A 93,700-nucleotide genomic window follows, 5' to 3' on the forward strand; every position below is an offset into this window, starting at 1 on the left:
GTCGGGATGGGCGGGGAGTGGGACTCCACGAACGTCGCCGACGGGCAGGTGGCGGTGTTCACGCCCATCTCGCTCGACCACACGGCCCGCCTCGGCAACACCGTGGCCGAGATCGCCCGCACCAAGTCGGGCATCATCAAGCCGGCCGCGCAGGTGGTCAGCTCGGCCCAGCCCGCCGAGGCGCTGGCTGAGCTCGAGCGGGCGGCCGAGCTGTCCGAATCGACAATCGCGGTCGAGGGTGACGGATTCGCGCTGCTCGATTCGACGGTGGCGGTGGGGGGACAGCTGGTGAGCATCCGCGGTCTCGCCGGCACCTACCGCGAGATCTTCCTGCCGCTCTACGGCAACCACCAGGGGCACAACGCGGCCGTCGCCGTGGCGGCGGTGGAGTCGTTCATCGGCGGCGGGACGCAGGCGCTCACCGAGCAGGTCGTCACCGAGGGCTTCGCCACCGCGACCTCCCCGGGCCGGCTGCAGCTCGTCGGCACCGAGCCGACGGTGCTGGTGGACGCGGCGCACAACCCGGGCGGAGCGGTCGCGCTGGCCGCCGCGATGGGCGAATACTTCACCTTCGACAAGGTCGTGGCCGTCATCGCCGTGCTCGCCGACAAGGACGTGGCAGGGATCATCCGTGCCCTGGAGCCCGTGGTGTCGGAGTTCGTGGTCACCGCCTCGTCGTCGGAGCGGGCGATCGACCCCGACGAGCTCGCCTCCATCGTGGTGCCGATCGCCGGAGCCGACCGCGTGCTGGTCGAGCCGAACCTCGACGACGCCCTCGAGCAGGCCCGCGAACTGGCGGGCGACAGCGAGCAGGGCGCGGTGCTCGTGACCGGATCGATCACCCTGGTCGGCGAGGTCATCGGCATCGCCGCCGCGGAGGGCTGGAAGTGAGAAGCGGATCGGTTCGGCAGAACCTCGGCGCGATCGTGCTCGGGTTCGAGTCGGTCGTGATGTTCTTCGCCGCGCTCGTCATCTTCGGGCTGAAGGCGCTGCCGGCGCCGGTCGCGCTGATCGGCGGGGCGGCGCTCTGCGTACTCCTGCTCGCCAACACCGTCCTGCTGCGGTTCCGCTGGGGGTATTGGCTCGGCTGGGCGCTGCAGGCGGTGATCGTCGCGGCGTGCTTCCTGGTGCCGGCCCTGGCCATCGTCGCGGCCATCTTCATCGGTCTCTGGATCTACTGCATGGTGAAGGGCACTCAGATCGACCGCGCGAACGCCGCCGCCGCGGCAGCCGCCGGAGTGCAGGGCGACGGCTAGCTTCGCCCGCTAGGGTGTTCACGGATTACTCGTGCCGCGCGACGCGGCAACCCCCGGAAGGATCATCGTGACCACGCACGTCGAAGAAACCCTCGTCCTCGTCAAGCCCGACGGGGTCGCCCGCAACCTCACCGGCGAGATCCTGCGCCGCATCGAGGCGAAGGGCTACCAGCTGGTCGACGTCAAGCTGCTCCAGCCCGACCGCGAGCTGCTCGCCCAGCACTACGGGGAGCACCAGGGCAAGCCGTTCTACGAGCCGCTGGTCGAGTTCATGGAGTCCGGGCCCGTCGTGGCGCTCCGGATCGCCGGCAACCGCGTGATCGAGGGCTTCCGTTCGCTCGCCGGCACCACCGACCCCACCACGGCCGCCCCCGGCACCATCCGCGGCGACCTGGCCCGCGACTGGGGCCTCGCCGTGCAGCAGAACCTCGTGCACGGCAGTGACTCGCCCGAGTCGGCCGCCCGCGAGCTCGCCCTCTGGTTCGACTGAGCCCCGCGCGGCCTACAGGCTCTGGATGATCGAGGTGATGGCGTCGAGCCGCAGCTGCGCCATCACCACGATCACGAGGTAGCCGAGCAGCGCCAGGATCCAGATCCACGGCCAGACCAGCGCCCCGACCTCCCGGCTCGCCGTACCGTTGCCGAAGTTGCCCTCTTTCACGTTGAAGGCGGTGACGTAGAAGAACAGCGGGATGACGACCGACCAGACGAGCATGCAGTAGGGGCACAGAGTGCCGAGCACGAAGATGCTCTGCGTCATCAGCCAGATGACGAACACCAGCGCGAGCGCGAACCCGAGGTTGAACAGCACCCAGAACCACTTCGCGAAGCGGGCGCCGGCCAGGATGGCCACCCCCACGACGATCGGCGCCACGAACGCCGCCACCCCGATGACGGGGTTGGGGAAGCCGAACAGCGACCCCTGCCAGCTCGCCATGTTCGGCCCGCAGGTGACGAGCGGCGAGATGTTGCAGGTGGGTACGTAGTCCGGGTTGATGAGGGTCTGGATCTTCTCGAGCGTGAGATCGAACGAGGAATACCAGCCCACCACGCCCGCCACCACGAGGAAGACGGCGAAGCCGATCGGGCGGCGGTATGGCGCGGTCTCGGCTGGCACGCTCCGATTGTTGCACAGGCCAATCGCGAGCAATCTGAGAATGCGTGCGATAATCGGTGCAGGAAGACCACGATCGACGTGGAGCTTCTGAAGAAGACTTATCGGTCCCGCTGCGCACCGCGCGGCCCGGGAACCGAAAACGAAAAAGCGCGAAACCGCGCGTTGGTCAACGAGATTGGCGGAGCATTCGCGAACGCGAACCTTCGCTCGTGAGAGTACCTGCCGGCAGGCGAGAGCCTCCGGCTGGCAAGGAGTGCACCAGAGATGGTGGAGAGAATTTCAGACAATGACAATGGCGGAAACAACGGAGAGGGAACAGGTCGTCGCAAGTCGCGACTGTTCGGCTCGCGCCGGGCGGTGAAGAAGACGGATGCCCGGGCATCCGCTGCTCCTGAGAACCCGCCCGCGGCTCCCGAGCCCGAACTGCCGGCCGCACCCGACGTGAACGACGTTCCGGTCGCCGCCGAGACGCACGATGCGCCGGTGACCGACGCGCCGGTGTTCGAGGCGCCCGCGCCGACGCCGACGGTCGAGGGGCTCGGCGGCCACGACGACGAGCCCGGCCTTTCGCCGTTCTCGTCGGCCGCCGGTACCGTGCTGCCGCCGGTCGCCGACAAGCCGGCGGTGCGCGCGCTGAGTACCACCTCGCTCATCTTCCAGGCGCCCGATCTGCCCGACCTGCCGCCGTTGCCGCCCCGGGAGGGCCGCGACCCGCGTGACCGTGAGCCGCGTGACCGCGACCCGCGTGACCGCGACGACCAGTCCGGCGACGCCCCGAACGTGCGCCGCCGCTCGCGCCGCCGCGCCGGTGACGAGAACCGCGGGGGCGGCGACGACCCGGCGAACACCGTGGTCAAGGTGCGCTCGCCGCGCGAGGAGCGCCAGCCCGAACTCATCACCGAGCCGCAGCGCGTCAAGGGCTCCACCCGGCTCGAGGCCAAGAAGCAGCGCCGGCGTGACGGCCGTGACGCGGGCCGCCGCCGCCCGGTCATCACCGAGGCCGAGTTCCTCGCCCGCCGTGAGGCGGTCGACCGCCAGATGGTGGTGCGGGCGAAGAACAACAAGATCCAGATCGCCGTGCTCGAAGACGGTGTCCTGGTCGAGCACTACGTGGCGAAGGCGCAGGACGCCTCGCTCATCGGCAACGTCTACCTCGGCCGCGTGCAGAACGTGCTGCCGAGCATGGAGGCCGCCTTCGTCGACATCGGCCGTGGCCGCAACGCCGTGCTCTACTCCGGTGAGGTCGACTGGGAGGCGGCCGCCGAGGCGAACGAGGGCAAGGGCTCGCAGCCGCGCCGCATCGAACTCGCCCTGAAGTCGGGCGACACGGTGCTCGTGCAGGTCACGAAAGACCCGGTGGGCCACAAGGGCGCGCGTCTCACCAGCCAGGTGAGCCTGCCCGGCCGCTACCTCGTCTACGTGCCCAACGGCTCCATGAACGGCATCTCGCGCAAGCTCCCCGACACCGAGCGGGCGCGGCTGAAGCGCATCCTGAAGGAGGTGCTGCCCGAGAACGTGGGCGTGATCGTGCGCACCGCCGCCGAGGGCGCCACCGAGGAGCAGCTCACCCTCGACGTGACCCGGCTCACCAACCAGTGGGCCGACATCAGCCAGCAGGTGCAGAAGCAGCAGGCCCCGCACCTGCTCCACTCCGAGCCGGACCTCCTGATCAAGATCGTGCGCGACGTCTTCAACGAAGACTTCCACAAGCTCGTCATCTCGGGCGACGAGGCGCAGGCGACCATCGAGAACTACCTCCGCGCCGTCGCGCCCGACCTCCTCGACCGCGTCGAGCGGTACGAGGGCGAGAAGGATGCGTTCGACGAGTACCGCGTGTCGGAGCAGATCGAGAAGGCGCTCGACCGCAAGGTCTGGCTGCCCTCCGGCGGCTCGCTCGTCATCGACCGCACCGAGGCCATGACGGTCGTCGACGTCAACACCGGCAAGTTCGTCGGCTCCGGCGGCAACCTCGAGGAGACCGTCACGAAGAACAACCTCGAGGCGGCCGAGGAGATCGTGCGGCAGCTGCGCCTGCGCGACATCGGCGGCATCATCGTGGTCGACTTCATCGACATGGTGCTGGAGAGCAACCGCGATCTCGTGCTGCGGCGGCTCATCGAGTGCCTCTCGCGTGACCGCACGAAGCACCAGGTGGCCGAGGTCACCTCGCTCGGCCTCGTGCAGATGACCCGCAAGAAGCTCGGCCTCGGACTCATCGAGTCGTTCAGCGAGCCGTGCGAGGTCTGCGCGGGCCGCGGCATCATCATCCACCACGACCCCGTGGTGAAGCACCGCGGCGGCAGCGGCCAGCAGCAGCCCGCGGGCGGCAGCCGGCGTGGCCGAGGCGGCAACGGCGGAAACGGCGTCGGGCCCAGCGGTCCGTCGAACGGGTCGTCGAACGGGTCGGGCAACGGCAACGGTGGCACGCACGCCATCACCGCCGACGCGAAGAACGCGCTCGCGCAGATCGCGGCTTCCACCATCGCTGCGGCGCACGCCCACGACAAGCCCGCCGAGAAGGATGCCGATTCGGCTCCCGCCGCGCCGGCCGCAGGCGCACCCGTCACAGAAGCACCGACTGCGATCGGCGAGGCGGCTCCGGCCGCGACGTCGGATCAGCCATCCGTGGGCGCGCCTGCGGCCGACGAGGCACAGCCGGGAGACGCCCAGTCGGGAGCGCGCACATCCGGTGCCGCCGCGCCCGACACCGCCCGCGCCGCCAGCTCGTCGTCGCGGCGTCGCAAGGCACGCCACAGCAAGCCCGAGAGTGGTGAGGAGGCGGCCGGGGCATCCGGCGCTCCTGCTGCGACCGCTCCTGCCGAGGGCGCGCCGGCCGAGCAGTCGCCGGCGGCGAACGCAGAAGCCACCGCACTCGACGCCCCGACCGAGCCGTCGGCGCCGCCGGCAGGCGAGGCCGAGCCGGCGCTCGCCATCCTCGACATCCCGCTCGAGAAGGCTGCTCGCCCGCCGCGGGTCGCCCCGCAGAACGCCACCGAGCTGCTCGACTCCGTGCTCGACGCCCTCCCGGAGCCCAAGCAGCCCGGCCAGGGCCGCTCGCGCAGCCGCCGGGTCTCCACGGCCGCCGTCTCGGCTCCCGTCGACCCAGCGCCCTGACCTCCTCCTCCTCGCGACCCGTCGATTGTGGCCCTAAAACCGCAGGTTTAGGGCCACAATCGACGGGTCGCGACGAGGGTCAGTGGCCGGGGCGATCCTTGCCCCGGATGCGCAGACCCGAGTCGCGCAGGCGCACCACCAGGTCGCGGTAGGAGACGGGGAGGGCGCCGGCGGCCACGAGCTCGTCGTAGCGCTCGGCCGGCACGTCGTAGTGGTCGAGGTCGAAGCTGCGTGACGGGAGTCCCGCGCGTTCGGCGAAGGCGTGCAATTCGGCGAGGGACTCGTCGCTCACGAGGTGCCCCCAGATGCGTCCATGGGCCGGCCACATGGGGCGATCGATCAACACCGTCACGGAGCCGAGTATCGCATCCCGATCGGTTTGATCGAAATCTCCGCATCATGTAAGCTTGACCGCTGGTGTGCGTAGAGCTCTGCTCTTCTGAACGCCATGACTTCCCCGCGCCGCAGATCGCGCTTGAGAAAGACCCCAAGAAGAGTTAGGTACCCAAATTGGTTTACGCAGTTGTGCGCGCCGGTGGTCGGCAGGAAAAGGTCGAGGTCGGCTCGATCGTCACCCTCGACCGCATCAAGGCTGACAAAGACGGCAACATCCAGCTCGCCGCCGTGCTTCTCGTCGACGGCGACACCATCACCTCCGACGCCTCGTCGCTGGCCAAGGTGAAGGTCACCGCCGAGGTTCTCGAAGACCTCCGCGGCCCGAAGATCGTCATCCAGAAGTTCAAGAACAAGACCGGGTACAAGAAGCGCCAGGGCCACCGCCAGGAGCTCACCCGCGTCAAGGTCACCGGAATCAAGTAAGGATCGCAGACAGATGGCACACAAAAAGGGTGCGAGTTCCACTCGCAACGGTCGTGACTCCAACGCCCAGCGTCTCGGCGTGAAGCGCTTCGGTGGCCAGGTCGTCGGCGCGGGCGAGATCATCGTCCGCCAGCGCGGCACCCACTTCCACCCCGGCGTGAACGTCGGCCGTGGTGGCGACGACACGCTGTTCGCCCTGTCGGCCGGCTCGGTCGAGTTCGGCACGAAGGGTGGCCGCAAGGTCGTCAACATCGTCGCAGCCGCCGAGTAGAACTCGCGGCAGGCAAGACCCAGACGGGCGGGCTTCGGCCCGCCCGTCGCTTTTTCCCCCCAGCAATGAGCACCGCCCAGCAGAAAGACATGAGGGAACCGGAATGGTGACTTTCGTCGACCACGTCACCCTCCATCTGAAGGCGGGCCACGGCGGCAACGGATGCGTGTCGGTGCGCCGCGAGAAGTTCAAGCCGCTCGCGGGCCCCGACGGCGGCAACGGCGGGCACGGCGGCGACATCGTGCTGGTCAGCGACCCGCAGACCACGACGCTGCTCGGCTTCCACCGGCATCCGCACATCTCGTCCGAGAACGGTGGCCCCGGGATGGGCGACAACCGCTCGGGTGGTAACGGGGACGAGCTGGTGCTCGGCGTACCTGTAGGCACCGTCGTCAAAGACGCCGACGGCGTCGAGCTCATCGACATGGCCGAGCCCGGCATGCGTTTCGTGGTCGCCGAGGGGGGCCAGGGCGGCCTCGGCAACGCCGCGCTCGCCACCACCAAGCGCAAGGCTCCGGGCTTCGCGCTGCTCGGCACCGAGGGCTGGGAGGGCGACGTCGTCCTCGAGCTGAAGACGGTCGCCGATGTGGCCCTGGTCGGCTTCCCGTCGGCCGGCAAGTCGAGCCTCGTCGCCGCGCTCTCGGCCGCCAAGCCGAAGATCGCCGACTACCCGTTCACGACCCTGCACCCGAACCTCGGCGTCGTGCAGGCCGGGTCGGTGCGCTACACCGTCGCCGACGTGCCGGGCCTCATCGAGGGCGCGAGCGAGGGCAAGGGTCTCGGGCTCGAGTTCCTCCGGCACGTGGAGCGCTGCAGCGCGCTGCTGCACGTGCTCGACTGCGCCACCCTCGAACCCGGTCGCGACCCGATCAGCGACCTCGACATCATCCTGGCCGAGCTGGCCGCCTACCCGGTGCCCGAGGGGCAGCTCCCGTTGCTCGAGCGGCCCCAGCTCATCGCCCTGAACAAGATCGACGTGCCAGAGGCCCGCGAGCTCGCCGACTTCGTCAAGCCCGACCTCGAGGCCCGCGGGTACCGCGTGTTCGAGATCTCCACCGCGAGCCACGAGGGTCTGCGCCAGCTGTCCTTCGCTCTCGCTGAGCTGGTCGAGAACGCCCGTGTGGCAGCGGCCGCCGACCCGAAGCCGGCCACCATCGTCATGCGGCCGCGTGCCGTCGACGAGGCGGGCTTCGTCATCCGCGTCGAGGGCGGAACGCACGGCAACGTCTACCGCATCATCGGTGCCAAGCCCGAACGCTGGGTGCAGCAGACCGACTTCACCAACGACGAGGCCGTCGGCTTCCTGGCCGACCGGCTCGCGAAGCTCGGCGTCGAGGACGAGCTTTTCAAGGCCGGCGCGGTGGCGGGTTCCGCCGTCGTGATCGGCCGGGGCAACGGCGTCGTGTTCGACTGGGAGCCCACGCTCACCTCCACCGCCGAGCTGGTCACGAGCCCGCGCGGAACCGACCCCCGGCTCGACGGCAATCGTCGTCGCACCAGCAGCCAGCGCCGTGAAGACTACTTCGACCTCATGGACGCCAAGGCCGAGGCACGCGCCGAGCTCGTGCGCGAGAAGGAGGCCGGGCTCTGGCAGGACGAGGACGAGCAGTGACGCGTCGCCCCGTGCTCTCCCGCGCCGGCATCCCGGATGCGCGGCGCGTCGTCGTGAAGGTCGGCTCGTCGTCGATCAGCGGCGAGAACACGGGCCAGATCGAACCGCTGGTCGACGCCCTGGCGGCCGCCCATGCGCGTGGCACCGAGATCATCCTGGTCTCCTCCGGAGCCATCGCGACTGGCATGCCTTACCTCAAGCTCGACGCCCGCCCCAACGACCTCGCCACCCAGCAGGCCGCGGCGGCCGTGGGGCAGAACGTGCTCATCTTCCGCTACCAGAACAGCCTCGACCGCTACCGCATCGTGGCGGGCCAGGTGCTCCTCACGGCGGGCGACCTGGAGAACCCGACTCACCGGTCGAACGCCCAGCGAGCCGTCGACCGGTTGCTCGGCCTCCGCATCCTGCCCATCGTGAACGAGAACGACACGGTGGCGACCCACGAGATCCGCTTCGGCGACAACGACCGTCTCGCGGCGCTGGTGTCGCAGCTGGTCGGGGCGGATGCCCTCATCCTGCTCTCCGACGTCGACGCCCTCTACACCCGCCCGCCCCAGGAGCCGGGCGCGGTGCGCATCGACGACGTGCCCGTGGGCGACGACCTCGCCGGAGTGACCTTCGGTGACATCGGCGCTGCCGGCGTCGGCACCGGGGGAGCCGCCACCAAGGTCTCGGCCGCCCGCCTCGCCGCCGCGGCCGGCACCGCCGTGCTCGTCACCGCGACCACGCACGTCGCCGACGCCCTCGCCGGCGCCGAACTCGGCACCTTCTTCCACCCCCACCCGCTCTAGTTCCCCCACCCCGCTCCTGGGCGCGGTCGGTGCGCGCGGGCGTCAGGAGAGGCTGAGCACCACCGCGGCGAGGATCGCCAGGGCGATGCCGAGCACCTGGATGGGCGACACCCGTTCGCGCAGCACGATCGCCGCCAGGAGCACGGTGGCGAGCGGGTAGAGGCTCGACAGCACCGAGACCACCGCGAGGTTCCCGGCGTGCAGGGCGCTCATCAGGAGCGCATTCGCGCCGCCGAGCAGCACACCGGCCGACGCCGCGGCCAGCCAGGCCCCGCGCCGCGAGATGCCGAGCTGCCGCACCGGTACGGTCGCTGCGACCTCCGGCTCCGGCGCGTGCTCCGCCTGCGCCGCGAACCACGGGATCTCCCGCCGCACGAGCCGCAGCACGCCCATGAGCAGCGCCAGCACCACCACTCCGCCCGCCATCTCGAGGAACGCCGGCAGCAGCCCGGAGTCGCCCGGTGAGGCGTCGAGGGCGACGACGGACGCGCCGAGCATCACCCCGGAGACCACCGCGAGCACGGCGCCCGGCAGCGTCACCCGCACGGTCGCGGTCACGTGCTGCCGGGAGATGAGGATGGTCGCCACCACCGCCAGCCCCACCGCGCCCCAGCCGAGGGGGCTGAGGCCCTGCCCGGTGACGAGCGCGGCCACCACCGGCACGAGCGCCTGGATGAGCGCCACCACCGGCGAGAGCAGGCTCATCGGCCCGATCGCCATCGCCGCGTAGAAGGTGATGAAGCCGACGATCGCGAACAGGGCGGCGGCCGTGCCGGCGAGGGTGGCATCCGTCGTCCAGCGCCAGCCGCCGAAGCCCAAGGCGACCGCGAGCACCGCGGTGCCGCAGAGGTAGTTGAGGAGCGTCGCCGGCAGCACCGCGAGGCGCCGGGCGGCCAGGCCGCCGAGGAAGTCGGAGGTGCCGTAGAACAGGCTCGAGCCCACGCTCAGGAGTACGACGACGATCACACGGCACCCCTCCCCGGCGGGCGCTCCCCGGCGGGCGCGTAGACTTCTGGCATGTCTGAGGTTACCGTTCTGGAGACTGTCGTCGCGTCGGGATTCGACGAGAAGCTGGCCGCTGCACGCACCGCGTCGCTCGAGCTCGCCACCGCCACCACCGACCGCAAGAACCGCGCGCTCGAGGCGATCGCCGCCGCCATCGAGGGCGGTGCCGAGCGCGTCGTGCCGGCGAACGACCTCGACCTCGCCAACGGGCGCGAGAACGGCCTCTCGGCCGCGCTGCAAGACCGGCTGCGGCTCGACGAGGCGCGCCTGGTGTCGCTGGCCGCCGCGGTGCGCGAGATCATCGCGCTCACCGATCCGGTGGGGGAGACGGTGCGCGGCCGGAGCCTCCCGAACGGTCTGCGCATCGACCAGGTGCGGGTGCCGTTCGGCGTGGTCGGCGCCATCTACGAGGCGCGGCCGAACGTGACGGTCGACATCGCCGCCCTCGCGGTGAAGAGCGGCAACGCAGTGGTGCTCCGCGGCGGCTCTGCTGCCGAGAACACGAACCGCGTGCTGGTCGAGCTCATCCAGGGCGCTCTGGCGGAGGCGGGGTTGCCCCGCGCATCCGTTCAGACCATCGACGAGTTCGGCCGCGACGGCGCGAAGCGGTTGATGCAGGCGCGGGGTGCGGTCGACGTGCTCATCCCGCGCGGCAGCGCGCAGCTGATCGAGACGGTGGTGACCGAGTCGAAGGTGCCCGTGATCGAGACCGGCGCCGGAGTGGTGCACGTCTTCCTCGACGCCAGCGCCGACGAGCAGTGGGCGGTCGACATCGTGCACAACGCGAAGGTGCAGCGGCCGAGCGTGTGCAACGCGCTCGAGACCCTGCTGGTGCACGAGGATGCGGCAGCACGCTTGCTCGGCCCGGTGCTCGCCCGACTCGCCGACTCGGGCGTCACCATCCACGGCGACGAGGCCACACGCGCCCTGTTCCCGGCGGCACTGCCCGCCACCGAGGAGGACTGGCAGACCGAGTACATGAGCCTCGACCTCGCCGTGCGGGTGGTGCGCGACGTCGACGAGGCGATGGCGCACATCCGCCGGTATTCGACCCATCACACCGAGTCGATCATCACCAACGACCTGCGCAACGCGGAGCGTTTCCTCAACGAGGTCGACTCGGCCGTGGTGATGGTGAACGCCTCCACCCGGTTCACCGACGGGGGCGAGTTCGGTTTCGGTGCCGAGGTGGGGATCTCGACGCAGAAGCTGCACGCACGCGGCCCGATGGGGCTGCCGGAGCTCACGAGCACCAAGTGGCTGGGGCGTGGTTCGGGGCAGTTCCGCAGTTAGCGGTATCGTAGAAGAGCTTCATTCGATTTCCCCGCGCTGAACTTCTGGAGAAGAGATGTCTGTACTGGTCACCGTGCTCGCTGCTGTCGGTGTCGACGAGCCGGTTCAGCTCCCCTTCCCGCCCATCGTGTTCGGCATCATCGCCGCGGTGATCTTCATCGCGCTGGCGGTCGTCACGTGGAGCTACCGCGACGTGGCGAACCGTCACCCGCAGAAGTCGGCGAAGTTCGCCCAGACCCACGACGTGCACGGCCACGCCGACCGCACGGGTGCGGATCACTAGTACCGGCGGATGACGATCGATTCGCGCCGTGCGGATGCTCCAACGGCGGAGCGGCACGAGCGGCGGCGCCGCATCGGCGTGATGGGCGGCACCTTCGACCCCATCCACCACGGGCACCTCGTGGCGGCGAGCGAGGTCGCGACCTCCTTCGACCTCGACGAAGTGGTGTTCGTGCCCACCGGGCGGCCGTGGCACAAGCAGCCGGTGACCCCGGCTGAGCACCGTTACCTCATGACCGTCATCGCCACCGCGTCGAACCCCCGGTTCACGGTGAGCCGGGTCGACATCGACCGCGGTGGTGTCACCTACACCATCGACACCCTGCGCGATCTTCAGGCCGCGCATCCCGACGCCGACCTCTTCTTCATCTCGGGAGCCGACGCCATCGCGCAGATCCTCAACTGGAAAGACGTCGACGAGCTGTGGGAACTCGCCCATTTCGTGGCGGTCTCCCGGCCAGGTCACACCTTCGCCATTTCGTCTTTACCGCGCCAGGACGTAAGCTATTTGGAAGTTCCGGCGCTTGCGATATCGTCCACTGACTGTCGCGGCCGGGTTGGCCGGGGTTTTCCGGTGTGGTACTTGGTACCCGACGGTGTCGTTCAGTACATCACCAAGCACCATCTATATCGGAGTGTTGAATGAGTTCGTCCCAAGAGCCGCCGCTGACACGGCGGCAGCTACGCGAGCTGGAGCGTCAGAAACCGCGCAAGGAGCGCGAGGCCGACGCGAAGGCGGCAGAAGAGGCTGAGGCCGCGCGCAAGGCGCAGGCCCAGCAAGAGGCTGCCACGGCGGCTGCTGCCGGTGTGGTGTCGACGGATGCGGGTGCGCCGTCCCGACGCGCGGTGCGCGCCCAGGGGCCGGCCGATGAGCCGGCCGAGGCCGCCGCTGCTGAGCCGGCCGAGGCCAGCACGGCCGAGCCGGTCGCCGCTGAGCCGGGTGCTGCCGAGCCGGTCGAGGAAGACACGATCATCCCCGAGATCGTGCACTCCGACGACGAGCTCGACGACAGCGAGCCCGCCACGGTGGCGCAGCCCGTCATCGACGTCGTGCCGATGTCGGAGCCCGTGCTGGTGCCGTCGTCGCAGAACGACCTCCAGTTCGCCGACGAGGGCGACGACGACGAGGCCGAGCACGCCGAGATCGTCACCACCACGGACGACACCGGCGAGACCGTGGTCGAGCAGATGGTGATCGACGTGCCGGTTCCGGCGGTCGATCCCACCGCCGAAGCGGCCGCGCACGTCGAGGCCGAGGAGCGCAAGGCCGCTGCGGCCGAGCCGACCCTCGCCCCGATGTTCCAGAGCCCGGCGGAGCGTACTGCGGCATCGAGCGACGAGCTGCCCTCGTCCTTCGACGACCTCATCTCGCTGCGCAACACCGCGGCCACCAACTCCATCTCCACGACCAGCGCGCTCGTGCTGCCGAACGTGCCCGGTTCCGGCGACGTCGGCACCGCGCTCGACGAGACCGGTGAGGTCATCATCACCGGTTCGATCGACCTGCCGGCGAGTTTCGGTGCGACCGGTGCCCCTGCATCCGGTCTCGAGTCGAACGATCTCGACACGCTGCTGGATCGCTCCGAGCACGAGGCGGGCGCATCCGATGTCGCCCCCGTCGCTGCGAGCCGTGCCATCAGCACGAACACCTCGAGCACCTCGCTCATCGCCCCTCCGAAGCGGGCCCGTGCCAACGCGCCCGTCGTGCTCGCCGTCACGGCGGGTGTGCTCGCCGTCGGCGTCGTCAGCCTGCTGCTGGCCGTCTTCGTCTTCCGGGTGTTCTGACGCCCACCATCGACACCAGAAAGTCTTTGTGACTGCATCCAGCACCGCGATCGAACTCGCACAGCTCGCCGCTTCGGCGGCCGACTCCAAGCAGGCCGAGAACCTCGTCGCCCTCGACGTGTCAGGACCTCTACCGCTCGCCGACGTGTTCCTGCTCGCCTCCGGGCGCAACGAGCGCAACGTCATCGCCATCGCCGAGGAGATCCAGGATCGCCTCGGTGAGACCGGGGTGAAGGCGGTGCGCCGCGAGGGCATGGCGGAGGGCCGGTGGATCCTGCTCGACTTCGGTGATCTCGTCGTGCACGTCTTCCACGAGGAAGACCGCATGTACTACTCGCTGGAGCGGCTCTGGAAGGACTGCCCGGTGGTTCCCCTGCAGGTGACGGCTGCGGATGCGTGATCGCGAGATGGTTCCAAGCAGCCCTCGGCATGTAGTAATCTAGACAAGTTGTTTCCGCGGGAGCGGGAAGAACGCCCAGGTGTGAAAGCACCGAACGGGCCCGTGGCGCAGCTGGTAGCGCACCTGCATGGCATGCAGGGGGTCAGGGGTTCGAATCCCCTCGGGTCCACCATCGAACCCCTGATCGGAGCACTCCGGTCAGGGGTTCTTCTTCGTTAGGCTGAATCGGGCGGCGTGCGAGCGAAGGGCGAGCGGATGGCTGATGCGCAGGCGGAGACGACGATCGACGACGAGCGGGTGCGCGTCACCCGGTGGAGCTTCGCGCGGGCGGGCGACAGCACCGGATTCCACGTGCACGAGTACGACTACGTGCTGGTGCCGGTGACGGGTGGCACGCTCACGGCGACGGCGGAGGACGGTTCGAGCCGCACCCTGTCCCAGGTCGCCGGGGTGCCCTACACAGGCTCGGCGGGGCTCGCGCACACGGTGGTCGCGGATGCTGACGGCATCGTCTTCGTCGAGGTGGAGCTCAAGGCTCCGTCGGCCGGCTGATTCAGTGCGTCGTCGGCCCTGAGGTGACGACCACCACCCGGAAACCCGCCGCGTCCGTCGCCCGCCAGCCGTGGCCGACTCCGGCGGCCGTCACGAGGGAGTCGCCCGCGCGCAGGGTGTGCACGGTGCCGTCCACAAGGCCGACTTCGAGGGTGCCGCCCAGCAGGTAGACGAACTCGTCCTCGTCGTGGGTCGCGAACTCGGTGAACTCCCGCTCCACCCCCACCATCTCGATGCCGAACAGGCCCCGTGGCAGTTGGGCGAGCTGCCACACGGCGCGATGACCGGTGGCCGGGCGCTCGGCCGCGTGCACCACGTCGATCCCCGGCCGGGACAACCGCTCGGCGGGGGGCGTGGCGAGCAGTGCGCCCGAGGGCACGTCGAGTGCCGCGGCGAGCCGTGCCAGGGAGGCGAGGCTGAGGCGTGCGTGTCCGCGCTCCACCAGGCTGAGGAACGGTTGCGACATCTCCACCAGCGCCGCGAGCCGCACCAGGGTGAACCCGCGTTCCCGCCGGAGGGCCCGGATGCGCGTACCCATCGCCACGGCCTCCTCGTCGAGTGGCGCGGTGGAACGCGCTGGCCGGCTCGATCGGGAATTCACGGCTACGAAACCTCCGGAAATCTGCTGGAAAAGTATTTATGACATAAATATCGCATGCGGCCCCTCATCCTCGGCATCTTCCAGTACATCGGCCCCAACGGGACGGTCGGTTCGGCATGGCAGCACCCCCGTGACACCTCCGCCGACTTCACGAAGCTCTCGCACTGGACGGCGTTGGCGAAGAAGTTCGAGGAAGCGCGCTTCGACTTCCTGTTCTTCGCCGACAGCTACGGCTTCCCGGCGCTCGACGGCGAACTCTTGCCGGCGGCCGTGCGGGAGGGCCGCGGCATCCCGCACGGGGACCCGATGCCGCTCATCTCGGCGGTGGCAGCGGCCACCGAGAAGCTCGGCTTCATCCTCACCACCTCCACCACCGTCGAACCCCCGGCCGCGAACGCTCGCCGCTTCGCCACGCTCGACCACTTCACCGACGGGCGCATCGGCTGGAACATCGTCACCGGCTCCTCCGGCGCGACCGCGGCCGCGCTGATGGGCAAGGAGCTGATCGCCCATGACCTCCGCTACGACATGGCCGACGACTACGTCGACCTCAGCCTCACCCTCTGGGAGGGGTCGTGGGAGGATGACGCGCTGGTGCAGGACAAGGCGAGCGGTGTCTACGCCGACCCGGAGAAGGTGCGCATCGTGCATCACGACGGGCCGTTCTTCCGCACCGACGGCATCCTGAACCTGCCGCCGTCGCCGCAGCGCACACCTCTGCTCGTGCAGGCCGGCGCCTCGGGCCGAGGGCGCGCGTTCGCCGGCCGCAACGCCGAGGCCGTGTTCGTGGGCGGTGGTGAGCCGGAGACGGTGGCGCGCAACATAGCGGGTATCCGGGAGAGCGCGGTGGCGGCGGGACGGCCGGCCGATGCGGTCAAGATCGTGGGGGGGGCGCTGTTCATCACCGCGCCGACGAGCGAGGAGGCGTGGGCGAAGCACGCCGAGATGCTCGCCATGTCGACGCCCGAGGGTGCCGCCGCCATCTACGCGGGCAACACCGGCGTCGACCTGCTCGCGCTCGACCCCGACAAGCCGATCGCCCAGTCGCGCACCGAGATGGGGCAGTCGAACCTGGAGCGCTATCTCGGGCGGGACGGCAAGCCTGCACCGCTCGTGCGCGACATCCTAGAGAACTTCCGGCGCACCGGCATCAACGGCAGCGTCTTCGTGGGGAGTCCCGCCGAGGTGGTCGACCAGGTGGAGGAGTTCGTCGCGCAGACGGATGCCGACGGTTTCCTCATCCAGCCGCACATGACGCCCGACACCTACGACGACTTCATCGAGCTGCTGCTGCCCGAACTGCGCCGCCGCGGCCTCGCCCGGAGCGAGTACGAGGGTGCGACGCTGCGGGAGCGCTTCTTCCCCGACGGCGACGCGCACCTGCCGCCCACGCACCGCGGGTACGCATACCGCGCCGGCCGCGGTGAGACGGCGTCAGTCGTCGCCGTCGGCGAGTGAATCGAGGAGATCGGCCGAGGGGATGAAGAAGGTCGAGCCGGTGACCGCGCGGGAGAAGTCGAGGATGCGGTCGTAGGAGCCCACCGGGTCACCCACGAACATCCGCCGCAGCATCTGCTCGATCACCCAGAGCTCGCGCGCGTAGCCGATGAAGTAGGTGCCGAACTCGCCCTCGCCGGGCCGGCCGAACGGCATGTTGTCGCGCAGGATGTCGTGCTCCTGGCCGTTCGCGTCGACGATGGTGTTGAGCGACTTGTGCGACTTGCGATCGTGCGGCGCCTCGTCGAGCTCGACGTTGTCGGCCTTGGTGCGGCCGATGATGTGCTCCTGCTGCTCGGTGGTGAGCAGTCCCCAGGCGGCGAGGTCGTGCAGGTACTTCTGCACCACCACATAGCTGCCGCCCGCGAACTGCTCGTCTTCTTCGCCCACGAGCGACCAATAGGCCATCGCGCTGCCGGTCGGGTTCTCGGTGCCGTCGACGAAGCCGAGCAGGTCGCGGGAGTCGAAATAGCGGAAGCCGTGCACCTCGTCGACCACGGTCACCGCGTCGCCCAGCTTGCCGAGGAGGAGGCGCTCGAGCTCGAACGCGAGATCGGCGCGCTCGGCCCGGATGTGGAAGAGCAGGTCGCCGGGCGTCGCCACCGCTGTGTGCACCGGGCCGCGCACCTCGAAGAACGGCCGCAGCTGCGCCGGGCGAGCGGCCTGCCCGAAGCGGTCCCACGCGTCGGAACCGATGCCGACATTGCAGGACAGGCGGCCGTTCAGGTCGCGGAAGCCCACGGCGCGCACCAGCCCGCCGATGTCGGCGATCACCTCGCGCGCGCGGTCGGCGGCCTCCTGCCCGTCGGCGATGGTGACCACCAGGAAGATGGCCGAGGTCGAGAGGGGAGCGTTGACGCTCTGCGGCTGTATCGGGGTGCGGTCCCAGGCATCCTCATGCATGGTGCGATTCTAGGTGTTCGCTGTGAACGATATATCGATGACTTGACGTTCCGTGCTGACCGATATATCTTTAACACATCGCGAAACACTCGCAACATAGACTCTGACAGAAAGGATGCCGCTCATGCGACGCATTCACGACACCACCACACACGAACACAACCCTTGGCAGCGCGGCCCGCACGGGCATGGCGGCCGCGGCGGGCGAGGCTTCGGCCCGGGCGGCCCCGGCGGCCCCGGTTTCGGCGGCTTCGGCCCCGGCTTCGGCCCGCGTGGTCCGCAGCGCGCGAGCCGCGGCGACGTGCGCTCCGCCATCCTCTCCCTTCTCGCCGAAGCGCCTTCGAACGGCTACGGCCTGATCAAGGCCATCGCCGAGAAAACCGGGGGAGTGTGGCGCCCGAGCCCCGGCTCGATCTACCCCACCCTGCAGCAACTCGTCGACGAGGAGCTCATCGTGTCGACCGGAGACGGCCGGCGCACCGAGTTCGAGTTGACGGATGCCGGCAAGGCCTACGTGGCCGAGCACCAGGAGGAGCTCACCAAGGCCTGGGAGGCCACTCCCGGGCAGTCCGCCGCCGACGCGGAGTTCCACGCCGCGGTGGCCAAGCTGATGGGCGTGGTGCAGCAGTTCCGCTTCGCCGCGACCGAGGCTCAGCGCACCGAGGCGACCGCGAAGATCGACGAGGCACGCCGGGCGCTCTACCTCATCCTGGCCGACTGAGCCGCAGCCCGAATAAGGCATTCTCCTGATGCCCACCCCACGCCTCAGCGAGGACTCTCGAACCATCGAGAGACCCACGGAGGACACCATGTCGATCACCGAGTACCAGTTCAGTTGGCTGCACGACGCCGAGGAGGCGCGGCTCGCCGAGGAGCTCGAACGGCGCCGGGTCATCGCGGAGCGGGTCGACCAACAGGTCGTCCCGCCCTCGATGCCCGCCCGGATCACCGGCTGGCTCCGCCGGATGTCGGTGGCGGGTGGCACGATGTAGGAATGCAGACGACGAGCCCGTTGCTCATCGGCCGCGAGAACGACCTCGAGTCGTTGCGGTCGGCGGCCGCGGAGAGCCGGTCGGGGTCGGCTCGGGCGGTCGTGGTCAGCGGCGAGGCCGGAATCGGCAAGACGCGGTTGGTCACCGAGTTCCTGCCCCTCGTGGCCGACGACACGCTCGTGCTGCGCGGGCAGTGCATCGACCTCGATCGTGACGCCCCGCCCTATGCACCCGTGATGGCGCCGCTCCGCACGCTCGTGGCCGAACTCGGCAACGACGGGGGCGAGCGCAGCGGGCCCGAGGCCCGCTCCGCGCTGGCGTTCTCGCTCGCGGCGCTCGCCGTGCTGCTGCCCGAGCTCGCCGACGCCGACGCGCAGGAGCCCGCGCGGCGCGAGGGCCCCGACCGGCTCTACGACGCGGTGGCGAGCCTCCTCGAGCAGGTGGCACGCCGGCGCCCGATCGTCTTCGTCATCGAAGACCTCCACTGGGCCGACCAGGCGACCCTCGGCCTGCTCCGCTTCCTCGTGCGGGTGATCGAGAGTGCGCGCATCCTGTTCGTGCTCACCTTCCGGAGCGACGAGCTCGGCCGCGGGCATCCGCTTCGGCCGTGGTTGCCCGAACTCGACCGCAACCGCCGGGTGTCGCGGCTCGAACTGACGCGCCTGAACCGCCGGCAGGTCAGGCAGCTGGCCACGGCACTGCTCGGCTCACCGCTCGACGCCCACGACCTCGGCGTCGTGGTGCAGCGAACCGACGGCGTTCCGTTCTTCATCGAGGAGGTCCTCGGCTGCGACTTCGCGACGGTCGAGAGCTTCCCCGACACGCTGCGCGACATCCTGCTCGCCCGTTACGAGACGTTGAGTGAGCCGACCCAGCGCATCCTGCGGCTGATCGCGGCGGGCGGGGTGCGGGTGGAGCACGAGCTGCTCGCCGGCGTGAGCGATGCCGATGCCGACACGATCGACGACGCCGCGCGCGAAGCCGTCGCCGCACGCGTGCTCGTGGTCGACGACACCGCATACGCGTTCCGGCACGCCCTCGTGCGGGAGGCCATCCACGACGAATTGCTGCCGGGCGAGCGGATGCGCTTCCACACCCGGTACGCCCAGGCCCTCGAGGGCCGGCCGGGAGCGCTCGGCGTCGATTCGACGGCCGTCTCCTATCACTGGATGGCGGCCCACAACGTGCGGGCGGCCTTCACCGCCTCGCTCACCGCGATGGCGCAGGCCCGAGCCTCGTTCGCGAACTCCACGGCGGCGCGGATGGGCGAGCGGGCCATCGAGCTCTGGGAGCAGGTGCCCGATGCTGCTGCGCTGGCCGGCCGCACGCGCGTGGAGCTCCTGGCCGAGACGAGCTACATCCTCCGCAACGCCGGGGAGAGCGAGCGCGCCATCGCACTGATCGACGAGGCGATCGACGCCTCCTCCCCGGCGCGGCCGGATGAATACGCCCGGCTGCTGCGCAACAAGGCGTCGTACCTCGCCAACATCGGCCAGACCGGTTCGATCGAGCTGCTGCGCGAGGCGCTGGCCGTGCTCGAGGGGCAGCCGCGGAGCGTGCTGCGGGCCAACGTGCTCGGCGAGCTCTCCGCCCGGCTGATGCTCGACGCGTGTTTCGCCGACGCGGTCGCCACCGCCGACGAGGCCTTCGCTGAAGCAGAGCAGGTCGACTCGCGGGCACGGATGTCGGTGGCCGCGAACATCCGCGGCATCTCGCGATTGTCGCTCGGCGAGATCGAGCGCGGTCTCGCCGACCTCACCCTCGCGGGCGAGCTCGCCGAGGACAACGAGTCGGCGCGGTTGCGGTTCTTCGTCAACCAGTCCGACGCGATGAGTCTGCTCGGGCGGTTCGACGACGCGATCCGCATCGCCGAAGCCGGCGCGGAGCGGGCACGGCAGCGCGGAGTGGAGCGCACCTCGGGCGCCATGCTCATGCTCAACGTGATCCAGCCCCTGTTCTCGCTGGGCGAGTCGCGGCGGGCGAACGAGTTGCTCGATCGAGCGCTGGAGCTCGACCCACCGATCGGCTTCAGCGCTCACCTGCAGCGGATGAAGGTGCAGGCGACGTTCTGGTCGGGTGACACGGCGCTCGCCGAGAAGCTGTTGCGCGGCTGGCGCGCCCCGATCAGTCAGCAGTGCCGGATCGACGCGCAGTCGCGGCTGGGCCTCGGTGCGGTGGCCGGCGAGATCGCGCTGGCTCGTGGCGACGTCGCCGAGGCCTGGCGCGAGGTGAGCGTGCTGTTCGCGCCCGAGCACCGCGCCTTCCCCGCTCACGACCTGCCGCTCATCGCGATCGCGGCGCGGGTGCTCGCCCGCGCCCGTGCCACGGGTGTCAGTCTCCCTCTGCCCGAGACGCCCGAGCAGGCGCTCCGGCGGGCACTCGATGCCGTGGCCGGCTGGCCGACCGCGGCCGCCTACGTCGCACTCGTCGAGGCGGAGCTCGGCGGCCCCGAGGGCACCGGCGACGACTGCGGGCTCTGGGCGGCAGCGGTCGAGGCGGTCGCGACTCCCACCGCGCCCGCGCAACTCGAGCCCTACGCCCGCTACCGCCATGCCGAGGCGCTCGCCTCCGCCGGTGACCGTGCCGGCGCACGCCTGCGCGCCGAAGCGGCCCGCGCGGCCGCCGAGCGCATCGGCCTCGGCATCATCGCCGACCGGGTCGCCGACCTCGAGCGCCGCGTCGGCCTCGTGCGCCCCGCCGGCGCCGGCGCTGGCGCTGCCGCCGGCTCCGCCCTCCCGGCGGCGCGCGTGGTCGACGACGACCTCACCGAGCGCGAGCGGCAGGTGCTCGCCCTCGTGGCTCAGGGCCTCAGCAACCGGCAGATCGCGGAGCGTCTCTTCATCAGCGTGAAGACCGCGAGCGTGCACGTCTCGAACATCCTCCGCAAGACCAACACCACGTCGCGCACCGAGGCGGCCTTCCTGGCCCGCAGCATCCAGTCCCTGCCCACCGACTCGTAGCTCCGGCCCCTCAGGCGTCGCCGGCGGCGCAGGGCGAAGATAGGGCATCCGCCCCATGAGCGGCCCCCACCTCAGCGAGGAGGGTGTGTACCACACCCACTCACGGAGGCACACCATGATCATCGTCACCATCGCGCTCGGTTCACTCGCTCTCTGGGGCGTTGTCGCGAGCGCTCGCAGCCTGCGCCGCGACGGCTACCGCGCCGTGCCCACCCGCTCGCGTTAAGCATCCGTTCACCGCCTCGTCGACAGCCGGTCGGTGCGCTGCGCGATACTCCCGAACGCCTGCCCGCGCGAAGGAGATCCGATGACCGACACCGCCGCGACCACCTCGCTCGACCTCGACGACCTGCTCGGCTACGCCGTGGTCGACACCGATGACGACGACCCGGTGCTGGTGAGCCGGGACGGCGCGGTGGTGGACACCTGGCGCGAGGGGTACCCCTACGACGAGCGGATGGACCGCGATGAGTACGAGCACGCCAAACGCCTGCTGCAGATCGAGCTGCTGAAGCTGCAGAACTGGATCAAGCTCGAGGGCCGTCGACTGATCGTGGTGTTCGAAGGCCGCGACGCGGCGGGCAAAGGTGGCACCATCAAGCGCTTCACCGAGCACCTCAACCCGCGCGGCGCCCGGGTGGTGGCGCTCGAGAAGCCCACCGAACGCGAGAGCACCCAGTGGTACTTCCAGCGCTACGTCGAGCACTTCCCGGCCGGGGGCGAACTCGTGATGTTCGACCGCTCCTGGTACAACCGGGCCGGCGTCGAGCGCGTGATGGGCTTCTGCGACGAGCGCCAGTACCAAGAGTTCCTGCTCCAGGCACCGGCCTTCGAGCGGATGCTCGTGCACGACGGCATCGACGTGGTGAAGTTCTGGTTCTCGGTGTCCAAGAGCGAGCAGCTCACCCGCTTCGCCATCCGGCAGGTCGACCCGGTGCGGCAGTGGAAGCTCAGCCCGATGGACATCGCGTCGCTCGACAAGTGGGACTCGTACACCGTGGCGAAGGAGGCGATGTTCGCCGCTACCGACACGCCCGAGGCGCCCTGGACCGTGGTGAAGAGCAACGACAAGAAGCGCGCCCGGCTCGAAGCGATGCGCCACGTGTTGAGCCTGTTCCCGTACACGGAGCGCGACGCCGAGATCGTCGGAACCCCCGACCCGCTCGTCGTCGGGCCGGCCGAGCAGGTCTACGAGCGCGGCGAGAACGAATCGGCCAGCGCATCGAGCACCGCATCGGGTGCCTCGATGTGACCGAAGTGCCCGGTGCCGGGCAGCACCGTCGTCGTCGCATGGGCGATGGTCGCGGCGAGCATCCGGTCGTCGCCGGGGGTCACGAACACGTCGTGGTCGCCGCGCACCGAGTGTACGGGGCACCCGATCGTCGGCCAGTGCGCCGCGATGTCGTACGACGCCGCCTGGCGCGACGCGACCACGAACGACTCCGGCCGCACCTCCGCCGCAAGCGCGTCGATCACGCTCTCGGGCACATGGGCCGGCTGCGCGAACAACGGCGCGGCGACCAGCCGGAGCAGCCGCAGGCGTCGCAGACCACCGAGGAGCACAGTGGCGGCTCGGCCGAGCGGCGCCAGTGCGCTCATCACCGCCAGCAGCGCCGCGTAACCCGGCAGCACCCGGAATCGGCGAAGCGGATGCGCGGCGCACTCCTGCACCGAGAACGTCGTCGGCGACACCAGCCCGACCGAGCGGGTGCGCACCGGCTCGACCGAGGCGAGGTGCAGCGCGAGGAAGCCGCCGAGCGAGTGGCCCACGAGGTGCCACTGGAGGTAGCCGAGGGCTCGCACGGCATCCGTCACCGCGCCGGCGTAGGCGTCGACCGTGCGGGAGTCGCGCCCGTTGTGGAGCGGCCGGTCGGGGAGCGGTGACCCGCCCCAGCCGGGCAGGTCGACCAGTACGAGGTCGGGCAGGTCGAGCCGGCGGGCCTGGGCGGCCTGCAGCAGCGGGGTCCAGGTCGACCACGAGCCGGCGGCGCCGTGCACCAGCACGGTTGCGGTGCCGCCGCGCCGGTCGCGGCCGGCACGCACGACGAGCGGGCCGAGGCGGGTCTCGATGCGAACGGTCTCGAGGCCGAGCGCCGCAGGGTCGGTGCGCAGCGGGTACGGGGCGTAGGGCGGGCGAGCGCAGGATCGGGTGGCCGGCGACGGCGCCGGGGGCGCGGCGACGTCGCGTGACCGTACGGGTCGGGTCATAGGGGTGATTCGGAGCAGTCGCCGAGGCGGATGGCGCCGGAGGCGGGTCGGCTGCGCCGCGGGAGCGACTACCCTCGAATGACACCAGCTTCCGCGGGCGGTCGGCCGCGGGACGGATCAGGAGCAGACGATCGGAGCCCACGTGCGACGTGCCTTCGGTGTGGCGCGCCTGGCGCTCGCCGTGCTGGGCGCGGTGGCCCTCGTCTTCGACTTCGACTACGTGCTCGGCTTCAGCACCTTCTCCACCATCAACTACTTCAGTTACTTCACCTTCCAGTCGAACCTGGTGAACGTGGTGGTGCTCGGGTCCTCCGGCACCCTGTTGCTCCTGGGCCACCGCGTGGGGCCCGCGCTGGTGGCCGTGCGGGCGATGGTGACGAGCTACGTCATCGTGTCGGGGATCGTGTTCGGCCTGATCGTGTCGCAGGCGGGAAGTCACCACTACCGCATCGAGGTGCCCTGGTCGAGCCAGGTGCTGCACTTCGTCATCCCGTCGCTCGTGCTGATCGACTGGGTGATCGGGGTGGGGCGGGTGCGCATCCGCTGGCGCACGGCGCTCCTCGTGTTGATCTTCCCCGTGGTGTGGGGTGTGTTCACCCTCATCCGCGGCTCGATCGTGCGCTGGTACCCCTACTTCTTCCTCGACCCCGACCAGGTGAGCGGCCCGGGCGAGTTCGCCCTCTACTGCGGCATCGCCATCGGCTTGTTCGCGGGCATCCAGGCCGGCCTCGTGGCGCTCAGCCGGCTGCGCCCGCTGCTGCCCCGTGCCGCACGGGAACCCCGGGCGGTCAGGGGACGACGGTGGGCGTCGGCGTGGGGGACGCGGTGGCCAGCGACTCGTCGACGAACGGCACGAGACTCCGCAGCGCCGCCTCGATGAACTCGTCGTCGCTCTGCTTGAGCGTCACCGGGACGTCGTCGGCGGCGGTGAGGCCCACCAGGATGGGCTGACCGGTGGCGGGCAGCAGGTTCACCCACTCGGCGATCTCGGAGGTCTCGTCGATCACCGAGAGCACCGTCGCCTCGGTCGACCAGAACGGCTCGTCGAAGCGCAGCCAGAGCTGCTCGAGCGTGCCCATGCCGAGTGCCTCGATCGAGGCGAGCGTGGCATCGGGCAGCTCCGGCGCGAACTCGATGGTGCCGGCCTGCAGCACGCCGATCGGCACGGTCACCACCACCCGGTCGACCGACAGCGACTCGCCGGTGCCGAGGCGCAGGCTCACCCCGTCGTCGTCATAGCCCACCCGGATGACGACACTCGAGAGCAGCACGTCCAAGCCGTCGAGGGCGGTCGTGACCACCGCGTCCAGGCCGCCCACCACGAGAGCCGTTCCGGCGGTGAGCCCGGTGCGGTCGATGCCGTAGCTCGCCGAGAGCCGGAACGCGTTCGCACCGTACTCGCTGGCGATGGCGGTGTCGAGGTAGTGCGTGAGCTCGTCGGTGGGGGAGACCCCGTCGGCCGCGGGAGTGCTGGAGACGGCGTCGGCACCGGATGCCGAGAGCGCACTGGCGAGCGAACTGTCGGCCGGTTGCGCCCGCGACCATTCCACCGCGGTCGCGACGGCAGCCGGCCCGACGCCCGTGGCAGCGACGATCGACCCGTCGAGCGTGCGGGTCTCGCGACTGGCGTCGAGCGCGATCGTACCCACCGCATCCGCCTGCAGCAGTTCGTCGAGGCTGTCGCCGGCCACGGATGCGGCACCCAGTTCGACCGGGAACGGCCAGGCGTCGTCGCTGCGGGTCTGGATGCGGCCGCCCACGCGGTCGCGCGCCTCGATCACGACCACGTCGAAACCCGCGTCGGCGAGGGCACGGGCGGCCGTTGCCCCGGCCAGTCCCGCGCCGATGACGGCGACTCGCTCGTCGGGCCGCGCGAGAGCCGCCACCCGATCGGCCGCGGCCGTGCCCGAGGCCTCGGCTCCGATCAGCGTGCCCGGGTGCTCGCTCGAGGCGGCTTCCCCGGCGAAGAACACGCGGCCGCCCACGGTCTCGCGCAGGGTCGCGCGGTCGGCCGGGGTGGCGCCGACGGGCGTCATGCTGAACGACCCCAGGGAGTAGGGGTCGGTCGCCCAGGCGCTCCGCAGGAACGACGCCGGCCGCGGCACGGGCGAGGGCGGCGACGGTGTCGTGGTGACCGTCGGGGTGGGCCCGGGCTTCGGCGGGGTGCAGGCGGCCAGCGCGGCGAGCGAGACGCCCGAGAGCGCCCCGGCCAGGAAGGTGCGTCGCGCGATTGCCAATTCTGCGGTGCCGTCTCTCGGTCGGGGGTGCGCCGACCGGTGCGGTCGCGCCTCCCCCCACGTTAGCGGCAGGTTCGGCAATCCGGGCCTGTCCTCAGCCGAACGCTGGAATGATGGCCTGATGATCTCCATCGAACTGGCCCGCGCCCTGCGTACCGCCGGGCTGCGCTGGCACCCGCGCTCGGGCGACGGTTTCGTCATCGAGAACGCCGAGTCGAACGGTGACGTCTTCACCGTGAGTGAGATGACCGTCGAGGTGCACGACTTCCCCACGGGTCAACTGATCGGCTTCAACGGCACCACGGAGTGGGCGCTCGACTCGGTCGACGTCACCGACACGCTGTGGCTGCCGCGGGAGGACCAGCTGCGCGAACTCCTGCGCGACGGCTTCCGCTCGCTCGAGGTCGACCGCAGTGGCGGCGACCCGCTCTTCGTGGTGACCGCGGTCATCCGCGGCACCGAGCGCAGCTACGAGGCGATCACGGCGGCGGATGCCTACGGCGAAGCCGTGCTCGACCTGATCGTTCAGAGTCTGGTCACCGAAGTCGATTAGCCCTGGTCGAGACGAGGAATAGGCTGGGGTGATGACTGAAAACGCCGTTCCCACCGTCACGCTCAACAACGGGATCGAGATTCCCCAGCTCGGCTTCGGGGTGTTCCGCGTCGACCCCGACAAGACCAACCGCATCGTGCGGGACGCCCTCGACGTGGGCTACCGCCACCTCGACACCGCGCGGATCTACCACAACGAAGAGGGCGTCGGGCACGCCGTCAAGGAGTCCGGCGTCGCCCGCGAGGAGCTGTTCGTCACCACGAAGCTCTGGAACGACGACCAAACGGATGCGTCGGCGGCGATCGACAAGAGCCTCGCCCGACTGGGCATGGACTACGTCGACCTCTACCTCATCCACTGGCCGGCGCCGGACAACGACACCTACGTGCAGGCCTGGCGCTCGCTGATCGAGATCCAGCAGTCGGGTCGCGCCAAGGCGATCGGCGTCTCGAACTTCACCATCGACCACCTCGAGCGCGTGATCGCCGAGACCGGCGTGGTGCCGGCCGTCAACCAGGTGGAACTGCACGTCGACTTCCAGCAGGCCGAGCTCCGCGCCTTCGCCGCGGGGCAGGGCATCGCCATCGAGGCGTGGGGGCCGCTCGGTCAGGGCAAGATCAACCAGTCCGAGGAGCTGGCCGGCATCGCTGCGGCGCACGGCAAGACGGTGCCCCAGACGATCCTGCGGTGGCACACCCAGATCGGCAACATCGTCATCCCGAAGAGCAACAACAAAGACCGCATGGCCGAGAATTTCGACATCTTCGACTTCGAGCTGACGGCCGCCGAGATCGCCACCATCGCGACGCTCGACCAGGGCGAGGACGGCCGGAACGGCGGGCATCCGCTCGAGGTGCACTGACCTCGACCGGCACCGAGCTCAGTTCGGCTGCGGCACCTGGACGTCCGCTCTCTTTCCCGGGAACCACGGGATGAGGGCGGACGTTCGCTTTTTGTACTCCGCGTACTCCGGGTACTTCGACAGCGTGATGCTCTCGGTGAACACCGTCGAGCCGATGAACAGCAGCGTGAGCAGAACCGCGCCGGCCACGGTCCACTGGAACACGGTGCCGGCCGCCGTGGCGCCGATGAAGAACACCACCCACCACTGCGCCTGCTCGAAGAAGAAGTTGGGGTGGCGGGAGAAGCGGAACAGACCCGTCTGCACGAACCGCGGATGCGCCTCCCGCCCCGCCGCCAGCTCCCGCTTCTTCCACTGCTGGAAGTCCCACTGCTGCTGGTCGGCGATCGTCTCGCCCACCAGGAAGGCGAGGAAGATCACGAACAGCAGCGCATCGAGCAGCCCGAACGGCGTTGCACGGTGCTCGAACATCATGAACGCCGGCAACGTGATGAGCAGCAGGATGATGTTCTGGTAGATGGTGATGAAGAACAGATTGAACACCTGGAACTGCCCCGGTGTCATGCGAGCGCGGAGCACGGCCCAGCGGTAGTCCTCGCCGCCCGGCGCGTAGCCGCCTTTGCGCGAGAAGTTGAAGGTGAGGCGGGCGCCCCAGAGCGTCACCGCCGCGGCGAGCAGATCGAGGCGGAGATCGGTGAAGCCGGCTGCGCCCGCGAAGATCCAGACGTAGACGATGGGGATGATCGACCAGATCCGGTCGACCCAGGAGTACTCCCGAGTGATCAGCGACGTCACCCACACCACGAGGCAGATCGCGGCGAACACCCAGAACGAAGCTATCAGCGGAGCCATGGCAAAAGTGTAGGCCGCGCTCGGCGTTCGCTGGGGCAATTCCCGGTTGGCGGGCGGCGCCGATCAGCTACGCTGGTCTGAGCAAGGAGGGCAGCCGGATGACGAACGACGCGAACACCGATCACACGACGCGCATCCCCGTCCCCACCACGACGGGCGACACGACGCTGTCACTGACGGGTGAATTCGCGGCGCAGCTCGCCGCCTTGGAGGGTGGCGTCACGGGCGAGGAGCTCGAATCGATCGCCGCGCTGCCCTCGGGTTCCGCCCTCCTCATCGTGCGCCGGGGCCCCAATGCGGGCGCCCGCTTCCTGCTCGACACCAACGTCACCACGGTGGGCCGGCACCCGAACGCCGACATCTTCCTCGACGACGTGACGGTCTCGCGGCGGCACGCGGAGTTCTCCCGGCACGGCCACACTTTCCAGGTGAAAGACCTCGGCTCGCTGAACGGCACCTACGTGGGCGGCGTCCGCGTCGACGAGGCGCTGCTCGATGACGGCGCGGAGGTGCAGATCGGCAAGTTCCGGCTCACGTTCTACCCGTCGCGCATCGACGTCGTCACCGCCGCGGGCGAGTAGTGGCGGCCGCAGTCCAGCCCGTTCCCGAGCGGAACCCGGGCTCGTCGCAGTTGCTCGGAATCGGGCAGGTGCTCGCGAAGCTCACCGGTGAGTTCCCCGACCTCACGCCGTCGAAACTGCGCTTCCTCGAAGAGCGCGGCCTCGTGCATCCGGCCCGCACCGCCTCGGGCTACCGCAAGTTCTCGCAGAACGACCTCAGCCGGTTGCGGCTCATCCTCACCCTGCAGCGCGACTGCTACCTGCCCCTCGCGGTCATCAAGGACTACCTCGCCGACGTCGACGCCGGGCTCAACCCGCCGATGCCCGGTGCGGCGTTGCCCGGTGGCGCATCCATTCTGCAGACCGGCCGGCGGCTGAGCCGGGACGAACTCACCCGCGAAGCCGGTGCGACCCCCATGCTCGTGCAGGACGCCTTCTCGGCCTCGGTGCTCACGCCCGCCGACTCCTACGGCGAGGATGCGCTGGTGGTGCTGAAGGCGCTCGTGGAGTTGCAGCGCAGCGGCATCGAACCGCGGCACCTGCGCGGGTTCCGGCAGGCGACCGAGCGCGAACTCGGCCTGATCGAGAGTGCGCTCATGCCGGTGGCCCGGCGTCGCGACCCGTCCAGCCGGGCGAAAGTGGCCGAGCTCGCCCTCGAGATCGCGGGGCAGCTGGAGATCGTGCGGTCGAGCCTCATCCGGTCGGCCCTGGGGCGGATCGCGCCCTGAGCCGGCGCATAACGATTCGGCACCGCACGCGACACGCCGGGTTCGGATTGGGTGATGTCGTTGCTCCGCACCCTCGGCATCGCTACCGTGGGGAGAGCAGAAGACGAGTTCCGGATGCCCCGGACGACGGAAGGCGCTGATGAGCGAGCTGATCCAGGACGACGATTCGCGCTACGATCTCGGACTCCTGTTCACCGACGGTCTTCCCGACCTCGATGACGCGAGCGGGTATCGCGGTGCCGTCGCCGCGCGCGCTGCGGGCATCACCTACCGCCAGCTCGACTATTGGGCGCGCACCGCGCTGGTCGAACCCACCGTCCGCGGGGCCGCAGGGTCGGGGTCGCAGCGGCTCTACGGGTTCCGCGACATCCTGGTGCTGAAGCTCGTGAAGCGCCTCCTCGACACCGGGATCTCGTTGCAGCAGATCCGCACCGCCATCAACCAGCTGCGCGAGGCGGGCATCAACGACCTCGCCCAGACCACGCTGATGAGCGACGGCGCGAGCGTCTATCTCTGCACCTCGAACGACGAGGTCATCGACCTGGTCAGCCGCGGTCAGGGCGTCTTCGGCATCGCCGTGGGCAAGGTGCTGCGCGAGGTGGAGAACAGCCTGGTCGAGCTCGACTCCACGGTGGCCGACCCGCACGACGAACTCGCCGCCCGCCGCGCGGCCCGCAAGGCTGTTTGACCCCTCAGGGCATTTCGGTCAGCTCAGAGCATTCCGGTGAGCACGCCGCCGTCGGCACGCACGGCTGAGCCGTTGGTCGCCGATGCCCGTGGGCTGACCAGGTAGACCGCGAGAGCTGCCAGCTCGGCGGGCTCGATGAACCGTTCGAGCAGCGTGGTGCGGTTCTGCGCGATGATGCCGGCCTTCATCTCCTCAGCCGGCACACCTTGGGCACGCGAGATCTCCTCGACCACCTGTGCGACGCCATCCGAGTACGTCGGACCGCCGAGAATCGTGTTCACGGTCACGGCCGAGCCGCGGGTGAGCTTCGCGAGTCCGTTGGCGAAGCCGAGCAGAGCGGCCTTCATGGTGCCGTAGTGCAGCATGTCGGCCGGCACGTCGACCCCCGACTCGCTGCCGATCATCAGGATGCGGCCGTCGCCTCGGGCGAGCATTCCCGGCATGAGGTGCCGTGACAGCCGTACGGCGCTCATCAGGTTGACCTCGAAGTAGCGCTGCCACTCGTCGTCGGAGACGGTGTCGAAGGCGGCGACCCCGAACAGGCCGACGTTGTTCACCAGGATGTCGACGTCACCGAGCTCCTCGAGCAACCGAGCGACGTCGTCGGCGCGCTCGAAGTCGGCCGCGATCCCGGAGATCTCGGCCTGCGGATGCGCGGCGCGCAGCCGTCGCACGGCCTCCCGCACCCGGTCGTCGCTCCGCCCGTTCAGCAGCACGACTGCGCCCTCCCGCACCAGCGCATCGGCCACGGCCCAGCCGATGCCCTGGGTCGATCCGCTCACGAAAGCGCGCTTGCCGGTCAATCCGAGATCCATGTCCATCCATTCGTTTTACTTGCTCAGTCACGTGAAACGCTAACACGATCACTTGCTCAGTCAAGTCAATCAGATAGGCTGAGGCGATGGCCGACGACACCGCATCCGCCGATCTGACCGGCGACGACCTCCAGACCTGGGCCGCTCTGGCGACCGTGCTGGAGTGGCTGCCGCCCGCGCTCGACGCGCCGCTCGCGCGCGACTTCGAGCTCACCCACTTCGAGTACGGGATCCTGTACGCGCTGGCCGACGCACCCGAACGCACGCTGCGCATGAGCGTGCTAGCGGGCTACGCCAACAGCTCGCTCTCGCGGCTCTCGCGCGCGGTGGCCCGGCTCGAGCGGCGGGGCTGGGTCGCCCGGCGGCCGGACCCGGGGGACGGGCGGTACACCCTCGCCGTCCTCACCGAGGGCGGGCATGGTGTCTACCGCGAGGCGACGCCTCGCCACAACGAAACGGTGCACCGGCTCGTTCTCGATGTGCTGACTTCGGCTCAGAAGAAGCAGCTACGCGTCATCAGCGGACGCATCATCCGCGCCATCCGCGACGAAGGGGAGTGGCAGGTGCCCGACGGATCGAAGGAGCAGCCCTAGGCCTTGGTGACGTCGGCGTATTCGCCGACGCGGCCCGTGCGCATGACGCGCTCGAGCAGCAGGTCGAAGTTGCGCGCCATCTCCTGGGCGCCCTCACCGGGCCAGACGTGCAGCGGCTTCGCCGCGCCCTGAGCCTGCTGGAGGCTGGTGCGCTCGGGCAGCTGGGGCGAGAGCACCAGCGGGCCGAACATGTCGCGGAGCTCCTTGATGCGGAACTGGTGCTCGAGCGACTGCGAGCGCACGCGGTTCACGATGATGCCGAGCGGCTGGAGGCGCGGCGACAGCCCGCGACGGATCTCCTCGATCGCGCGCAGCGCGCGGTCGGCTGCGGCCACCGAGAACAGACCGGGCTCGGTGACGACGGAGACGCGGTCGGATGCGGCCCAGGCCGTGCGCGTCAGCGCGTTCAGCGACGGGGCGCAGTCGATCAGCACGAGGTCGTACTCGGTCTCGACGGTGGCCAGGGCCTCTTCGAGCTTCCAGATGTCGCGGATCGACGGATGCGGGCCGTCGAAGTTCAGCGCCGAGGGCGAGCCGATCAGCACGTCGATCTTGCCGCCGCGATCTTTCGTCCACCCCGACGGGGCGATCGCCGCACGCACCACCTTTTCCTTGGGAGAGGCGAGCACGTCGGCCACGTTCAGGTGCCCGGCGACGCGGATGTCCATGCCCGTCGACACATCCGACTGCGGGTCGAGGTCGACGACGAGGGTGCGCAAACCCTTGGCGAACGCCGCGGAGGCCAGTCCGAGCGTCACCGTGGTCTTGCCCACACCTCCCTTGAGGGAAGAGACGCTGAGTACATGCACAATCGACTACGTTACCTTCACTAGGCTTAGAGAACCTAACTGTTCGCTGTACGCGCATGCGCCTGAAAGGTCTCGATGTTCAAGAAGATTCTGGTTGCCAACCGCGGTGAGATCGCAATCCGGGCGTTCCGGGCCGCGTACGAGCTCGGCGCCAAGACGGTCGCGGTGTTCCCGTACGAGGACCGCAACTCCATGCACCGCCTGAAGGCCGATGAGGCCTACCAGATCGGTGAGGTCGGGCATCCGGTGCGGGCGTACCTCGATGTGTCGGAGATCATCCGTGTGGCCAAGGAAGCGGGCGCTGACGCCATCTACCCCGGCTACGGCTTCCTCTCCGAGAACCCGGAGCTCGCCAAGGCGGCCGCCGAGAACGGGATCACGTTCATCGGCCCGGGCGAGCACGTGCTCGAGATGGCGGGCAACAAGGTCACCGCCAAGGAGCACGCGATCGCGGCGGGCGTTCCGGTGCTGAAGTCGACACCCGCGACCCGCGACATCGAGGAGCTGATCGCCGGGGCCGAGGACATCGGCTTCCCGGTCTTCGCCAAGGCGGTCGCGGGCGGCGGCGGTCGTGGCATGCGCCGGGTGGAGACGCGCGAGGAGCTGCGCGGCGCCCTGGAAGCGGCGATGCGCGAGGCCGACAGCGCGTTCGGCGACCCGACCATGTTCCTGGAGCAGGCGGTGCTCCGCCCGCGGCACATCGAGGTGCAGATCCTGGCGGATGCGACGGGCGAGACCCTGCACCTGTTCGAGCGCGACTGCTCGGTGCAGCGACGCAACCAGAAGGTCGTCGAGATCGCGCCGGCGCCGAACATCTCGGAGGAGCTGCGCACGGCGCTCCACTCCGACGCCATCAAGTTCGCGAAGTCGATCGGCTACGTCAACGCGGGAACGGTGGAGTTCCTCGTCGACACCGTCGGTGCGCGCGCCGGCCAGCACGTGTTCATCGAGATGAACCCGCGCATCCAGGTGGAGCACACGGTGACCGAGGAGGTCACCGACGTCGACCTCGTGCAGTCGCAGATGCTGATCGCCTCGGGCATGTCGTTCGACGAGATCGGGCTGCACCAGCAGGACATCGTGCTGCACGGCGCGGCGTTGCAGTGCCGCATCACCACGGAGGACCCGACGGCGGGCTTCCGGCCCGACACCGGCAAGATCGCCGCCTACCGCTCGCCCGGTGGCGCCGGCGTGCGCCTGGACGGCGGCACCGTCGACGTGGGTGCGCAGATCTCGCCGCACTTCGACTCGATGCTGGCGAAGATGACCTGCCGTGGCCGCGACTTCCCGGCCGCCGTGCGGCGGGCGCGGCGTGCGCTGGCGGAGTTCCGCATCCGGGGCGTGTCCACGAACATCCCGTTCCTGCAGGGTGTGCTCGACGACCCCGACTTCATCGCGGGCGACCTCAGCACCTCCTTCATCGAGGAGCGGCCGCAGCTGCTCGGCGGTCACCAGTCGAAAGACCGCGGAACGAAGATCCTGAACTGGCTCTCGGACGTGACGGTGAACCAGCCCAACGGCGCCCGTGTCGGCTCCATCGACCCGGCGCACAAGCTGCCGCACATCGACCTCTCCGAGCCCGCACCGGACGGCTCGCGCCAGAAGCTGCTCGAACTCGGGCCGAAGGGCTTCGCGGATGCGCTGCGCGCCCAGACCGCGCTGGCCGTCACCGAGACCACGATGCGCGACGCCCACCAGTCGCTGCTCGCCACCCGGGTGCGCACCCGCGACCTCGTCGCGGTCGCGCCGTATGTGGCCCGGATGACGCCGGAGCTGCTCTCGATGGAGGCCTGGGGCGGCGCCACCTACGACGTCGCGCTGCGCTTCCTCGGTGAAGACCCGTGGGAGCGGCTCGCGTCACTCCGCGAGGCGCTGCCGAACGTGGCCATCCAGATGCTCCTGCGCGGCCGCAACACGGTCGGCTACACGCCGTACCCGACGGAGGTGACGGATGCGTTCGTCACCGAGGCGGCCTCGACCGGCGTCGACATCTTCCGCATCTTCGATGCGCTGAACGACGTCGAGCAGATGCGCCCGGCCATCGACTCGGTGCTCGCCACCGGCACGACGATCGCGGAGGTCGCGGTCTGCTACACCGGCGACCTGCTCGACCCGGCCGAAGACCTCTACACGCTCGACTACTACCTGAAGCTCGCCGAGCAGATCGTGTCGTCGGGCGCGCACATCCTGGCCATCAAGGACATGGCGGGGCTGCTGCGACCGACCGCGGCGGCGAAGCTCGTCGCGGCGTTCCGGGAGAACTTCGACCTGCCCGTGCACGTGCACACGCACGACACCGCCGGGGGACAGCTCGCGACCTTGCTCGCGGCGTCGCAGGCGGGCGCCGACGCGGTCGACGTGGCGAGCGCACCGATGGCGGGCACCACGTCGCAGCCCTCCGCATCCGCTCTGGTCGCGGCGCTCGCGCACACGCAGCGCGACACCGGCCTCTCGTTGCAGGCCGTCAGCGATCTCGAGCCGTACTGGGAGGCGGTGCGGCAGGTGTACCGGCCGTTCGAGTCGGGTCTGCCCGGCCCCACCGGGCGGGTGTACAAGCACGAGATCCCGGGTGGGCAGCTGTCGAACCTCCGCCAGCAGGCAATCGCGCTGGGTCTCGCCGACGACTTCGAGCTGATCGAGGACCTGTACGCGGCGGCGAACCAGATCCTCGGGCGCATCCCGAAGGTCACTCCGTCGTCGAAGGTCGTGGGCGACCTCGCCCTGCACCTCGCCGCGGTCAAGGCCGACCCGGCCGACTTCGCCGAGAACCCGCAGAACTACGACATCCCGGACTCGGTCATCGGCTTCATGGCGGGTGAGCTCGGCGAGCTGCCCGGTGGCTGGCCCGAGCCGTTCCGCTCGAAGGTGCTGGCGGGCAAGGACATCAAGATCGGGGTGACCCCGATCACCGCCGAAGACCGCGAGGCGCTGAACGGGGATGCGCTGGAGCGCCGTGCCACGCTCAACCGGTTGCTCTTCCCGGCGCCGACGCGCCAGTTCGAGCAGATGCGCGAGCTGTTCGGCGACCTGTCGGTGGTCGACACCGTCGACTACCTCTACGGGTTGCAGCCTGGCACGGAGCACGTCGTGGAGATCGGCAAGGGTGTTCGCCTCTTCGTCGGTCTCGAGGCGATCGGCGAGGCCGACGAGAAGGGCATGCGCACGGTCATGACCACGCTCAACGGGCAGCTGCGCCCGGTGAACGTGCGCGACCGTTCGGTCAAGGTCGAGGCGAAGGCGGCGGAGAAGGCCGACGGCTCGAAGCCCGGTCAGGTGCCGGCGCCGTTCTCCGGCGTCGTGACGCTGAAGGTCGAGGAGGGCGCGCAGGTCGCCGCGGGCGAAGCCGTCGCAACCATCGAGGCGATGAAGATGGAGGCCGCGATCACGACCCCGGTCGCCGGAACCGTCACGCGACTGGCCATCCCGAAGACCCAGCAGGTGGAGGCCGGCGACCTCATCGTCGTCGTCACGCCGTGACGGTCCGGGAGATCCGTCTCTTCGGCGACCCCGTGCTGAAGACCGTCTCCGACCCGGTCGTCGACATCGACGACCGGGTGCGGGGCCTTGTCGCCGACCTGCTCGACAGCGTGCGCGTGCCCGGTCGTGCCGGTGTGGCGGCCTCGCAGATCGGTGTGAACCTGCGGGTGTTCAGCTACAACGTCGACGGCGAGGTGGGGTACATCATCAACCCCGTGCTCGTCGAGGTGTCGGGCGAGCCGGAGCTGATCGACGAGGGGTGCCTCTCGGTGCCCGATCTGTGGTTCAAGACGTCGCGGTACCCGTTCGCGCGAGCGACGGGCATCGACCTCGACGGCAACCCGATCGAGGTGTCGGGCACGGGTGTGCTCGCGCAGGCGCTGCAGCACGAGACCGATCACCTCGACGGGCTGCTCTACCTCGACCGCCTCGACAAGCCGACGCGGCGCGAGGCGATGAAGCAGGTGCGCGAGTCGTCGTGGTTTTGAGTAGCAAGTACTCATAACGGCCTCGGGTCGAGGGCTGTGAGTCTGGAGGAAATATCACTACCTCCTGACGAAAGTAGTTCTCATGCGACCCCGAACCTCATTTCTCTTCGGTGGCGCCGCGACGGCGCTCGCCGTGACTGCGGCGCTGCTTGGCTCCGCGGCTTCCGCTCAGGCGTACGCCCCCTCGAACCCCGTCTGTCCGCCGACGGTCGCCACCCAGGGCATCGCGATCCCGTCGACGCCGGCGCTCGACAACCCCGACCCGGCGGCGCACGTGGCCATCACGGATGGCGCACTTCCCGCTGGCCTGACCCTGTCCGGCGACGAGACAGCGAACATGCCGTTCACGTACGGTGGAACGCCGACTGCGAGTGGCATCACGAACTTCACGGTCACGGCGACTTTCGCCGGCCGTTCGACCTTGATCGGTTGTTCGATGGCCGTGTACCCGACGCCGAACGTCTCGCGCATCGGCGGGGCCGACCGCTATGCGCAAGCCGATGCAGTTGCGCACGCGTCGTTCCATAGTGCTGACATCGTCTACGTGGCGAGCGGAGAGAAGTTCTCCGATGCGCTGAGTGCCGGCTCGGTGGCGGGTCTGCACAACTCGCCTCTCCTCCTGACGCCTGCGAACGCGATGACTGCGGGAACGAAGGCCGAGATCGCGCGGCTCCAGCCCCACCACATCGTCATCGTCGGCGGCCCGGCCTCCGTCTCACTGCCGGTGGAGGACGGCCTGCGCGCTGATTTCCCCACGGCCGATGTCACCCGCATCGGTGGAGTCGACCGTTTCGACGTGTCCCGCACGCTGCTGCAGCACGCGACCTTCGGCGCGAAGCAGACCGAGTGGCTGTACGTCGCCAACGGCGGCAACTTCCCGGACGCGTTGTCGGCGTCGCCGGCGGCTGTCGCGGCCGGCGGAGCGGTGCTCCTCGTCGACGGATCGAAGCCGGCCTTGAGTGACTACGAGAAGAACGTGCTCGGCGCCCTCGGGGCAGCCCATGTGCGAATCGCGGGTGGCCCTGCCTCCGTGAACGCAGCCCTCGAGGCTGACATCGCCACGATCGTCCCCGTGACGCGCAATGGGGGTGCCGATCGTTTCGACGTCGCGGTGTCCATCAACTCCGAGGTCTTCGGCACAGCGGGCACGGTCTACGTCGCAAGCGGGTTCACCTTCCCCGACGCGCTGAGCATCGCACCGGTGGCGGGGGCAGATCCCAGCCCCGTCTATCTGGCGCACACCGACTGTGTCCCTGATGCCGTCCTGCAGGAGATCGTGCGCACCCAGCCGTGGCGCATCGTGATCCTCGGCGGCACGAACACACTGTCCGCCGACGTCGCTGCGCTGAAGCCCTGCTGACGCTCCACCATCTCGATTCAGTAGGAAAGCCATCCGTCATGAGAAGTCCTCTCTTGCTCACGAGCGCTGCCGGCGTCGCGGCGGCTGTCGCAGCCTCACTCCTCGCCTGTACGCCGGCCTCCGCTGTCGAGGTGTACAACCCGGTGTGCCCGCCCGCAACGGCCGTGCAGGGGATCGCCATTCCAGCGACCCCAGCGCTCGACCGCTACGACAAGAACGCGGGCCTGTCCATCTCGGCCGGAGCCCTTCCCGCCGGGGTGAAGCTGACGGGTGACGTCACCGAACGTCTGCCGTATCAGTTCGAGGGCACGCCGACGACAGCGGGAAGCTCGACCTTCACGGTCAAGGCGATGTTCGAAGATGCTCCGCCCAAGACGATCGACTGCACGATGGTGGTGGCCGCGGCTCCCGCAGTGAGCCGCATCCAAGGAACCGATCGTTACGACCAGGCGGTGCAGATCTCCAAGAAGTCGTTCACCAAGTCCGACACCGTGTACCTGGCGAGCGGCGAGAAGTTCTCCGACGCGCTGAGCGCGGGTTCGGTCGCGGGCATCCACGGTGCACCCCTGCTGCTCACGCCGGCCGCCGGCCTGACCGCGGGGACCAAGGCCGAACTCGTTCGCCTGGCTCCGCACGACGTCGTCGTCGTCGGTGGCGCGGCGTCGGTGTCGAAGGCAATCGTCGACCAACTCGCAGCGGCGCTGCCCGGCACGCATGTGAAGCAGATCGGCGGTGCTGATCGGTTCGAGGTGTCGCGGGCGCTGATCGCCGACAAGGACTTCGGTGTCCCGACGTCGAACTGGGTCTACCTCGCATCGGGTGGCAACTTCCCCGATGCGCTCGCGGCCTCACCTGCGGCCGTGTCGCAGAACGGGCCGGTGCTGCTCGTCAACGGCACCGAGACGAAGCCGACGGCGGCCGAGACCGCACTGCTGGACGGGATGGGCGTCACCAATGTCCAGATCGTCGGCGGGACGGCGTCGGTGAGCCAGGCGCTGCAGACAGCGCTCGAGACCCCGTTCGTCGTCACCCGCGCGAGCGGCGCCGACCGCTTCGAGGCGGCTGTGGCCATCAACCAGCAGTTCACCGCTGCCGATACGGTGTACCTCGCCAGCGGCCTGGTGTTCCCCGACGCGCTGAGCGCCGCCCCCGTGGCGGGGGAGGGAGCCGACCCGATCTACCTGGTGCAGCAGAACTGCGTGCCTGCGCCGGTGCTTCAGGAGATCGTGCGTCTGAAAGCGACGAAGGTGGTGGTGCTCGGTGGCACCGCCACTCTCGGCACCGCGGTGGACAAGCTCACCGCCTGCTGAGCACGCACAAAGGAGAAGGGGCCCGCCGCCATGGCGAGCCCCTTCTTCGCGCGTGTGGGTCGTCGCCCGCTGCTCAGTGCACCAGCGACTGGCCCTCCGTGGCGGGAGCCGCGGAATAGATGCCCTCGATCGCGCCGGCGAAGTCCGTCAGGATGACGTTGCGCTTGATGGTGAGCTTCGGTGTGAGGTGTCCCGATGCCTCCGTGAAGTCGGTCGGCAGGACGATGAACTTGCGAATCGACTCGGCCCGCGACACCAAGGCGTTCGCCGCATCCACCGCCCGCTGGATCTCGGCGAGAACCGCAGGGTTCTCCGACGCCTGAGTGACGGTGAGGTCGGCCGGCTGGCCGTTGTTCGCCAGCCACACCGGCAACATCTCGGCGTCGAGGGTGACGATCGCCGCGATGAACGGCTTCTGGTCGCCGACCACCACCACCTGTCCCACCAGCGGGTTCGCGCGGATCGGGTCTTCGAGCACGGCGGGTGCCACGTTCTTACCACCCGCGGTGACGATGATCTCCTTCTTGCGCCCCGTGATGGTGAGGAAGCCGTCGTCGTCGAGCGAACCGAGGTCGCCGGTCTTGAACCACTCGCCGTCCATCACCTCGGCGGTGGCCGCGTCGTTCTGCCAATAGCCGGCGAACACGTTGATGCCCTTCACCCAGATCTCGCCGTCTTCCGCGATCTTGAGACCGACACCCGGCAGCGCCGGCCCGACGGTGCCGATCTTGAACTTGTCGGTGAGGTTCACGGTGGCCGGTGCCGTCGTCTCGGTGAGACCGTAGCCCTCGAGGATCTTCACCCCGAGACTGCGGTAGAAGTGCCCGAGCCGGTGCCCGAGGGGCGCCGAACCCGACACCGCATACTTCACGTTGCCACCGAGCGCGGCGCGCAGCTTCGACAGCACGAGCCGGTCGAACAGCGCGAACTGGAGCTTCAGGCCGAGCGGCACCGAGCCGGCGTCGAGCGCCTCGGAGTGGGCGATCGCCACCGCGGCGGCGCGGCGGAAGATCCTGCCCTTGCCGCCGGTCTCGGCCTTCTGCTCCGAGGAGTTGTAGACCTTCTCGAACACCCGGGGCACCGCCAGGAGGAAGGTGGGCTTGAACGAGCCGAGCGCCGGCAACAGCTGTTTGGTGTCGGCCTGATGCCCCACCTTCACGCCGGCGTGCACGCTGAGCACCGCGATGAACCGCGCGAACACGTGCGCCGTCGTGATGAACAGCAGGGTCGAAGCGCCCGGCTGAACGACGTCCTTCATCGCCACCGCCGCATTGCGGGAGAGCTCCACGAAGTTCGAGTGGGTGAGGATGCAGCCCTTCGGCCGTCCGGTCGTGCCCGAGGTGTAGATGAGCGTGGCCAGATTCGACCCCTTCGCGAGGGTGCGCCGACGCTCCACCTCGTCGTCGGCCACGCCGACGCCGGCCGCTGCCAGCTTGTCGAGGTCACCGAGGTCGACCTGCCAAACCTTGGTGACCAGTGGCACATCGGCCCGCACCTCGTCGAAGCGCGCGAAATGGTCGGCCGTCTCGACGATCATGGCGACCGCGCCGGAGTCGCTGAGGTTCCACTGAACCTGCGCGGGCGAGGAGGTCTCGTACACCGGCACGAGCGCCGCGCCCGCGAACCAGGTCGCGAAATCGATCAGGGTCCACTCGTAGCGGGTCTTGCACATCAGCCCGATCTTGTCGCCGGGCTGGATTCCCGAGGCGATCAGCCCTTTCGCGACGGCCCGAACCTGCGCGAGGAACTCGGCCGAGGTGATGTCACGCCATCCGGCGCCCGCAGGAACGGCGAACAGCGGCTCGTTCGGCGTCAGCCGTGCCCGCTCGACGAGCAGATCGCTGGCGTTCGCGTTGGGGTCGGCTGTGACGACGGGGGGAACGGAATACTCATCCACGGCAACTCCTTCGGTACCGGCCAGGTTCAACTCATCTACACTCTACTTGGTGCATCCGAGGCTTCCCTGGATGCGATGAGTCCCCGGCGGAAGGAACCACCTCGCATGCGCGCCATCGGAATCGACATCGGTGGCACGAAGATCGCCGGCGCCGTGGTCGACGAGTTGGGCCAGATCGTGGCACACGAACGCCGGCCCACGTCGGCGTCAGAACCGCAGGTGATCGAGGACACCGTGGTGGAGATGGTGAAGCACCTCTCCCAGGGCGAGGAGATCGCCGCGGTCGGTGTGGCCGCGGCCGGGTTCATCGACGCCTCGCAGTCGACCGTGTACTACGCCCCGAACATCAACTGGCGTGAGGAGCCGTTCCGCGAGAAGCTCGAGCGCCGTCTCGACCTGCCGATCATCATCGAGAACGATGCGAACGCCGCCGGCTGGGCCGAATTCCGGTTCGGCGCGGGGCGTCTCGTGAGCGACATGTGCATCCTCACCATCGGCACCGGGGTGGGCGGCGCGATCGTGAGCGGCGACAAGCTGTTCCGCGGCGGCTTCGGCGCCGGTGCCGAACTCGGCCACCTCCGGGTCGTGCCGAACGGCCTGCCCTGCGGCTGCGGCGCGCACGGCTGCATCGAGCAGTACGGCTCGGGCCGTGCCCTGCTCCGCCTGGCCAACGAGCTGGCGGATGCGGGTGGCATCGGCCAGGTGCTCGCCTCCGTGCGCGCACGCAACGGCGTGCTCACCGGACAGGACATCAGCGAGCTGGTCTCGATCGGCGATCCCGGCGCGCTGTCGGCGCTCCGCACGCTCGGCACCTGGCTCGGCCAGGCCTGCGCCAGCCTCGCGGCCGTGCTCGACCCGCAGTTGTTCGTGATCGGCGGGGGAGTCGCGCAGTCCGGCGACCTGCTGCTCGACCCCATCCGTGCCGCCTTCCTCGAGACGCTGCCGGCACGTGGGTATCATCCGGAGCCCGAGTTCCGCATCGCCGAGCTGGTCAACGACGCCGGTGTGGTGGGCGCGGCCGACCTGGCCCGCCGGTACGCCGAGACCACGGCGAGCTGAGCGCCTCGTGTTCTACTTCCTCGCCAAGTACCTCCTCGTCGCCCCGGTGCTGAAGACGCTGTTCCGCCCGTGGGTGATCGGTCTGGAGAACATCCCCGCCAAGGGGGCGGCCATCCTGGCGTCGAATCACCTGTCGTTCAGCGATTCGGTGTTCCTGCCGGTGGTGGTCGACCGGCAGGTCTCGTTCCTGGCCAAGAGCGAGTACTTCACGGGCAAGGGCATCAAGGGCTGGCTGGTGCGGCTGTTCTTCATCGCCTCCGGCCAGCTGCCGATCGACCGTTCCGGCGGTAAGGCGTCGGAGGCCTCGCTCAACACCGGTCTCAAGGTGCTCGGCCGCGGCGACCTGCTCGGCATCTACCCGGAGGGCACCCGCAGCCCCGACGCCAAGCTCTACCGGGGCCGCACGGGCGTGGCCCGGATGGTGCTCGAGGCGCACGTGCCGATCATCCCGGTTGCCATGATCGACACCGAGAAGGTGATGCCGATCGGGTCGAAGATCCCGAAGATCCGGCGAATTGGCATCATCATCGGCAAGCCACTAGATTTCAGTAGGTTCGAGGGATTGGAATCCGACCGGTTCATCCTTCGCTCCGTCACCGACGAGATCATGTACGAGCTCCACCGCCTCGGCGGCCAGGAATACGCCGACGTGTATGCGACTTCGGTAAAGGAGAAACGCGCGAGCGTCGCGCGGCCTGCCCCGCGCAAGTAGGGCATTCACAATAGATACGGGAACAGATCAGTGGTAGATCCAACAGAGCAAATCGTCGAAGCGGATGAATCGGTGATTGCGGGTCTGGACTATTGGCGCACCCTCCCGGTCAAGCAACAGCCCGAATGGCCGGACCAGAACGCGGTCGACACCGTGTCCCGTGAGATCGCCTCCTTCCCGCCGCTCGTGTTCGCCGGCGAGGTCGACAACCTGCGCACCCGCCTGGCCGAGGCGGCGAACGGCCACGCCTTCCTCCTGCAGGGTGGGGACTGCGCCGAGACCTTCGCGGGGGCGACCGCCGACCAGATCAAAGACCGGGTGAAGACCGTTCTGCAGATGGCGGTGGTGCTCACCTACGGCGCGTCGATGCCGGTCATCAAGATGGGCCGCATGGCGGGTCAGTTCGCCAAGCCGCGCTCGAGCGACACCGAGACGCGCAACGGGGTGACCCTGCCGGCCTACCGCGGCGACATCGTGAACGGCTACGACTTCACCCCCGAATCGCGCACCGCGAACCCGAACCGGATGCTCGACGGCTACCACGTGGCCGCCTCGACCCTCAACCTCATCCGCGCCTTCACCCAGGGCGGTTTCGCCGACCTGCGCCAGGTGCACACCTGGAACAAGGGGTTCACCTCGAACCCGGCCAACGTGCGCTACGAGCAGCTGGCCGGCGAGATCGACCGCGCGGTGAAGTTCATGGTGGCCTGCGGCGCCGACTTCGAAGCGCTGAAGCGCACCGAGTTCTACGTCAGCCACGAGGCGCTGCTGTTCGACTACGAGCGCCCGATGACGCGCATCGACTCGCGCACGGGTCTGCCGTACAACACGTCGAGCCACTTCGTCTGGATCGGGGAGCGCACCCGCGACCTCGACGGCGCCCACGTCGACTTCCTCTCCCGCGTGCGCAACCCGATCGGCGTCAAGCTCGGCCCGACGACCACCGGTGACGACGTGCTGCGGCTGATCGACAAGCTCGACCCGAATCGGGAACCGGGCCGCCTGACGTTCATCACGCGCATGGGCGCGGGCAAGATCCGGGATGCGCTGCCGCCGCTGCTCGAGACGGTGAAGGCGAGCGACGCGACGCCGCTCTGGGTCACCGACCCGATGCACGGCAACGGCCTCACCACACCCAACGGTTACAAGACCCGTCGATTCGACGACGTGGTCGACGAGGTCAAGGGCTTCTTCGAGGCGCACCGCGCCGTCGGCACGCATCCGGGCGGCATCCACGTGGAGCTCACGGGCGACGACGTGACGGAGTGCCTCGGCGGCTCGGAGCACATCGACGAGGCGACCCTGGCCACGCGCTACGAGTCGCTCTGCGACCCGCGCCTGAACCACATGCAGTCGCTCGAGCTCGCGTTCCTGGTGGCCGAGGAGCTCAAGGTCCGCTGAGTCGCCCGGTCAGAGGAACGAGACCGTGATCGTCGATCCCTTCGGCACCGAGGTGCCGGGGGCGGGGTTCGTGCCGGTGACGCGCACGAGCCCCGGCGCGAGGTCGGCGCCGAAGTTGTAGTCGAGCGAGAAGCCGGCGTCGAGGAGCGTCTGCTTCGCCTTGTCCCAGGTCTGGTTGATGACGTCGGGGACGGGGACCGGCGCCGGGCCACGTGACACGTTGAGCGTGACCGACGCCCCGGGCACCATGGGGTCGGCCGAGTTGACGGCCTCGTACACCTGGCCCTCGGGGATGGTGTCGTTGAAGTCCTGCGAGCCGTCGACGCCGACGAGACCGACACCGGAGAGCGTCGCCTTCGCCTCGTCGAGCGTCTGACCGACCACGTCGGGCACCGGTCCGAGTGAGACGACGAGAGTCACCGGCTGCTGCTCGCCGTATTCGGCGCCCAGCGGATTGCCGTCGGCGCCGAGCGCTGCGAGCACGGCCCCCGAGTCGGTGTCGCCGTTGAACTGCGTCTGCGGGTCAGTGACCGTGAATCCGGCGCCCTGCAGTGCCGCGGTGGCTGCGGCCTGGTCCATTCCGGAGAGGTCGGGCACCGGGATCATCGCCGGACCGGTCGACACGAGCACCGACACCGCCGAGCCGTTGCGCACGGAACTGCCGCCCGTCGGGTCGGTGCCGATCACCGTCCCGGCCGGTACCGTGACGCTCGACTGGTTCGCCGGCGTGGCCTCGAGGCCGAGGGCGGTGAGGGTGGCGACGGCCGAGTCGGGTTGTTGCCCCGCGACATCCGGAATCGTGGTCATGGCGCCCGGCCCGGCACCGAAGTACCAGGCGCTCCCGCCGAGGGCCGCGGCGAGCACGAGCACCAGGGCGAAGATCCAGAACCCGCGCCGCCGCCGCGACGACGACTTGCGCGCCAGCCGCTCCTTCGGGCCCTCCGGCGGCTTCGGGCCGCCGGGGGAGCGCACCGGGGTTCCGTAGACGGTGGTGGCCGAGGTCGCCTCGGGCGCGATGGTGAGCACGGGGTCGGTGCGGCGCCGCGCCTCGAGCACCTGGGTCTGCGCCTGATCGAGGTCGGCGTCGAAGGTGTCGGGCGGCAGCACCATGGTGCGCTGGGTCGACGCCGCCGACGGACGTGCGCTCACGATCTCGATCTCGGCGGTGCGCAGGCGCTCGAGCATCTCCCGCGCATCCGTCGGCCGGTCGTCGGGTTCTTTGGCCGTCGCCCAGAGCACCAGGTCGTCGAGTTGCTCGGGCACGGCGGCGTTGGCCGCACTCGGCACCGGCATCGGGTCGTTGGCGTGCTGGAAGGCGATCTGCATCGGCTGGTCGCCGACGTACGGCTGGGCACCGACCAGCATCTCGTACATCATGATGCCGGCGGCGTAGATGTCGCTGCGCGCATCGGCCGTGCCCCGGGTGAGGAGCTCGGGGGAGAGATAGGCGATGGTGCCGAGCAGCGCCTGCCCGGTGGCGGTGTTCGCCGAGACCGCCCGGGCCAGACCGAAGTCGCTGATCTTGATGCGCCCGTCGTCGGCCAGCAGCACGTTCTCGGGCTTGAGGTCGCGGTGCACGATGCCGGCCTTGTGGGCGGCGGCGAGGCCGCCGAGCACCGCGTCCATCACATCGACCGTCTGCTCGGTGGTGAGCCGTTGGCGGTCTTTCAGGAGGTCGCGCAGCGTCATGCCGGGCAGGTACTCCATGACGAGGTAGGCCATGTCGCTGTCCTGGCCCTGGTCGAACACGTTCACGACGTTCGGATGCGCGAGCCGGGCCGCCGAGCGGGCCTCCTGCACGAAGCGCTCCTTGAACACGGCGTCGTCGGCCAGATGACCGTGCATGATCTTGATCGCGACCTGGCGCTCCAGCCGCAGATCGGTGGCGAGGTACACCGTCGCCATGCCGCCCCGCGCGATGCGCGACCGCACCTGATAGCGGCCGTCGATGAGACGTCCGATCATGGGGTCGGGAGGGGCGGTGGTCACGCTTCGAGTTTAGGGAGCGCGATATCCACTTAGCCGCATAGACACCGAGTGGATGCGGTTCCGACACCCATCTTTATCTTTTCGTGACGGAACGGGATTGCCCGGTCGACGCGGATGCGTGGCAATCTTGATGCGTGACTGATCTGCCCACCACCGAGTGGTTGACCGTTCCCGACCTCGTCGATCTCCTGGGGCTCACACCGAGCAAGGTGCGCCGCCTGATCGAGGATCGCCACCTCGTCGCCACCCGTCGCGACGGCGTGCTCTCGGTGCCGGCCAGCTTCCTCAAAGACGGGGAGCCGTTGACCGAGCTCCGTGGCACGGTCATCCTGCTCGCCGACAACCACTTCAGCGACGACGAGATCGTGGACTGGTTGCTCTCGCCCAACGATCTGCTCGACGTACCGCCCATCGAGGCGCTGCGCGCCGGCCGCAAGACCGAGGTGCGCCGGGTGGCGCAGGCGCTCGCGTTCTGAGCTCTCGCGTCAGGCCGCGCTCCCCGCGTCAGGTCTCGCGCTGCGTGATGCGGCGCGCGAGCGATGCGAGCTCGGCGCGCGCCGTGTCGCCGATCGGCGCCCGCTCGAGTTCGGCCAGAGCGTCCTGAACGCGCTCGGCGATCATCGACTCGACGGTCGACAGCGCCCCGGTGTCGCGCATGGTCTGCTGCAGCATCCGGATCTGCCGGTCGTCGAGGTCGGGGTCGCCGATCAGTTCGTCGAACAGGCGCCGGGCGGACGGATCGAGCTTGGCTCGGGTGAGCGAGACGAGCACGGTGCGCTTGCCCTCGCGCAGGTCGTCACCGCTCGGCTTGCCGGTGCGCTCCGCGTCGCCGAACACCCCGAGCACGTCGTCGCGCAGCTGGAACGCGATGCCGAGCGGCAGGCCGAAACGGCGCAGAGCGTCGAGTTGCAGCGCGGACGCGCCCCGCAGTGAGGCGCCGATCACGAGCGGGGCCTCGACGCTGTACTTCGCCGACTTGTAGACGATGACCCGTTCGGCCCGCTCGAGCGATCGAGCCGGATCGACGGTGGCCCAGGCACGCTCCTCGAGCAGGTCGAGGTATTGCCCCAGCGTGACCTCGGTGCGCATGACGTCGACGGCCTCGCGGGTGGCACTGAGCGTCTGCACCGACGGTGCGTGCAACACCGCCCGCGAGATGAGCTCGTCGCTCCAGGCCAGGAGGAGGTCGCCCAGCAGGATGGCGCTGCCCTCGCCGAAGCTGCGCGCGGGCCCGCGCCAGTTCTCCTCGTGGTGCAGCGCCTCGAAGCGACGGTGCGCCGCGGGCATCCCGCGCCGGGTGTCGGAGTTGTCGATGATGTCGTCGTGCACCAGGGCTGCGGCGTGGAAGAGCTCGAGTCCGGCGCACAGATCGACGAGGGCGTCGAGCTCTGCTTCGCCCGGCACGGCGGTCGCGGTGTTCGCCGGCGAGACGGCGCGCCAGCCCCAATAGCAGAACTGGGCGCGGAACCGTTTTCCGCCGCTGAGAAGATCCCTTGAGAACTGCGCGAAGGGACGGAGCTCGAGCGCGATGCGGACGACAATGGAATCACGAGATGCAAGGAATTCGGTGATTCGTGCGTCGACGAGATTGACCAGGCGCGGGCTTTCCATCACCCGCCTAGCCTAGCCAGACTGCGCGCACTACAATCAGCACTACCACGCATCGGTCCCGAGCCTGAGGTGAAATAGGATGCCGCTTTCGGAGCAAGAACAGAGACTCCTCGATGAGATGGAGCGCAGCCTCTACCACAACGATGCCGATTTCGTGTCGGCCGTCGGCGGTGGCCGGGGTCGATTGAACTACGGCGCCCTGGTGCTGGGCATCCTCGTGGGAATCCTCGGCCTCGGAATCGTCATCGGCGGCGTCATCTTCCATCAGCCGGTCATCGGGCTGGTCGGCTTCGTGATCATGTTCGGCGGGGTGTTGCTCGCGCTCCGGCGGAGCAAGCGCGGCCGCGGTGCACCCGCGACCGCGAGCGGCTCGGCCGGTGCATCCGGCGCCTCGGGCGCGGCGCGCAGCTCCGGCTCGGCGTCGTCGAACAAGTCCGGGTTCATGGACCGCTTGAACGACCGCTGGGAGCGTCGCGACGACCGCGAGGACTGACCCTCCACTTCGCTCCCCTCGATGAAGACCGGCCTTCGGGCCGGTCTTTTTTTGTGTCCGCGGGCGCCCCGGATGCCTCCGGCCCCTCCATTTCCCTCCACCTGGTAATTCCGCGTCATTACTGGGCTCTTGATGCGATACGGCGCGCCCAACAGGCCAAATCCGTTGATTGGTGGTGGAGAGTGGAGTAAAGTGGAGCAACGGCCCACGATGCCGGCCGATCGAGCGAAGGGGAGGGTGATGTTCCTTGGCACCTACGCCCCCAAGCTCGACGAGAAAGGGCGCATCATCCTGCCGGCGAAGTTCCGTGACGAACTGGCCGGGGGAGTCGTCATGACCCGTGGCCAGGAGAACTGCATCTACGTGTTCTCGACGCGTGAGTTCGAGGAGCTGCACGAGAAGATCCGGCAGGCTCCGGTCACCAGCAAGCAGGCGCGCGACTACCTCCGCGTGTTCCTCTCCGGCGCCAGCGCCGAGACGCCCGACAAGCAGCACCGCGTCACGGTGCCGGCCGCGCTCCGCAGCTACGCGAAACTCGACCGCGATCTCGTCGTGATCGGTGCGGGCAGCCGCGCCGAGATCTGGGACGCGGAGGCCTGGAACAACTACCTCGCGGCCCAGGAGGCCGCCTTCTCCGAGACCGACGAGGAGGTGATCCCGGGCCTGTTCTGAGTCGTGGCCCCTGACTCCCAGCCGTTCGAGCCCTGGCGCACTTCCCCGGCGCCAGGTCGGAATGGATGGGGATCAGGGGGCACGAACCAGATGCAGCGGATGCTCATGACCGACTACTCCGAGATCCACACCTCCGTGCTGCTCGAGCGCTGCCTCGAATTGCTCGCGCCGGCACTCGGCAGACCCGGCGCGGTGTTCGTCGACTGCACGCTCGGCCTCGGGGGTCACTCCGAGGCCTTTCTGCGCGCGTTCCCCGAACTGCACCTCGTGGGCCTCGATCGAGACCCGAACGCCCTCCGTCTGGCCGGCGAGCGGCTCGAGCCCTATGCCTCCCGCATCGACCTGGTGCACTGCACCTACGACGAGATCGATGAAGCGCTCGAGAGCCTCGGCATCGACGCGGTCGACGGCATCCTGTTCGACCTCGGCGTCTCGTCGATGCAGCTCGACCAGGTCGAGCGCGGCTTCTCCTACTCGAAGGATGCGCCGCTCGACATGCGCATGGACGACACGGCGGAGTTCACCGCCGCCGAGATCGTCGCGACCTACTCCGAGGCCGACCTCCGCCGCATCTTCCGCGACTACGGCGAGGAGAAGCTCGCCGACCGCTACGCCCGCCGCATCGTGGCGGAGCGGGCCAACGGCCCGATCCTCCGCTCCGGTCAGCTGGTCGACATCATCCAGGCCGCGACTCCGGCGAAGTTCTCGAACCAGGGCCACCCGGCGAAGCGGGTGTTCCAGGCGTTGCGCATCGAGGTGAACGCGGAACTCGCGGTGCTGGAGCGCGCCCTCCCGCGGGCCATCGACGCTCTCGTCGTGGGCGGCCGCATCGTGGTGCTCGCCTTCCAGTCGCTCGAAGACCGCATCGTGAAGCGCGAGCTGCAGGCGCGCGCCCAGTCCACCGCACCGGCCGGCCTGCCGGTCGAACTGCCCGAACACCGCCCCGAGCTCAAACTGCTCGTGCGCGGCGCCGAACTCGCCGACGACGAGGAGCGCGCGCGCAACCCGCGGGCCATCCCCGTGCGGCTCCGCGCGGCCGAGAAGATCAGGAGGATCGCGTGACGAATCTGGCCGGCGCCTACATGGCTCGCCCGCGAACCGCCCTCGGCGGCGCTGCGGCCGCCGCCGCGACCGTACCGCAGGGGGGAGCGGACGCGCATCCGCTCGCCGATCTGCCGGAGATCACCCGGCACATCGAGATCGTGCCCACCCGCACGCAGAAGCGGGCGCGACCGAAGCTCGCCTACGCGGCCGTGGTGGTGACCGGGGTGCTCGCCATCGTGGTGACCCAGCTGCTGCTGTCGATCGGGCTCTCCGACGGCGCCTACGAGATCTCCTCGCTGCAGTCGCAGCAGAAAGAGCTCGACCGCAGCAACCAGGTGCTCACCGAGCAGTTCGACAAGCTCTCCTCGCCGCAGAACCTCGCGGCCAGCGCCGAGTCACTCGGCATGGTGGCCAACAGCGCCCCCGTCTACCTGCGCCTCTCCGACGGAGCGGTGCTCGGCTCGCCCGTCGCGGCGGCCGGCTCTTCGGTCACGGGCGGTCAGGCGCTCGTGCCGAACTCCCTCCTGACGCCCCCGACGGTCGCCGCAGGCACCGCCGGGGCGTCGGGAACCCCCGCCGCCGGCGGCACGGACACCGCGAGCGCGCCTCCCGCGCCGGAGGCCCAGCCCGACGTACCGTGGCAGGGTGCGCTTCCCTCTCCGACCACGCGATGACCTCGCTCGCGTGACCGCAACACGATCCGACCCGCTGGAGACCTGAGTGAACGCATCCGCCAGCCGCAGCACCCGCCGTCGCGCCACCGTCGCCGTGTTCGGGGTGGTCGCCGTGGTGGCGGTGTTCGTGGTGCGGCTCGTGACCATCCAGGTGGTGCAGGCCGACACCCTGAACGCCGCCTCCTTCGACAAGCTCTCGGCCTCGAACGTGATCTACGGTCCGCGTGGCGACATCGTCGACGACGACGGCACCGTGCTCGCCACGACGGTGCTGCGCTACGACGTGACCGCGTCACCGAAGTCGGTCACCGATTTCGACCGCACGGATGACGCGGGCACCACCACCACGGTCACTCCCACCCAGGCGGCCGGCGAGATCGCGGCCATCACCGGGCAGACGCCCGAGCAGGTCTACGGCATCCTCACCGCCGACCCGTCGTCGAACTTCGCCTACGTGGTGCAGGGCATCGACGTGGATGCATTCCGCGCCATCCGTGACCTCGACATCCCCTGGCTCTACTACGAGTCCAACCCCGTTCGGACGTACCCGAACGGCGCGGTCGCCGGCAGCATCGTCGGCTTCATGGGGGAGGATGCCGACGGCAACCCCACCGGCAGCGCGGGCGTCGAGCAGCTCGACAACCAGTGCCTGGCCGGCAGCAACGGGCTCGAGACCTACGAGCGCGGCGCCGACGGGGTCGCCATCCCGGGCAGCACCGTCACCACCACACCGGCGAAGCCCGGTGGCACCGCCGTGCTCACCCTCGACAGCGACCTGCAGTGGTTCTCGCAGCAGGCGCTCGCCGCGCGGGTGCAGGAGACCGGCGCCGCCTGGGGCACCGTGGTGGTGCAGGAGGTCAAGACGGGGAAGCTCCTCGCCGTCGCCGACTACCCGAGCGTCGACCCGAACAACATCGACGGCACGCCCGCCGAGAACCGCGGCTCGATCGCGTTCCAGGCGCCGTTCGAGCCGGGCTCGACCTTCAAGGCGCTCACCGCCGCATCCGTGCTCGACGCCGGCCTCGCGAACGTCGGCACCCAAGTGGAGTCGCCTTACATCTACACGGATGCGAACGGCGCGTCGACCCGCGACAGCGAGTTCCACGTCGACCCGCTACGGCTGACCTTCGCCGGCGTCATCCAGGAGTCCTCCAACACCGGAACGGCGATCCTCGGCGAGATGCTGACGCCCCAGCAGCGCTTCGACTACATGACGAAGTTCCACATCGGCTCCTCCAGCGAGGTCGGCTTCCCGGCCGAGTCGGGCGGCATCCTGCACCCGTGGGACGAGTGGGACGACCAGACCAACCTCACCACCACCTTCGGCCAGGGCCTCGCGACCACGGCGGTGCAGATGGCGAGCGTGTACCAGGCGCTCGGCAACGGGGGCGTGCGGCTGCCGGTGCAGCTCGTATCGGGCTGCAAGCAGGCCGACGGCACCATGACGCAGGTTCCGGATGCGACGGGCGAGCAGGTCGTGTCGCCCCAGGCCGCGACCGACACGATCCACATGCTGGAGACCGTGGCGACCGGCGGTTACGCCTCGGCCGACCTCCAGATCCCGGGCTACCGGGTGGCGGCGAAGACCGGTACCGCGCAGATGAGCGACGGCTCCGGAGCCTACGGCGACAGCTACATCACCTCGCTCGCCGGGCTCGCTCCGGCCGACGACCCGCAGTACGTCGTTTCGGTGACCATCGCGAAGCCCGTTACCATTGAGAACGGTTTGGCGGCGGCACCGGTCTTTCAGAAGATCATGTCGCAGGTTCTGAAAGAGCACCGGGTTCTGCCTTCCACGGAGCCCAGTCCGAACCTCCCGACGACGTATTGAGCAAGGAGACCAGTGACTGATCGGGTTTCCTCGGCTCTTCGCCCGGAGCATCCCATCGCTCGGTCGCTGCCGCACCTCGTCGAAGACTTCGGCTTCGAGCAGGTCGGTCCGCCGGTTTCCGACGTGGTCTCCGGCATCACGCTCTCCTCGCGCGACGTGATGCCCGGCGACCTCTACGTGGGGCTCAAGGGCAAACGCTTCCACGGGGCGTCGTTCGCCACGGCTGCCCGCGAGGCCGGTGCGGTCGCCGTGCTCACCGACGAGGAGGGGGTCGCGCTCGCGCTCGAGTCCGGCCTGCCCGTCATCGTCACCCCCGAACCGCGGCTCGCGCTCGGCGAACTGGCCGCCTGGATCTACCGCACCCGCGAGGAGCCGCCGACCCTGTTCGGCGTCACCGGCACCAACGGCAAGACGAGCGTGGCCTATCTGCTCGAGGCGATCCTGCGCCAGCTCGGCATCGTGGCCGGGCTCAGCACCACGGCCGAGCGCCGCATCGGCGATGTCGCGATCGTGTCGAAGCTCACCACGCCCGAGGCCACCGAGATCCACGCCATGCTCGCCAGGATGCGCGAGGCGCACGTGCGTGCGGTCATCCTCGAGGTCTCGGCGCAGGCGATCACGCAGCACCGGGTCGACGGCATCGTGTTCGACGTCGTCGGCTTCACGAACCTCACCCACGACCACCTCGACGACTACGAGACCATGGAGGTCTACTACGAGGCGAAGCGGGAGCTGTTCCAGCCCGACCGCGCCCGGCGCGGCGTCGTGATCGTCGACGGGGAGTGGGGCGCCCGCCTCGCCTCCGAGTCGCGCATCCCGCTCACCACCATCTCCACCGCTGTCGACTCGGATGCGGAGTGGACGCTGGTGATCGACGAGGAGACCGCCGACCGCACGGCCTTCACCCTCCGCGGACCCGAGCGGCGGGAGCTCTCGACCTCGGTTCCGCTCCTCGGCAGCTACATGGCGGCGAACGCGGCCCTGGCCATCGTCATGCTCGTGGAGTCCGGATTCGACCTCGGCGCCATCGCCCACGCCCTGAACGAGCCCACCGTCGACGACGACGGGCGGCACGGCGAGCTCGACGAGGACCGTACGCCGGGCATCGACGTCTACATCCCCGGCCGGGCCGAGAAGATCTCCGGCGAGCACGGTCCCGTGGTGTACATCGACTACGGCCACAGCCCGGATGCCTTCACCAGCACCCTGCAGTCGATCCGCCGCGTCACCGACGGCCGCATCATCATGGTGTTCGGCGCCGACGGCGACCGTGACCCGTCCAAGCGCGAGGAGATGGGCGCGATCGCGGCCCGGTTGGCCGACGCCGTCGTCGTGACCGACTTCCACCCGCGGTACGAAGACCCCGAGGCCATCCGCCGCGTGCTGCTGGATGCGGCCCGCGCTGCGGTGCCCGAGCGCGAACTCCACGAGGTGGCCGAGCCCCGCGCCGCCTTCCGCAAGGCGCTCTCGCTCGCCGAGGAGGGTGACGTGATCCTCTACGCCGGTCCCGGGCACGAGAACTACCACGAGGTCGCGGGGGAGCGGATTCCCTACTCCGCCCGCGACGACGCGCGCAATGCGCTGCAGGAACACGGATGGCTCTGACGACATGCTCGATCTCACTCTGACCGAGATCGCGGAGGCGCTTCAGGGCGAACTCGTGATCACCGACGCGGCCGCGCAGGCCGGGTACGACCCGCAGACGGTCGTGAACGGATCGGTCGACACCGACTCCCGACTGATCGGGGCGGGCGACATCTTCGTGGCCAAGCGCGGCGAGTTCGACGACGGGCACCGCTTCGTGCCCGCCGCCGTCGAGGCGGGCGCGGCGCTCGTGGTGGTGGAGCATCCGTTCGAGCTGGCCGTGCCGCAGGTGGTCGTGGCCGACTCCGTGCTCGCGCTCGGTCAATTCGCGACCGACGTCGTGGCCCGCGTGCGCGCCGGAGGCGAGCTGCGGGTGGTCGGCATCACCGGGTCCAACGGCAAGACCACCACGAAGAACCTCTTGCGCGCCATCCTCGAACGGGTGGGGGAGACGGTCGCGCCGCGCGACTCGTTCAACAACGAGGTCGGTGCGCCCCTGACCATGCTGAAGCTGACGCCCGCGAGCCGGTTCTTGGTGGCCGAGATGGGCGCCAGCGGCAAGGGCGAGATCACCCGGCTGATCCGGATGGCCAAGCCCGACGTGGGCGTCGTGCTCACGGTGGGCCTCGCGCACGCCGGTGAATTCGGCGGCATCGAGGTCACGCTCGCCACCAAGACCGAGATGGTGCAGGACCTCGAGCCCACCGACGTGGCCGTGCTGAACATCGACGACCCGCGGGTGGCCGGCATGGCGGCGAAGACCGCCGCGCGCGTGCTCTGGTTCGGGCTCTCCGACGGCGCGGCGGTGCGGGCATCCGACATCGACGCGACCGCGGCGGGGACGTCGTTCCAGCTGCACCTGCCCGACGGGTCGGCGCAGACCGTGCGCTTCGCCGTGCTCGGCGAGCACCACGTGATGAACGCGCTGGCCGCGGCTGCGGCCGCTCACACCCTCGGTGTGCCCCTCGTCGACATCGTCGCCGGGCTCGAGGCCGTCACCCGGGCCGAGCGCTGGCGCATGGAGGTGCTGGGCGGCAAGGACGGCGTCACCGTCATCAACGACGCCTACAACGCCAGCCCCGACTCCATGGCGGCCGCCCTCAAGACCGTCGCGCTGATCGCGGCGCCCGGGCAGCGCACCACCGCCGTGCTCGGCGAGATGAGCGAGCTCGGCCCGTACTCGGTGGAGGAACACGACCGCATCGGGCGCATGGTGGTGCGGTTCAACATCCACCGCCTGATCGTGGTCGGCGAGGGCGCCCGCGCCATCCATCTCGCGGCCGAGCACGAGGGCTCGTGGGGCGGCGAAGCGGTGTTCGTCGAGACCGCTGACGAGGCCTACGAGCTGATCGCGGCCGACACGCGCCCGAACGACCTCATCCTGGTGAAGTCGTCGAATTCGGCCGGCCTCCGCTTCCTCGGCGACCGCATCGCCGAGGCCAACACGATCGCGGAGGCCGACGCATGATCACTCTGCTCGCCTCCGCCTCGCTGTCGCTGGCCTTCTCGCTGTTTTTGACGCCGGTGTTCATCCGCATGTTCAAGCGGTTCGCCTGGGGTCAGTTCATCAACGTCGACACCCCGGATGCGCACCACGTCAAGCGCGGGACGCCCACCATGGGCGGCATCGTCATCATCCTCGCGGTGCTGTTCGGCTACTTCGTCTCGGCGCTGCTCACGCAGGAGCCACCGACGATCTCCGGTCTCCTGGTGCTTTTCCTGATGACCGGGCTCGGGGTGGTCGGGTTCATCGACGACTTCCTCAAGGTGCACAAGGAGCGCAGCCTCGGGCTCAGCCCGGTGGCGAAGATCGTGGGGCAGGTCATCGTCGGCATCGTGTTCGCGCTGCTGGCCATCCAGTTCCCGAACAAGCAGGGCGAGACGCCCGCGTCGACCCAGATCTCCTTCATCCGCGACCTGCCGTTCGACTTCCTCTCCTGGGGGCTGATCGCCGGCACCATCGCGTTCGTGATCTGGATCTGCATCATGGTCATGACCACCTCCAACGCGGTGAACCTCACGGACGGGCTCGACGGGCTGGCGCCGGGGTCGTCGATCCTCGCCATCGGCTCCTTCGTCATCATCGGGTTCTGGCAGTTCAACCAGTCCTGCGCGAGCACCACCCTCGACACCGACGTGCTCGACAAGTGCTACGACGTGCGCGACCCGCTCGACCTCGCGGTCGTCGCGGCGACCGTCGTCGGGGCGCTCATCGGCTTCCTCTGGTGGAACACCAACCCGGCCAAGATCTTCCTCGGCGACACCGGGTCGCTCGCCCTCGGCGGTGCGCTGGCCGCCCTCGCGATCCTCGCCCGCACCGAGCTCCTGCTCATCCTGATCGGCGGCATCTTCGTGATCGTGGCGGGGCAGGTGGCGGTGCAGCTGAGCTACTTCAAGCTCACCAAGGGCAAACGCATCTGGCGGGCGAGCCCGTTGCACCACCACTTCGAGATGAAGGGCTGGGCCGAGGTCACCATCGTGGTGCGGTTCTGGATCATCGCGGGCCTGTTCGTGGCCGGGGCCGTGGGGTCGTTCTACCTCGAGTGGCTGTCTCGATGACCCGATCGGTCGACGACCTCCGCAGCTGGCACGCCGACTGGTCGGGCGTGCGGGTGGCGGTGCTCGGGCTCGGGGTGACCGGGTTCTCGGTGGCCGACACGCTCACCGAGCTCGGCGCATCCGTGCTCGTCGTCGCAGCCGCTGCCAAGAAGGAGTACGCCGACCTCGTTCCGGTGATCGGCGCGCGCCTGGTGCTCGCGCCGGCGGGCGAGGTGCCGGCCGACCTCGTCGACTTCGAACCCGAGCTCGTGGTGGCCTCGCCCGGCTACCACCCCGACGACGCGCTGCTGGTCTGGGCCGAGGCGGCCGGCCTGCCGGTCTGGGGCGACGTGGAGCTCGCCTGGCGGGTGCGCGACAAGGTGCTGCGGCCCGACGGCCGGCCTGCTGACTGGATCGCGGTCACCGGCACGAACGGCAAGACCACCACGGTGCAGCTCACCGCCGCGATGCTGCTGGCGGCCGGCAACCGGGTGGCGCCGTGCGGCAACATCGGCATCCCGGTGCTCGACGCGGTGCGCGACCCGGGAGGCTTCGACGTGCTCGTGGTCGAGCTGTCGAGCTACCAGCTGCACTCGACCTCGAGCATGTCGCCGTGGGCATCCGTGGTGCTGAACGTGGCCGACGACCACCTCGACTGGCACGGCTCGTTCGAGGCCTACGCCGCGGCGAAGGCGCGCGTCTACTCCGCCACCCAGGTCGCCTGCGTCTACAACAAGGCCGACGAGCTGACCATGCGCATGGTCGAGGAGGCCGAGGTGGTCGAGGGCGCCCGCGCCATCGGCTTCGGGCTCGGAGTGCCGGGGCCGAGCGACTTCGGGGTGGTCGACGGCATCCTGGTCGACCGCGCCTTCCTCGACGAGCGGCGCGATTCCGCGCTCGAACTGGTCACCGTCGACGAATTGCGGATGCGCGGACTCGCCGCCCCGCACACCGTCGCCGACGTGCTCGCCGCCGCTGCCCTCGCGCGCAGCCACGGGGCGCCGATCCCGGCCATCCGCCAGGCACTCGCCGCCTTCTCGCTCGACCGGCACCGCATCGAGCACGTGGTGACCGCCGGCGGTGTCACCTGGGTCGACGACTCGAAGGCCACGAATCCGCACGCCGCGGGGGCGTCGCTCACGGCGTATCCGTCGATCGTGTGGGTGGTGGGGGGTCTCCTCAAAGGGGTCGACATCGATCCACTGGTCGCTGCATCCGTCGGCGGGCCGGGCAGCCGCGTGCGCGCCGTCGTGGTGATCGGAGTCGACCGCTCGGCGGTGCTCGCCTCCATTGCACGACACGCGCCGGAGCTGCCGGTGTTCGAGGTCGACCACGCGGAGACTAGTGACGTAATGACCGACGCGGTCGCCCTGGCGGCAGCGGCGGCCCGGCCCGGAGACGTCGTGCTGCTGGCACCGGCGGCGGCCTCGATGGACCAGTTCGCAGACTATGCCGACCGCGGAGAACGTTTCGCGGCGGCGGTGCGCAAGCACGTGGGAGGTAATGACGGTGACGACACCCTCCCGGGCCCTTCCGCGATTCGGCCGTAGCGGCGCGGGGTCTCGCTCGGGCGCCGCGGGTGCCTCGACCACCTCCGGCACCCACGCCGCTCGCATCTCGCTCGGGCAGGTGTTCACCGCCGAGTCGAGCAACTACTTCCTGCTGCTCGGCACCACCCTCTTCCTGGTGCTGCTCGGGCTCGTCATGGTGCTCTCCTCCAGTTCGATCGACTCCTTCACCGAGCGCCAGGGCTTCTTCGGCGTGTTCTGGAAGCAGGGGCTGTTCGCGCTGATCGGCATCCCGCTCATGCTCGTGGTGTCGCGGCTGCCCATCCGGTTCTTCAAACGCTGGGCCTGGGTGGCCATCTTCACGGCCATCGGCGTGCAACTGCTCGTGTTCACGCCGCTCGGCGACGAGGTGGGCGGCAACCTCAACTGGATCGCGATCGGCGGCTACACGTTCCAGCCCTCCGAGCTGGTGAAGCTCGCGCTCGTGATCTGGATGGGCGCGATCCTCGCCAAGAAGGAGGCGCTGCTCGGCAAGATCGGGCACGTCGCCATCCCCGTGCTGCCGGTCGCGGGCGGTGCCATCGTGCTGGTGCTCCTCGGCGGCGACCTCGGTACCGTCATGATCATGGCGGGTCTGGTCTTCGGCGCGCTGTTCTTCGCCGGCATCAAACTCCGGATGTTCGTGCTGCCGCTGCTCGCCGGAGCCCTCATCGCCGTGGTGGTCGCGTTCTCGAGCGAGAGCCGCACCTCGCGCATCATGTCGTTCCTGAACGGCACCGGCGCCGACTACCAGGGCGCCGACTGGCAGGCGCAGCACGGCGAGTGGGCTTTGGCCGGCGGCGGGATCTTCGGCGTCGGTCTCGGCAATTCCAAGGCGAAGTGGTCGTGGCTGCCCGCGGCCGACAACGACTACATCTTCGCCATCATCGGCGAAGAGCTCGGGCTCGTGGGCGCGATCGTGGTGCTGCTGCTGTTCATCGCGTTGGCCATCGCGTTCGTGCGGATCATCCGTTCCTCCCGGGACATGTTCTCGAGAGTGGTGACCGGGGCCGTCATGGTGTGGCTGATCGGGCAGGCGTTCGTCAACATCGCCGTCGTGCTCGGAGTGCTGCCGGTGCTCGGTGTGCCGTTGCCGCTCATCTCGTCGGGTGGCTCGGCGCTGCTCACGACCCTCGCCGCCATCGGGATCGTGCTTGCGATCGCGCGCGAGAACGGCCGCGCCGACGCCCAGGCGGGTGTGCGGACGCGATGACCGCGTACCTGCTCGCCGGCGGCGGCACCGCGGGTCACGTCAACCCGCTGCTGGCCACGGCCGACGAACTGCGCCGCCGCGACCCGGGCGCCACCATCCTCGTGCTCGGCACGGCGGAGGGGCTCGAGGCCCGGCTGGTGCCCGCCCGCGGCTACGAGCTCGTCACCATCCCGAAGCTGCCGTTCCCGCGACGCCCGAACGGCGCGGCACTGCGGTTCCCCGGCGCTCTGCGCCGCACCATCGCGCAGGTGACCGACATCATCCGCTCGCGGGGCATCGACGTGGTGGTGGGGTTCGGCGGGTACGCGTCGGCCCCGGGCTACCTGGCGGCGCGACGCGCGAAGGTGCCGTTCGTCATCCATGAGGCCAACGCCAAGCCCGGGCTCGCGAACCGGCTGGGCGCGCGGTACTCGCCGTGGGTGGCGGTGAGCTTCGCGGCGACGCCGCTGCCGCACGCGGAGCTCACCGGCATGCCGCTGCGTTCCGAGGTGACCGCCCTCGCCGACCCCGCGGTGCGGGCGACCGCCCGCTCGGCGGCGCACGAGTTCTTCGGGCTCGACCCGGCGCGGCCGACTCTGCTCGTGACCGGGGGATCGCTCGGCGCGCGGCGCATCAACGCCACGGTGCACGCATCCGCCCGGGCGTTCACGCACGCCGGCTGGAACGTGCTGCACATCGCGGGCAACCGCTCCGAGGTCGACGACCCGGAGCTGCCCGGATACGTCTTCCTCGAGTACTGCGACCGGATGGACCTCGCCCTCGCCGTGGCCGACTTCGCCCTGTCCCGTGCCGGGGCCTCGACGCTGTGCGAGTTCGCGGTGGTGGGTGTCCCGGGTGTGCTCGTGCCGTACCCCGTTGGCAACGGCGAGCAGCGCTTCAACGCGCGCGACCTCGTGACGGCGGGCGGGGCGATCCTGGTGGCCGACGAGGAGTTCCTGCCGGCGTGGGTTGATCGCGAGGTGGTTCCGCTGCTGGCAGACAGGTCACGGGTCGCCGCGATGGCGGCGGCGGCGCGGAGCGTCGGCATCCCCGACGCGGCAGAACGACTGGTGTCGCTGATCGAGCGCGCGCTGGAGGGTGGGCCCGGGCCCGCACCCTCGCCCCGTGACACGGGGGGCTCGGCGTGAGCGTAACGTTGTGTGGGTCTGTTCGTCGTGAAATGAGTGTGAACCCGTGATCAAGCCCGACCTCTCGATCGAGATCCCCGACGACCTCGGTGCAGTGCACTTCGTGGGCATCGGCGGCTCCGGCATGAGCGGAATCGCCCGCCTGTTCGCCGCCTCCGGGCTCACCGTCACGGGCTCCGACCGCAGCGACTCGAAGACCGCCGCGAAGCTGCGGGCGCTCGGCATCCCCGTCGCCGTCGGGCACGACGCCGAGAACATCGGCTCGGCCGACACCCTCGTCGTGACGAGCGCGCTCTGGCCCGACAACCCCGAGTACCTCGCCGCCAAGGAGCGCGGGCTGACCATCCTGCACCGGTCGCAGGCGCTGGCGTGGCTCGTGAACAAGCAGCGCCTCGTCGCGGTCGCGGGTGCCCACGGCAAGACGACCTCGACCGGCATGATCGTGACCGCCCTGCTCGAGCTCGAGGCCGACCCCTCGTTCGTCAACGGCGGCGTCATCTCCGAGCTCGGCACCAGCTCGGCGCTCGGCGACGGCGGCGTCTTCGTGGTGGAGGCCGACGAATCCGACGGCTCCTTCCTGCTCTACGACACGGCCGTGGCGCTCATCACCAACGTCGACCCCGACCACCTCGACCACTACGGGTCGGTCGAGGCGGTGGAGGATGCGTTCGTGCGTTTCGCCGACGCCGCCTCCGAACTCGTCGTGGTGTCGTCGGACGACGCGGGCGCGCTGCGCGTGTCGGCGCGGGTGTCGCATCCGCGGGTGCTGAGCTTCGGGGAGGCGGACACTGCCGACTTCCGGGTGCACTCCATCGACACCTCCGGGTCGGTCTCCTACGTGATCGACCACCTCGGGGTCAGCTACCCGGGCGTGCTGCGGGTACCCGGTCGGCACAACGCCATCAACGCGGCGGGCGCGGTGGCGGTGCTGGTGGGGCTCGGCTACGCCCCGGCTGCGGCGATCGAGGCCGTTGGCTCGTTCGGCGGCACCGGACGCCGGTTCGAACTGCACGGCACCGTCGGCGGCGTGAGCGTGTACGACGACTACGCGCACCACCCCACCGAGGTGGCAGCGGCGCTGACGGCTGCGCGGACCGTCGTGGGCGAGGGGCGCATCATCGCGGTGCACCAGCCGCACCTCTACAGCCGCACCAAGCTGATGGCGGGGGAGTTCGCCTCGACGCTCGAGCGCACCGCCGACTTCACGGTCGTGCTCGAGGTGTGCGGGGCGCGGGAAGACCCAATCCCCGGCGTGACCGGGGAACTGGTTTCGGCGCGATTCGACGATCCGGCGCAGGTGGCCTACATCGACGACTGGCAGCGAGCGGCCGACTTCGTGGCGTCGGTCGCGGAGCCCGGCGACTTCGTGGTGACGCTCGGCTGCGGAGACGTGAATCTCATCGTGCCGCAACTGCTCGAGTCGCTCGAGCGCCGCGCCATGGCCGGTTCCGCTTCGGAGACCGGCGACGGCGCCGGGGCGCCCACGGACGCCGCGGCGACGGCCGGGATCTCGGGCGCACGAGGCGAGTGAAGCGCCCACCGGGCATCACGCCGCCCCCGCCGCCACCTCCTGTCGACCCTCCGTCGAACGGCCGCAGCGCATCCGAGCGCTCGCCCCGGGCGCCGCGCAAGAAGTCCCCGCGCCCGGCGGCAGGCGCGCTCCGCGACACCCCCGACGGCCTTCGCGACGCTGCCACAGCCCCCATCGACCCACTCGAGCCCGCGCCGGGCCGCGGTGCTGCGTCACCCGTTCGCCCGTCGGCCCCACGAGGAACGGCGTCGACGCCCGCCGGCGGATCGCGACCGGGCGCCGGGACGGGGACGACGCCGCCGCCACGCCGGCCCGCCCAAGGCACACCGTGGTGGAAGACCGGAGCCGAGCCTGCGAGCAGCCAGAGCCCCGACCGCGCCGCCGGCGGTCGAGCGACTGACGCCGACGCGACCGCACCGATCGGGCGCTCGGGCGACTCGCCGCTCGACCGTCCCGCACGCTCGACGGCCAAGCCGAAGCCCACCAGCGGACGTGACCGAGGTGACCGACGTGACGGACCTGACGACCGCGGGGGCAGGGGCACGCCCCGCGCCGCCGCGACACTGCGGCAGGCCACGCGGGAGCGGCGACGGTTCGAGAAGGCGGAGGCGCGGCGGTTCACGCAGCGCTCGCGGCGGCGACGGATGGCGTGGCTCGTGGCAGCCGCATCCGTCGTCGGACTCGTGGTCGTCGTGCTGCTCGCCGCGTACTCGCCGTTGCTCGCCGTGCGCACGGTCGCCGTGGAGGGGGTGGGCCGGCTCGACCCGGCCACGGTCACCGCCGCCCTCGACGACCAACTGGGGCGGCCGCTCGCCCTGGTCGACTACGGCGCGGTCGAGCGCGACCTCGCCCAGTTCCCGTACATCGAGTCGTACTCGGTGGAGGCACGGCCGCCCGACACCCTCGCGGTGCGGATCGTGGAGCGCCGGCCGGTCGCGCAGATCCAGAGCGACACCGGTTTCACACTCATCGACCCGGCCGGTGTCGCCGTGCAGCAGTCGGCCGAGCGCATCCCCGGCTTCCCCGTGCTCGATCTCACCGGCACCGAGATCGGCAGCCCCGGCTTCCGGGCGGCGGCCGCGGTTCTGATGTCGCTCCCCGACGCGCTGATCGCGCAGGTCGACCGCATCAGCGGCACCACGCCCGACAGCGTGACCATGGTGTTCACCGGTGCAGGTCAGCGGGTGGTCTGGGGCGATGCCGACGACTCCGACCTCAAGGCGCGCATCCTGGAGCGTCTCATCGCCACGCAAGACCCTTCGCTCCCCGTCGAGTACGACGTCTCGAGCCCGCAGAGCCCCGTCATCCGCTGAGCCCGCCTGCTCCCCAGGAGTGAGGTAAGCTCATAACCCGTCGGATCGCCGAGACGACGCCTTGACCTGTGCAGAGTTGCCGGATGGATGAAGTGGGGACCGGGGACCATGCTCCCGATGAAGCCGGGCCGCCGACCGAGTTCGACCGGGAAGCCCGGCTCGCGCGCGATTTGCACGTCCGGAGGTGGCGCTGTCTGGTGCGCGTCTACTCCACCGCCGGCACGGTCGTCCTGCTCGGAGCCATCCTCTGCGCCGCCGTTGTCGGCGACGTCGTCTGGGTGGTCGTAGCGATGGGCGCGGTGGCCTGTTTCCTCGTCGCTTTCTCCCTGCCGTACCTCATGCCTGCGACGTCCGCACGGAAGCGGGTCGGCATCGGTGCGGGGGCCGGAGCCTGGGTGCTGCTGCTGGTGTTCCTGGGGGTGTGGGTGTTTCCGCGTTGAGCGGATTCGTGTGGCTCGTCGCGACACGCGGTGGCGCATCCGGGAGCCGCCGGGCATCGTCACCTAGGTTCGTCGTAGGAAATACATACTCGGAATAACTTTAACTTTCAAGTTGAGCTTTAAGGTTCCAGCGGAGGCCGGACGTGACATCGAACCAGAACTACCTAGCCGTAATCAAGGTCGTCGGCATCGGCGGTGGCGGTGTGAATGCCGTGAACCGCATGATCGAGCTCGGTCTGCGCGGCGTCGAGTTCATCGCCATCAACACGGATGCGCAGGCGCTCCTGATGAGCGACGCCGACGTCAAGCTCGACGTGGGCCGGGAGATCACCCGCGGACTGGGCGCCGGCGCCGACCCCGAGGTCGGCCGGCGTGCCGCCGAAGACCACGCGGAGGAGATCGAGGAGGCGCTGGCCGGCGCCGACATGGTCTTCGTCACCGCGGGTGAGGGTGGCGGAACGGGCACGGGCGGTGCGCCGGTCGTTGCCCGCATCGCCAAGTCGATCGGCGCCCTCACCATCGGTGTGGTCACGAAGCCGTTCGGCTTCGAGGGCAAGCGCCGCGCGGCCCAGGCCGAAGACGGCGTGGCCACGCTGAAGAACGAGGTCGACACTCTCATCGTGGTGCCGAACGACCGCCTGCTCGAGATCAGCGACCGCGGCATCTCGATGCTCGAGGCGTTCTCCACCGCCGACCAGGTGCTGCTCGCCGGCGTGCAGGGCATCACCGACCTCATCACCACCCCCGGTCTCATCAACCTCGACTTCGCCGACGTGAAGTCGGTCATGCAGGGCGCGGGCTCCGCGCTCATGGGCATCGGGTCGAGCCGAGGCGCCGATCGTGCCATCAAGGCCGCCGAGCTCGCCGTGGCGAGTCCGCTGCTCGAGGCGTCGATCGACGGTGCCCACGGCGTGCTGCTGTCGATCCAGGGTGGATCGAACCTCGGCATCTTCGAGATCAACGACGCGGCCAAGCTCGTGCAGGACTCCGTGCATCCGGAGGCCAACATCATCTTCGGTGCGGTCATCGACGACACCCTCGGCGACGAGGTGCGAGTGACCGTGATCGCCGCTGGCTTCGACGGCGGGGAGCCGAACCCCGTGCTCGAGACGCGCCGCAGCGGGTTCGCGCAGGCCGCGGACGAGAGTGACCCCTACGGCCGGGGCGGCAGCGCCACGGCGACCCTGCGCCGCGAGCAGAAGGCCGAACCCGAGGAGACGCCCGCCCCGCAGCAGCAGAGCTGGTCGACCCCGGCGAGCGACCTGGGGCTCACCGGAGCGGTGGCCCTCGACCCGGCCTCCGAAGACGACGACGCCGACCTGGATGTCCCCGACTTCCTCAAGTGATCGGGTGAGCGCACCCGGGGTCGCCGACGGCCCGTCGTTGGCCGAGCGCCTCGCGACGGTGACCGACCGGGTGGCGGAGGCCGCCCGGTCGGCGGGCCGCGACCCGGGCGAGCTCACCACGATCGTGGTGACCAAGTTCCACCCGGCTTCGCTGGTGCGCGAACTGCATGCGCTCGGTGTGCGCGACTTCGGCGAGAACCGGCACCAGGAAGCGCGCGAGAAAGCGGCTGAACTCGCCGATCTCGAGCTCACCTGGCACTTCATCGGGCAGCTGCAGACGAAGAAGGCCCGCCAGGCGCGCGAGTACGCCCGGGTCATCCACTCGATCGACCGTGAAGCCCTGGTGGCCGCTCTCGCGACGGGAGAGCCGACGGTCGACTGCTTCCTCCAGGTCAACCTCACCGACGACCCGGGCCGCGGGGGAGCGGCGCCCGCCGAGGTGGAGGCGCTGGCCGAATCCATCGCCGCTGCGCCCGCGCTGAACCTCCTCGGCGTGATGGGCGTCGCGCCCCTCGGCGAGGAGCCGCGCCCCGCGTTCGCCCGCCTTCGCGGCATCGGCGAGCGGGTCGCCCGCATCGTCCCCGGCGCGACATCGCTCTCGGCCGGCATGTCGCACGACTTCGCCGAGGCCATCGCCGAGGGCGCGACACACCTGCGCATCGGCACCGCAATCACCGGAAACCGGCCCGCTCGCGATTAATCTTGCGGGTAGGAAAAGTCACCGCTACGGGAGGTTCGCATGGCAAACCCACTGCGCAAGACCATGGTTTACCTGGGTCTCGCCGACGAAGAACTGGAATACGACGAGACGCCCGCGCAGACCGCGGCGCCGGTGGCACCCGTGCCCCACCCTCAGGCCCCTGCCGCGCAGGCCGCCGCGTCGCACGCCTCGGCGGGCAACCGCGCGCCGGTGACGCCGCTTCGCAAGTCCGTGCACACCCCGAAGAATGTGGCGCCCGCTGAAATGAACGAGATCCTCACCGTCCACCCGAAGCAGTACAAGGACGCCCAGGTCATCGCCGAGAACTTCCGCGAGGGCATCCCGGTCATCATCAACCTGTCGCAGATGACGGATGCGGATGCCCGTCGCCTGATCGACTTCGCCGGCGGCCTCTCACAGGGCCTCTACGGCAAGATCGAGCGCGTGACGAGCAAGGTCTTCCTGCTCTCGCCGTCGCACGTGTCGGTGTCCGGCGACGCCGGTGGCGAAGCTCGGGCGGAATCGTCCTTCTTCGTCCAGTCATAATTACTGAGTGGGTTCCCTCGTCACCATCATCGCGACCGTCGTCTATTTCGCGCTGCTGCTGTACTTCTTCCTGATGTGGGGTCGATTCATCCTCGACCTCGTCCGGACGGTCCGCCGTGACTGGCGGCCGTCCGGTGCCCTGCTGGTGCTCGCCGAGGTCACCTTCACGGTCACCGATCCGCCGATCAAGTTCTTCCGGCGCATCATCCCGCCCCTGCGCGTGGGAGCGATCGCCCTCGACTTCGGCTGGAGCATCGTGATGCTCATCGTCATCATCGCCCTCTCGGTGGCCGGTTTCGTGCGCTCGCAATAGGGTGCGCATGTATCCTGAACTGAACGGCTCCACGATCAGTTCGTCCTGTTCACGGGACGTTCGGCGGGAATGTTGCTACGGTTAGCAACGCGTTATCACTGTTGTCAAAGCAATAAGGGTGGAAAACCATGGCGTTAACTCCGGAAGATGTTGTTAACAAGAGATTTTCTCAGACCAAGTTCCGGGAAGGGTACGACCAGGACGAGGTCGATGACTTCCTCGACGAGGTCGTCGTCGAACTCCGCCGTCTGACGCAGGAGAACGAGGAGCTGAAGGCTCAGCTCGAGTCGGGCGCCGCTCCTGCGGCCGCCGCTCCGGTCGAGGCCGCCGCCGTGGTCGAAGAGGTCGTCGAGGCGCCCGCGCCCGTCGCCGAGCCCGTTCCGGCCCCCGTCGCCGCCGCTCCGGCACCCGCCACCACGGGTTCCGACATCGAAGACGAGGCCGGCTCCACCACGAACCTCCTGCAGCTGGCGCGCCGCCTGCACGACGAGCACGTGAAGGAAGGCGCCGACAAGCGCGACGCGCTCATCGCGGAGGGTCACGCGACCGCCGCCCGCATCGTGGCCGAGGCCGAGACCAAGCAGCGCAACGAGCTGGCCCGCCTCAACCAGGAGAAGGCCGGCATCGAGCACCGCATCGACGAGCTGCGCACCTTCGAGAAGGACTACCGCGCCGGTCTCAAGACCTACATCGAAGACCAGCTGAAGGAGCTCACCTCCTCCAGCGTCGACGGCGAGAAGAGCCCGTCGTCGAGCTTCAGCGGCTTTGGCGGCTAGGGAACGTTCGAGAGTTCGTCCCCGGGTCCTGATCGTCCTGGTGGCCGTCGCAGCAGCGTCGGTCGCCCTCGATCAGATCACGAAGCTTCTGGTCGTCCAGAACCTCGAATTGGGTGAGGTCGTCCCCGTTGTGGGCGACCTCATCCAATTTCACTTTGTGAAGAACTCCGGCGCCGCGTTCTCGATCGGAAACGCGTACACCTGGATCTTCTCGATCCTGGCTGCCGCCGTCACGGTCTTCATCGTCTGGTTCGCCGGGCGCATCCGCTCGTTCGGCTGGGCGGTCGTGTTCGGCCTGCTGCTCGGCGGCACGCTCGGCAACCTCATCGACCGGTTGTTCCGGGAGCCCGGGTTCGGGGTGGGACACGTGGTCGACTTCATCACCATCCCCCTGCTGCCCGCCATCTTCAACCTCGCCGACGTGTCGATCACGGCGGCCATGGTGCTCTTCCTCGTGCTCACGATCCGCGGTGTGGGCCTGGACGGCCGACGGCACGCACCCGAACCCCAGCAGGCACCCGACGCCGATCGCGAGCAGAGCTGATGGAATCGCGCACCCTCCCCGTTCCCGACGGCCTCGACGGCACCCGGGTCGACGCCGGCATCGCGAAGCTCCTCGGCTTCTCCCGCACCTTCGCCGCCGAGGTGGTGGATGCGGGCGGCGTGACCGTCGACGGCCGCCCGGTCGACAAGTCCGACCGGCTCCGCCGCGACACCTGGCTCTCGGTGGAGTGGTCGCCCCGCGAGGCGCCGCAGATCGTCGCCGTCGTCGTGCCGGAACTCACGGTCGTGTACGACGACGACAGCATCATCGTGGTGGACAAGCCCGTCGGGGTGGCCGCGCATCCGTCGGTGGGCTGGGACGGCCCGACCGTGCTCGGTGCCCTCGCCGGAGCCGGCTACCGCATCGCCACCAGCGGCGCCGCCGAACGCGCCGGCATCGTGCACCGGCTGGATGCGGGCACGAGCGGCCTGATGGTCGTCGCCAAGACCGAAAGCGCCTACACCTGGCTGAAGCGGGCCTTCCACGACCGGGAGGTCGACAAGATCTACCACGCGCTCGTGCAGGGCCACCCCGACCCGTTCGCCGGCACGATCGACGCGCCGATCGGGCGGCACCCGAAATCGGACTGGAAGTTCGCCGTCACCGCCGGCGGCAAGCCGTCCGTCACCCATTACGAGACGCTGGAGGCCTTCCGGGCGGCGACGCTGCTCGAGATCCACCTCGAGACGGGGCGCACGCATCAGATCCGGGTGCACATGGCGGCACAGCGGCATCCGTGCTGCGGCGACACGATGTACGGCGCCGATCCGGTGCTCTCGGCCCGGCTCGGGCTCACCCGGCAATGGCTGCACGCCATGCGGCTCGGCTTCATCCACCCCGAGACGCGCGAGTACGTCTCGTTCGAGAGTCACTACCCGCCCGACCTGCAGCACGCGCTCGACATCGTCGCCGCGGACTGAGCGGCAGGCTGCTCGGCGCGGTCGCCCTCCTCGGCGCGTTCGGCCGCTCAGCCCTCCGACGCCGGCTTCGGCCGGCCGCCCCAGCTCTGCGCGGTGCGGCGCTCCTGCAGCCGGCGCCCGACGTGCAGGGCCGGATAGATGCTGAGCAAGACCGCCATCGGCGCGAGCAGGCGTGGGTCGCGGATGCCGTGCGCGGCGTAGGTGCGCTCGAACCGCTCCACGTAGTACAGGTAGTCCCGGGGTGAGGAGTCGAGCCGCCGCGCGGACATGCCGACCACCATGGCCGACACGTAACCCACCTTCAGCCCCTTGAGGGCGAGGTGCACCGCGAGGTCGAGGTCTTCGTGCATGAGGTCGTCGCGATCGTCGCAGACCTCGTCGCGCACCGCTAGCCAGGCTTCGCGGGTGATGGCCATGTTCGTGCCGAAGAGGAACACGTACTTGCCGGCGAGCTTCACCTGGATCTTGCGGACGGTGTCGTCGGCGTGGTGCCCGAACGTCCGCATCGGCATGTCGTAGTACTCCACCGGTCCGCTGGCGGCCACGAAGTCGCCGGTCGCGAAGGCGAGCTGCACCTGCTCCACCCAGTCGGGCTGGAGCGCCGAGTCGGCGTCGATGCGGCCGATCACGTCGCTCGTCGCCGCGTTGAAGCCCGCGTTCCGGGTGGGCGTGATGCCCTGCTCCGCATCCTGGGTGACGAGGCGGATGTTCGCGTCCGGGAACGCGGCCTGCATCGCCTCGACCGCGGCACGCGTGCCGTCGGTGGAGCGGTTGTCGACCACGATGATCTCGTCGGCCGGCACGGTCTGCTCGATCGCGGCGACGAGGCAGTGACGGATGCCCGACTCCTCGTTGTAGGCGGGGATCACGATGGACACCGAGGGCAGGTTGTCTGTGCTCACGCAGTCAGTCTGGCAGAGCGGGCGCATACGATGGGAGCCGATGCCAGAATCGAACCCCGCCCAGCTTCTCGCGCAGCTGACCGACGCCGAGAAGGTGTCGCTCACGGCCGGAGCGGATGCCTGGACGACGACCCCGATCGAGCGGCTCGGCATCCCGGCTATCCGTCTCGGCGACGGCCCGCACGGGGTGCGGAAGCCCCACGACGCGACGGGCATGTCGATGTTCGAGTCGCATCCGGCGACCTGCTTCCCGACGGCGGTGACGCTCGGTGCCACCTGGGACCCGGCGCTGATCGAGCGGGTGGGCGAGGCGCTCGGCCGCGAGGCGGCCGGCCACGGCATCGCGGTGCTGCTCGGGCCGGGGGTGAACCTCAAGCGGACCCCCGCGGGCGGGCGCAACTTCGAGTACTTCAGCGAGGACCCGCTGGTGTCGTCGCGGCTCGGCGCGGCCTGGGTGCGGGGGGTGCAGCGCGAGGGCGTCGGGGCGTCACTCAAGCACTTCGCGGCGAACAACACCGAGCAGCGGCGGTACGGCGTCGACGCGGTGGTCGACGAGCGGGCGCTGCGCGAGCTGTACCTGACGAGTTTCGAGTCGGTGGTGCGCGAGGAGCAGCCCGCCACCCTGATGGCGGCCTACAACCGGCTGAACGGGCCGCACTGCGCCGAGAACCCGTGGCTGCTGCGGGACGTGCTGCGGCAGGAGTGGGGCTACCAGGGCGTCGTGCTCTCGGATTGGGGTGCGGTATGGGATCGGAGCGCGGCCATCGCCGCCGGCAACGACCTCACGATGCCGGGACTCGGGCCGCGGGACGACCGGGTGGTGCGGGCGGCGCTCCGATCGGGGGCACTCGACCGCGCCGCGCTGGACGGAGCGGTCGAGCGGGTGCTCGCGCTCATCGCCCGGCACGGTGGTGCGGATGCCCCGGCGGGCCAGGCCGATCAGCCCGATCTGGCAGCCCACCACCGCTTGGCGCGCGAGGCGGCGACCGCCGGCACGGTGCTGCTGAAGAACGACGACGGCGTGCTGCCGCTCCGGCGCGGCGAACGGGTGGCGCTCATCGGTGCGTTCGCGGCCGAACCGCGGTTCCAGGGCGCGGGCAGCTCGCACGTGGTGCCGACCCAGATCGACACCCTGCTGGGCTCCCTCACGGCCGCGCTCGGAACGGATGCCGTGCGGTATGCAGCCGGCTATCACCGCGTCGACGACGCGGCAACGGCCGCCGAGCTCGCCGAGGCGCAGGAGGCCGCCAGGGCGGCGGATGTCGCGGTGGTGGTGGTGGGGCTGCCGGAGGCCTTCGAGACCGAGGGGATCGACCGCACCCACCTGCGCCTGCCCGAGTCGCACGACCGGCTCGTGGCTGCGGTGACCGCCGTGAACCCCAGAACCGTCGTGGTGCTGCAGAACGGGTCCCCGGTGGAGCTGCCGTGGCTGGCATCGGTGCCGGCCGTTCTGGAGGGCTACCTCGGCGGCCAGGCGTCCGGGAGCGCGCTCGCCGACGTGCTCGTGGGTGACGCCGAGCCGGGCGGGCGCTTGGCCGAGAGCTTTCCGGTGCGCTACGACGATCATCCGGTGTCGACACTGCCGAACGGGCCGGCGACGGTGGAGTACCGGGAGAGCCTGTACGTGGGGTACCGGTACTTCGACAGCGCGGGGGTCGACGTGGCGTTCCCGTTCGGGCACGGGCTGTCGTACACGACGTTCGCGTGGTCGGATGCGGCGGCGGTCGTCGTGGCCGACGACACGGTCGAGCTGCGGGTCGTCGTGACGAACACAGGCGAGCGGGCGGGGTCGGATGTGGTGCAGCTGTACGTGCACGACGTCGCGTCGCGGGTGTTCCGGCCGGCGCAGGAACTCAAGGGCTTCGCCAAGGTCGCACTCGGCGCGGGGGAGAGCGAGGAGGTGCGCATCCGGCTCGATCGACGGGCCTTCTCGTACTGGGACGCGGTGGTGCACGACTGGGTGCTCGAGCCCGGACGCTTCGAGCTGCGGCTGGCGCGCTCCTCACGCGACGTGGTGTGGCGCACGGAGGTCGAGCTCGCGGGGGCTGCGTCCCCGGCGGTCGGCGGTGACGCCCAGGCCGATGCGCCGGCCGCGTACCGGTCGCCCACCCCGGAGACCGGGTTTCCGGCGGCCGATTTCGAGGCGCTCCTCGGGCGTCCGGTGCCCCGGAACGCCGCCGCTCGCCCCGGCGCGTTCACGCTCGACACGGCACTGGGCGACATGCAGCAGGCCTGGATCGGGCGGCTGCTCCTGCGGGTGGTCGCCCGGCAGGCGGTGAAGGCGATCGGGGTGCCCGACGGCGCATCGGTCGCGTCGGTGTCGGACGAGGTCGCGGCGCAACTGAACTTCCGGCTGCTCGGAGCGGCCAGCGGCGGAGTGGTCAGCCGCGGCGCGGTGCGGCGGGTGCTCGGCGTCGTGAACCTGCTCGCCCGCATCCGCCCGCGGCGCCGCTGATCGCCGCCGCCACCGCCTGACTACGCCGCCGCCTCGAGCCCCGCCTGAGCGCGTTCCTCGCTGCCCTCGGCGAGCCCGCGCGCGATCGCGCGCCGTGACGCCGCCCAGAGCACCAGCCCCGCCACCAGCACCAGGGTCTCCGACACCGTCAGCGACCAGATGATGCCGGCCAGCCCGAACCAGAGGTTGCCGATCAGCACGATCGGGATGAACAGCACGCCCTGCGCCATCGACATCGCGATCGCCGGCACTGCGCGCCCGGTCGCCTGGAAGAGCGAGGTGATGAGTCCGGTGAAGCCGTTGGCCACCATGGCGACCAGCTGGGCGGCGAGTACCGTGACGCCGATCGCGAGCACCGACGCATCCGCCGAGAACACCTCGAACACCTGCACCCGGAACACCAGCAGCACCGCCGCCGAGAGGCCGACGACACCGCCCACCGTCAGCGCCGACACCCGCAGCGCCGACGCCAGCCGCACCCGGTCGCCCTTGCCGTACGCGTAGGCCAGTAGCGGCAGCACGCCGAGTGTCACCCCCATCACGAGGAACTCGGGCACCTGCGCGATCCGCACGGCGACCCCCATCGCCGCCAGCGCGGTGTCGCCGTAGGCGGCGGCGAGGTTGTTCAGCACGAGCGAGGTCACGATGAGGAAGGAGGCCTGCAACAGTTCGCCGACCCCCACCCCGAACACGGGCTTCAGCACGGCGGGCGACAGCGTGAACCAGCGCGGCGCGAGACTGACGTGGGCACTGTGGCGGTGCAGCCACGCCGCGAAGTAGAGCACGACCGCCAGGTTGGACAGGCCCATCGCCAGCGCCGCCCCGGCCACGCCGGCGTGCAGCACGAGGATGAACAGGATGTCGAAGGCCACGTTGAGCACGGTCGATCCGATCAGTCCCACCATCACCTGGCGCGCCGCCCCTTCGGCCCGCACGATCTGCTCGAGGCAGAAGGCGGCCGCGAGCACGGGCACGAAGGCGAGTAGGACGCCGACATACGCGCTCGTCGCGGGCGCGGCCGGCGCATCCGCCCCCAGCAGACCCACGAGCGGCTGTAGGACGAGCAACCCGATCCCGCCCAGGACGGCGCCGGTGATGACCGCACCCCAGAGGGCGAACGACGAGACGCGCTTGATTCCGGCCGCCTCGGCCGGGTCGTGCTCGGCCGCACCGAGAAGCCGCGAGATGAGCGCTCCGCCACCCACCCCGAACACGCCGCCGACGGCCATCACGAGGCCGAGCAGCGGAGTGCCGAAGGTGACGGCGGCGAGCAGCGTGGCGTCGTTCAGCGAGCCGATGAACCCGGCATTGACGACGTTGTAGACGGCGCTGACGATCATCGCGGCTGCCATCGGCACGCACAGGTGCACGAGGGCGCGGATGATCGGCGCAGCGGAGAGGTACCAGCGGTTGCTGCCGACGGCGGGGGCGGAGATCGCGGGCGCGGTCGAGGTGGTGGTGGTCATGAACTGCTCCTTTCGAGCGCGTTCGAGCGCACGCCGACGAGCGCCGGCGCGGCGAAGGGGAGAGAGGGTTCAGAGAGGTCGGTGGAGGCGATGAAGGGCGGCGGATGCGCGGGTCAGTCGCGCATCCGCGTCACGACCGCGTGGGCTGCGGGAGCTCCGCGGTGACTTTCTGGAGCAGCGCGTGGAGGGCGTCGCGCTCGCCCGGGGCAAGCGGCGCGAGGATGATCTCGTCAGCGGCTCGCATGGCGTCTTCGAAGCCGGAGATCAACTCGGCCCCGGCAGGCGTCAGGAAGACACGTTTACTGCGCTCGTTGCCGTCCTCCGTGCGGCGTTCGACGAGCCCGCGGCGCTCGAGTCCCTGCAGCAGGCTCGATACGCTCGCGGCGCTCGTGCGACTGATCTCGGCGATGTCCCGTTGGATCGCACCGGGGCTGCGCGCGAGGTAGCCCAGCACGAAGGCCTGCTCGTGCGTGAGTTCGCGCTCGCGCACCCAGTCCTCGCCCGCTTTCCGCTGCGCCCAGCCGATCCATCGGACGAGGTCGAGCGTGGTGCTGAGAACGGGTCCCTGTGCTTCCATGGTTAGAACTCTAATAGTTCGATATCTAACAGTCAAGCAGTGCGGTCACGTCCGCGTGGATGCCGTCGCCACGGCTTTCGCGAGCAGGTGGGCGAGCGTGCGCTGCTCGGCGGGGTCCAGCTTCTCCATCACGGGCGCGAGGCTCGCGGCGAGCTCGGCTTCGAGTGCCGCGGCGAGCGTGTGACCGTCGGTGCTCAGGAAGACCTCCGTCGCCCGCCGGTCGACCGGGTGGGGGGCGCGGTGCACCAGCCCGAGGGCCTCCGCGCGGGAGATGAGGCCGGTGAGGGTCGACTTCTCGAGGCCCAGGTACTCGACCAGGTCGGTCATCCGCAGTCGGCGGTCGCGAAGGATTGCGAGCGCGCGCAGTTGGGTGAGGGAGAGGTCGTTGTCGGCCGCGATGCGGGTGAGCGCACCCATCGTCACGAACGCGGCCTGGGCCAGGGCGTCGATGAGAGCGGCGGTGTCGCCGGTGGGCTGGGTGGCGTCGGGCATCCGATTCTCCCTGCACGTCGGTTGAAATAGTGCGTAATACCAACTAAATTGGTTCGTATCACAAACTTATCAGGAGGGGTGCCATGAAAGCAGCCGTCGTGACCCGATTCGACCGGGCGCCGCAGTACCGCTCGTTCGACCTGCCCGCCGATCACGGTCCGCACGAGGAGGTGGTTTCGGTGGTGGCAGCCGGACTCCATCCGCGGGTGCGCTCCCAGGCCGACGGGTCGCACTACACGAGCACGGATTCGCTGCCGCTGGTGCCGGGGATCGACGGTGTGGGCCGCACGGCCGCGGGTGAATTGCGCTACTTCGTGCTGCCCGACACGCGGCTCGGGTCGATGGCGGAGCAGACCGTGATCGACCGGCGGCGCAGCATCCCGCTGCCGGCCGGCGCCGACCCCGTGCGCATGGCGGCGGCGATGAACCCCGCGATGTCGTCGTGGGTGGCGCTGCGGCGGCGCATCGCGTTCGCGCCCGGGCAGAACGTACTCGTGCTCGGCGCGACCGGGAGCGCGGGCCGATTGGCCGTCGCCGTCGCGCGGATGCTCGGAGCGGGTCGCGTGACCGCGGCCGGCCGGGGAGCAGAGCGGCTCGCGGGCCTGGGCGCGGATGAGACGGCTGCGCTCGACGGGCCGCCCGACGCGCTCGCCGAGGCGGGGCGTGACATCGACGTGGTTCTCGACTACCTCTGGGGCGGACCGACGGCCGCCGCGTTGCGCGCCATCGTGCCCGGCCGGCCCGACGACGAGCGCCCGCTCACCTGGGTGCAGCTCGGATCGGCAGCAGGGCTCGAGTCGCCCATTCCTTCGGCGGCGCTACGGGCGACCCGACTGCAGATCGTCGGGAGTGGGCAGGGCTCGGTGCCGACCCGCGAGATCGTGACCGAGCTCGGCGAGCTCGCCGAAGCGGTGGCGCGCGACGCCTTCGCGCTCGACACGCGTGCGGTGCCGCTCGCCGACGTCGAATCCGCCTGGGCCGAAGCGCGCACGTCGGCCGAGCGGCTCGTCCTCATGCCGTGAGGGGCGAGCCCGGCCGGCGCTCGCGGCCGGCCGGGGGCGCCGCCTACTCCTCGGCGTCGGCCTGCGCGTCGAATGCTTCGATCAGGCGGTCGATCGCCGTCACGAGGCCGTGCAGCGCCTGCCGCTCGATCGAGTCCTCCGGCAGCTTCTGGATGTCGTAGCTCGCCGCGCTCGCGGCTTCTTTCGCCCCGGCGATGGCGGCGTCGTATTCGAAGGTGCTCATCATTTCTCCTGTCGGTTCTCGTGACGGTGCTGTCCCATCCTTACCGTCTGAGCCGGGCCGACGCTACCCTGGACGCATGGCAGGGCATCGGATCTTCGGCACCCCGTTCGCGAGCATCTATCCCCTCTACGTCACCAAGGTCGAGCGCAAGGAGCACAGCCGCGCGGAGGTCGACCAGGTGATCAGCTGGCTGACCGGCTACGACGAGCGTGCCCTCGAGGCCGCTGTCGCCACCGAAGTCGACCTGGAGACCTTCTTCGCCGAGGCACCCGCCCTCAATCCGAACGCGTCGCTCATCACGGGCGTGATCTGCGGGGTTCGGGTGGAAGAGATCGACGATCCGCTGATGCAGAAGATCCGCTACATGGACAAGCTCGTCGACGAGGTCGCGCGGGGGAAGAAGATGTCGTCGATCCTGCGCGGCTGAGCGGCGCGACGCCCGGCCGCGCCACGCCGGCTCGGCCGGTGGTGCTACTCGCCGTCGGCGCCGACCGCGGCGACGGCGGCCAGGATCGCGTCGATCGTGACCTGCGGATGCGACACCATCGAGACGTGCGACGCGGCCACTTCACTGATGGTCGCGCCGGCGCGCTCGGCCATGCTGCGCTGGGTCGCCGGCGGGATGACCTTGTCCTCCGTGCCCACGACCGCCCAGCTCGGGATGCTCTTCCAGGCCGGCGCGCCCGAGGGCGCCGTGTTCGCGCCGAGGCTGATGGGTCGCTGGCCGGCGACGATCAACCAGCGGTCGGCCTCGGGCAAATCCTGCGCGAACGACTCGTGCACCGTCGCCGGCTTGAGGAAGGCCTCCGCGTCGCCGTCAGGCGCCCCGGGGTAACCCACGATGTCGAGGACCGTGTTCGGATCCTCCACCGCGAGAGCCGAGCCCGAGCCGCCGAGGATCTGGAACACGAACTCGCCCTCCTCGGGGATGAACGCGTCGACGTAGACCAGCGCCCGCACGTCACCGCCGTTCGCCCCGGCATTGGTGATGACGAAGCCACCGTAGGAGTGCCCGACGAGCACCACCGGACCCGTGGTGCGCTGCTCGATGAAGGAGGCGACGTAGGCCGCATCGGAGGCGACACCGTGCAGCAGGTTCGGGGGAGCGAGCACGGTGAACCCCTGGCGCTGCAGTTCAGTGGCGACCGGATTCCAGCTGGAGGCGTCGGCCCAGGCGCCGTGCACGAGCACGATGGTCGGAGTGGTCATGTTCGTTCCTCTTCTCCTCGTCGAGCGGCCGTGAGAGCGCGACCATGGCGGCATCGTATGCCCGCCGCGCCCCGCGGCGCCAGGCTCACTCGTGATCTACGGATGACGGGTCGCCGTCACTCCTGCCCGCGTGGCGCGAGCATCCCGAGGTCGCGCAGGCTCTCCGCGGTCTCGACGATCGTCGACTCGACGGCCCGCGGCCGGAAGCCGAGCTCCCGTTTGGCGCGTTCGTTGTGGATGACGAGCGGCGCAGGCTCGTCGCCCGGCGCCTCCTCCGTGGGGGCCAGCGCGGCGAGGTCGCCGAGCCGGTCACGCAACGTCGTGGCCACATCGAGGAAGGTCACCGTGGGTCCGTCGGCCAGGGCGAGGTAGCGGCGGCCCGCCGCGGCCGGGGTCGACATGGCGGTGACGTGCAGGGCGGCGACGTCACGCACATCCGCGATGCCGAAGCGCTGCCGCGGGGTCACCGTCATGGTGCCGTCGAGCATGGCGGTGAATACCTGCAGCGACGAACGGGCGCTGCTCGTGAGGGTGGGGCCGGCGATCCAGGTCGGGTTGATCGTGACCAGCTCCGTGTCGCCGCCCTCGCGGTCGATGAATTCCCACGCGGCACGCTCGGCCACGACCTTGGAGAGCGGGTAGGCCGGAAGGCCCGGGGTCTCGGGGTCGGTCCAGTCGGTCTCGTCGTAGTCGCGGACCGGCTTGGGGGAGTACCCGACGGCGGCGAAGGAGGAGGTGAGCACCACACGCGGTACCGCGGCGTCACGAGCCGCCCGCAGCACCCGGAGCGTCCCGTCGCGGGCGGGCAGCACGACGTCGTCGGGCGCGGTGCCGAGGATCATCGGCGAGGCCAGGTGGTACACGCCGTCGGTGCCGGCGACGGCGCTCGCCCAGCCGTCGTCGTCGAGGAGGCTCGCCTCGACGAGTTCGAGACCCGCGTCGTCGGCTCCACCCCGGCGAACGGCTGCGCGCACCTCGGCCTCACTGGCGGCGCGGGAGCGCACGGTGCCGCGCACGTCCACGCCGTCGCGCAGCAGGTCGGCGATGAGGCGGGCGGCGAGGTAGCCGGAGGCGCCGGTGACGAGCATTCGGGTCATCGCAGCACCGCCTTCAGCTGCGGGACGATCGCTTCGACCCGGTCGTGGGCCTCGGCCTCGGCGCCTTGGTCGCCGCGGTCGCGGGCGTCCCACAGCGCGGCCTTCGAGCGCAGGTAGTCGAGGTGCACGTGCAGCGTCTCGATCTCGCGCTCCACCCGGTCGGCATGGCGCAGCAGCAGGTCGCGCTGCTCGCCGGCGGCGACCCGGCCGCGGGCGCGGTTCGCCTGGTAGGTGCGCATGTCCTCGATGCCCACTCCCATGGCGCGCAGGCAGGCGAGCGCCTGCACGGTGTCGAGGTCGCCGTCCTGGTAGCGGCGGTGTCCGCTGCTCGGGTCGCGGCGGATGGGGCCGATGAGCCCCACTTCTTCGTAGTACCGCAGCGTCGGCTCGCTGAGCCCGCTCCGCCGCGACACATCCTGGATGGTCAATGTCGTCATGCAGACAGCCGACCATACCTCAAGCGCTTGAAGTCAAGCGCGGGCGGAATTCTCGTCGTGCGTTCAGGCGGGTTGCCACAGCTCGATGCGGTTGCCCTCGGGGTCGGTGACCCAGCCGAAGCGTCCGACGCCGGCCATCTCCTCGGTCTCTTCTGCGACCTCGGCGCCGGCTGCGCGCAACTGTGCCAGCATCGCATCGAGGTCACGCACCCGGAAGTTCAGCATGCTCTGCTGCTCGCGCCGTCCGAAGTACTCGGTGTCGTCAGGGAAAGCCGCGAATACCGTCGGGCCGGCCTCCTGCCGCCACAGTCCCATCTCGTCGGTGTCGAGCCCGAGCACCTCCCGATACCAGGCGCTCAGCGCCTCCGGGTCGCGCGCTCGCAGGAAATGGCCTCCGATGCCCAGCACACGCTCCATGCTCGCCCTTCCGTTCTGCTCGAATCCGGTCGAAGTGCGGCCTACGCCGTGGGGTGGCGGTGCAGGTGGCGGCGGATGTGGCGGCGGCGGAGTGCGACCGCGGTCGCGGTTCCTGCGCCGAGGAGCAGCAGGGCGATGCCCGCGAGGCCCGCGGCCGCGGGGGTCGCACCGGTGGCCGCCAGTTCGGCGGGATCCGTGCCGTCGGCCGACGGGGTCGGCGCGGGCGACGGCACGGGGAGCGCCCGCACGGCGGCGAGGTAGGCGACCGGGTCGATGAGACCCGCGCCACTCGTCTGGGCGGGCGTGCTCCCGTTCCAGCTGCCCGCGTACGGCTTCGCCGACGAAGCCAACGCAGTCTTCAACTGGTCGTTGGTGGCGGACGGGGCGGCTTGGCGGGCCAGCGCCATCACCGTGCCGACGACCGGTGTCGCAGCCGAGGTGCCGGGGTAGTAGTAGGTGCCGTCGATCAGATCGCCGAAGAACGTCGTGGGGATGAAGTCGACACCGGTGACCGTCGGGCCCTCGCGCACCTCTGGCGTGGCCAGCCGCGCCGGCGCGACACCCTCCTCCGTCACGTCGCCGAAGTACCGCACCTGCGGGCCGCCGGCGCTGTACGGTTCGAGTTCCACACTGTCGTAGAGCGAGGTCGCCGCGACCGTGACGGAGCCCGGATTCGCGGCGCGACCGGTGAGCATCGACCCGATGGTGTCGGTGTCGGTCGATTGGAAGTACTCGGCGCCCTGCACCGTGCGCGGCAGGTCGTTGTCGAAGAAGGCGAAGCGCACCGGCAGGGGGGCCGCCGACTCGGACTTCTCCCGCGCGATCACCAGCGAGCGCGTGACCGTGACGTTCAGCGGGATGCTCCCGAACACGTCGTCGATGGCGAGCGGCAACCCCACCGAGTACTCGTCCGGCTCCACCATGTCGGTCACGTCGCCGTTCTCGTCGAGGAACGCCGCGAACAGCTTCGAGCTGGTGGCGAAGGGCGCCTCGGCCCACTGCAGCACGGCCGCCTCGGCGGGATCGGTCTCGCCGGGCTCGGCGTAGAGGGTGAAGTCGTCGGTGACGTCGGTCGCGGCGCTCGGGTCGAAGTCCATGCACTCCAGCTCGATGCCCGGGCGCTTGGCAGCCACCTTCTCGGGGCAGGTCGTGCCACGGAAATCGGTGGTCTGCCAGCTGCCGATGCTGTACCCGGCGCTCGCCAGCGGCACGTCGAAGATGGCGCCGGCGCCGACGTGGTTGAGGTTGCCGGCGGCGACCACGTACAGGATGCCCTTGTCGGTTGCCTCCTTCGCAGCCGAGGCCGCGAACCCCGAGGCGTAGGCGAGGTCGGCCGGCGCCGTCATGTCGTCGACGATGACATCGACTCCGGCATTCGTCATCGTGTGCACGGCGGCGGCGAGCGCCTTGTCGTCGTCGACCAGCGTCGTGTCGGCCGCGGTCGTCGCACCGGAGGTGAACACGAGGTCGGCGGCCGGCGCGATGGCGTGCACGATCTGCAGCATCGCGCGACCCTCGTCATCGCTCGATCCGTCGTTGATCACCCGCACCTCCTGCGTGTGACCGCAGGGGTTGCCTGCACCGGGCAGGGCGCCGGATGCGACATCCTCCGCCGCCGAGGTGGGAGTGGTGGTCGCAGAGTACGACGTGGAGATGACGCCGATGGTGAGACCGGCGCCGTCGAGGCCGGAGGCCTGCAACTGATCGATGCCCAGCTTCTCGACCACGGCTGCCGCCGGCGGAGTGCAGGGCGTGTCGGCGGCCTGAGCGGCTGCCGGAGTGAGGGCGAGCCCCGCGGCGACGAGAGCGGACACGGTCAGCAGCGCGGGGAGTCGTCTCACGCACGTCACAGTAGCGGACATTCCGCACCGGGAATGCGCCCCGTTCGGGCCCTTGATGCCAAACGGAGAATACGCTATTGCCGCATGCCGCTGGCATGCCGGCTCGCGCGCTGCGTTTCAGCTCTCGAAGCGCACACCATCGGGGCTCGGCCCTTGCAGGGTCATGACGAGGACGACGATCGGCCCGACGAGCGGCACGAGCAGGATGAAGATCCAGCCTGCGCTGTGGCCGCCGTCGTGCAGGCGCCGCGCCAGCAGGGCGAAGCCGGGAACGATCGTGGCGAGACCCCAGATTCCCCAGAGGACGTAGACGACGATCGCGCCGGCACTCGGTGGCGCGTAGGTCTGGTCCATCTGGATGCCGTACCCGCCGAGGGTGAGGGCGAGCACGCTGAACAGGTTGTTGACCACGAAACTGACGAGGTACCACCACCAGTACTCGCTGCGGCTGGCGCGCCCGGTGAAGGTCGCGTACTTCTGCCAGAACCGCGCGACCGCGGCCCCGAACGGAGCGCCGTAGTACGGAGCGTCGAGCGGCACCGGGCCGCCTGGCTGTGGCGTTGTCGTGGACATTCGGTTCCCCCTGGATCGTCGAGTCACCGGCGCAGAGCGCCGCTACCTGAAGCCTGCCGTTCGCGGCCCTCCGAGCGGGCGAGGCGCGCCGCTGCTCAGCAGTCGGTGTCGGTCACCGGAACCGACAGCGTGAGCAAGGTGTATGCCTTGTCGGCCAGCCGCAACTCGGCTCCGGCGTCGTCGTGCGAACTGACGCCCGACCACCCGCCGTCGAGCGAGTCCTCGTCGGTGATCGCGGGGAAGTCGTGCTCCGAGAGCACCGGGTTGACCACCGTCAGCACGTCGGCCCAGGTCCCAGCCGTGTCGGGCAGGGAGGGATCGGCGCGCATCGTGCCGAGGGCGAGGGAGCAGCCTCCGCCGTCTGCGTCGCCGGCGGTGACCCGGGTCTCGGAGTCGGCGGTCCAGATCACGGTCGGGTAGGCGGTCTGGAGCGCGGCGACGAGATCGTCGACCGCGGGCTGATATTCCGCACTCGCGGCGGCCGAGTCGATGGCGGCCTGCGGCGCCGACCCCGAGCATCCGCTGAGTGCCGCGCCCGCCACCAGTACGAGCGCCGCCCCGGCGAGCCGGGCCCGCGCGGCACGGCCGTGCGCTCGCTGTGCCGAACCGTGCGTCCGTGCCATCACGACCTCCCGTACATCCAGGTTCCACCGTATCGAGCGGCGCCGCGACGCGCATGGGTACCTCTCCCCATTGGGCGGATGACGGATGCTCGCTAAAGTCGCCTCGACGGCCACCGGTCGGTGGAAGCAGAGAGTGGGGGCACGATGGGCACGTTCTTCGGGGCGGATGTCGCCGAATTGCGGGCATTCGCGAAGCTCGCCGATTCGAGCGGGCAGCAGCTCGATCAGACCGTGTCGACGCTGACCGGGCTGATCGGCCACACGGCCTGGCACGGGCCTGACGGCAGCGAGTTCACGGCGCTGTGGAACGGCACGCTCCGGGCGAGCCTCCAGAAGGCGAGCGCCGGTCTCCGCGAGGTCGCGACGACGGTGCGGTCGAACGCGGACCAGCAGGAGACGTCGTCCACCGATGTGGGTGGCCCGGGCGGTTCGGGGCCGGGCGGGCCAGGGGGCGGCGACCGGGGAGACGGCGTAGGCGACAAGCCGGACAACCCCGACGTGCCCGATGGCATGGGCGAGTACGACGACCTCGACGACCCGATCCCGCTCGACGACGACGCGCTCGACCCCACGAACATGGCGCAGGGCCAGCTCGGCGACTGCTGGTTCCTCGCGGCGGCCGGGGCCGTGGCGGCGGCTGATCCGGAGTGGATTCGCGACCACATGTGGCAGAACCCGGACGGCACCTGGACGGTGAAGATGTACAAAGACGGCGAGCCCGTTTACATCCAGGTCGAGCCGACCGTGCCCGAGAACTCCGTGAAGGACGCCGACGGCGACGACAACTGGCTCTCGGTCTACGAGAAGGCGGCTGCCGAGTACTTCGGCGGCAACTACGAGGACATCGACGGGGGCTGGCCCGACGACGCGTTCGAGGCCATCACCGGCCACGAATCGCGCGACCTGGGCGAGTCGAACCTCGATGACATCCGCGACAGCCTCGCCGACGGACCGGTGTCGGTGACGACCGAGGGCACGGGTACCTTCCTCTGGTGGGGGAGCGAGGTCGACGACCCGGGGATCGTGCCGAACCATGCCTACATCGTCGACACCGTCGAGCCCCACGTGAACCCCGAGACCGGCGACGAGGAGCTCATGATCCATGTGCTGAACCCGTGGGGGCCCAACGGCGGCACGCTCGACGGTGAGCAGAAGTACGGCGACGTCTGGCTGACCGAGGAGCAGTACCAGGACAACTTCGACCACGCCTTCGTCGGCGCGACGAATTGAGGATGCGATGACGAACGACACCGAGAACACCGCCGGCCCCGGACACGCGGGCGGTGCCGAGACGAACTCAGCCGCACAGGGCTCGCAGCCGACCATCGCCGGGTTGCGGATCGGCATCGTCGACGCCGCCACCCGCGGTGACGTCTCGAAGGCCCGCCTGCTGCTGCGGCCGCCGGAGGGCGACCGTGCGGTGACCGTCACGGTCGGCGAGACCGTCGAGGTGCCGGGATTCGCGGTGACCCTGGATGCGGTCGAGGGCGCCGCGGAGTTGCCGGAGCCGGGGAAGGGGGCGGGTTCGGGCGCCGGCGAGGGCGAGCACTCGGGCACGGCCGGCCGCGGTTCGGCCGAGCGCGCCCGAGTGACGATCACGGTCGTGCCGGTCTCCTGACCTAGACTCGGCCCGAGGGGGCGGCGATGAGGCAGGACGACGTGGGGCGTGCACGACGCCGGAGCAGCCCGGTGACTGCGGCGCGTGACCTCGCGGCCGAGGCGCAGAGTCATGCCGACGTGCGAGCCACCTTCGTGAAGCACGCCCTCACGCGCCTGCCCCTGATCGGCGTGCTCGTCATCACGATCAACCTCTTCGTGCAGGTGCGCGGCGACATCGGGCTCGCTGTCGCCGTGGCTCAACATCTCACCTTCGGTGGTCTGCTGGTGGTGGTGCTGCTGAATCTGGCGGTGTACATCATGCTCGGCATCATGGTGGCGGCGATGCCCCTGGTGTTCGACCGCGACTACACCTTCTGGACCCGTGTGCTCGGCACGGCCATCCTGGTGCTCCTGGCGGCTGTGCTCTGCTACACCGCGTCCTGGTTGCTGCTGGCGGCCCTGCTCGTCGTGCTTGTCGTCGTCGGCGTCCTGGTGCTGCGGACCCGCAAGCGGCCGTCGCCGGAGCTCGACGCCACGGGAGTGCGAACGCTGCTCGGCCCGGCCACCCCGCCGGCCGACACCGTGCTGCGGTCGCTCTGGGCCGAGGGCCGGGCCATGCTCCGCGTCGTCTCGCCGAATCCGCCGCCCGTCACACCGACGGAGGCCGCCATGACGCCGGCGCCCGAACCGAAGACGTTCGCGGCGGTGGCGGACGAGTGGAACGAGCGCGTCGCGAGCATCCGGGAGCCGCGGGGCAAGTCGGTCACCCGGCTGGCGTTCGCCGGGATCATCGGGTTCAGCGCCCTGTTCGGGCTGAACATCCTCACCCAGCCCATCCGCTTCTCGCCCTTGGAGCTCGTGTCGATCAGCGGCTCGACCCCGGCGCCCGGGTTCGTGCTGCTGCAAGGGTCGAACGGCATCTTCATCCCGAACCCGTCGGGCGCGGCACAGTTCATCACCGCCGGCGACATCACCTCGAGGGTGCTGTGCGACGACCCGCCCCGCTGGTGGTCGGCGTCGGTGGCCGACCTAGTCAGCCCGGAGTTGCGGAGCGGAGTCGACTGCGACGCACCGTGACGGTCCCTGTGCTCCGGCGTGCGGTCAGTCCTCGCCGTGCGACAGGTCGCTGTGCGCCGGGTTGAGGTACGGCGAGGTGGATGCGTCGGGATCGGGCTGCCGGGCTGCCTCGGTGTCTTTGAGCCGGTAGAACTCCTCGTCGGCCCGGGCCTGCTCGTCGAGGCCGGCGGCCTTCTCGTCGTCGGTCGCTTCGTCCGAACCGTTCATGATCGGTGCGTTCTGGGTGTCGTCGCCCGGGCTGGTCAGTCCGGAGCTCGAGGTGCCGGCGGTCGGGTCGTCGTTCTGGTCGCTCATGACCGCGACCCTAGCCCTGGCCGCCGGATTCCGCACGGGCATCGGGTTCTGCCGCCGGATGCGCGTGATCGGGGGCCACATGGTCGAGGATGCGGCCCCACTCGGTGGCGATGGCGAGCGCACCGCCGGAGGAGACACGAACGACACGGGCCGACGGGATGCGGTTGCGGTACCAGTAGCCGTCGTGCCGGTCGACCGTGTCGATGTCGTCGGCATAGATCAGGCGCACGTCGGCGGTGACACCGCCGAGATCGCCGGCCCAGGTGGCGTCGCTGAGCGCCTCGCGGTCGAGTCGCAGGCCGGCGTCACCCTGCCGGGCGCCCTCATCGAGCATCCGTTCGAGCCGATTCCGGAGCCCGGGACGCTCCAGCAGCGGGTCGTCATCCGGGATGCCGAGCATCTCGGGACCGAACGGCGGGAGGGATTGCACCGAGGGGTCGAAGGTGAATCCGGGCGGCGACGCCGTCTGCACGGTCGCGACGCGATCGACGAGGTGCGGATGCCGTGCCGCCAGCGAGAGCGCGACCATGCCGCCGGTGCCCCAGCCCACCACTCCGGACGGACCGTAGACCGTGGCGCCGGACTGACGAGCGGTCGACTGCAACTCGCCGAGGAACCCCGCGAGGTCGTCGGCGCGATCCTCGATGCGGGCGCGCGCCCCCTCGATGTCGGGCGCGGGAGTCGCGCCGTACCCCGGTCGGTCGAGCGTCACCAGGTGCACGCCGTATCGACTCGTCACCACCGGGTCGGGGTCGAACACCCCGCCGCCCGGGGTGGGGAGACAGAACAGCACGAGCCGCCGCGCCAGCGGATCGCCGGCGGCGGAGAATCCCGCTTCCGCTCCCGAGGGGAGGGTGGTCATGTGGTGCGCCATCGTTCCCTTCTACATCCGTCCCGAGAATCCGCAAGGCCGCAGCCGGTAGATTGGCTGCATCCGAGATGGCGGGGAGTGACATGACGGGGATGTTCCACTCGCAGTACCTGGTGTCGGGTGACGCCGACGAGGCCCGCGCTGCGGTGCGGGGCGCCCTCACCCACCAGGAGTTCGAGATCGAGGAGCGGTCGGCCGACGACTGGCAGGCGACCCACGGCACGCGACCGTCGTTCCTGCAGCGCATGGTCTCCAACGCGCATGAGCCGGTCGCCCTGCACGTCACCTTCGAACAGCAGGGCGGCGAGCTCGCGATCGACCTGCGCCGGCCCGCGTTCTCGGTGTCGGGCGGGATGACGCGCGACCCGAGCCAGATGGCCTACTTCGACAAGACCTACCGCGCCGCGGCCGCCGCGGTGCACGAGCAGCTGACGGCCGCGGGCATCCTGGTCAGTTCGCGGGAGTAGTCTCGGCGCCGGCGTGCTCGGCGGAGGTCGACCCGGGGCGGCGGGCGGGGCGCCGCACGAGACGCGTCACCCCCAGCACGATCGCCGCGATGACGAGGCCGAGCACCAGCCCGAAGACGGCCGAGAATGCGGTGTCGGTGAGCCACACGACCACGGGCCCGGCCGCCTCGACGGCGTGCGTGACGACGTGCAGCAGGTCGTACGGTCCGTGCCAGAACGTCTCGGCGAGGTTGGCGATGACGAGGTGACCGCCGACCCAGAGCATCGCGACCGTGCCGACCACGCTGATCACCCGGAACACGGCCGGCATCGACGCCACGATCCGCGCTCCCGTGCGGCGCACCCGGCGAGTGCGGCTCTTCATCAGCCGCAGGCCGACGTCGTCGATCTTCACCAGAAGCGCCACCGCGCCGTAGACGAGCGCCGTCATGCCGAGGGCGATCACGGCGAGGGCGGCGAGCGTCATCCAGATGTTCAACCCCGGGTCGAGGCTGTCGAGGGCGATCAGCATGATCTCGGTGCTCAGGATGAGGTCGGTGCGGATGGCGCCGAACACCAGTCGGCGTTCATCCCGGGCGCCCTCACCCTCGTCGCGGTGGTGGGTGCCGAACCACTCGGTGACCTTCTCCGCGCCCTCGAAGCAGAGATAGCTGCCGCCGATGAGCAGGAGGAACGGCAGCACCCAGGGCGCGAACGCCGTGAACAGCAGCGCGACCGGGATGATGATGACGAACTTGTTGAACAGGCTCCCCAACGAGATGCGCCAGACCACCGGGAGTTCGCGGGCCGGAGTCAGCCCCTGCACGTACTGCGGGGTCACCGCGGCGTCGTCGATGACCACGCCCGCGGTCTTGGCGCTGGCCTTGAGGGCTGCGGTGAGGATGTCGTCGACGACGGCGAGCAACCCGACCGACATGTGCTTCTCCTAGGGTTGGGGTGATTGACATTGTGGTGTTTGGTGATGAGGTGTTCGGTGACGCGTCCAGAGTAGCGGGCCGGCCGGCGCGCATCCGTCAGTCGTGATCGCGGGAGCCGGGGCCGCCGAAGCCAAGGTCGCGGAAGAGGCGATCCGCCAGGATGTCGAAGTAGGAGTCGGTGTCGGTCACCGACCCGACCAGGTGGCCGAAGAGCTCGAACGAGATGGTGCCGAACACTGTCGTCCAGGCCATCAGAGTGCGCACGACGAGTTCGAGGGGCACCTCACCGTCGATGAGCCCGCGACTCCGCACGAACTGCACCGCGCCGCTCACGGCGTGCGGCAGCGCCGCGTCGCCCGGGCCACCGTCGGAGCCGACGTCGCTCGACGCCGGCACCACGATCGCGCCGGCCGCGTGACCGTCCGTGACGATGCGGAGGATCACCAGGATCACCCGAACGGCCGGTTCGACCGTGGTCTGCGGCGCTGCGTAGCCGGGCACGGGCGACCCGTAGAGCAGCGCGTAATCGCCCGGGTTGGCCAGCGCCCAGCGCCGGATGCCCCGCAGCGAAGCGAACCAGCGGGCCTGGAAGTCGTCGCGGTCGGCCACGGCAGCGTCGGCCCGCTCGGTCGCGGCGCCCAGGTCGTCGTAGGCGAGCACGAGCAGGGCGGTGAGCAACTCGTCGCGACTCGCGAAGTAGCGGTAGACCGCCGACGAGACCATGCCGACGTCTCGGGCGACCGCGCGCAGGGACAGGTCGGCCGGTCCGCTCTCGGCCAGGCGGATGCGCGCAGCCGCGACGATCTCGGCGGTGATCTGGTCTCGCGCGCGCTCTCGAGCGGTTTGCGCGCGCGCGGGGCTGGTGTGCTGCATCCGTCAACTCTGGCCTCGATCGAGAGCGCATGCAACAAACGAGAGCACTGCTCTTGCATTGTCCCGAGATGCCTGCGATGCTTCTAGCGAGAGCACTGCTCTCGAAAATCGAGGAGAATCCCATGTCGGATCGTCACGTCATCGTCGGAGCCGGCCCCGTCGGGCGCCATGTCGCCGCCCAGCTCGCCGAACGCGGATCGGAGGTGACGGTCGTCACCCGATCCGGCACCGATCCGGGCATCGCAGGTGTCGTGGCGGTGCGCGCCGACGCGAGCGATGCCGACGCGCTCTCGAGAGCCGCGGCGGGAGCATCCGTGCTGTACAACTGCGCGAACCCTGGTGATTACACCACCTGGGACGCGGTGTGGCCGCCCCTCGCCGCGGCGCTGCTGGAGACGGCCAAGCGCACCGGCGCGACCTACGCGATCACCGGCAACCTCTACCCGTACGGCCCGGTCGACGGGCCGATGAGCGAGGCGCTGCCGGATGCGGCGACCGACCACAAGGGTGTGCTGCGGGCGCGGCTCTGGGCCGATGCCCGCGCGGCACACGACGCCGGCGAGCTGCGCGCCGTCGAGGTGCGCGGCTCGGACTACATGGGCCCGGGCGTCGGGGCGAACGGGCACATCAGCCGTCAGATCCCCGGCGCACGGCAGGGGAAGCGGGCCTGGGTGCTGGGCGATCCCGACCAGCCGCACAGCTTCACCGACGTGCAGGATGTCGCGCGCATGCTGGTCGCGGCGGCCGCCGACGAGTCGTCGCACGGGCGGGTCTGGCACGTGCCGTCGAACCCGCCGCGAACGCAGCGGCAGGCCCTGACCGAGGTGCTCGCAGCGGTGGGCCTGCCGGCGGCGCCGGTGAGTCGCGTCCCGCGCGCGGTGCTACGGCTGGGCGCGCTGGCGTCGCCGATGCTGCGCGAGCTGGGCGAGCTCTCCTACCAGTGGAACCGCCCGTACGTGCTCGACGACTCCGCCGCTCGCGCCCACTTCGGCCTCGAGCCCACCCCGTGGCCCGAGGTCTGCCGCCGCACGGCAGAGCAGTAGCCGCGCGGCAGGCCCCTACGGTGCGCAGATCCCCAGCGCCGCGGCATGAGCGTCGAGGGTGGCCTCGCCGCCGAGCAGGGTCACATCCGTTGCCGGTGTCACCGCAAGGCGATCGATCAGTTGCCGCGGCACACAGGACGGCGGCACGACGTAGATCGGAGCACCCTTGAGGGCGGCCAGCACCCCGCCGGACAGGGCATCGGGAAACTTCGAGCCCGACGAGAAGTAGGCCGCAGCCGGAGCGGCGAACACCGCTGCATTCACCGCAGCGGACGTCTCGTACCGGTCGGCACCAGACAAGCGTTCGACCGAGCCGAGTCGAGTGAGCTGATTCGCTATGCCGGGCGTCACCGTGTTCGGGCCGCCGACGATCGTGAACGTGTCGGCTCCCGTCGCCTTGATCGTGGCGAGAGTGGCGGCATCGAGCGTACTGCCCGACCCGTGCACCACCAGCAGCGGGGCACCGACGGCGTGAGCCGCCGAGGAGGCCGACAGCGCATCGGCGAAGGTCTCGCCGCTGGCAATGAACAACCGCTTCGCCCCCTCGGGCCAGCTCTGCGCCACGATCTCCCGGGAATTGGCGTAGCGATCGGCACCGCTCACCACCGAGACGTCGGCTCCGAGCCCCTTCAGCATCGTCTGAACGGCTGGCCCGACGGATGCGGGGCCCCCGACCACGACGATCCGCTCCGGCCGCAGCCGTCTCAACTCGGCCAGCACGGGCAGCGGAAGGGAGTCGCGCGCGGTCAGCAGTAGCGGTCCGCCGGCGGCGGCGGCCGCCGTGGACGCACTCAAGGCGTCAGCGAACACCTCGCCCGATGCGACGTATGCGACAGACGCGCCGTCAGGGAAGCCCGCCTGAGAGACCCCCGCCGACACCGCATACCGGTCTGCCCCGCCGATCCGTCCGACCGCGGGATGCCAGTCCGCTGTGGTCAGATCGGCGACTCCGAGGTACTGCGTTTCAATCCCGGGGACGGACGTGGGCACCCCGAAATTGGAGTAGATCGTTGATCCATCGGGCGCGACCAGCAGCTCGTATCCGACCTCCGGAATCTCGGCATCCACGACACCGTCGGCTGGGTCGACGACGTACAGAGAGGGCTGGCGAGCCACATCAGGATGCTGACTGTCGGCACCCAGCAGGCCTGCCCGGCCATCGGGCAGGAAGACCGCCTCGCCGGCCCCGCTGCCCGAGGGAAGCGCGACGGTCGTGACAGCTGCACGTGCGACGTCGAGGACGAAGACGCCGGGATCGGTGGCCATCCCCCCGGCTGCGGTCGCGCCGTCGGCTGAGACGGCGATCGTCACGGCGGCCGACGGCAACTGGACCTCGTCTCGCACCGTCATCGAAGGCAGGTCGACGATCTGCAACTCGTCCCCGCCGATGACTGCGGTCCGGCCGTCTGCCGAGGTGGCGAGCATCCTGCCCGCGGCGGGAATCCGGGCATTCGACCCGGTGGACAGGTCGACCGCGTAGAGATAGTCATGGAAGGCGGTCGGGTCGCTCGTGACATCTGTTGCGACCCAGTACGCCGTGCCGAGATCGGCCGAGTAGCTCAGGTCGTACATGCTGCCGTCGGGTGAGTTCACGCTGGTGTAGGGCTGGTCGGCGGTGAGGTCGAGAGTGCCGATGCGAGGCTCGGAGTAGCTGTACTGCCGATCGTGGGCGTTGTAGGGGAACACCAGTTTCGTGCCATCCTGCGAGACGGTGACGCTGAGGGGGTCGCCGGAGATGGAGATCGTGCGGCGCACGGTGTTCGTCGAGGTGTCGACCATGACGATCTGAGCTTCGCGATACACGGGGTCGGACACCCAGTAGCTCTCGCCGTTGCCCACGTAGAGTGTGCGTCCGTCAGGCGAGATCGCGAGGTTGCGCGGCTCGTGCGGAATAGTGAGGCGCGCATCTTCGCGCATGGTTGCCGTGTCGAAGGTGACGACCTCGTCTGTGCCCCACAGCAGATAGAGTCGTGTGCCGTCGGGCGACAGGACCTTCTGAATGATCCGAGCGGCGTCCGTGGGGACTCCTGCCCCGGCGGGAGAGACGGGCGAAGGTGGTGCCGCCTGGGCGGGGAGGGCGCCGAGAAACAGAGTGCCGAGGCCGAGGAGGGCGGCGGCGAGCAGCGCGGGTCGGCGCGGAGGGTGAGGCATGACCTCACCCTATTCGACAGGTGCACACCGCACGACGCCCCCCTCTGGGGCTCGCGCTCTAGTTGGTGCGGAGTTCGAGGTACTTGGCGATGAGCGACTTCGTCGACGAGTCCTGCGACTCGAGCGCCGCCGCGTCGCCCTCGACCGCCGGAGCGATCTGGAGCGCGAGCTGCTTGCCGAGTTCCACGCCCCACTGGTCGAACGAGTCGATGCCCCAGATGGTGCCCTCGGTGAACACGATGTGCTCGTACAGGGCGATGAGCTGGCCGACCACGCTCGGCGTGAGCGCCGGCGCGAGGATCGACGTGGTGGGCCGGTTGCCGCTGAACACCCGCGCCGGAACCACTGCCTCCGCAGTGCCCTCCGCACGCACCTCGTCGGCCGTCTTGCCGAACGCCAGCGCCTTCGTCTGCGCGAAGAAGTTGGCGAGGTAGAGCGAGTGCACGTCGGCGCCCGGCTGCACCGCCTTGCCGTCGCCGGTCGCATCCTTCAGCGGATGCGCGGGGTTGGCCACGGCGATGAAGTCGGCCGGGATGAGACGGGTGCCCTGGTGGATGAGCTGGTAGAACGCGTGCTGGCCGTTGGTGCCGGGCTCGCCCCAGAAGATCTCGCCGGTGTCGGTGGTGACGGGGGAGCCGTCCCAGCGGACGCTCTTGCCGTTGGACTCCATGGTGAGCTGCTGGAGGTAGGCGGGGAAGCGGTGGAGGTACTGCGCGTAGGGCAGCACGGCGTGGCTCTGCGCGCCGAGGAAGTTCGTGTACCAGACGTTGAGGAGGCCCATCAGCACGGGCACGTTCTGCTCGAGCGGTGTGGTGCGCATGTGCTCGTCGATGGCGTGGAAGCCTGCGAGGAAGTCGCGGAACCCGTCGGGCCCGATCGCGATCGCGACGCTCGTGCCGATGGCGGAGTCGACGGAGTAGCGTCCGCCCACCCAGTCCCAGAACCCGAACGCGTTCTCGGGGTCGATGCCGAACGCCGCGACCTTGTCGAGCGCCGTCGACACGGCCACGAAGTGCTTCGCGACGGCGGCGGTGCGGGCGTCGTCATCGTCGGCGATGGCACCGGATGCGCCCAGGCGCTCCCAGAGCCACTGGCGCGCCAGGCGCGCGTTCGTGAGGGTCTCCAGCGTGCCGAAGGTCTTGGAGGCGACGATGAACAGCGTCGTCTCGGGGTCGAGGTCGGCGGTCTTCTCGTAGATGTCGGAGGGGTCGATGTTGGAGACGAACCGGGCCTCGAGACCCTCCTGCACGTAAGGCTTCAGCGCTTCGTACACCATGACGGGACCGAGGTCGGAACCGCCGATGCCGATGTTGACGACGGTGCGGATGCGCTTGCCCGTGACGCCCGTCCACTCGCCGGAGCGCACGCGATCGGCGAAGGCGAAGACCTTGTCGAGGGTGCCCTGCACCTCCTCGTCGATGTCGGCGCCATCGACGACGAAGGGCGCGGGCGGCTGGGTGCCGGCCGCGGCATCCGTGCCCGGTGCCGGACGGCGGAGGGCCGTGTGCAGCACGGCGCGGTCTTCGGTGACATTGATGTGCTCGCCCTCGATCATGGCCTGGTAGCGCCCGGCGACGCCGGCGTTCTTCGCGAGGGTGAGCAGGTGTTCGAGCACTTCGGCGGTGACGAGGTTCTTCGACAGGTCGACGGTGAGGTCGGCGGCTTGGAAGGTGTAGGTCTCGGCGCGCTGCGGTTCGTTCGCGAACCAGCTGCGCAGGTCGGGCGCGAACCCGGCGGCGATGCCCTCGAGCGCCTTCCAGGCGTCGCTCGTGGTGGGGTCGATGGGCGCCGATTCGGTCATGGCGATTCTCCTGAGGTTCGTTCGTCGCAGGGGGTCGCGCCGTGCACGGCGCACGTCTAAACGTAGCGTCCCGGCGGGTGTTCAGGTCGGTGGCTGCTCGATCAGTGTGAGCTGGGTGCCGTCAGGGTCGACGAGGAAACCGGCGCGCAGGCCCCAGTCCCGCACGCGAACGGGGTGCAGGCGCGGGAACCCGGTCGTGGCCTCCGGCACGCCCGCGCGGCGGATCGCCTCGTAGAGTTCGTCGACGTCGCGCACGCGCAGGCAGCACATGAAACCGCTGGAGCTCGGGTCGGTCTCCGGTGCGTCGAAGAATTCGAGTTGCAGGGTGCCGCGCGCGAGAACCAGCCAGCCGTCGTTCAAGTAGGTCGTCGTGAATCCGAATCCGCCGTAGAACGCGGCGGTGGCGGCGAGATCCCGCGAGGGCAGGTTCGGCGTGGCGCGGTCGGGCAGCTCTGTGGAACTCATGCCGCCATGATGACATTTGTAAGGCATGCGGGACCCGGATGCGTCGGGTCAGAAGGGTGGTTCGTCGGGGAGTGGGGCGCGGTGTCGGGTTGAGGTGTCGGGTCAGAACGGTGGCTCGTCGGGGAGTGGGGGGGGGGGGGGGGGGGGGGGGGGGGGGGGGGGGGGGGGGGGGGGGGGGGGTTGCGGGCGGGGGGGGG

Annotated in this window: 95 protein-coding genes and 1 tRNA gene (1 of these 96 only partly in view); 64 read left to right on the forward strand and 32 right to left on the reverse strand. The window is 69.9% G+C overall.

The annotated features are described in order from the left end of the window. The 3 genes from AC3WLB_RS14565 to ndk all read left to right on the forward strand — a co-directional run. Nucleotides 1-891: the 3' portion of a bifunctional folylpolyglutamate synthase/dihydrofolate synthase gene (locus AC3WLB_RS14565; RefSeq protein ID WP_492507135.1), read on the forward strand. 573 nt of this gene lie to the left of the window's left edge; only the last 891 of its 1,464 coding nucleotides appear in the window; its start codon lies beyond the left edge, outside the window; its stop codon occupies nucleotides 889-891. Continuing rightward, nucleotides 888-1,256 (forward strand): DUF4233 domain-containing protein, encoded by a 369-nt coding sequence (locus tag AC3WLB_RS14570; RefSeq protein ID WP_022896573.1) that lies wholly within the window; start codon nucleotides 888-890, stop codon nucleotides 1,254-1,256. Before AC3WLB_RS14565 ends, AC3WLB_RS14570 begins: the two co-directional genes overlap by 4 nt. Before the next feature lie 67 nt (nucleotides 1,257-1,323). Next, nucleotides 1,324-1,746, forward strand: a complete 423-nt coding sequence (gene ndk / locus AC3WLB_RS14575) for a nucleoside-diphosphate kinase (protein ID WP_492507138.1) — start codon at nucleotides 1,324-1,326, stop codon at nucleotides 1,744-1,746. Between the two features lie 12 nt (nucleotides 1,747-1,758). Here the strand turns inward: ndk and AC3WLB_RS14580 are convergent, their stop codons facing one another. After that, nucleotides 1,759-2,373: a vitamin K epoxide reductase family protein gene (locus AC3WLB_RS14580; RefSeq protein ID WP_492507140.1), complete on the reverse strand. Its 615-nt coding sequence runs from the start codon at nucleotides 2,371-2,373 to the stop codon at nucleotides 1,759-1,761. Nucleotides 2,374-2,637: 264 nt separating this feature from the next. On the opposite strand from AC3WLB_RS14580, the gene AC3WLB_RS14585 reads away from it, so the two are divergent. After that, on the forward strand, nucleotides 2,638-5,487 hold the full coding sequence (locus AC3WLB_RS14585) for an Rne/Rng family ribonuclease (RefSeq protein ID WP_492507142.1): 2,850 nt from the start codon (nucleotides 2,638-2,640) through the stop codon (nucleotides 5,485-5,487). 79 nt (nucleotides 5,488-5,566) lie between these two features. Here AC3WLB_RS14585 and AC3WLB_RS14590 read toward each other — a convergent pair whose 3' ends face one another. Further along, the gene (locus tag AC3WLB_RS14590) at nucleotides 5,567-5,839 is read right to left on the reverse strand and encodes a DUF4031 domain-containing protein (RefSeq protein ID WP_022895565.1); all 273 of its coding nucleotides are present in this window, start codon (nucleotides 5,837-5,839) and stop codon (nucleotides 5,567-5,569) included. A 158-nt stretch (nucleotides 5,840-5,997) separates the two neighbouring features. Here AC3WLB_RS14590 and rplU point away from each other — a divergent pair, with 158 nt between their 5' ends. The 4 genes from rplU (at nucleotide 5,998) to proB (ending at nucleotide 8,980) form a co-directional block, all read left to right on the forward strand. Then, a complete protein-coding gene (rplU, locus tag AC3WLB_RS14595; protein ID WP_022895564.1) occupies nucleotides 5,998-6,306 on the forward strand; it encodes a 50S ribosomal protein L21 in 309 nt (102 codons plus the stop codon). A 13-nt stretch (nucleotides 6,307-6,319) separates the two neighbouring features. Then, complete coding sequence (gene rpmA / locus AC3WLB_RS14600; protein WP_022895563.1) at nucleotides 6,320-6,577, forward strand: 50S ribosomal protein L27; 258 nt, start codon at nucleotides 6,320-6,322, stop codon at nucleotides 6,575-6,577. 103 nt (nucleotides 6,578-6,680) lie between these two features. Continuing rightward, nucleotides 6,681-8,189: a GTPase ObgE gene (gene obgE, locus AC3WLB_RS14605; RefSeq protein WP_492507145.1), complete on the forward strand. Its 1,509-nt coding sequence runs from the start codon at nucleotides 6,681-6,683 to the stop codon at nucleotides 8,187-8,189. Continuing rightward, nucleotides 8,186-8,980, forward strand: a complete 795-nt coding sequence (proB, locus tag AC3WLB_RS14610; RefSeq protein WP_492507147.1) for a glutamate 5-kinase — start codon at nucleotides 8,186-8,188, stop codon at nucleotides 8,978-8,980. The genes obgE and proB overlap by 4 nt, the downstream gene beginning before the upstream one ends. A 42-nt stretch (nucleotides 8,981-9,022) precedes the next feature. Here proB and AC3WLB_RS14615 read toward each other — a convergent pair whose 3' ends face one another. Next, complete coding sequence (locus AC3WLB_RS14615; RefSeq protein ID WP_492507149.1) at nucleotides 9,023-9,946, reverse strand: EamA family transporter; 924 nt, start codon at nucleotides 9,944-9,946, stop codon at nucleotides 9,023-9,025. A 51-nt stretch (nucleotides 9,947-9,997) separates the two neighbouring features. Here AC3WLB_RS14615 and AC3WLB_RS14620 point away from each other — a divergent pair, with 51 nt between their 5' ends. From AC3WLB_RS14620 to AC3WLB_RS14650, 7 genes are all read left to right on the forward strand, one after another. Further along, complete coding sequence (locus AC3WLB_RS14620) at nucleotides 9,998-11,278, forward strand: glutamate-5-semialdehyde dehydrogenase (RefSeq protein WP_492507151.1); 1,281 nt, start codon at nucleotides 9,998-10,000, stop codon at nucleotides 11,276-11,278. Between the two features lie 55 nt (nucleotides 11,279-11,333). After that, the gene (locus tag AC3WLB_RS14625; RefSeq protein WP_022895238.1) at nucleotides 11,334-11,561 is read left to right on the forward strand and encodes a hypothetical protein; all 228 of its coding nucleotides are present in this window, start codon (nucleotides 11,334-11,336) and stop codon (nucleotides 11,559-11,561) included. A gap of 9 nt (nucleotides 11,562-11,570) precedes the next feature. Further along, on the forward strand, nucleotides 11,571-12,206 hold the full coding sequence (gene nadD / locus AC3WLB_RS14630) for a nicotinate-nucleotide adenylyltransferase (protein WP_022895239.1): 636 nt from the start codon (nucleotides 11,571-11,573) through the stop codon (nucleotides 12,204-12,206). After that, a complete protein-coding gene (locus tag AC3WLB_RS14635) occupies nucleotides 12,203-13,345 on the forward strand; it encodes a hypothetical protein (RefSeq protein ID WP_492507154.1) in 1,143 nt (380 codons plus the stop codon). The genes nadD and AC3WLB_RS14635 overlap by 4 nt, the downstream gene beginning before the upstream one ends. Before the next feature lie 28 nt (nucleotides 13,346-13,373). After that, nucleotides 13,374-13,745, forward strand: coding sequence for a ribosome silencing factor (gene rsfS, locus AC3WLB_RS14640; RefSeq protein ID WP_022895241.1), 372 nt, complete (start codon nucleotides 13,374-13,376; stop codon nucleotides 13,743-13,745). Between the two features lie 96 nt (nucleotides 13,746-13,841). After that, nucleotides 13,842-13,917: transfer RNA gene (locus AC3WLB_RS14645), tRNA-Ala, on the forward strand. Between the two features lie 83 nt (nucleotides 13,918-14,000). After that, nucleotides 14,001-14,297 carry a cupin domain-containing protein gene (locus tag AC3WLB_RS14650; protein WP_492507156.1) on the forward strand — a complete coding sequence of 99 codons (297 nt, stop codon included), beginning with the start codon at nucleotides 14,001-14,003 and terminating at the stop codon, nucleotides 14,295-14,297. A gap of 1 nt (nucleotide 14,298) precedes the next feature. On the opposite strand, the gene AC3WLB_RS14655 is transcribed toward AC3WLB_RS14650, so the two are convergent. Next, a complete protein-coding gene (locus AC3WLB_RS14655; RefSeq protein WP_492507158.1) occupies nucleotides 14,299-14,835 on the reverse strand; it encodes a helix-turn-helix domain-containing protein in 537 nt (178 codons plus the stop codon). Nucleotides 14,836-14,952: 117 nt separating this feature from the next. Between AC3WLB_RS14655 and AC3WLB_RS14660 the strand changes: the two genes are divergently transcribed. After that, entirely contained in the window at nucleotides 14,953-16,356 is a 1,404-nt protein-coding gene (locus AC3WLB_RS14660; protein WP_492507161.1) for an NtaA/DmoA family FMN-dependent monooxygenase, read from the forward strand. Here the strand turns inward: AC3WLB_RS14660 and AC3WLB_RS14665 are convergent. Next, complete coding sequence (locus tag AC3WLB_RS14665; RefSeq protein WP_492507163.1) at nucleotides 16,333-17,298, reverse strand: Dyp-type peroxidase; 966 nt, start codon at nucleotides 17,296-17,298, stop codon at nucleotides 16,333-16,335. The two genes, AC3WLB_RS14660 and AC3WLB_RS14665, sit on opposite strands and share 24 nt — an antisense overlap. Before the next feature lie 124 nt (nucleotides 17,299-17,422). On the opposite strand from AC3WLB_RS14665, the gene AC3WLB_RS14670 reads away from it, so the two are divergent. From AC3WLB_RS14670 to ppk2, 4 genes are all read left to right on the forward strand, one after another. Next, nucleotides 17,423-18,019, forward strand: a complete 597-nt coding sequence (locus AC3WLB_RS14670; RefSeq protein ID WP_492507165.1) for a PadR family transcriptional regulator — start codon at nucleotides 17,423-17,425, stop codon at nucleotides 18,017-18,019. Between the two features lie 88 nt (nucleotides 18,020-18,107). Beyond that, complete coding sequence (locus AC3WLB_RS14675) at nucleotides 18,108-18,290, forward strand: hypothetical protein (protein WP_492507167.1); 183 nt, start codon at nucleotides 18,108-18,110, stop codon at nucleotides 18,288-18,290. A 2-nt stretch (nucleotides 18,291-18,292) separates the two neighbouring features. Then, complete coding sequence (locus tag AC3WLB_RS14680) at nucleotides 18,293-21,250, forward strand: helix-turn-helix transcriptional regulator (RefSeq protein ID WP_492507169.1); 2,958 nt, start codon at nucleotides 18,293-18,295, stop codon at nucleotides 21,248-21,250. 307 nt (nucleotides 21,251-21,557) lie between these two features. Then, on the forward strand, nucleotides 21,558-22,502 hold the full coding sequence (gene ppk2, locus AC3WLB_RS14685) for a polyphosphate kinase 2 (RefSeq protein ID WP_492507171.1): 945 nt from the start codon (nucleotides 21,558-21,560) through the stop codon (nucleotides 22,500-22,502). On the opposite strand, the gene AC3WLB_RS14690 is transcribed toward ppk2, so the two are convergent. Beyond that, the gene (locus AC3WLB_RS14690) at nucleotides 22,439-23,458 is read right to left on the reverse strand and encodes an alpha/beta fold hydrolase (protein WP_492507173.1); all 1,020 of its coding nucleotides are present in this window, start codon (nucleotides 23,456-23,458) and stop codon (nucleotides 22,439-22,441) included. The two genes, ppk2 and AC3WLB_RS14690, sit on opposite strands and share 64 nt — an antisense overlap. A 142-nt stretch (nucleotides 23,459-23,600) precedes the next feature. On the opposite strand from AC3WLB_RS14690, the gene AC3WLB_RS14695 reads away from it, so the two are divergent. Then, nucleotides 23,601-24,338, forward strand: coding sequence for a Pr6Pr family membrane protein (locus AC3WLB_RS14695; protein WP_492507175.1), 738 nt, complete (start codon nucleotides 23,601-23,603; stop codon nucleotides 24,336-24,338). Here AC3WLB_RS14695 and AC3WLB_RS14700 read toward each other — a convergent pair. Further along, entirely contained in the window at nucleotides 24,247-25,695 is a 1,449-nt protein-coding gene (locus AC3WLB_RS14700) for a flavin monoamine oxidase family protein (RefSeq protein WP_492507177.1), read from the reverse strand. The two genes, AC3WLB_RS14695 and AC3WLB_RS14700, sit on opposite strands and share 92 nt — an antisense overlap. 121 nt (nucleotides 25,696-25,816) lie before the next feature. Between AC3WLB_RS14700 and AC3WLB_RS14705 the strand changes: the two genes are divergently transcribed. Both AC3WLB_RS14705 and AC3WLB_RS14710 read left to right on the forward strand, forming a co-directional pair. Further along, nucleotides 25,817-26,248 carry a hypothetical protein gene (locus tag AC3WLB_RS14705; protein WP_022896190.1) on the forward strand — a complete coding sequence of 144 codons (432 nt, stop codon included), beginning with the start codon at nucleotides 25,817-25,819 and terminating at the stop codon, nucleotides 26,246-26,248. Between the two features lie 31 nt (nucleotides 26,249-26,279). Continuing rightward, nucleotides 26,280-27,110, forward strand: a complete 831-nt coding sequence (locus tag AC3WLB_RS14710) for an aldo/keto reductase (protein ID WP_492507179.1) — start codon at nucleotides 26,280-26,282, stop codon at nucleotides 27,108-27,110. An 18-nt stretch (nucleotides 27,111-27,128) separates the two neighbouring features. Here AC3WLB_RS14710 and AC3WLB_RS14715 read toward each other — a convergent pair whose 3' ends face one another. Continuing rightward, nucleotides 27,129-27,962, reverse strand: a complete 834-nt coding sequence (locus tag AC3WLB_RS14715) for a DUF1295 domain-containing protein (RefSeq protein WP_492507181.1) — start codon at nucleotides 27,960-27,962, stop codon at nucleotides 27,129-27,131. Nucleotides 27,963-28,060: 98 nt separating this feature from the next. Between AC3WLB_RS14715 and AC3WLB_RS14720 the strand changes: the two genes are divergently transcribed. From AC3WLB_RS14720 to AC3WLB_RS14730, 3 genes are all read left to right on the forward strand, one after another. Further along, nucleotides 28,061-28,543, forward strand: a complete 483-nt coding sequence (locus AC3WLB_RS14720; RefSeq protein ID WP_022896193.1) for an FHA domain-containing protein — start codon at nucleotides 28,061-28,063, stop codon at nucleotides 28,541-28,543. Next, nucleotides 28,543-29,250: a transcriptional regulator FtsR gene (ftsR, locus tag AC3WLB_RS14725; protein WP_022896194.1), complete on the forward strand. Its 708-nt coding sequence runs from the start codon at nucleotides 28,543-28,545 to the stop codon at nucleotides 29,248-29,250. The genes AC3WLB_RS14720 and ftsR overlap by 1 nt, the downstream gene beginning before the upstream one ends. A 139-nt stretch (nucleotides 29,251-29,389) precedes the next feature. Then, a complete protein-coding gene (locus tag AC3WLB_RS14730; RefSeq protein WP_022896195.1) occupies nucleotides 29,390-29,938 on the forward strand; it encodes a MerR family transcriptional regulator in 549 nt (182 codons plus the stop codon). 23 nt (nucleotides 29,939-29,961) lie between these two features. Here the strand turns inward: AC3WLB_RS14730 and AC3WLB_RS14735 are convergent, their stop codons facing one another. After that, the gene (locus tag AC3WLB_RS14735) at nucleotides 29,962-30,753 is read right to left on the reverse strand and encodes an SDR family NAD(P)-dependent oxidoreductase (RefSeq protein WP_492507184.1); all 792 of its coding nucleotides are present in this window, start codon (nucleotides 30,751-30,753) and stop codon (nucleotides 29,962-29,964) included. Between the two features lie 86 nt (nucleotides 30,754-30,839). Here AC3WLB_RS14735 and AC3WLB_RS14740 point away from each other — a divergent pair, with 86 nt between their 5' ends. After that, entirely contained in the window at nucleotides 30,840-31,346 is a 507-nt protein-coding gene (locus AC3WLB_RS14740; protein ID WP_492507186.1) for a MarR family winged helix-turn-helix transcriptional regulator, read from the forward strand. Here AC3WLB_RS14740 and AC3WLB_RS14745 read toward each other — a convergent pair. Then, complete coding sequence (locus AC3WLB_RS14745) at nucleotides 31,343-32,155, reverse strand: ParA family protein (RefSeq protein ID WP_031282071.1); 813 nt, start codon at nucleotides 32,153-32,155, stop codon at nucleotides 31,343-31,345. The two genes, AC3WLB_RS14740 and AC3WLB_RS14745, sit on opposite strands and share 4 nt — an antisense overlap. Before the next feature lie 75 nt (nucleotides 32,156-32,230). On the opposite strand from AC3WLB_RS14745, the gene AC3WLB_RS14750 reads away from it, so the two are divergent. From AC3WLB_RS14750 to AC3WLB_RS14765, 4 genes are all read left to right on the forward strand, one after another. Continuing rightward, nucleotides 32,231-35,632: a pyruvate carboxylase gene (locus AC3WLB_RS14750; protein WP_492507188.1), complete on the forward strand. Its 3,402-nt coding sequence runs from the start codon at nucleotides 32,231-32,233 to the stop codon at nucleotides 35,630-35,632. Beyond that, the gene (locus AC3WLB_RS14755) at nucleotides 35,629-36,120 is read left to right on the forward strand and encodes a peptide deformylase (protein WP_022896025.1); all 492 of its coding nucleotides are present in this window, start codon (nucleotides 35,629-35,631) and stop codon (nucleotides 36,118-36,120) included. The genes AC3WLB_RS14750 and AC3WLB_RS14755 overlap by 4 nt, the downstream gene beginning before the upstream one ends. Before the next feature lie 82 nt (nucleotides 36,121-36,202). Next, complete coding sequence (locus AC3WLB_RS14760; RefSeq protein WP_492507190.1) at nucleotides 36,203-37,480, forward strand: cell wall-binding repeat-containing protein; 1,278 nt, start codon at nucleotides 36,203-36,205, stop codon at nucleotides 37,478-37,480. A gap of 38 nt (nucleotides 37,481-37,518) precedes the next feature. Continuing rightward, entirely contained in the window at nucleotides 37,519-38,790 is a 1,272-nt protein-coding gene (locus AC3WLB_RS14765; protein ID WP_492507191.1) for a cell wall-binding repeat-containing protein, read from the forward strand. Nucleotides 38,791-38,863: 73 nt separating this feature from the next. Here AC3WLB_RS14765 and AC3WLB_RS14770 read toward each other — a convergent pair whose 3' ends face one another. Next, nucleotides 38,864-40,687 carry an AMP-dependent synthetase/ligase gene (locus AC3WLB_RS14770; protein ID WP_492507192.1) on the reverse strand — a complete coding sequence of 608 codons (1,824 nt, stop codon included), beginning with the start codon at nucleotides 40,685-40,687 and terminating at the stop codon, nucleotides 38,864-38,866. Between the two features lie 105 nt (nucleotides 40,688-40,792). On the opposite strand from AC3WLB_RS14770, the gene AC3WLB_RS14775 reads away from it, so the two are divergent. The 3 genes from AC3WLB_RS14775 to AC3WLB_RS14785 all read left to right on the forward strand — a co-directional run bounded on the left by AC3WLB_RS14775 (nucleotide 40,793) and on the right by AC3WLB_RS14785 (nucleotide 43,859). Further along, on the forward strand, nucleotides 40,793-41,746 hold the full coding sequence (locus AC3WLB_RS14775) for an ROK family glucokinase (RefSeq protein WP_492507193.1): 954 nt from the start codon (nucleotides 40,793-40,795) through the stop codon (nucleotides 41,744-41,746). 7 nt (nucleotides 41,747-41,753) lie between these two features. Further along, complete coding sequence (locus AC3WLB_RS14780; RefSeq protein ID WP_492507195.1) at nucleotides 41,754-42,458, forward strand: lysophospholipid acyltransferase family protein; 705 nt, start codon at nucleotides 41,754-41,756, stop codon at nucleotides 42,456-42,458. Between the two features lie 72 nt (nucleotides 42,459-42,530). Continuing rightward, the gene (locus tag AC3WLB_RS14785) at nucleotides 42,531-43,859 is read left to right on the forward strand and encodes a class II 3-deoxy-7-phosphoheptulonate synthase (RefSeq protein WP_492507197.1); all 1,329 of its coding nucleotides are present in this window, start codon (nucleotides 42,531-42,533) and stop codon (nucleotides 43,857-43,859) included. A 9-nt stretch (nucleotides 43,860-43,868) separates the two neighbouring features. Here AC3WLB_RS14785 and pknB read toward each other — a convergent pair whose 3' ends face one another. Next, nucleotides 43,869-45,848 (reverse strand): Stk1 family PASTA domain-containing Ser/Thr kinase, encoded by a 1,980-nt coding sequence (gene pknB / locus AC3WLB_RS14790; protein ID WP_492507199.1) that lies wholly within the window; start codon nucleotides 45,846-45,848, stop codon nucleotides 43,869-43,871. 134 nt (nucleotides 45,849-45,982) lie between these two features. On the opposite strand from pknB, the gene AC3WLB_RS14795 reads away from it, so the two are divergent. Beyond that, complete coding sequence (locus tag AC3WLB_RS14795) at nucleotides 45,983-46,324, forward strand: Rv2175c family DNA-binding protein (RefSeq protein ID WP_022896780.1); 342 nt, start codon at nucleotides 45,983-45,985, stop codon at nucleotides 46,322-46,324. A gap of 28 nt (nucleotides 46,325-46,352) precedes the next feature. Here AC3WLB_RS14795 and AC3WLB_RS14800 read toward each other — a convergent pair whose 3' ends face one another. Continuing rightward, the gene (locus AC3WLB_RS14800) at nucleotides 46,353-47,462 is read right to left on the reverse strand and encodes a polyprenyl synthetase family protein (protein WP_492507201.1); all 1,110 of its coding nucleotides are present in this window, start codon (nucleotides 47,460-47,462) and stop codon (nucleotides 46,353-46,355) included. A gap of 76 nt (nucleotides 47,463-47,538) precedes the next feature. On the opposite strand from AC3WLB_RS14800, the gene AC3WLB_RS14805 reads away from it, so the two are divergent. The 21 genes from AC3WLB_RS14805 (at nucleotide 47,539) to AC3WLB_RS14905 (ending at nucleotide 68,611) form a co-directional block, all read left to right on the forward strand. Further along, nucleotides 47,539-47,952 carry an SCO2097 family morphological protein gene (locus tag AC3WLB_RS14805; RefSeq protein ID WP_492507203.1) on the forward strand — a complete coding sequence of 138 codons (414 nt, stop codon included), beginning with the start codon at nucleotides 47,539-47,541 and terminating at the stop codon, nucleotides 47,950-47,952. A gap of 240 nt (nucleotides 47,953-48,192) precedes the next feature. Then, nucleotides 48,193-48,624, forward strand: coding sequence for a division/cell wall cluster transcriptional repressor MraZ (gene mraZ / locus AC3WLB_RS14810; RefSeq protein ID WP_022896777.1), 432 nt, complete (start codon nucleotides 48,193-48,195; stop codon nucleotides 48,622-48,624). A gap of 105 nt (nucleotides 48,625-48,729) precedes the next feature. After that, complete coding sequence (gene rsmH, locus AC3WLB_RS14815; RefSeq protein ID WP_492507205.1) at nucleotides 48,730-49,686, forward strand: 16S rRNA (cytosine(1402)-N(4))-methyltransferase RsmH; 957 nt, start codon at nucleotides 48,730-48,732, stop codon at nucleotides 49,684-49,686. After that, nucleotides 49,683-50,342 carry a cell division protein FtsL gene (ftsL, locus tag AC3WLB_RS14820; RefSeq protein WP_492507207.1) on the forward strand — a complete coding sequence of 220 codons (660 nt, stop codon included), beginning with the start codon at nucleotides 49,683-49,685 and terminating at the stop codon, nucleotides 50,340-50,342. The genes rsmH and ftsL overlap by 4 nt, the downstream gene beginning before the upstream one ends. Before the next feature lie 46 nt (nucleotides 50,343-50,388). Continuing rightward, nucleotides 50,389-52,173 carry a peptidoglycan D,D-transpeptidase FtsI family protein gene (locus tag AC3WLB_RS14825; RefSeq protein ID WP_492507209.1) on the forward strand — a complete coding sequence of 595 codons (1,785 nt, stop codon included), beginning with the start codon at nucleotides 50,389-50,391 and terminating at the stop codon, nucleotides 52,171-52,173. Between the two features lie 12 nt (nucleotides 52,174-52,185). After that, nucleotides 52,186-53,778, forward strand: coding sequence for a Mur ligase family protein (locus AC3WLB_RS14830; protein ID WP_492507211.1), 1,593 nt, complete (start codon nucleotides 52,186-52,188; stop codon nucleotides 53,776-53,778). A gap of 4 nt (nucleotides 53,779-53,782) precedes the next feature. After that, nucleotides 53,783-55,225 (forward strand): UDP-N-acetylmuramoyl-tripeptide--D-alanyl-D-alanine ligase, encoded by a 1,443-nt coding sequence (locus tag AC3WLB_RS14835; protein ID WP_492507213.1) that lies wholly within the window; start codon nucleotides 53,783-53,785, stop codon nucleotides 55,223-55,225. Next, on the forward strand, nucleotides 55,222-56,316 hold the full coding sequence (mraY, locus tag AC3WLB_RS14840; RefSeq protein ID WP_022898411.1) for a phospho-N-acetylmuramoyl-pentapeptide-transferase: 1,095 nt from the start codon (nucleotides 55,222-55,224) through the stop codon (nucleotides 56,314-56,316). The genes AC3WLB_RS14835 and mraY overlap by 4 nt, the downstream gene beginning before the upstream one ends. Then, nucleotides 56,313-57,845, forward strand: a complete 1,533-nt coding sequence (gene murD / locus AC3WLB_RS14845; RefSeq protein WP_492507215.1) for a UDP-N-acetylmuramoyl-L-alanine--D-glutamate ligase — start codon at nucleotides 56,313-56,315, stop codon at nucleotides 57,843-57,845. The genes mraY and murD overlap by 4 nt, the downstream gene beginning before the upstream one ends. Then, complete coding sequence (ftsW, locus tag AC3WLB_RS14850) at nucleotides 57,799-59,055, forward strand: putative lipid II flippase FtsW (RefSeq protein ID WP_492507217.1); 1,257 nt, start codon at nucleotides 57,799-57,801, stop codon at nucleotides 59,053-59,055. The genes murD and ftsW overlap by 47 nt, the downstream gene beginning before the upstream one ends. Beyond that, nucleotides 59,052-60,182, forward strand: coding sequence for a UDP-N-acetylglucosamine--N-acetylmuramyl-(pentapeptide) pyrophosphoryl-undecaprenol N-acetylglucosamine transferase (locus AC3WLB_RS14855; RefSeq protein WP_492507219.1), 1,131 nt, complete (start codon nucleotides 59,052-59,054; stop codon nucleotides 60,180-60,182). Before ftsW ends, AC3WLB_RS14855 begins: the two co-directional genes overlap by 4 nt. 46 nt (nucleotides 60,183-60,228) lie before the next feature. Beyond that, the gene (gene murC, locus AC3WLB_RS14860) at nucleotides 60,229-61,713 is read left to right on the forward strand and encodes a UDP-N-acetylmuramate--L-alanine ligase (RefSeq protein WP_492507221.1); all 1,485 of its coding nucleotides are present in this window, start codon (nucleotides 60,229-60,231) and stop codon (nucleotides 61,711-61,713) included. Next, on the forward strand, nucleotides 61,710-63,026 hold the full coding sequence (locus tag AC3WLB_RS14865) for an FtsQ-type POTRA domain-containing protein (RefSeq protein ID WP_492507223.1): 1,317 nt from the start codon (nucleotides 61,710-61,712) through the stop codon (nucleotides 63,024-63,026). The genes murC and AC3WLB_RS14865 overlap by 4 nt, the downstream gene beginning before the upstream one ends. An 83-nt stretch (nucleotides 63,027-63,109) precedes the next feature. Further along, a complete protein-coding gene (locus AC3WLB_RS14870; protein ID WP_492507225.1) occupies nucleotides 63,110-63,466 on the forward strand; it encodes a hypothetical protein in 357 nt (118 codons plus the stop codon). 143 nt (nucleotides 63,467-63,609) lie between these two features. Then, nucleotides 63,610-64,812 (forward strand): cell division protein FtsZ, encoded by a 1,203-nt coding sequence (gene ftsZ, locus AC3WLB_RS14875; RefSeq protein ID WP_022897597.1) that lies wholly within the window; start codon nucleotides 63,610-63,612, stop codon nucleotides 64,810-64,812. After that, on the forward strand, nucleotides 64,790-65,512 hold the full coding sequence (locus AC3WLB_RS14880) for a YggS family pyridoxal phosphate-dependent enzyme (RefSeq protein WP_051048002.1): 723 nt from the start codon (nucleotides 64,790-64,792) through the stop codon (nucleotides 65,510-65,512). Before ftsZ ends, AC3WLB_RS14880 begins: the two co-directional genes overlap by 23 nt. A 39-nt stretch (nucleotides 65,513-65,551) precedes the next feature. Further along, nucleotides 65,552-66,058, forward strand: coding sequence for a cell division protein SepF (locus AC3WLB_RS14885; RefSeq protein WP_022897595.1), 507 nt, complete (start codon nucleotides 65,552-65,554; stop codon nucleotides 66,056-66,058). Nucleotides 66,059-66,065: 7 nt separating this feature from the next. Continuing rightward, nucleotides 66,066-66,371 carry a YggT family protein gene (locus AC3WLB_RS14890; RefSeq protein WP_022897594.1) on the forward strand — a complete coding sequence of 102 codons (306 nt, stop codon included), beginning with the start codon at nucleotides 66,066-66,068 and terminating at the stop codon, nucleotides 66,369-66,371. A 128-nt stretch (nucleotides 66,372-66,499) separates the two neighbouring features. Then, nucleotides 66,500-67,147, forward strand: a complete 648-nt coding sequence (locus AC3WLB_RS14895; RefSeq protein ID WP_022897593.1) for a DivIVA domain-containing protein — start codon at nucleotides 66,500-66,502, stop codon at nucleotides 67,145-67,147. A 40-nt stretch (nucleotides 67,148-67,187) separates the two neighbouring features. Then, nucleotides 67,188-67,691: a signal peptidase II gene (gene lspA, locus AC3WLB_RS14900; protein WP_492507229.1), complete on the forward strand. Its 504-nt coding sequence runs from the start codon at nucleotides 67,188-67,190 to the stop codon at nucleotides 67,689-67,691. Continuing rightward, on the forward strand, nucleotides 67,691-68,611 hold the full coding sequence (locus AC3WLB_RS14905) for an RluA family pseudouridine synthase (RefSeq protein WP_492507231.1): 921 nt from the start codon (nucleotides 67,691-67,693) through the stop codon (nucleotides 68,609-68,611). The genes lspA and AC3WLB_RS14905 overlap by 1 nt, the downstream gene beginning before the upstream one ends. 47 nt (nucleotides 68,612-68,658) lie before the next feature. On the opposite strand, the gene AC3WLB_RS14910 is transcribed toward AC3WLB_RS14905, so the two are convergent. After that, a complete protein-coding gene (locus AC3WLB_RS14910) occupies nucleotides 68,659-69,513 on the reverse strand; it encodes a glycosyltransferase family 2 protein (protein ID WP_492507233.1) in 855 nt (284 codons plus the stop codon). Between the two features lie 40 nt (nucleotides 69,514-69,553). Here AC3WLB_RS14910 and AC3WLB_RS14915 point away from each other — a divergent pair, with 40 nt between their 5' ends. Then, nucleotides 69,554-71,968: a beta-glucosidase gene (locus tag AC3WLB_RS14915; protein WP_492507235.1), complete on the forward strand. Its 2,415-nt coding sequence runs from the start codon at nucleotides 69,554-69,556 to the stop codon at nucleotides 71,966-71,968. A 20-nt stretch (nucleotides 71,969-71,988) separates the two neighbouring features. On the opposite strand, the gene AC3WLB_RS14920 is transcribed toward AC3WLB_RS14915, so the two are convergent. From AC3WLB_RS14920 to AC3WLB_RS14930, 3 genes are all read right to left on the reverse strand, one after another. After that, nucleotides 71,989-73,434: an MATE family efflux transporter gene (locus AC3WLB_RS14920; RefSeq protein ID WP_492507237.1), complete on the reverse strand. Its 1,446-nt coding sequence runs from the start codon at nucleotides 73,432-73,434 to the stop codon at nucleotides 71,989-71,991. Nucleotides 73,435-73,564: 130 nt separating this feature from the next. Beyond that, nucleotides 73,565-74,011, reverse strand: a complete 447-nt coding sequence (locus AC3WLB_RS14925) for a MarR family winged helix-turn-helix transcriptional regulator (protein WP_492507239.1) — start codon at nucleotides 74,009-74,011, stop codon at nucleotides 73,565-73,567. Between the two features lie 45 nt (nucleotides 74,012-74,056). Further along, nucleotides 74,057-74,503 carry a MarR family winged helix-turn-helix transcriptional regulator gene (locus AC3WLB_RS14930; RefSeq protein WP_492507241.1) on the reverse strand — a complete coding sequence of 149 codons (447 nt, stop codon included), beginning with the start codon at nucleotides 74,501-74,503 and terminating at the stop codon, nucleotides 74,057-74,059. Nucleotides 74,504-74,586: 83 nt separating this feature from the next. Between AC3WLB_RS14930 and AC3WLB_RS14935 the strand changes: the two genes are divergently transcribed. Further along, nucleotides 74,587-75,525, forward strand: a complete 939-nt coding sequence (locus tag AC3WLB_RS14935; RefSeq protein ID WP_492507243.1) for a quinone oxidoreductase family protein — start codon at nucleotides 74,587-74,589, stop codon at nucleotides 75,523-75,525. 43 nt (nucleotides 75,526-75,568) lie between these two features. Here the strand turns inward: AC3WLB_RS14935 and AC3WLB_RS14940 are convergent, their stop codons facing one another. Further along, nucleotides 75,569-75,748, reverse strand: a complete 180-nt coding sequence (locus AC3WLB_RS14940; RefSeq protein ID WP_492507245.1) for a hypothetical protein — start codon at nucleotides 75,746-75,748, stop codon at nucleotides 75,569-75,571. Between the two features lie 76 nt (nucleotides 75,749-75,824). Here AC3WLB_RS14940 and AC3WLB_RS14945 point away from each other — a divergent pair, with 76 nt between their 5' ends. Further along, nucleotides 75,825-76,175: a DUF2200 domain-containing protein gene (locus tag AC3WLB_RS14945; RefSeq protein WP_492507247.1), complete on the forward strand. Its 351-nt coding sequence runs from the start codon at nucleotides 75,825-75,827 to the stop codon at nucleotides 76,173-76,175. 44 nt (nucleotides 76,176-76,219) lie between these two features. Here AC3WLB_RS14945 and AC3WLB_RS14950 read toward each other — a convergent pair whose 3' ends face one another. From AC3WLB_RS14950 to AC3WLB_RS14980, 7 genes are all read right to left on the reverse strand, one after another. Continuing rightward, nucleotides 76,220-76,957 carry an alpha/beta fold hydrolase gene (locus AC3WLB_RS14950; RefSeq protein WP_492507249.1) on the reverse strand — a complete coding sequence of 246 codons (738 nt, stop codon included), beginning with the start codon at nucleotides 76,955-76,957 and terminating at the stop codon, nucleotides 76,220-76,222. 116 nt (nucleotides 76,958-77,073) lie between these two features. Next, nucleotides 77,074-78,054 (reverse strand): NAD-dependent epimerase/dehydratase family protein, encoded by a 981-nt coding sequence (locus AC3WLB_RS14955; protein WP_492507251.1) that lies wholly within the window; start codon nucleotides 78,052-78,054, stop codon nucleotides 77,074-77,076. Next, entirely contained in the window at nucleotides 78,051-78,491 is a 441-nt protein-coding gene (locus AC3WLB_RS14960; protein ID WP_492507253.1) for a MerR family transcriptional regulator, read from the reverse strand. Before AC3WLB_RS14960 ends, AC3WLB_RS14955 begins: the two co-directional genes overlap by 4 nt. A 63-nt stretch (nucleotides 78,492-78,554) precedes the next feature. Further along, nucleotides 78,555-78,908: a VOC family protein gene (locus AC3WLB_RS14965; protein ID WP_492507255.1), complete on the reverse strand. Its 354-nt coding sequence runs from the start codon at nucleotides 78,906-78,908 to the stop codon at nucleotides 78,555-78,557. Nucleotides 78,909-78,949: 41 nt separating this feature from the next. Continuing rightward, nucleotides 78,950-80,749 (reverse strand): S8 family serine peptidase, encoded by a 1,800-nt coding sequence (locus AC3WLB_RS14970; protein WP_492507257.1) that lies wholly within the window; start codon nucleotides 80,747-80,749, stop codon nucleotides 78,950-78,952. Nucleotides 80,750-80,866: 117 nt separating this feature from the next. After that, on the reverse strand, nucleotides 80,867-81,322 hold the full coding sequence (locus tag AC3WLB_RS14975) for a DUF805 domain-containing protein (RefSeq protein WP_492507259.1): 456 nt from the start codon (nucleotides 81,320-81,322) through the stop codon (nucleotides 80,867-80,869). 95 nt (nucleotides 81,323-81,417) lie between these two features. Further along, a complete protein-coding gene (locus AC3WLB_RS14980) occupies nucleotides 81,418-81,945 on the reverse strand; it encodes a hypothetical protein (protein WP_492507261.1) in 528 nt (175 codons plus the stop codon). A gap of 144 nt (nucleotides 81,946-82,089) precedes the next feature. Here AC3WLB_RS14980 and AC3WLB_RS14985 point away from each other — a divergent pair, with 144 nt between their 5' ends. Genes AC3WLB_RS14985 through AC3WLB_RS14995 form a run of 3 tightly spaced genes read left to right on the forward strand, consistent with a single transcriptional unit; the run spans nucleotide 82,090 to nucleotide 84,621 of the window. After that, on the forward strand, nucleotides 82,090-83,175 hold the full coding sequence (locus AC3WLB_RS14985) for a C2 family cysteine protease (RefSeq protein WP_492507263.1): 1,086 nt from the start codon (nucleotides 82,090-82,092) through the stop codon (nucleotides 83,173-83,175). A 7-nt stretch (nucleotides 83,176-83,182) separates the two neighbouring features. Continuing rightward, nucleotides 83,183-83,563 carry a hypothetical protein gene (locus AC3WLB_RS14990; protein ID WP_022897018.1) on the forward strand — a complete coding sequence of 127 codons (381 nt, stop codon included), beginning with the start codon at nucleotides 83,183-83,185 and terminating at the stop codon, nucleotides 83,561-83,563. A 26-nt stretch (nucleotides 83,564-83,589) separates the two neighbouring features. After that, nucleotides 83,590-84,621 carry a hypothetical protein gene (locus AC3WLB_RS14995; protein WP_492507265.1) on the forward strand — a complete coding sequence of 344 codons (1,032 nt, stop codon included), beginning with the start codon at nucleotides 83,590-83,592 and terminating at the stop codon, nucleotides 84,619-84,621. 24 nt (nucleotides 84,622-84,645) lie between these two features. Here AC3WLB_RS14995 and AC3WLB_RS15000 read toward each other — a convergent pair whose 3' ends face one another. Both AC3WLB_RS15000 and AC3WLB_RS15005 read right to left on the reverse strand, forming a co-directional pair. Then, entirely contained in the window at nucleotides 84,646-84,915 is a 270-nt protein-coding gene (locus tag AC3WLB_RS15000; protein ID WP_492507267.1) for a hypothetical protein, read from the reverse strand. Nucleotides 84,916-84,925: 10 nt separating this feature from the next. Next, on the reverse strand, nucleotides 84,926-85,777 hold the full coding sequence (locus AC3WLB_RS15005) for an alpha/beta fold hydrolase (RefSeq protein WP_492507269.1): 852 nt from the start codon (nucleotides 85,775-85,777) through the stop codon (nucleotides 84,926-84,928). 92 nt (nucleotides 85,778-85,869) lie between these two features. Between AC3WLB_RS15005 and AC3WLB_RS15010 the strand changes: the two genes are divergently transcribed. Continuing rightward, nucleotides 85,870-86,253, forward strand: coding sequence for a hypothetical protein (locus AC3WLB_RS15010; protein WP_492507271.1), 384 nt, complete (start codon nucleotides 85,870-85,872; stop codon nucleotides 86,251-86,253). Here the strand turns inward: AC3WLB_RS15010 and AC3WLB_RS15015 are convergent. Beyond that, nucleotides 86,237-87,169: a DUF808 domain-containing protein gene (locus AC3WLB_RS15015; RefSeq protein ID WP_492507273.1), complete on the reverse strand. Its 933-nt coding sequence runs from the start codon at nucleotides 87,167-87,169 to the stop codon at nucleotides 86,237-86,239. The genes AC3WLB_RS15010 and AC3WLB_RS15015 overlap by 17 nt on opposite strands. A gap of 97 nt (nucleotides 87,170-87,266) precedes the next feature. Beyond that, entirely contained in the window at nucleotides 87,267-88,043 is a 777-nt protein-coding gene (locus AC3WLB_RS15020) for a TetR/AcrR family transcriptional regulator (protein WP_492507275.1), read from the reverse strand. Between the two features lie 122 nt (nucleotides 88,044-88,165). On the opposite strand from AC3WLB_RS15020, the gene AC3WLB_RS15025 reads away from it, so the two are divergent. Then, entirely contained in the window at nucleotides 88,166-89,086 is a 921-nt protein-coding gene (locus AC3WLB_RS15025) for an NAD-dependent epimerase/dehydratase family protein (protein ID WP_492507277.1), read from the forward strand. A 15-nt stretch (nucleotides 89,087-89,101) separates the two neighbouring features. Here AC3WLB_RS15025 and AC3WLB_RS15030 read toward each other — a convergent pair whose 3' ends face one another. The 3 genes from AC3WLB_RS15030 to AC3WLB_RS15040 all read right to left on the reverse strand — a co-directional run bounded on the left by AC3WLB_RS15030 (nucleotide 89,102) and on the right by AC3WLB_RS15040 (nucleotide 93,503). Continuing rightward, nucleotides 89,102-91,237 carry a cell wall-binding repeat-containing protein gene (locus tag AC3WLB_RS15030; RefSeq protein WP_492507279.1) on the reverse strand — a complete coding sequence of 712 codons (2,136 nt, stop codon included), beginning with the start codon at nucleotides 91,235-91,237 and terminating at the stop codon, nucleotides 89,102-89,104. A gap of 58 nt (nucleotides 91,238-91,295) precedes the next feature. Further along, entirely contained in the window at nucleotides 91,296-93,038 is a 1,743-nt protein-coding gene (pgi, locus tag AC3WLB_RS15035) for a glucose-6-phosphate isomerase (protein ID WP_492507281.1), read from the reverse strand. Nucleotides 93,039-93,119: 81 nt separating this feature from the next. After that, nucleotides 93,120-93,503 (reverse strand): bleomycin resistance protein, encoded by a 384-nt coding sequence (locus AC3WLB_RS15040; RefSeq protein ID WP_492507283.1) that lies wholly within the window; start codon nucleotides 93,501-93,503, stop codon nucleotides 93,120-93,122. Nucleotides 93,504-93,700 lie beyond the last annotated feature (197 nt).

This window comes from Herbiconiux sp. FW305-C-125 (assembly GCF_058783455.1).

Excerpts from the sequence above, each read along its gene's own strand:
- rpmA (WP_022895563.1), top strand. The coding sequence starts at position 6,320 with ATGGCACACAAAAAGGGTGCGAGTTCCACTCGCAACGGTCGTGACTCC.
- AC3WLB_RS14935 (WP_492507243.1), top strand. The coding sequence starts at position 74,587 with ATGAAAGCAGCCGTCGTGACCCGATTCGACCGGGCGCCGCAGTACCGC.
- AC3WLB_RS14740 (WP_492507186.1), top strand. The coding sequence starts at position 30,840 with ATGGCCGACGACACCGCATCCGCCGATCTGACCGGCGACGACCTCCAG.
- AC3WLB_RS14655 (WP_492507158.1), bottom strand. The coding sequence starts at position 14,835 with ATGGGTACGCGCATCCGGGCCCTCCGGCGGGAACGCGGGTTCACCCTG.
- AC3WLB_RS14885 (WP_022897595.1), top strand. The coding sequence starts at position 65,552 with ATGGCAAACCCACTGCGCAAGACCATGGTTTACCTGGGTCTCGCCGAC.
- AC3WLB_RS14670 (WP_492507165.1), top strand. The coding sequence starts at position 17,423 with ATGCGACGCATTCACGACACCACCACACACGAACACAACCCTTGGCAG.
- AC3WLB_RS14715 (WP_492507181.1), bottom strand. The coding sequence starts at position 27,962 with ATGGCTCCGCTGATAGCTTCGTTCTGGGTGTTCGCCGCGATCTGCCTC.
- AC3WLB_RS15000 (WP_492507267.1), bottom strand. The coding sequence starts at position 84,915 with ATGAGCGACCAGAACGACGACCCGACCGCCGGCACCTCGAGCTCCGGA.
- AC3WLB_RS14775 (WP_492507193.1), top strand. The coding sequence starts at position 40,793 with ATGCGCGCCATCGGAATCGACATCGGTGGCACGAAGATCGCCGGCGCC.
- AC3WLB_RS15025 (WP_492507277.1), top strand. The coding sequence starts at position 88,166 with ATGTCGGATCGTCACGTCATCGTCGGAGCCGGCCCCGTCGGGCGCCAT.
- rsmH (WP_492507205.1), top strand. The coding sequence starts at position 48,730 with ATGACCGACTACTCCGAGATCCACACCTCCGTGCTGCTCGAGCGCTGC.
- AC3WLB_RS14705 (WP_022896190.1), top strand. The coding sequence starts at position 25,817 with ATGATCTCCATCGAACTGGCCCGCGCCCTGCGTACCGCCGGGCTGCGC.
- AC3WLB_RS14835 (WP_492507213.1), top strand. The coding sequence starts at position 53,783 with ATGCTCGATCTCACTCTGACCGAGATCGCGGAGGCGCTTCAGGGCGAA.
- AC3WLB_RS14965 (WP_492507255.1), bottom strand. The coding sequence starts at position 78,908 with ATGGAGCGTGTGCTGGGCATCGGAGGCCATTTCCTGCGAGCGCGCGAC.
- AC3WLB_RS15010 (WP_492507271.1), top strand. The coding sequence starts at position 85,870 with ATGACGGGGATGTTCCACTCGCAGTACCTGGTGTCGGGTGACGCCGAC.
- murD (WP_492507215.1), top strand. The coding sequence starts at position 56,313 with ATGACCCGATCGGTCGACGACCTCCGCAGCTGGCACGCCGACTGGTCG.
- AC3WLB_RS14940 (WP_492507245.1), bottom strand. The coding sequence starts at position 75,748 with ATGAGCACCTTCGAATACGACGCCGCCATCGCCGGGGCGAAAGAAGCC.
- AC3WLB_RS14730 (WP_022896195.1), top strand. The coding sequence starts at position 29,390 with ATGAGCGAGCTGATCCAGGACGACGATTCGCGCTACGATCTCGGACTC.
- AC3WLB_RS14765 (WP_492507191.1), top strand. The coding sequence starts at position 37,519 with ATGAGAAGTCCTCTCTTGCTCACGAGCGCTGCCGGCGTCGCGGCGGCT.
- AC3WLB_RS14665 (WP_492507163.1), bottom strand. The coding sequence starts at position 17,298 with ATGCATGAGGATGCCTGGGACCGCACCCCGATACAGCCGCAGAGCGTC.
- AC3WLB_RS14760 (WP_492507190.1), top strand. The coding sequence starts at position 36,203 with ATGCGACCCCGAACCTCATTTCTCTTCGGTGGCGCCGCGACGGCGCTC.
- AC3WLB_RS14980 (WP_492507261.1), bottom strand. The coding sequence starts at position 81,945 with ATGGCACGGACGCACGGTTCGGCACAGCGAGCGCACGGCCGTGCCGCG.
- AC3WLB_RS14920 (WP_492507237.1), bottom strand. The coding sequence starts at position 73,434 with ATGACCACCACCACCTCGACCGCGCCCGCGATCTCCGCCCCCGCCGTC.
- AC3WLB_RS14945 (WP_492507247.1), top strand. The coding sequence starts at position 75,825 with ATGGCAGGGCATCGGATCTTCGGCACCCCGTTCGCGAGCATCTATCCC.
- pgi (WP_492507281.1), bottom strand. The coding sequence starts at position 93,038 with ATGACCGAATCGGCGCCCATCGACCCCACCACGAGCGACGCCTGGAAG.
- AC3WLB_RS15005 (WP_492507269.1), bottom strand. The coding sequence starts at position 85,777 with ATGACCACCCTCCCCTCGGGAGCGGAAGCGGGATTCTCCGCCGCCGGC.
- AC3WLB_RS14635 (WP_492507154.1), top strand. The coding sequence starts at position 12,203 with ATGAGTTCGTCCCAAGAGCCGCCGCTGACACGGCGGCAGCTACGCGAG.
- AC3WLB_RS14750 (WP_492507188.1), top strand. The coding sequence starts at position 32,231 with ATGTTCAAGAAGATTCTGGTTGCCAACCGCGGTGAGATCGCAATCCGG.
- AC3WLB_RS14990 (WP_022897018.1), top strand. The coding sequence starts at position 83,183 with ATGACGAACGACACCGAGAACACCGCCGGCCCCGGACACGCGGGCGGT.
- AC3WLB_RS14620 (WP_492507151.1), top strand. The coding sequence starts at position 9,998 with ATGTCTGAGGTTACCGTTCTGGAGACTGTCGTCGCGTCGGGATTCGAC.
- AC3WLB_RS14735 (WP_492507184.1), bottom strand. The coding sequence starts at position 30,753 with ATGGATCTCGGATTGACCGGCAAGCGCGCTTTCGTGAGCGGATCGACC.
- AC3WLB_RS15015 (WP_492507273.1), bottom strand. The coding sequence starts at position 87,169 with ATGTCGGTCGGGTTGCTCGCCGTCGTCGACGACATCCTCACCGCAGCC.
- AC3WLB_RS14925 (WP_492507239.1), bottom strand. The coding sequence starts at position 74,011 with ATGGAAGCACAGGGACCCGTTCTCAGCACCACGCTCGACCTCGTCCGA.
- AC3WLB_RS14650 (WP_492507156.1), top strand. The coding sequence starts at position 14,001 with ATGGCTGATGCGCAGGCGGAGACGACGATCGACGACGAGCGGGTGCGC.
- nadD (WP_022895239.1), top strand. The coding sequence starts at position 11,571 with ATGACGATCGATTCGCGCCGTGCGGATGCTCCAACGGCGGAGCGGCAC.
- AC3WLB_RS14905 (WP_492507231.1), top strand. The coding sequence starts at position 67,691 with ATGGAATCGCGCACCCTCCCCGTTCCCGACGGCCTCGACGGCACCCGG.
- AC3WLB_RS15040 (WP_492507283.1), bottom strand. The coding sequence starts at position 93,503 with ATGAGTTCCACAGAGCTGCCCGACCGCGCCACGCCGAACCTGCCCTCG.
- AC3WLB_RS14930 (WP_492507241.1), bottom strand. The coding sequence starts at position 74,503 with ATGCCCGACGCCACCCAGCCCACCGGCGACACCGCCGCTCTCATCGAC.
- AC3WLB_RS14710 (WP_492507179.1), top strand. The coding sequence starts at position 26,280 with ATGACTGAAAACGCCGTTCCCACCGTCACGCTCAACAACGGGATCGAG.
- AC3WLB_RS14855 (WP_492507219.1), top strand. The coding sequence starts at position 59,052 with ATGACCGCGTACCTGCTCGCCGGCGGCGGCACCGCGGGTCACGTCAAC.
- AC3WLB_RS14955 (WP_492507251.1), bottom strand. The coding sequence starts at position 78,054 with ATGACCCGAATGCTCGTCACCGGCGCCTCCGGCTACCTCGCCGCCCGC.
- AC3WLB_RS15030 (WP_492507279.1), bottom strand. The coding sequence starts at position 91,237 with ATGCCTCACCCTCCGCGCCGACCCGCGCTGCTCGCCGCCGCCCTCCTC.
- ppk2 (WP_492507171.1), top strand. The coding sequence starts at position 21,558 with ATGACCGACACCGCCGCGACCACCTCGCTCGACCTCGACGACCTGCTC.
- AC3WLB_RS14895 (WP_022897593.1), top strand. The coding sequence starts at position 66,500 with ATGGCGTTAACTCCGGAAGATGTTGTTAACAAGAGATTTTCTCAGACC.
- obgE (WP_492507145.1), top strand. The coding sequence starts at position 6,681 with ATGGTGACTTTCGTCGACCACGTCACCCTCCATCTGAAGGCGGGCCAC.
- AC3WLB_RS14880 (WP_051048002.1), top strand. The coding sequence starts at position 64,790 with ATGTCCCCGACTTCCTCAAGTGATCGGGTGAGCGCACCCGGGGTCGCC.
- AC3WLB_RS14805 (WP_492507203.1), top strand. The coding sequence starts at position 47,539 with ATGCCGCTTTCGGAGCAAGAACAGAGACTCCTCGATGAGATGGAGCGC.
- AC3WLB_RS14675 (WP_492507167.1), top strand. The coding sequence starts at position 18,108 with ATGTCGATCACCGAGTACCAGTTCAGTTGGCTGCACGACGCCGAGGAG.
- ftsW (WP_492507217.1), top strand. The coding sequence starts at position 57,799 with ATGACGGTGACGACACCCTCCCGGGCCCTTCCGCGATTCGGCCGTAGC.
- AC3WLB_RS15020 (WP_492507275.1), bottom strand. The coding sequence starts at position 88,043 with ATGCAGCACACCAGCCCCGCGCGCGCGCAAACCGCTCGAGAGCGCGCG.
- AC3WLB_RS14690 (WP_492507173.1), bottom strand. The coding sequence starts at position 23,458 with ATGACCCGACCCGTACGGTCACGCGACGTCGCCGCGCCCCCGGCGCCG.
- AC3WLB_RS14660 (WP_492507161.1), top strand. The coding sequence starts at position 14,953 with ATGCGGCCCCTCATCCTCGGCATCTTCCAGTACATCGGCCCCAACGGG.
- AC3WLB_RS14870 (WP_492507225.1), top strand. The coding sequence starts at position 63,110 with ATGGATGAAGTGGGGACCGGGGACCATGCTCCCGATGAAGCCGGGCCG.
- AC3WLB_RS14720 (WP_022896193.1), top strand. The coding sequence starts at position 28,061 with ATGACGAACGACGCGAACACCGATCACACGACGCGCATCCCCGTCCCC.
- mraY (WP_022898411.1), top strand. The coding sequence starts at position 55,222 with ATGATCACTCTGCTCGCCTCCGCCTCGCTGTCGCTGGCCTTCTCGCTG.
- AC3WLB_RS14625 (WP_022895238.1), top strand. The coding sequence starts at position 11,334 with ATGTCTGTACTGGTCACCGTGCTCGCTGCTGTCGGTGTCGACGAGCCG.
- AC3WLB_RS14975 (WP_492507259.1), bottom strand. The coding sequence starts at position 81,322 with ATGTCCACGACAACGCCACAGCCAGGCGGCCCGGTGCCGCTCGACGCT.
- AC3WLB_RS14680 (WP_492507169.1), top strand. The coding sequence starts at position 18,293 with ATGCAGACGACGAGCCCGTTGCTCATCGGCCGCGAGAACGACCTCGAG.
- mraZ (WP_022896777.1), top strand. The coding sequence starts at position 48,193 with ATGTTCCTTGGCACCTACGCCCCCAAGCTCGACGAGAAAGGGCGCATC.
- AC3WLB_RS14915 (WP_492507235.1), top strand. The coding sequence starts at position 69,554 with ATGCCAGAATCGAACCCCGCCCAGCTTCTCGCGCAGCTGACCGACGCC.
- AC3WLB_RS14960 (WP_492507253.1), bottom strand. The coding sequence starts at position 78,491 with ATGACGACATTGACCATCCAGGATGTGTCGCGGCGGAGCGGGCTCAGC.
- AC3WLB_RS14950 (WP_492507249.1), bottom strand. The coding sequence starts at position 76,957 with ATGACCACTCCGACCATCGTGCTCGTGCACGGCGCCTGGGCCGACGCC.
- AC3WLB_RS14985 (WP_492507263.1), top strand. The coding sequence starts at position 82,090 with ATGGGCACGTTCTTCGGGGCGGATGTCGCCGAATTGCGGGCATTCGCG.
- AC3WLB_RS14995 (WP_492507265.1), top strand. The coding sequence starts at position 83,590 with ATGAGGCAGGACGACGTGGGGCGTGCACGACGCCGGAGCAGCCCGGTG.
- AC3WLB_RS14585 (WP_492507142.1), top strand. The coding sequence starts at position 2,638 with ATGGTGGAGAGAATTTCAGACAATGACAATGGCGGAAACAACGGAGAG.